Origin of the sequence: Streptomyces sp. NPDC052043, assembly GCF_044548235.1 — a bacterium.
In the GTDB taxonomy this organism is placed as follows: domain Bacteria; phylum Actinomycetota; class Actinomycetes; order Streptomycetales; family Streptomycetaceae; genus Streptomyces.
Window position 1 is genome coordinate 1 of sequence record NZ_JBIUBT010000022.1, and the last position, 92026, is coordinate 92026.

The 92026-nt window shown below is 72.2% G+C and carries 84 protein-coding genes and 2 pseudogenes; 32 read left to right on the forward strand and 54 right to left on the reverse strand.

The genetic code is table 11. The features are described from left to right. Nucleotides 1–589 precede the first annotated feature (589 nt). Nucleotides 590–1591 (forward strand): tryptophan--tRNA ligase, encoded by a 1002-nt coding sequence (gene trpS / locus ACIHCX_RS36035; protein ID WP_400037219.1) that lies wholly within the window; start codon nucleotides 590–592, stop codon nucleotides 1589–1591. Between the two features lie 45 nt (nucleotides 1592–1636). On the opposite strand, the gene proC is transcribed toward trpS, so the two are convergent. From proC to ACIHCX_RS36065, 6 genes are all read right to left on the reverse strand, one after another. Then, nucleotides 1637–2446: a pyrroline-5-carboxylate reductase gene (proC, locus tag ACIHCX_RS36040; RefSeq protein ID WP_400037221.1), complete on the reverse strand. Its 810-nt coding sequence runs from the start codon at nucleotides 2444–2446 to the stop codon at nucleotides 1637–1639. Nucleotides 2447–2535: 89 nt separating this feature from the next. Beyond that, nucleotides 2536–3309 (reverse strand): ABC transporter permease, encoded by a 774-nt coding sequence (locus ACIHCX_RS36045; RefSeq protein WP_400037223.1) that lies wholly within the window; start codon nucleotides 3307–3309, stop codon nucleotides 2536–2538. After that, nucleotides 3306–4118, reverse strand: coding sequence for an ABC transporter ATP-binding protein (locus ACIHCX_RS36050; protein ID WP_400037225.1), 813 nt, complete (start codon nucleotides 4116–4118; stop codon nucleotides 3306–3308). The genes ACIHCX_RS36045 and ACIHCX_RS36050 overlap by 4 nt, the downstream gene beginning before the upstream one ends. Nucleotides 4119–4177: 59 nt before the next feature. Then, a complete protein-coding gene (locus tag ACIHCX_RS36055; RefSeq protein WP_400037227.1) occupies nucleotides 4178–4954 on the reverse strand; it encodes a class I SAM-dependent methyltransferase in 777 nt (258 codons plus the stop codon). Between the two features lie 87 nt (nucleotides 4955–5041). After that, a complete protein-coding gene (locus ACIHCX_RS36060; RefSeq protein ID WP_400037229.1) occupies nucleotides 5042–5545 on the reverse strand; it encodes an EamA/RhaT family transporter in 504 nt (167 codons plus the stop codon). Between the two features lie 42 nt (nucleotides 5546–5587). Further along, the gene (locus tag ACIHCX_RS36065) at nucleotides 5588–5914 is read right to left on the reverse strand and encodes an SH3 domain-containing protein (protein WP_400037231.1); all 327 of its coding nucleotides are present in this window, start codon (nucleotides 5912–5914) and stop codon (nucleotides 5588–5590) included. 182 nt (nucleotides 5915–6096) lie between these two features. On the opposite strand from ACIHCX_RS36065, the gene ACIHCX_RS36070 reads away from it, so the two are divergent. Continuing rightward, nucleotides 6097–8199 (forward strand): PQQ-binding-like beta-propeller repeat protein, encoded by a 2103-nt coding sequence (locus ACIHCX_RS36070; protein WP_400037233.1) that lies wholly within the window; start codon nucleotides 6097–6099, stop codon nucleotides 8197–8199. 49 nt (nucleotides 8200–8248) lie between these two features. On the opposite strand, the gene ilvD is transcribed toward ACIHCX_RS36070, so the two are convergent. The 4 genes from ilvD to ACIHCX_RS36090 all read right to left on the reverse strand — a co-directional run bounded on the left by ilvD (nucleotide 8249) and on the right by ACIHCX_RS36090 (nucleotide 12728). Continuing rightward, nucleotides 8249–10102 (reverse strand): dihydroxy-acid dehydratase, encoded by a 1854-nt coding sequence (gene ilvD, locus ACIHCX_RS36075; RefSeq protein WP_400037235.1) that lies wholly within the window; start codon nucleotides 10100–10102, stop codon nucleotides 8249–8251. A 206-nt stretch (nucleotides 10103–10308) separates the two neighbouring features. Further along, nucleotides 10309–10914 (reverse strand): TetR family transcriptional regulator, encoded by a 606-nt coding sequence (locus ACIHCX_RS36080; protein ID WP_400037237.1) that lies wholly within the window; start codon nucleotides 10912–10914, stop codon nucleotides 10309–10311. Then, nucleotides 10911–11738 (reverse strand): sugar phosphate isomerase/epimerase family protein, encoded by an 828-nt coding sequence (locus ACIHCX_RS36085; protein WP_400037239.1) that lies wholly within the window; start codon nucleotides 11736–11738, stop codon nucleotides 10911–10913. The genes ACIHCX_RS36080 and ACIHCX_RS36085 overlap by 4 nt, the downstream gene beginning before the upstream one ends. 63 nt (nucleotides 11739–11801) lie before the next feature. Further along, on the reverse strand, nucleotides 11802–12728 hold the full coding sequence (locus ACIHCX_RS36090; protein ID WP_400037241.1) for a Ppx/GppA family phosphatase: 927 nt from the start codon (nucleotides 12726–12728) through the stop codon (nucleotides 11802–11804). A gap of 107 nt (nucleotides 12729–12835) precedes the next feature. On the opposite strand from ACIHCX_RS36090, the gene ACIHCX_RS36095 reads away from it, so the two are divergent. Then, nucleotides 12836–13666 carry a hypothetical protein gene (locus ACIHCX_RS36095; RefSeq protein ID WP_400037243.1) on the forward strand — a complete coding sequence of 277 codons (831 nt, stop codon included), beginning with the start codon at nucleotides 12836–12838 and terminating at the stop codon, nucleotides 13664–13666. 99 nt (nucleotides 13667–13765) lie between these two features. Here ACIHCX_RS36095 and ACIHCX_RS36100 read toward each other — a convergent pair whose 3' ends face one another. Next, a complete protein-coding gene (locus ACIHCX_RS36100; RefSeq protein WP_400037246.1) occupies nucleotides 13766–15598 on the reverse strand; it encodes a hypothetical protein in 1833 nt (610 codons plus the stop codon). A gap of 221 nt (nucleotides 15599–15819) precedes the next feature. Here ACIHCX_RS36100 and radA point away from each other — a divergent pair, with 221 nt between their 5' ends. Both radA and disA read left to right on the forward strand, forming a co-directional pair. After that, the gene (gene radA / locus ACIHCX_RS36105; RefSeq protein WP_400037248.1) at nucleotides 15820–17229 is read left to right on the forward strand and encodes a DNA repair protein RadA; all 1410 of its coding nucleotides are present in this window, start codon (nucleotides 15820–15822) and stop codon (nucleotides 17227–17229) included. Between the two features lie 82 nt (nucleotides 17230–17311). Continuing rightward, nucleotides 17312–18436 carry a DNA integrity scanning diadenylate cyclase DisA gene (disA, locus tag ACIHCX_RS36110; RefSeq protein WP_400037250.1) on the forward strand — a complete coding sequence of 375 codons (1125 nt, stop codon included), beginning with the start codon at nucleotides 17312–17314 and terminating at the stop codon, nucleotides 18434–18436. Between the two features lie 246 nt (nucleotides 18437–18682). Here disA and ACIHCX_RS36115 read toward each other — a convergent pair whose 3' ends face one another. Next, nucleotides 18683–19561, reverse strand: coding sequence for a hypothetical protein (locus tag ACIHCX_RS36115; RefSeq protein ID WP_400037252.1), 879 nt, complete (start codon nucleotides 19559–19561; stop codon nucleotides 18683–18685). Nucleotides 19562–19763: 202 nt separating this feature from the next. Here ACIHCX_RS36115 and ACIHCX_RS36120 point away from each other — a divergent pair, with 202 nt between their 5' ends. From ACIHCX_RS36120 to cseC, 5 genes are all read left to right on the forward strand, one after another. After that, nucleotides 19764–20750, forward strand: coding sequence for an A/G-specific adenine glycosylase (locus ACIHCX_RS36120; RefSeq protein WP_400037254.1), 987 nt, complete (start codon nucleotides 19764–19766; stop codon nucleotides 20748–20750). Nucleotides 20751–21152: 402 nt separating this feature from the next. Then, nucleotides 21153–21692, forward strand: coding sequence for a SigE family RNA polymerase sigma factor (locus tag ACIHCX_RS36125; protein WP_400037256.1), 540 nt, complete (start codon nucleotides 21153–21155; stop codon nucleotides 21690–21692). Beyond that, the gene (locus tag ACIHCX_RS36130) at nucleotides 21680–22345 is read left to right on the forward strand and encodes a hypothetical protein (RefSeq protein ID WP_400037258.1); all 666 of its coding nucleotides are present in this window, start codon (nucleotides 21680–21682) and stop codon (nucleotides 22343–22345) included. The genes ACIHCX_RS36125 and ACIHCX_RS36130 overlap by 13 nt, the downstream gene beginning before the upstream one ends. A gap of 183 nt (nucleotides 22346–22528) precedes the next feature. Next, complete coding sequence (gene cseB, locus ACIHCX_RS36135) at nucleotides 22529–23230, forward strand: two-component system response regulator CseB (protein WP_400037260.1); 702 nt, start codon at nucleotides 22529–22531, stop codon at nucleotides 23228–23230. An 11-nt stretch (nucleotides 23231–23241) separates the two neighbouring features. Beyond that, on the forward strand, nucleotides 23242–24591 hold the full coding sequence (gene cseC / locus ACIHCX_RS36140) for a two-component system sensor histidine kinase CseC (protein WP_400037262.1): 1350 nt from the start codon (nucleotides 23242–23244) through the stop codon (nucleotides 24589–24591). 175 nt (nucleotides 24592–24766) lie between these two features. On the opposite strand, the gene ACIHCX_RS36145 is transcribed toward cseC, so the two are convergent. Next, nucleotides 24767–26329, reverse strand: coding sequence for an MDR family MFS transporter (locus tag ACIHCX_RS36145; RefSeq protein WP_400037265.1), 1563 nt, complete (start codon nucleotides 26327–26329; stop codon nucleotides 24767–24769). 150 nt (nucleotides 26330–26479) lie between these two features. On the opposite strand from ACIHCX_RS36145, the gene ACIHCX_RS36150 reads away from it, so the two are divergent. Further along, nucleotides 26480–27076 carry a TetR/AcrR family transcriptional regulator gene (locus ACIHCX_RS36150; RefSeq protein WP_400037267.1) on the forward strand — a complete coding sequence of 199 codons (597 nt, stop codon included), beginning with the start codon at nucleotides 26480–26482 and terminating at the stop codon, nucleotides 27074–27076. Between the two features lie 59 nt (nucleotides 27077–27135). Here ACIHCX_RS36150 and ACIHCX_RS36155 read toward each other — a convergent pair whose 3' ends face one another. After that, complete coding sequence (locus ACIHCX_RS36155; protein ID WP_400037269.1) at nucleotides 27136–27714, reverse strand: M23 family metallopeptidase; 579 nt, start codon at nucleotides 27712–27714, stop codon at nucleotides 27136–27138. A 432-nt stretch (nucleotides 27715–28146) separates the two neighbouring features. Further along, nucleotides 28147–30672, reverse strand: a complete 2526-nt coding sequence (locus tag ACIHCX_RS36160; RefSeq protein WP_400037271.1) for an ATP-dependent Clp protease ATP-binding subunit — start codon at nucleotides 30670–30672, stop codon at nucleotides 28147–28149. Nucleotides 30673–31124: 452 nt separating this feature from the next. On the opposite strand from ACIHCX_RS36160, the gene ACIHCX_RS36165 reads away from it, so the two are divergent. After that, nucleotides 31125–31847: an SCO3374 family protein gene (locus ACIHCX_RS36165; RefSeq protein ID WP_400037273.1), complete on the forward strand. Its 723-nt coding sequence runs from the start codon at nucleotides 31125–31127 to the stop codon at nucleotides 31845–31847. On the opposite strand, the gene ACIHCX_RS36170 is transcribed toward ACIHCX_RS36165, so the two are convergent. The 10 genes from ACIHCX_RS36170 to ACIHCX_RS36215 form a co-directional block, all read right to left on the reverse strand. Continuing rightward, nucleotides 31826–32161 (reverse strand): Lsr2 family protein, encoded by a 336-nt coding sequence (locus tag ACIHCX_RS36170; protein ID WP_390833760.1) that lies wholly within the window; start codon nucleotides 32159–32161, stop codon nucleotides 31826–31828. The genes ACIHCX_RS36165 and ACIHCX_RS36170 overlap by 22 nt on opposite strands. Before the next feature lie 217 nt (nucleotides 32162–32378). Then, the gene (locus ACIHCX_RS36175; RefSeq protein WP_400037276.1) at nucleotides 32379–32912 is read right to left on the reverse strand and encodes an amino-acid N-acetyltransferase; all 534 of its coding nucleotides are present in this window, start codon (nucleotides 32910–32912) and stop codon (nucleotides 32379–32381) included. Nucleotides 32913–32921: 9 nt separating this feature from the next. Next, a complete protein-coding gene (locus ACIHCX_RS36180; RefSeq protein WP_400037379.1) occupies nucleotides 32922–33374 on the reverse strand; it encodes a BlaI/MecI/CopY family transcriptional regulator in 453 nt (150 codons plus the stop codon). A gap of 169 nt (nucleotides 33375–33543) precedes the next feature. Continuing rightward, nucleotides 33544–33732, reverse strand: a complete 189-nt coding sequence (locus ACIHCX_RS36185) for a hypothetical protein (RefSeq protein WP_400037279.1) — start codon at nucleotides 33730–33732, stop codon at nucleotides 33544–33546. Nucleotides 33733–33786: 54 nt separating this feature from the next. Further along, nucleotides 33787–34614: a hypothetical protein gene (locus ACIHCX_RS36190; RefSeq protein WP_400037281.1), complete on the reverse strand. Its 828-nt coding sequence runs from the start codon at nucleotides 34612–34614 to the stop codon at nucleotides 33787–33789. Nucleotides 34615–34690: 76 nt separating this feature from the next. Continuing rightward, the gene (locus tag ACIHCX_RS36195) at nucleotides 34691–35488 is read right to left on the reverse strand and encodes a type III pantothenate kinase (protein ID WP_400037283.1); all 798 of its coding nucleotides are present in this window, start codon (nucleotides 35486–35488) and stop codon (nucleotides 34691–34693) included. Nucleotides 35489–35493: 5 nt separating this feature from the next. Next, complete coding sequence (nadC, locus tag ACIHCX_RS36200) at nucleotides 35494–36471, reverse strand: carboxylating nicotinate-nucleotide diphosphorylase (protein ID WP_400037286.1); 978 nt, start codon at nucleotides 36469–36471, stop codon at nucleotides 35494–35496. Between the two features lie 5 nt (nucleotides 36472–36476). Further along, nucleotides 36477–38207 carry an L-aspartate oxidase gene (locus ACIHCX_RS36205; protein WP_400037288.1) on the reverse strand — a complete coding sequence of 577 codons (1731 nt, stop codon included), beginning with the start codon at nucleotides 38205–38207 and terminating at the stop codon, nucleotides 36477–36479. After that, a complete protein-coding gene (gene panC / locus ACIHCX_RS36210; RefSeq protein WP_400037290.1) occupies nucleotides 38204–39226 on the reverse strand; it encodes a pantoate--beta-alanine ligase in 1023 nt (340 codons plus the stop codon). The genes ACIHCX_RS36205 and panC overlap by 4 nt, the downstream gene beginning before the upstream one ends. Next, nucleotides 39223–40164 (reverse strand): Rossmann-like and DUF2520 domain-containing protein, encoded by a 942-nt coding sequence (locus ACIHCX_RS36215; protein WP_400037292.1) that lies wholly within the window; start codon nucleotides 40162–40164, stop codon nucleotides 39223–39225. The genes panC and ACIHCX_RS36215 overlap by 4 nt, the downstream gene beginning before the upstream one ends. Nucleotides 40165–40367: 203 nt before the next feature. Between ACIHCX_RS36215 and ACIHCX_RS36220 the strand changes: the two genes are divergently transcribed. After that, nucleotides 40368–41627: a threonine aldolase family protein gene (locus tag ACIHCX_RS36220; protein ID WP_400037294.1), complete on the forward strand. Its 1260-nt coding sequence runs from the start codon at nucleotides 40368–40370 to the stop codon at nucleotides 41625–41627. A gap of 325 nt (nucleotides 41628–41952) precedes the next feature. Further along, nucleotides 41953–43059, forward strand: coding sequence for a DUF5937 family protein (locus ACIHCX_RS36225; RefSeq protein ID WP_400037296.1), 1107 nt, complete (start codon nucleotides 41953–41955; stop codon nucleotides 43057–43059). Here the strand turns inward: ACIHCX_RS36225 and ACIHCX_RS36230 are convergent. From ACIHCX_RS36230 to ACIHCX_RS36240, 3 genes are all read right to left on the reverse strand, one after another. Beyond that, nucleotides 43056–43739, reverse strand: coding sequence for an AAA family ATPase (locus tag ACIHCX_RS36230; RefSeq protein WP_400037298.1), 684 nt, complete (start codon nucleotides 43737–43739; stop codon nucleotides 43056–43058). The two genes, ACIHCX_RS36225 and ACIHCX_RS36230, sit on opposite strands and share 4 nt — an antisense overlap. A gap of 32 nt (nucleotides 43740–43771) precedes the next feature. Beyond that, entirely contained in the window at nucleotides 43772–44443 is a 672-nt protein-coding gene (locus ACIHCX_RS36235; RefSeq protein WP_400037300.1) for a response regulator, read from the reverse strand. 74 nt (nucleotides 44444–44517) lie between these two features. After that, nucleotides 44518–45723: a histidine kinase gene (locus tag ACIHCX_RS36240; RefSeq protein WP_400037302.1), complete on the reverse strand. Its 1206-nt coding sequence runs from the start codon at nucleotides 45721–45723 to the stop codon at nucleotides 44518–44520. A gap of 243 nt (nucleotides 45724–45966) precedes the next feature. Between ACIHCX_RS36240 and ACIHCX_RS36245 the strand changes: the two genes are divergently transcribed. Further along, on the forward strand, nucleotides 45967–46947 hold the full coding sequence (locus ACIHCX_RS36245) for an SAM-dependent methyltransferase (RefSeq protein WP_400037382.1): 981 nt from the start codon (nucleotides 45967–45969) through the stop codon (nucleotides 46945–46947). Here ACIHCX_RS36245 and ACIHCX_RS36250 read toward each other — a convergent pair. Then, a complete protein-coding gene (locus tag ACIHCX_RS36250; RefSeq protein WP_400037304.1) occupies nucleotides 46912–48063 on the reverse strand; it encodes an NADH-quinone oxidoreductase subunit D in 1152 nt (383 codons plus the stop codon). The two genes, ACIHCX_RS36245 and ACIHCX_RS36250, sit on opposite strands and share 36 nt — an antisense overlap. A gap of 31 nt (nucleotides 48064–48094) precedes the next feature. Here ACIHCX_RS36250 and ACIHCX_RS36255 point away from each other — a divergent pair, with 31 nt between their 5' ends. Then, a complete protein-coding gene (locus ACIHCX_RS36255; protein ID WP_400037306.1) occupies nucleotides 48095–48601 on the forward strand; it encodes a PH domain-containing protein in 507 nt (168 codons plus the stop codon). Next, nucleotides 48598–49932 (forward strand): PH domain-containing protein, encoded by a 1335-nt coding sequence (locus tag ACIHCX_RS36260; protein ID WP_400037308.1) that lies wholly within the window; start codon nucleotides 48598–48600, stop codon nucleotides 49930–49932. Before ACIHCX_RS36255 ends, ACIHCX_RS36260 begins: the two co-directional genes overlap by 4 nt. Before the next feature lie 87 nt (nucleotides 49933–50019). On the opposite strand, the gene ACIHCX_RS36265 is transcribed toward ACIHCX_RS36260, so the two are convergent. Further along, the gene (locus ACIHCX_RS36265) at nucleotides 50020–51441 is read right to left on the reverse strand and encodes a hypothetical protein (RefSeq protein ID WP_400037310.1); all 1422 of its coding nucleotides are present in this window, start codon (nucleotides 51439–51441) and stop codon (nucleotides 50020–50022) included. 161 nt (nucleotides 51442–51602) lie between these two features. Then, on the reverse strand, nucleotides 51603–52730 hold the full coding sequence (locus tag ACIHCX_RS36270) for an alpha/beta hydrolase (protein ID WP_400037312.1): 1128 nt from the start codon (nucleotides 52728–52730) through the stop codon (nucleotides 51603–51605). Nucleotides 52731–52956: 226 nt separating this feature from the next. Here ACIHCX_RS36270 and ACIHCX_RS36275 point away from each other — a divergent pair, with 226 nt between their 5' ends. The 6 genes from ACIHCX_RS36275 (at nucleotide 52957) to ACIHCX_RS36300 (ending at nucleotide 58104) form a co-directional block, all read left to right on the forward strand. After that, on the forward strand, nucleotides 52957–54768 hold the full coding sequence (locus ACIHCX_RS36275; RefSeq protein WP_400037314.1) for a phosphatidylglycerol lysyltransferase domain-containing protein: 1812 nt from the start codon (nucleotides 52957–52959) through the stop codon (nucleotides 54766–54768). Between the two features lie 101 nt (nucleotides 54769–54869). Next, nucleotides 54870–55826 (forward strand): dihydropteroate synthase, encoded by a 957-nt coding sequence (folP, locus tag ACIHCX_RS36280; RefSeq protein ID WP_400037316.1) that lies wholly within the window; start codon nucleotides 54870–54872, stop codon nucleotides 55824–55826. Then, nucleotides 55823–56326, forward strand: coding sequence for a nuclear transport factor 2 family protein (locus ACIHCX_RS36285; protein WP_400037318.1), 504 nt, complete (start codon nucleotides 55823–55825; stop codon nucleotides 56324–56326). The genes folP and ACIHCX_RS36285 overlap by 4 nt, the downstream gene beginning before the upstream one ends. 257 nt (nucleotides 56327–56583) lie before the next feature. Beyond that, nucleotides 56584–56943: a dihydroneopterin aldolase gene (folB, locus tag ACIHCX_RS36290; protein WP_100568524.1), complete on the forward strand. Its 360-nt coding sequence runs from the start codon at nucleotides 56584–56586 to the stop codon at nucleotides 56941–56943. Further along, on the forward strand, nucleotides 56940–57551 hold the full coding sequence (gene folK, locus ACIHCX_RS36295; RefSeq protein ID WP_400037321.1) for a 2-amino-4-hydroxy-6-hydroxymethyldihydropteridine diphosphokinase: 612 nt from the start codon (nucleotides 56940–56942) through the stop codon (nucleotides 57549–57551). Before folB ends, folK begins: the two co-directional genes overlap by 4 nt. 64 nt (nucleotides 57552–57615) lie before the next feature. Next, entirely contained in the window at nucleotides 57616–58104 is a 489-nt protein-coding gene (locus ACIHCX_RS36300; protein ID WP_400037323.1) for a DUF3180 domain-containing protein, read from the forward strand. A gap of 73 nt (nucleotides 58105–58177) precedes the next feature. On the opposite strand, the gene folE is transcribed toward ACIHCX_RS36300, so the two are convergent. The 6 genes from folE to dacB all read right to left on the reverse strand — a co-directional run bounded on the left by folE (nucleotide 58178) and on the right by dacB (nucleotide 66195). Continuing rightward, nucleotides 58178–58783, reverse strand: a complete 606-nt coding sequence (gene folE, locus ACIHCX_RS36305; RefSeq protein ID WP_400037325.1) for a GTP cyclohydrolase I FolE — start codon at nucleotides 58781–58783, stop codon at nucleotides 58178–58180. Nucleotides 58784–58903: 120 nt separating this feature from the next. After that, nucleotides 58904–60943, reverse strand: coding sequence for an ATP-dependent zinc metalloprotease FtsH (gene ftsH / locus ACIHCX_RS36310; protein WP_400037327.1), 2040 nt, complete (start codon nucleotides 60941–60943; stop codon nucleotides 58904–58906). A 184-nt stretch (nucleotides 60944–61127) separates the two neighbouring features. Then, nucleotides 61128–61688 (reverse strand): hypoxanthine phosphoribosyltransferase, encoded by a 561-nt coding sequence (gene hpt, locus ACIHCX_RS36315; protein WP_100568520.1) that lies wholly within the window; start codon nucleotides 61686–61688, stop codon nucleotides 61128–61130. A gap of 76 nt (nucleotides 61689–61764) precedes the next feature. Continuing rightward, complete coding sequence (gene tilS, locus ACIHCX_RS36320) at nucleotides 61765–62955, reverse strand: tRNA lysidine(34) synthetase TilS (RefSeq protein ID WP_400037330.1); 1191 nt, start codon at nucleotides 62953–62955, stop codon at nucleotides 61765–61767. Between the two features lie 206 nt (nucleotides 62956–63161). After that, complete coding sequence (locus ACIHCX_RS36325; protein WP_400037332.1) at nucleotides 63162–64310, reverse strand: zinc-dependent metalloprotease; 1149 nt, start codon at nucleotides 64308–64310, stop codon at nucleotides 63162–63164. 268 nt (nucleotides 64311–64578) lie between these two features. After that, nucleotides 64579–66195, reverse strand: coding sequence for a D-alanyl-D-alanine carboxypeptidase/D-alanyl-D-alanine-endopeptidase (gene dacB / locus ACIHCX_RS36330; RefSeq protein ID WP_400037334.1), 1617 nt, complete (start codon nucleotides 66193–66195; stop codon nucleotides 64579–64581). Between the two features lie 79 nt (nucleotides 66196–66274). On the opposite strand from dacB, the gene ACIHCX_RS36335 reads away from it, so the two are divergent. Continuing rightward, nucleotides 66275–66766: an inorganic diphosphatase gene (locus ACIHCX_RS36335; RefSeq protein ID WP_141366388.1), complete on the forward strand. Its 492-nt coding sequence runs from the start codon at nucleotides 66275–66277 to the stop codon at nucleotides 66764–66766. 120 nt (nucleotides 66767–66886) lie between these two features. Continuing rightward, nucleotides 66887–68629, forward strand: a complete 1743-nt coding sequence (locus ACIHCX_RS36340; protein WP_400037336.1) for a threonine/serine exporter ThrE family protein — start codon at nucleotides 66887–66889, stop codon at nucleotides 68627–68629. A 25-nt stretch (nucleotides 68630–68654) separates the two neighbouring features. On the opposite strand, the gene ACIHCX_RS36345 is transcribed toward ACIHCX_RS36340, so the two are convergent. Together ACIHCX_RS36345 and ACIHCX_RS36350 are read right to left on the reverse strand one after the other, a co-directional pair. Further along, a complete protein-coding gene (locus tag ACIHCX_RS36345; protein ID WP_400037338.1) occupies nucleotides 68655–69623 on the reverse strand; it encodes a DedA family protein in 969 nt (322 codons plus the stop codon). 205 nt (nucleotides 69624–69828) lie between these two features. After that, nucleotides 69829–70590 carry a MerR family transcriptional regulator gene (locus ACIHCX_RS36350; RefSeq protein ID WP_400037340.1) on the reverse strand — a complete coding sequence of 254 codons (762 nt, stop codon included), beginning with the start codon at nucleotides 70588–70590 and terminating at the stop codon, nucleotides 69829–69831. A 116-nt stretch (nucleotides 70591–70706) separates the two neighbouring features. Between ACIHCX_RS36350 and ACIHCX_RS36355 the strand changes: the two genes are divergently transcribed. Then, nucleotides 70707–70904 carry a hypothetical protein gene (locus ACIHCX_RS36355; RefSeq protein WP_400037342.1) on the forward strand — a complete coding sequence of 66 codons (198 nt, stop codon included), beginning with the start codon at nucleotides 70707–70709 and terminating at the stop codon, nucleotides 70902–70904. 11 nt (nucleotides 70905–70915) lie between these two features. Continuing rightward, nucleotides 70916–72358, forward strand: coding sequence for a glutamate decarboxylase (locus ACIHCX_RS36360; RefSeq protein WP_400037344.1), 1443 nt, complete (start codon nucleotides 70916–70918; stop codon nucleotides 72356–72358). Nucleotides 72359–72384: 26 nt separating this feature from the next. On the opposite strand, the gene ACIHCX_RS36365 is transcribed toward ACIHCX_RS36360, so the two are convergent. The 5 genes from ACIHCX_RS36365 to ACIHCX_RS36385 form a co-directional block, all read right to left on the reverse strand. Continuing rightward, nucleotides 72385–73146: an ABC transporter permease gene (locus tag ACIHCX_RS36365; RefSeq protein WP_400037346.1), complete on the reverse strand. Its 762-nt coding sequence runs from the start codon at nucleotides 73144–73146 to the stop codon at nucleotides 72385–72387. After that, nucleotides 73143–74102: an ATP-binding cassette domain-containing protein gene (locus ACIHCX_RS36370; protein WP_400037348.1), complete on the reverse strand. Its 960-nt coding sequence runs from the start codon at nucleotides 74100–74102 to the stop codon at nucleotides 73143–73145. The genes ACIHCX_RS36365 and ACIHCX_RS36370 overlap by 4 nt, the downstream gene beginning before the upstream one ends. A 98-nt stretch (nucleotides 74103–74200) precedes the next feature. Beyond that, on the reverse strand, nucleotides 74201–74842 hold the full coding sequence (locus tag ACIHCX_RS36375) for a PadR family transcriptional regulator (RefSeq protein WP_400037350.1): 642 nt from the start codon (nucleotides 74840–74842) through the stop codon (nucleotides 74201–74203). Between the two features lie 181 nt (nucleotides 74843–75023). Continuing rightward, a complete protein-coding gene (locus ACIHCX_RS36380) occupies nucleotides 75024–76484 on the reverse strand; it encodes an aldehyde dehydrogenase family protein (RefSeq protein ID WP_400037352.1) in 1461 nt (486 codons plus the stop codon). A gap of 146 nt (nucleotides 76485–76630) precedes the next feature. Further along, nucleotides 76631–77455 carry a helix-turn-helix domain-containing protein gene (locus ACIHCX_RS36385; protein WP_400037385.1) on the reverse strand — a complete coding sequence of 275 codons (825 nt, stop codon included), beginning with the start codon at nucleotides 77453–77455 and terminating at the stop codon, nucleotides 76631–76633. Nucleotides 77456–77809: 354 nt separating this feature from the next. Here ACIHCX_RS36385 and ACIHCX_RS36390 point away from each other — a divergent pair, with 354 nt between their 5' ends. After that, nucleotides 77810–78289, forward strand: coding sequence for an ATP-binding protein (locus ACIHCX_RS36390; protein ID WP_400037354.1), 480 nt, complete (start codon nucleotides 77810–77812; stop codon nucleotides 78287–78289). A 94-nt stretch (nucleotides 78290–78383) separates the two neighbouring features. Here ACIHCX_RS36390 and ACIHCX_RS36395 read toward each other — a convergent pair whose 3' ends face one another. The 6 genes and pseudogenes from ACIHCX_RS36395 to ACIHCX_RS36420 form a co-directional block, all read right to left on the reverse strand. Continuing rightward, nucleotides 78384–78650 carry a DUF397 domain-containing protein gene (locus ACIHCX_RS36395; RefSeq protein ID WP_390829918.1) on the reverse strand — a complete coding sequence of 89 codons (267 nt, stop codon included), beginning with the start codon at nucleotides 78648–78650 and terminating at the stop codon, nucleotides 78384–78386. 146 nt (nucleotides 78651–78796) lie between these two features. Further along, nucleotides 78797–79261 carry an SRPBCC domain-containing protein gene (locus ACIHCX_RS36400; protein WP_400037357.1) on the reverse strand — a complete coding sequence of 155 codons (465 nt, stop codon included), beginning with the start codon at nucleotides 79259–79261 and terminating at the stop codon, nucleotides 78797–78799. Nucleotides 79262–79403: 142 nt separating this feature from the next. Then, a complete protein-coding gene (locus ACIHCX_RS36405; protein WP_400037359.1) occupies nucleotides 79404–79751 on the reverse strand; it encodes an ArsR/SmtB family transcription factor in 348 nt (115 codons plus the stop codon). A 28-nt stretch (nucleotides 79752–79779) separates the two neighbouring features. Further along, nucleotides 79780–80154, reverse strand: coding sequence for a VOC family protein (locus tag ACIHCX_RS36410; protein WP_400037361.1), 375 nt, complete (start codon nucleotides 80152–80154; stop codon nucleotides 79780–79782). 86 nt (nucleotides 80155–80240) lie between these two features. Then, on the reverse strand, nucleotides 80241–80474 hold the full coding sequence (rpsR, locus tag ACIHCX_RS36415) for a 30S ribosomal protein S18 (protein ID WP_400037363.1): 234 nt from the start codon (nucleotides 80472–80474) through the stop codon (nucleotides 80241–80243). A gap of 3 nt (nucleotides 80475–80477) precedes the next feature. After that, nucleotides 80478–81362 (reverse strand): annotated as a pseudogene (locus ACIHCX_RS36420) (GTP-binding protein); the annotation flags it as partial. Between ACIHCX_RS36420 and ACIHCX_RS36425 the strand changes: the two are divergent. Then, nucleotides 81331–81909, forward strand: coding sequence for a DUF4232 domain-containing protein (locus ACIHCX_RS36425; protein WP_400037365.1), 579 nt, complete (start codon nucleotides 81331–81333; stop codon nucleotides 81907–81909). The pseudogene ACIHCX_RS36420 and the gene ACIHCX_RS36425 sit on opposite strands and share 32 nt — an antisense overlap. Nucleotides 81910–81921: 12 nt before the next feature. Here the strand turns inward: ACIHCX_RS36425 and ACIHCX_RS36430 are convergent, their stop codons facing one another. Beyond that, nucleotides 81922–83043: a DUF2786 domain-containing protein gene (locus ACIHCX_RS36430; RefSeq protein ID WP_400037367.1), complete on the reverse strand. Its 1122-nt coding sequence runs from the start codon at nucleotides 83041–83043 to the stop codon at nucleotides 81922–81924. Nucleotides 83044–83170: 127 nt separating this feature from the next. On the opposite strand from ACIHCX_RS36430, the gene ACIHCX_RS36435 reads away from it, so the two are divergent. Together ACIHCX_RS36435 and ACIHCX_RS36440 are read left to right on the forward strand one after the other, a co-directional pair. After that, nucleotides 83171–83950 carry a Clp protease N-terminal domain-containing protein gene (locus ACIHCX_RS36435; protein WP_400037369.1) on the forward strand — a complete coding sequence of 260 codons (780 nt, stop codon included), beginning with the start codon at nucleotides 83171–83173 and terminating at the stop codon, nucleotides 83948–83950. Nucleotides 83951–84010: 60 nt separating this feature from the next. Next, nucleotides 84011–85705, forward strand: coding sequence for a bifunctional 3'-5' exonuclease/DNA polymerase (locus ACIHCX_RS36440; protein ID WP_400037371.1), 1695 nt, complete (start codon nucleotides 84011–84013; stop codon nucleotides 85703–85705). A gap of 54 nt (nucleotides 85706–85759) precedes the next feature. Here the strand turns inward: ACIHCX_RS36440 and ACIHCX_RS36445 are convergent, their stop codons facing one another. Continuing rightward, nucleotides 85760–86653 (reverse strand): glycosyltransferase family 2 protein, encoded by an 894-nt coding sequence (locus tag ACIHCX_RS36445; protein ID WP_400037373.1) that lies wholly within the window; start codon nucleotides 86651–86653, stop codon nucleotides 85760–85762. Between the two features lie 227 nt (nucleotides 86654–86880). Here ACIHCX_RS36445 and ACIHCX_RS36450 point away from each other — a divergent pair. Next, nucleotides 86881–87594: pseudogene (locus ACIHCX_RS36450) on the forward strand (adenosine deaminase); the annotation flags it as partial. A gap of 275 nt (nucleotides 87595–87869) precedes the next feature. On the opposite strand, the gene ACIHCX_RS36455 reads toward ACIHCX_RS36450, so the two are convergent. Both ACIHCX_RS36455 and ACIHCX_RS36460 read right to left on the reverse strand, forming a co-directional pair. Then, nucleotides 87870–89036 (reverse strand): hypothetical protein, encoded by a 1167-nt coding sequence (locus ACIHCX_RS36455; protein WP_400037375.1) that lies wholly within the window; start codon nucleotides 89034–89036, stop codon nucleotides 87870–87872. Nucleotides 89037–89206: 170 nt separating this feature from the next. Continuing rightward, nucleotides 89207–91558 (reverse strand): SpoIIE family protein phosphatase, encoded by a 2352-nt coding sequence (locus tag ACIHCX_RS36460; protein WP_400037377.1) that lies wholly within the window; start codon nucleotides 91556–91558, stop codon nucleotides 89207–89209. Nucleotides 91559–92026: the final 468 nt, after the last annotated feature.

Here is a 92026-nt window from a genome sequence, read left to right on the forward strand (position 1 = left end):
TGAGTTCTCAAGGAACGGACGCTTCCTTCGTACTCACCCTCTCGGGCTTTCCTCCGGGCGCTTCCCTTCGGTGTTTCCGACTCTATCAGATCTTTTTCTCGACCTGACCCCCAGTCAGCGGGGTTCGTCTTCCCGGCTGTTGGGCCGTTCCGACGAGTGAGACTTTAGCGGATTCCCTGCTCCCGTGCGAATCGGGGGCTGCGTCCTTTCGGGCGCGGATTCCTCATTCCATGAATACGCACGCCGATGACACGACAACAGGCAGACTGCACGACTGTCGTCGATGAAAGGGTGGTGCTCAGGAAAGGCCGCCCGGGGACCGACCGGAGTCGGGCTCTCACGTCGGGCAACTCGGAGAACACTACGTACCCCGGTGAGGTGTGTCAACTCACGGACAGACGGCACCCCGGAGCCCTATACTGAGGGACATGACTACGCGTACGTGCACCCATCTGTGGTGGGCCGCCTGACGGCGGCCGTACTCACGTATGCATCCACGGCCGCCGCCTCGGCGGCCGTTCTCGTTTCTCCCTCCAGGACTCCGAGGGTCGGCCGGCCGGGGACGGCGGCCTCGACCAGGAGGTGGAGTGTGGAGAGGACTCGGGTCTTCAGCGGGGTCAAGCCGACCGGACACCTGACGCTGGGGAACTATCTGGGCGCCATGCGACGGTGGGCCGAGGTGGACCAGCACCGGTCGGAGGCGCTGTTCTGCGTCGTCGACCTACATGCGCTGACCGTGGACCACGACCCGGCGCGGGTACGCAGACTCAGCCGTCAGGCGGCTACGCTGCTGTTGGCGGCGGGCCTCGATCCGGAGCTGTGCACCCTGTTCGTACAGAGCCATGTGGACGAACACGCCCGGCTGTCGTACCTGCTGGAGTGCGTGGCCACGGACGGCGAGATGCGGCGGATGATCCAGTACAAGGAGAAGGCCGCGCGCGAGCAGCAGCGGGGCGGGAGCGTACGGCTGTCGCTGCTGACGTATCCGGTGCTGATGGCGGCGGACATCCTGGCGTACGGAACGCACGAGGTGCCGGTCGGTGACGACCAGACTCAGCACGTGGAGCTGACCCGTGATCTGGCGGTGCGGTTCAACCAGCGGTACGGGCACACGTTCGTGGTGCCGAAGGCGACGCCTCCGAAGGTGGCGGCGCGGGTGATGAACCTCCAGGACCCGTTGTCGAAGATGGGGAAGTCGGACGACTCCGGTCCGGGCATCGTCTATCTGCTCGACGAGCCGGAGGTCGTGCGGAAGAAGGTCATGCGGGCGGTGACCGACAGCGGGCAGGACGTGGTCTACGACCCGCAGGGGCGGCCCGGGGTGGCGAACCTGCTGGAGATCCTGGCCGCTTGTCAGGGTGGGAACCCGGAGACGCTGGGCGGTGTATACGAGTCGTACGGCGCCTTGAAGAAGGACACCGCGGAGGCCGTGGTCGAACTCCTCAGGCCGGTACAGGCACGGCACAGGGAGCTGTGCGCGGATCCCGCTTATGTGGAAGGGGTGTTGCGCAGGGGTGCGGAGAAGGCCAGGGAGATGGCGCGGCCGAGAGTGGACGCGGCGTACCGGGCGATCGGGTTGCTGCCGACCTGAAGTCGGGGCCGCGGGGCGGGCGGCCCGTCGGCCGCCCGGCCGGGGTCAGCTGTTGCCGGAGGCCAGCTCGCGGCTGCGGTCGCGGGCGGCTTCCAGCGCGGCGATCAGCGCGGCGCGCACGCCGTGGTTCTCCAGTTCGCGGATGGCGTTGATCGTCGTACCGGCCGGCGAGGTGACGTTCTCGCGGAGTTTCACGGGGGGCTCCCCGCTGTCGCGGAGCATCACCGCGGCGCCGATCGCGGACTGGACGATCAGGTCATGGGCCTTGTCCCGGGGCAGGCCGAGGAGGATGCCCGCGTCGGTCATGGCCTCGACCAGGTAGAAGAAGTAGGCAGGACCCGAGCCGGAGAGGGCGGTGCAGGCGTCCTGCTGGGCCTCCGGGACGCGGAGCGTCTTCCCCACGGCGCCGAAGATCTCCTCGGCGTGGGCGAGGTGCTCGGTCGTGGCGTGGGTGCCGGCGGAGATGACGGACATGGCCTCGTCGACGAGGGCGGGGGTGTTCGTCATGACGCGGACCACTGGGGTGCCGGAGGCCAGGCGCTCCTCGAAGAAGGAGGTGGGGATGCCCGCGGCACCGCTGATGACCAGGCGGTCGGCGGGGACGTGCGGGACGAGTTCGTCGAGGAGGGCGCCCATGTCCTGCGGCTTGACGGTGAGAATCAGGGTGTCGGCGGTCTTCGCTGCTTCCGCGTTGGTGACCGGGGTGACTCCGTGGCGGGCGCGGAGTTCTTCGGCCCGTTCCGGACGGCGGGCGGTGACCAGCAGGTCGGCGGGTGTCCAGCCGCCTCGGATCATTCCGCTGAGCAGGGCTTCGCCGATCTTTCCGGTGCCGAGAACTGCGACTTTCTGGCTCATGGGGTTCATCCTCGCACCGGTGGTCAGGAGTACGGGTGCTCTGTCCGGCTGGCGGGACACCCTCCGGTCCCGTGGGGCTGTGCGGTGCGCTACGCGGTGCGCCGCCTGAGGGTGGCCGCCCCCAGGCCGAGGACGAGCAGGGCGCAGCCCGCGACGACCAGAACGTCGCGTACGAACGTCGTCGTGACCTCGGTGTGGCGCAGGACCTCGTTCATGGCGTCGACCGCGTAGGACATCGGGAGAACGTCGGAGACCGCTTCCAGGGCGGGGTGCATGTCGGACCGGGGAGTGAACAGGCCGCAGAGGAGGAGCTGGGGGAAGATCACCGCCGGCATGAACTGGACCGCCTGGAACTCGGAGGCGGCGAAGGCGGAGACGAAGAGGCCGAGGGCGGTGCCGAGCAGGGCGTCGAGGAGGGCGACCAGCAGGAGCAGCCAGGGCGAGCCGGTGACGTCCAGGCCGAGGATCCAGACGGCCAGTCCCGTGGCCAGCGCGGACTGGATGATCGCGAGGGCGCCGAAGGCGAGGGCGTAGCCGGCGATGAGGTCGCCCTTGCCGAGCGGCATGGCGAGGAGTCGTTCGAGGGTGCCGGAGGTGCGTTCGCGCAGGGTGGCGATCGAGGTGACCAGGAACATGGTGATCAGCGGGAAGATGCCGAGGAGCGAGGCGCCGATGGTGTCGAAGGTGCGCGGGCTGCCGTCGAAGACGTAGCGCAGCAGGAGCAGCATCACGCAGGGGACCAGCAGCATCAGCGCGATGGTGCGCGGGTCGTGGCGGAGCTGGCGCAGGACCCGGGCGGCGGTGGCGGTGGTCCGGGCGCCGCTCAGAGCGCGGGGGGCGTGAGGTGCGGTGGTCGCGCTCATCGTGCTGTCTCCTTGGTGCGGCCCGCGGCGGCCGCCTCGTCGACCAGGTGCAGGAAGGCCGCCTCGACGGTCTCGGCGCCGGTGCGGGCCCGGAGTGCTTCGGGGGTGTCGTCGGCGAGGATCCGGCCCTCGCGCATGAGGAGGAGGTGGTGGCACCGCTCCGCCTCGTCCATGACGTGGGAGGAGACGAGGAGGGTGGCGCCTCGGGTGGCGGCGATGTCGTGGAAGAGGTTCCACAGGTCGCGGCGCAGTACGGGGTCGAGGCCGACGGTCGGTTCGTCGAGGACGAGCAGTTCGGGGGTGCCGAGGAGGGCGACTGCCAGGGAGACGCGGCTGCGCTGGCCGCCGGAGAGGTTGCCGGCGAGGGCGTCGGCGTGGCCGGTGAGGTCGACGTCGGCGATGGCCCGGCTGACGTTGTCGCGGCGTCGTTCGGCGGCCGCGCGGCCGGGGTCGAGGATCGCGGCGAAGTAGTCGAGGTTCTGGCGGACGGTCAGGTCGTCGTAGACGGAGGGGGCTTGGGTGACGTAGCCGATGCGGTTGCGGAGGGTGGCGTGGCCGGCGGGCAGGCCGAGGATCTCCAGGGTGCCGCCGACCTTGGCCTGGGTGCCGACGACGGCGCGCATGAGGGTGGACTTGCCGCAGCCGGAGGGGCCGAGGAGGCCGGTGATGCGGCCGCGCGGGACGGTGAAGCCGAGGCCCCGCAGGACCGTGCGGGGGCCTCGGGCGACAGTGAGGGCTTCGGCTCGGACGGCAGCGGTCTCGGCACCGGTTTCGGGGTGGGGTGGTGGCCCCGAAGCAATATTCATCATGTGATGATTAATGCGCGCCGAAGGGGGCGCCGTCAAGTGAGGTGAGGGGATGAGCCGCGTCAGGGTGCGATGGCGACGAGGAGGAACACGTCGTAGGTCTCCTCGACCATGCCGTCCGGGAAGGTCCGCAGCAGGTGCTCGCGCTCCTCGTCGAGGAAGGCGGCCCGGCTCTCCTCGGGGCAGACCAGGAAGAACGAGTGGCTGCCGAGGTTGGCGAGGTGGGTGTCGACCGTGACCCGGCGGCTCCAGCGGACGTCGCGGCGGGTGAAGCGGAGGCGTCCGCTCGGGTCCGCCTTCAGGCGGTCGGCGGCCGCCGTCTGCTCGGCCCGGGCGTCGACACCGAAGAAGTGGCGGGCGCGGTCGGCCTCCTCCGCGATCCACTCGACATCGGCGGCGTTCGTGTTCCACCACAGCGCCAGGGATCCGCCCGGGCGCAGGACGCGCAGGGCCTCGGGGACCGACTGAGCCGGATCGGTCCAGTGCCAGGCCTGGGCATAGGTGAGGAAGTCGGCGCAGGAGTCGGCGAGGGGCAGGGCGTTGCCGCTGCCCCGCACGACGGGGATGTCCGGGAGGCCGCGGCGGAACTGGGCCGCCATGCCTTCGCCCGGCTCCACGGCGAGTACGTCGGCGCCACGCTCGTGCAGCAGGGCGGTCGAGATGCCGGTACCGGCACCGACGTCCGCGACGCGGGCACCGGCGAGGGGGCGGCCGGCGAGCTCCTCCAGCGCGTCGAAGAGGGCGGACGGGTAGGAGGGGCGGTTCGCCGCGTACTGGGCGGCGGCGGCGTTGAAGGAGTGGGCCCGGTCGGCGTCGGCAGGCACCTGGAATGCGGTCATACGGCCATCCTGGGACCGCACGACCGGTCCGGAACAGGGGGCTTTTCGGCGGCGCGGACCGGATCGCGGACCGCGCACCCTCTGCGGTCAGGAGCGGCGGCGCTTCTTGGACGGGTTGCCCGAACGGCGGGTGGCCCGGCGTTCGAACTGTTCGCGGGCCTGCTCGTACTCCTGGCGATGCAGCTTCTCGCCGGGGGCCTCGCTGAGCGAGCGGAAGAAGTAGGCGAGGAGGGAGCCGATGAATCCGATGGCGAGCAGGCCGCGCAGGGAGGCCTGGCGATCAGGGTCGGGGCGCTTGCGAAAGCCCTCCCAGGCGTGGCCGAAGGCAAGCGCGCTGCACACCGCGAACATCACCACGACCAGCAGTTCCACGAAGGCGCCCGAGCCGGCGATCTGGAGTCCCTGGTAGGCGAAGCGGAGCACGAAGCAGGAGGCGGCGGCCGCGGCCAGTGAGCCGACGGCGACCCCGACACGGCGGGCGGTGTAGCCGTTGTCGTGGTTCACCCAGGTGGTGCCGAAGAAGCGCAGGGGCTCGGGGCGGGGCCCTGCGGAGCCCGCGGGGGTGTCCGGGGTGCCGTTGTCATCGCTCACAGGTCGATTATGGCTCCGGGGCCCCCGCGGGCTCCGTCGGGATCAGCCGCAGCGAGAGGCGACGTAGCCGTCGCTGCCGGTGTACACGTATGTGTCGGAAACGTACTGACCGTTGCCGATGTTGTTCCAGATGTTCGAGGTGCCGTAGTAGCCCGACACCGTCGTACCCGGCGTCTGGCAGAAGATCGGCACCTGCGCGCCCTCACTCAGCGTGCGGACGATGCCGTATCCGGTGCCGGGGCCGCTGCGGACGTTGAGGCGGACGCCCGGCGCCACCGAGTAGTACCGCGCCGCCGCTGCCGTTGCCTGGGTCCCGACGGCCTGCTCCCCGTCGCCGTCCCTTGCTTCTTCGACACGGTCGACAGACATGAGAAAACTCCCCCCGTTGAACCCCATGACTGCCATGGGGTCCCGTTGATTCCCTTGAATCACGCAACGAAACATCCGAGCGTGACTCGCACACGGGCACCGGCACGCACCACCGGTCCCGCCCGCGTCATCGACTAGGCTCCGAGCGTCGCGCGCGCGAAGGAACAGCACGGGGGTGGTCCATGACGCCGCAGCGCACCAGCGGAAAGGGCGCGGAAGCGGAACTTCCGGAGTACGCCGGGCAGTACCGCCTCGAGTCGTGTCTGGGATCCGGCGGCATGGGTGTGGTGCATCTGGCCCGCAGCGCCTCGGGGCTGCGGCTCGCGGTGAAGGTCGTCCACGCCGAGTACGCCAAGGACCCCGAGTTCCGGGGCCGGTTCCGGCAGGAGGTGGCGGCGGCCCGGAGGGTCAGCGGTGCTTTCACCGCGCCCGTCGTCGACGCCGACCCGGAGGCCGAACGGCCCTGGATGGCCACGCTGTTCATTCCGGGGCCCACGCTGTCCGAGCATGTGAAGCAGAACGGGCCCATGCCCCCGGACCGGTTGCGCCGTCTGATGGCCGGGCTCGCCGAGGCGCTGCGCGACATCCACCGGGTGGGGGTCGTCCACCGGGACCTCAAGCCCAGCAACGTCCTGCTCGCCGAGGACGGGCCGAAGGTCATCGACTTCGGCATCTCCCGCCCGAAGGACAGCGAACTGCGCACCGAGACGGGCAAGTTGATCGGTACGCCGCCCTTCATGGCGCCCGAGCAGTTCCGCCGGCCGCGGGAGGTCGGGCCGGCGGCCGACATCTTCGCCCTCGGGTCGGTGCTGGTGCACGCGGCCACCGGTCGCGGGCCGTTCGATTCCGACAGTCCGTACATCGTGGCCTACCAGGTGGTGCACGATGAACCCGACCTGACCGACGTGCCCGGGAACCTGGCACCGATCGTGCTGCGCTGCCTGGCCAAGGAACCCGAGGACCGGCCCACGCCGGACGAGCTGATGCGGGAACTGCGCTCGGTGGCGGCCTCGTACGACACGCAGTCGTTCATACCGGAGCAGCGGGCCTCTGATACGCCGGACCCGCCGCCGCCCGGGTCAGGCGCCGGGCAGGAGAAGGGCGCGCCCGGACCACGCTCCCGCAAGCGGACGGCCCTGGCGGCGGGGGCTCTGGGTCTGCTCATGGCCGGCGCCTTCACCTTGGTCGCGTTGCCCGCGAAGGACGACAGCGCCGCACCGGTGAGTACCACTCCGCGCACCCGTCCTGCCGCATTCGGCGGGTGGGAGAAGAAGCCGGAGTCCGCGAAGGCGCCGGCACCCCAGTGCGCCTACGGAGCGGGCGCGTTGTTCTGCGCGCAGTCCGGCGTGGTCTTCGCCCTCGACCCGGCCGACGGCTCCGTGCTGTGGCGGCGGTCCGTCCCCGGAGCGGGCAGGCTTGCGCCTGCTCTCTCGGGCGGTCTGGTGCACGTGGCTGCGGCGGACGGGCGGCACCTGGAGGCGCTCGACCCCGCCTCGGGCCGGACGTATGCGCGGCGCAACGTTCCTGCGCAGGGCGGGTGGGCGTTCGTGGGCGACATGCTCCTGCTCGCCCGTGCCGACGGGACGGTCACCGGCGTGGACAGCGCTTCCGGCGGCACCCGATGGAGCGAGCGGATTCCGGGGTACTCCCTGCCGTCCGTCGCCGCCTTCACCGGGGATCCACTCGCCTATGCGACCAGCACGTCCGACGACGGGGCGAGCACGCGGATCAGCGCCGTGGATTCCCGCACGGGCAACATCCGCTGGGAAGCGGACCTGAAGGGCACGCTGAGTCCCGTAGGCGCCCAGGACGGATCCGTCGTCCTTCTCGACCTCGACAGGACCACCGGGGACGCGAAGGCGGTCGTCCGGTACTTCCCAGGGTCCGGGGCGATGCGACGGGTGGCGCTGCCCGTCCCGCGTCAGGCCCCGCAGGCCGAGGTCCGGGGAGGCGTCGTCCACCTGCTGGCGGCCGGGGGCGCGCTGGAAGCCGTCGACATGAAGGCGGGCAAACACCTGTGGCTTCTTGAAACGGCCGTGAGCAGCGGCTCGGCGCCGGTCTCCGACGGCCGCCATGTGTACGTCCTCGCCGCGGACGGACGGCTGCTCGCCGTGGACGCCCGTACGGGCCGACTCGTCGGGCAGACCCGGCCACGCCTCGGCGCCGGTTCGGACAGGGTCGCGGACAATCTGGCCGCACCTGTGCTCGCCGACGGCAACGTCTACGCCGGCGCCCCCGACGGCACCGTCTTCGCCGTCGGCGGAAGCGACCCGGCGGCCTGGTGACACGGCGCGGGGCCGCCCCGAAGGAAGCGGCCCCGCCGGAGTCTCCTGTTCAGCCCAGCTTCGACACGTCCCGCACGGCGCCCTTGTCGGCGCTGGTGGCCATGGCGGCGTAGGCCCGCAGCGCCGCCGACACCTTCCGGTCGCGGTCCCTGGGGGCGTACGCGCCGTTCAGGGCCTGCTCACGGCGGGACAGCTCCGCGTCGTCGACGAGCAGCTCGATCGAGCGGTTCGGGATGTCGATGCGGATGCGGTCGCCGTCCTCGACGAGCGCGATCGTGCCGCCGGAGGCCGCCTCGGGCGAGGCGTGGCCGATGGACAGGCCCGAGGTGCCGCCGGAGAAGCGGCCGTCCGTGATCAGCGCGCAGCTCTTGCCCAGGCCGCGGCCCTTCAGGTACGAGGTCGGGTAGAGCATCTCCTGCATGCCGGGGCCGCCCTTGGGGCCCTCGTAGCGGATGACGACGACGTCGCCCTCCTTGATCTGCTGGGTGAGGATCTTCTGGACGGCCTCCTCCTGCGACTCGCAGACGACGGCCGGGCCCTCGAAGGTCCAGATCGACTCGTCGACGCCCGCGGTCTTCACCACGCAGCCGTCCACGGCCAGGTTGCCCTTCAGCACCGCCAGACCGCCGTCCTTGGAGTAGGCGTGCTCGGCGGAGCGGATGCAGCCGTCGGCGGCGTCGGTGTCCAGGGCCTCCCAGCGCTCGGACTGGGAGAACGCCTCCGCCGACCGCACGCAGCCGGGGGCCGCGTGCCACAGCTCGACCGCCCGAGGGGACGGGGAGCCGCCGCGCACGTCCCAGGTCTTGAGCCAGTCCGCCAGGGAGGGGCTGTGCACCGCGTGCACGTCCTCGTTCAGCAGGCCGGCCCGGTGCAGTTCGCCGAGCAGGGCGGGGATGCCGCCGGCGCGGTGCACGTCCTCCATGTAGTACGTGCGGTCCTTGGCGACGTTCGGCGCCACCTTGGCCAGGCACGGCACCCTGCGGGAGACGGCGTCGATCTGCTCCAGGCCGAAGTCGACACCGGCCTCCTGGGCCGCCGCCAGCAGGTGCAGGATCGTGTTGGTGGAGCCGCCCATCGCGATGTCCAGGGCCATCGCGTTCTCGAAGGCCGCGAAGGTGGCGATGGTGCGGGGCAGGACCGTCTCGTCGTCCTGCTCGTAGTGGCGGCGGGTGATGTCCATGACCGTGCGGGCCGCGTCCTCGTACAGGGCGCGGCGGGCGGTGTGGGTGGCGAGGACCGAGCCGTTGCCCGGCAGGGACAGGCCGATCGCCTCGGTCAGGCAGTTCATCGAGTTGGCGGTGAACATGCCGGAGCAGGAGCCGCAGGTCGGACAGGCGTTCTCCTCGATGCGGAGGATGTCCGCGTCGGAGACGTTGTCGTTGGCGGCGTCCGCGATCGCGTCGATCAGGTCGAGCGTGCGGACGGTGCCGTCGACCAGCGTGGCGCGGCCGGCCTCCATGGGGCCGCCGGAGACGAAGACCGTGGGGATGTTCAGGCGCAGGGCCGCCATCAGCATGCCCGGGGTGATCTTGTCGCAGTTGGAGATGCAGATCAGGGCGTCGGCGCAGTGCGCCTCGACCATGTACTCGACACTGTCCGCGATCAGGTCGCGCGAGGGCAGCGAGTAGAGCATGCCGCCGTGGCCCATCGCGATGCCGTCGTCGACGGCGATGGTGTTGAACTCGCGCGGGATGCCACCCGCCTCCCGGACCGCGTCGCTGACGATCCGGCCGACCGGCTGGAGGTGGGTGTGGCCGGGCACGAACTCCGTGAAGCTGTTGGCGACCGCGATGATCGGCTTCCGGCCGATGTCCGCACCGGGTACACCGGAGGCGCGCATCAGGGCGCGGGCGCCCGCCATGTTGCGGCCGTGGGTGACTGTGCGGGACCTCAGCTCGGGCATCGTCGCTCGCTCCTTCGGGATGTTCCGCCGGGCAGCAGGAAGTCCCGGCAGAGTTCTGGCTCAGTCGAGCGTACGCCGGTCATCCAGGGATCGGGACGCGCTGTCCGGAATACGGGACGCGTGTCTCGATGCGGCGGGGACGCGTGCCTGGACGCGACGCAACGCCCGGCTCGATGCGGCGGGACGCCGGGGAGGCCGTCCGGGGGTCACTCCCCCGTGAGATGCCGCTGCACCACGGGTGCCACCCGGGCGATGACCTGCTCCACGTCCGCCGTCGCCAGCGGCTCCACCTTGATCACGTATCGCAGGATCGCGCACCCCACCAGCTGCGCGGCCGCCAGCTCGGCGCGCAGCTCCGCGTCGGGCAGGTCGAACCGGCCGGCGATGCGCCGCAGCAGCTGCGAGACGATCAGGCGGCGGAAGACGGCGGCCGCGGCGTCGTTGCTCAGCGCGGAGCGGACGATCGCCAGCAGGGGCGTACGGGTGGCCGGTCTCTCCCAGACGCCGAAGAAGAACCGGGCGAACCGCTCTCCGACGCCGTCGAGCGGGCCCTCGACCAGTGCCTCCGGCGCGCTCAGCGCGGGCGCGAAGACGACCTCGATCGCCGCCTCGAACACCTGCTCCTTGGTGCCGAAGTAGTGGTGGACCAGGGCCGAGTCCACCCCGGCGGCCTTGGCGATACCGCGTACCGACGTCTTCTCGTAGCCGCGCTCGGAGAACTCCTCGCGGGCCGCGGTCAGGATCCGGTCGCGGGTGCCGGCGGCCTCCTCGCGGCGGGGGCGGCCGCGGCGGCGGGCGGTGGTGCCGGTCATCGCCGCGGCACCTTCACCGCGGAGGCCAGGTGCAGCCGGGTGAAGGCCAGGGCCTCGGCGAGGTCGGCCTCGCGCTCGGCGCTGGACATGGCCCGGCGGGTGTTGACCTCGATGACGACATGGCCGTCGAATCCTCTGGTGGCGAGACGTTCCAGCAGCTCGGCGCAGGGCTGGGAGCCGCGGCCCGGCACCAGGTGCTCGTCCTTCGCCGAGCCCCGGCCGTCGGCCAGGTGCACATGGCCGAGCCGGGCGCCCATCCGGTCGACCATCTGGAGGGCGTCGGTGCGGGCCGTCGCGGCGTGGCTGAGATCGATCGTGAAGTGGCGGTAGTCGTCCTTGGTGACGTCCCAGCCGGGGGCGTACGCGAGCATCTCGCGGTCGCGGTAGCGCCAGGGATACATGTTCTCCACCGCGAAGCGCACGTCCGACTCGCTCGCCATCCGCCAGACACCGGCGACGAAGTCGCGGGCGTACTGGCGCTGCCAGCGAAAGGGCGGGTGGACCACGACCGTGCTCGCGCCGAGCTTCTCCGCGGCCGCCCTGGCGCGCTGGAGCTTGGTCCAGGGGTCGGTGGACCACACCCGCTGGGTGATCAGCAGGCAGGGAGCGTGCACGGCGAGGATCGGGATGCGGTGGTAGTCGCTGAGTCTGCGCAGCGCCTCGATGTCCTGGCTGACCGGGTCCGTCCACACCATGACCTCGACGCCGTCGTATCCGAGGCGTGCGGCAATCTCGAAGGCCGTCGCCGTCGACTCCGGGTAGACGGAGGCCGTCGAGAGAGCGACCTTCGCATCCGGAATGCGTACGGGTTCGGGTTCCACCACGAGGGACAGGTTACGGGGTGCGGCAGGTGGGGGCGGGGCCTGCGGGCGCCGTTGTGGCCTTCGTCATCCCATGTGGTCGAGGCGCCGCAGGATCACGCCCTCCCTGAGGGCCCAGGGGCAGATCTCCAGGCTTTCCACGCCGAAGAGGTCCATCACCCCCTCCGCGACCATGGCGCCCGCCAGGAGCTGTCCGGCGCGGCCGGCGGAGACGCCGGGGAGCTCGGAGCGCTCGCCGGTCGTCATGCCGGACAGCCGCGGCACCCATGACTCCAGGGACTCCCGCTTCAGCTCGCGCTGGACGTAGAGCCCCTCGGCGGAGCGGGGGGCGCCGGCCAGCCGTGCGAGCTGCTTGAAGGTCTTGGAGGTGGCGACGACGTGGTCGGGGGCGCCGAACCGGCTGAACTCGCCGACCGTCCGCGCGATCTCGGTGCGCACATGGCGGCGCAGCACCCTGACGTCGTCCGGGGTGGGCGGGTCGCCGGGCAGCCAGCCGGCGGTGAGCCGGCCCGCGCCGAGCGGCAGCGACACGGCCGCGTCGGGCTCCTCGTCGATGCCGTAGGCGATCTCCAGTGAGCCGCCGCCGATGTCCAGGACCAGCAGTTTCCCGGCCGACCAGCCGAACCAGCGGCGGACGGCGAGGAAGGTGAGACGGGCCTCCTCCGCGCCGCTGAGCACCTGGAGCCTGACCCCGGTCTCCTCCTGCACGCGCGCGAGGACGTCGTCGGCGTTGCCCGCCTCCCGCACGGCGGAGGTGGCGAACGGCAGCAGGTCCTCGACGCCCTTGTCCTCGGCGGCCCGGAGCGCTTCGCGGACCACGGCGACGAGTCGGTCGACGCCGTCGGAGCCGATCGCGCCGCTCGTGTCGAGGAGCTGCGCGAGCCGCAGTTCGGCCTTGTGGGAGTGCGCGGGCAGCGGGCGCGCGCCGGGGTGCGCGTCGACCACCAGCAGATGCACCGTGTTCGAGCCCACGTCGAGGACACCGAGTCTCATGTACGGAACGCTACTGCCACCTGGAACGCCGTCCGTCCGCGGCGCCCTGCGCGAGGCACCGCTCGGGAGGGTCCCGGCGCGGTTGCCCGGCGACTTACCCTGGACGGGTGCCAAAGACGAAAAAGGCGAAGACCGATAAATCGGCGAACCCGGCGAAAGCAGTGAAGCCGAAGAAGCGGGGCGCGGAATCCGACGAGAAGGGGCTCGACTTCGCGCGCGCGTGGGTGGAGTTCCCGGATCCGGCGGACGACGAGCAGGTCTTCCGCTGTGATCTGACATGGCTGACCTCTCGTTGGACCTGTGTCTTCGGAAGCGGCTGCCAGGGCATCCAGGCGGGCCGCGCGGACGACGGGTGCTGCACCCTGGGCGCCCACTTCTCCGACGAGGACGACGAGAAGCGGGTCGCCGAGCACGTGGCGAGGCTCACACCGGACATCTGGCAGAACCATGCCGAGGGCACGGCGAACGGCTGGGTGTCCGAGGACGACGAGGGCTCCCGGCAGACGCGTCCCTTCCAGGGCTCGTGCATCTTCCAGAACCGGCCCGGCTTCGCGGGCGGCATGGGCTGCTCGCTGCACATCCTGGCCCTGAGAGAGGGCCGCGAGCCGCTGGAGACGAAGCCGGACGTGTGCTGGCAGCTGCCGATCCGGCGGACCTTCGAGTGGATCGACCGGCCCGACGACACGCGCGTGTTGCAGGTGTCGATCGGGGAGTACGACCGGAGGGGCTGGGGTCCGGGCGGTCACGACCTGCACTGGTGGTGCACCTCGGCGACGTCGGCGCACGGCGCGGGCGATCCGGTGTACGTCTCCTACCGGGCCGAGCTGACCGAGCTGATGGGCAAGGCCGGCTACGACCGCCTGGTCGAGCTGTGCGAGGAGCGTCTGGCCTCCGGGCTGCCGCTGGTGGCACCGCATCCGGCGGATCCGGTCGTCTGACGGGCCGTCGGCCGCCGCGGCAGCTCGCCAAAAGGCGCCGCCGGCGTCCGGGTCCGACCGCCGCCGGCGGCCCGCGGTGAACGCGCCGGCGGTCGCGGCTCATGAACGGCGACCGCCCGCAAAGGCCGGGGCCGGACATCCGCGGCCGTGCTTGGCGTGCCGGCCCGGGCCGTCGCACGTCCTCCCCTCACGCCGTCCTCCCCGCCGTCCCTCGGACGGACCCGGCGTGTCGCCGCCCGCGGACGGCGGGGGCGGGCTGTCCGGGTCGGTCGGCGACGGATCGGTCGGCGTGGGTGTGGGCGTGGGCGTGGGGTCGCTCGACGACGGCGGATCGGTCGGCGTGGGGGCGGAATCGGAGGGCGCCGGAGTGCTCGGAGTGGGGCGCGGACCGGACGTCACCGGCGGGTCGGCCGGGCGCTTGGGCCCCGCTCCGGAGGGGGTGGGCGCGGTGCCGTAGCCGTCGATGGAGACGACGGCACCGGCGGGCGCGATCGCCATCCGCGCGCTCCAGCGGCCGGAGGGCTCGCGCAAGTGGTCGACGTACACCTTGATCGTCAAGGACTCGCCGGGCTGGAGGGTTCCCGACGAGCGGCTCGGATAGAGCCAGGGCGCCCCGGTGGACGCGGACCAGTGGACCGGGCCGGGCCCCGCGGCGGTGAGCGTGATCAGGGTGGTATCACCGGCGTTGTCGGCGCTCACCGTCAGACCGCCGTCCCGGTCGCCGGTGCCGATGACGCTGATGACCTCCACGGAGACGTCGGGCCGCCCGCTCGTGCCGGAGCGGCCGGCCGGCCCGGGCCCCGCGTTGCCGGTGTTCTCGTAGCCCCGGTCGGGCCCCTCGCCGCCCAGGACGCCCGGGCCGTGCCCCTCGTGCGCGCCGGCGGCGGAACCGTCATGGCCCCCCTCGGCCGGGCTGCCGCGGTAGGCGGCCCACAGGGCCAGCACCGGCGCGGCCACCACCGTGGCCACCACCGTGGTCGTGACCGCACGCGCGCGGAGGCGGTCCCGGCGGGCGGCGCGGTCCTTGGGGTCCATCGGGAAGCCGCGCCGGTCGAAGCGAGGAGCGGTGCCCCGCGCGCGTGGGTGGTGGGCGAGGGCCTTGTGCAGGGCCGCGCGGGGCGCGGGCAGCACGGGCAGCTCGGCGGGGGTGACGGTGGCGCCGGGCCACTGACCGGGCAGGGCACGCTCGGCGGTGCGGCGGCAGCGCGGGCAGTCGTCGACGTGCCGGACGAGCTCGCGCCGCAGCGCCGTGCCGAGCACGAGCCGGCTGTCCCCGGTGAGGCGGGACACACTCGGGCAGGTGCCGGTCTCCACCACGGCGAGCGCCGCGCGGGTGCGCTCCACCTCGCAGGCGGCCGCGGCGAGCAGTTCCCGCGCGCCGGCGAGGTCCGTGCCGAGGACGGCGGCGACCTCGTGCGCGGCGAGGTGGTGGCGTACGGCGAGTTCGAGCGCCTCGCGCTGCTCCGGGGTGGTGCCGGCGGCCTCCGGCCAGGCGAGCAGGGCGAGTTCGCGACGCCGCTCCCGCCGGACCTCGTCGGACACGGGCGGCGGCACGGCCTCCGCGGCCGCGTGCCGGTCGCCGCCGGTGCGGCCCGCGGCGTGCGTGCCCGGACGTTTCTGCTTGGCCTCGGTGAGCTTGCGCAGGCACGCCCAGCGGGCCAGCGCGTACAGCCAGGCCCGGCGCTCGCCCGCGGTCCCGGGGCCGCGCTGCCCGCGCCGCTCGGCGAACGCCAGCGCGTCCCCGAGGGCGGCGGTCGCCGCCTCGTGGTCGCACAGCACGGACAGGCAGTAGGTGAACAGGCCGTCGAGATAAGGCTCGTAGCGCGCGGGCGGGCGCCCTGCCACGGCCTGCGCGGCAGCGCGGTCGCGTGCTTCGCGGTGCGCCCGGTGCGCACCGGGCGTGCGGGTCGAGGTGTCCGGGCTGCTGCTCATCACCTGTGCGACCGTAGGCGGCGCGGGATCGTCCCTCCGTGCACCTTGAGCACTTTTAATCCGTACGGGTGAAACGATCCCTCGTAAGAGGAGTGAACCTCGGATTCCGCGACCCGTTCGAGTGCGCCCGCCCGGCGACGGCCGGGCACGCGGGGCCGGCTCGGGTCCCGGCGAGGACGGCGACGGCCGGGCTGTCGGTGCCGGCCGCTACGGTTTTCCCCATGGCTGCCCGTACCAAGACCACCAAGGACCGCCCGTCCTACCGCTGCACGGAGTGCGGCTGGCAGACGGCCAAGTGGCTCGGCCGCTGCCCCGAGTGCCAGGCCTGGGGCACGATCGAGGAGTACGGCACGCCCGCGGTCCGTACGACGGCGCCGGGCCGGGTCACCACCTCCGCCGTCCCCATCGGCCAGGTCGACGGCCGTCAGGCCACGGCCCGCTCCACCGGCGTGCCCGAGCTCGACCGGGTCCTGGGCGGCGGGCTCGTCCCCGGTGCCGTCGTCCTCCTCGCGGGCGAACCCGGCGTCGGCAAGTCCACCCTGCTCCTTGACGTGGCGGCGAAGTCCGCGAGCGACGAGCACCGCACGCTCTACGTCACGGGTGAGGAGTCCGCGAGCCAGGTCCGCCTGCGCGCCGACCGCATCGGCGCCATCGACGACCACCTGTATCTGGCCGCCGAGACCGACCTGGCCGCCGTCCTCGGCCACCTGGACGCGGTCAAGCCCTCCCTGCTCGTCCTCGACTCGGTGCAGACGGTCGCCTCGCCCGAGATCGACGGCGCGCCCGGCGGCATGGCGCAGGTGCGGGAGGTCGCGGGCGCGCTGATCCGCGCCTCCAAGGAGCGCGGCATGTCCACGCTCCTGGTGGGCCACGTCACCAAGGACGGCGCCATCGCGGGCCCGCGCCTGCTGGAGCACCTGGTGGACGTGGTGCTCCACTTCGAGGGCGACCGGCACGCGCGCCTGCGCCTGGTCCGCGGCGTCAAGAACCGCTACGGCGCCACGGACGAGGTCGGCTGCTTCGAACTGCACGACGAGGGCATCACGGGTCTGGCCGACCCCAGCGGCCTGTTCCTGACCCGCCGGGCGGAGCCCGTGCCCGGCACCTGCCTGACCGTCACCCTGGAGGGCCGCCGCCCCCTGGTCGCGGAGGTCCAGGCGCTCACCGTCGACTCCCAGATCCCCTCCCCGCGCCGTACGACGTCGGGCCTGGAGACCTCCCGGGTCTCGATGATGCTGGCGGTGCTGGAGCAGCGGGGCCGGATCAGCGCGCTGGGCAAGCGGGACATCTACTCGGCGACGGTGGGCGGGGTGAAGCTCTCCGAGCCGGCCGCCGACCTCGCGGTCGCCCTCGCGCTGGCGTCGGCGGCGAGCGACACCCCGCTGCCGAAGAACCTCGTCGCGATCGGCGAGGTCGGTCTGGCGGGCGAGGTCAGACGGGTCACCGGCGTGCAGCGCCGGCTCACCGAGGCCCACCGCCTGGGGTTCACGCACGCCCTCGTGCCGGGCGACCCGGGCAAGGTCCCGCCCGGGATGAAGGTCCTGGAAGTGGCCGACATAGGGGACGCGCTGCGGGTCCTGCCCCGCTCGCGTCGCCGGGACGCCCCACGGGAGCAGGAGGACCGCCGGTAGACTTTGCCCTGGTCTCGCCCGTCCGTACGAACCGAGCGTGCGAAACGGCAGCGCCTGAAGAACCTGCGACCGGAGGAGTGCAGTGGCAGCCAACGACCGGGCAGCAGCTCCCGGAAAGTCCGGCGGGAGTTCCGGCACCGATGGCCTGATGCGCGCCTCCCTGAGCGCCGTGGCACCCGGTACGGCCCTGCGGGACGGTCTCGAACGGGTGCTCCGCGGCAACACCGGCGGACTCATCGTGCTCGGCTCCGACAAGACCGTGGAGTCGATGTGCACGGGCGGTTTCGTCCTGGACGTCGAGTTCACGGCGACCCGGCTGCGGGAGCTGTGCAAGCTGGACGGCGGCATCGTGATCTCGTCCGACCTGTCGAAGATCCTGCGGGCGGGCGTGCAGCTGGTCCCGGACCCGACGATCCCGACCGAGGAGACCGGCACCCGGCACCGTACGGCGGACCGGGTGAGCAAGCAGGTCGACTTCCCCGTGGTCTCGGTCTCGCAGTCCATGCGGCTGATCGCCCTCTACGTCGACGGCCAGCGCCGCGTCCTGGAGGACTCCGCGGCGATCCTCTCCCGCGCCAACCAGGCCCTGGCGACCCTGGAGCGCTACAAGCTCCGTCTGGACGAGGTGGCGGGCACGCTGTCCGCGCTGGAGATCGAGGACCTGGTGACGGTCCGGGACGTCTCGGCGGTCGCGCAGCGCCTGGAGATGGTGCGCCGTATCGCCACCGAGATCGCCGAGTACGTGGTGGAGCTGGGCACCGACGGCCGTCTCCTGGCCCTCCAGCTCGACGAGTTGATCGCGGGTGTGGAGCCGGAGCGCGAGCTGGTGGTGCGGGACTACGTTCCGGAGCCCACCGCCAAGCGCTCCCGCACGGTCGAGGAGGCGCTGGGCGAACTGGACAAGCTCCACCAGGCCGAGCTGCTCGAACTCCCCGCCGTCGCCCGCGCGCTGGGCTACACCGGCTCCCCGGAGACCCTCGACTCGGCGGTCTCCCCGCGCGGCTTCCGCCTGCTGGCCAAGGTGCCCCGGCTGCCCGGCGCCATCATCGACCGCCTGGTCGAACACTTCGGCGGCCTGCAGAAGCTGCTCGCCGCGAGCGTCGACGACCTTCAGACGGTGGACGGCGTGGGCGAGGCGCGGGCGCGGAGCGTCCGCGAGGGCCTGTCGCGGCTGGCGGAGTCGTCGATCCTGGAGCGCTACGTCTGACCGGCGCCGGCCACGGCCGACCGGCTCGGGCCTCTTCGCTCACCTTCGGTCCGCTTCGGCTGCTTCACCTGCTTCACCTGCTTCACCTGCTTCGACCGTCCTCGGTCCGGTCCGGTCCGCTCCGGGCCGCCTCAACGCGCCTCGGACCGCCCCGTCCGCCTCGACGCATCCCGGTCAGCGTGTCCGCCTCAACGCGTCCCGGTCAGGCCCAGCCCGCCTCGACGCGCCTCGGTCCGCCCGGCCCGCTCAGTCCTCCGACAGCACGAACGACGTGCGCAGCTTCGCGTACCCCGGCACCTTCGCCTCGACCAGATAGGTGCCCGCCCGGGCCGAACCGGCCGGAGGCGTCGCGCACTGCGGGGCGCTCGGCTTGCGGTCCCACCGGACGGTGTACGTGATGTCGCTGCCCGCCGGCACCCGGTACAGCCGGCTCCCGGCCGTCCCGGGGCAGTCGGCCGAGGACCAGTAGGCGGCGCTGCTCTCGGCCTGGCTGATCGTCACCACGGCGGACTTCGGCCCGAGGTCGACCTTGCAGTCGCCGCCGGAGGAGTTCACGGCGGTCAGCTCGAACTCCGGCGTCTGGCCGGGCCCGTAGGAGTTGTGGACGCTGCGCAGCGTCAACTTGACGGCTCCGGCCGTGCAGTTGGGCAGCGTGCTGCCGGCCGGCAGCACCGCGCCCGGACCGCTGCCGCTCTTGCCGCCGTCGTTCCCGCCGCCGGTGGACCCGTCGGAACCGGCACCGTCTCCGTTCCCGCCCCCGCCGGCGCCGTCCGAACCGCCCGTGTCGCCGGTGTCACCGGTCCCCGACCCCGATCCTGGCCCCGATCCCGATCCCGATCCCGGCCCCGATCCACTGGAGTCACCGCCGCCGGACTCGTCCCGGCCGCCGGGGTGTTGGCTGATCGCGGGCCCGGAGCCGGAGGGCCCCGGCGTAATGGTCGAGGTCGAGGGCCCCGGATGCTTGCCGTCCGCTCCGCCGCCGTTGGTCTTGCGGCTGCCGCCCGCCAAGGGGACGAGCCAGGCGATCAGCAGCGCCAGCAGCGCGACCACGGACAGCATGACGAGCCGCCGTCGCCAGTAGATGGAGGCGGGAAGCGGACCGACCGGATTGCGCAGAGATCCCACGGCCCAAACTGTACGAGAGATCGTCGGCTTCCCCGGCCCCACCCGCCGGGCCGAGGACAATTTTCCGGATCATCATCAGAGCAACGTCCGTACCCGCGGGCCTCTTTGACCCCGTCGTGACCGCCCGGACACGGTCCGCGACGACACCGGCCCGCGCCGGGTCACACGGCCGCCCACCCCCACGTGGCAGGATCGGAAGGCCATGACTGCGCCCACACTGCCCCCGCACAGCAGCCCCGACACCCCGGCCCACGCCACCGACGCCGGTCCGGCCACCGGCACGCCCACCGGCGCCGAGGCCTCCGGCACCTCCCTCGGACCGACCCTGCACACCCAGGTCATCGCCTGGTTCGACGACCACGCCCGCGACCTGCCCTGGCGACGCCCGGACGCCGGCGCCTGGGGCGTGATGGTCAGCGAGTTCATGCTCCAGCAGACGCCGGTGAGCCGTGTGCTGCCGGTCTACGAGCAGTGGCTCGACCGCTGGCCCCGGCCCGCCGACCTCGCCAAGGAGGCGCCGGGCGAGGCCGTCCGCGCCTGGGGCCGGCTCGGCTACCCGCGCCGTGCCCTGCGCCTGCACGGCGCCGCGGTCGCCATAACGGAACGACACGGCGGCGACGTACCCACCGAGCACGCGCAACTGCTCGCCCTGCCGGGCATCGGCGAGTACACGGCCGCGGCGGTCGCGTCCTTCGCGTACGGCCAGCGACACGCCGTCCTGGACACCAACGTCCGCCGGGTGCTGGCCCGCGCGGTCACCGGTGTGCAGTACCCACCGAACGCCACCACCGCCGCCGAACGGCGTCTGGCGCGCGCCCTGCTGCCCGAGGACGAGGGGACCGCGGCCCGCTGGGCGGCCGCCTCCATGGAACTCGGCGCGCTGGTGTGCACGGCGAAGAACGAGTCGTGCCCGCGCTGCCCGATCGCCGCGCACTGCGCCTGGCGGCTCGCGGGCAAGCCCGCGCACGACGGGCCGCCGCGCCGCGGGCAGACGTACGCCGGCACGGACCGGCAGGTGCGCGGCAAGCTCCTCGCCGTGCTGCGCGAGGCCCACGCACCCGTCCCGCAGCCGGTGCTCGACCGGGTCTGGCACGAGCCGGTCCAGCGGGCCCGGGCCCTGGACGGACTCGTCGCGGACGGCCTGGTGGAGCCGCTGCCGGGCGGGCTGTACCGGCTGCCGCTGACCTGACCCCTCACCTGACCGCCGGTCACCTCGTGTCCGGCACCCGACACCTGACACCGCGCATCCGACACCCCGCGCCTGATCCACGGTCACCTCACAGGCCGGCCATGGGTTCAGGGCGTGTCGCGGGTGTTCGTGTCACACACCTGCACTCCACTCGACCCTCCAAATCACCCCCAAAAGGGACAAATTAGGGCACCGCCTTACCCCGCTCCTACTTCCGTTACACAACCGACGTACAGCCGAGGGCTGGTCGCAGGCTGCCTCGGACAACGCCGTGACAACGCCTCCGTACCTTCAGTTGCGTGCCTGACGGGCACCGGACGGCTGCCGACCACAGCCCGTCCGCTCAGGACGTGGAGACCGGCGGCAGGCGGGTCGGGAAACGGGGATCGGAGGCGGTCGTACATGGCGCAGGGTGAGGTGCTCGAGTTCGAGGAGTACGTGCGTACCCGGCAGGACGCGCTGCTGCGCAGTGCGCGCCGGCTGGTCCCGGACCCGGTCGAAGCGCAGGACCTGCTCCAGACGGCACTCGCGCGGACCTACGGGCGCTGGGAGGGCATCGCCGACAAGCGGCTCGCGGACGCCTATCTGCGCCGCGTGATGATCAATACGCGTACCGAGTGGTGGCGGGCCCGGAAGCTGGAGGAGGTCCCCACCGAGCAGCTTCCGGACGCCCGGGTCGAGGACTCCACCGAGCAGCACGCCGACCGCGCGCTCCTCATGGACATCCTGAAGGTGCTCGCGCCCAAGCAGCGCAGTGTCGTGGTGCTGCGACACTGGGAGCAGATGTCCACGGAGGAGACGGCCGCCGCCCTCGGCATGTCCGCGGGAACGGTCAAGAGCACGCTGCACCGGGCGCTCGCCCGGCTCCGCGAGGAGCTGGAGGCCCGCGACCTGGTCGCACGCGCGCTGGAGTATGAGGAGCGGGAGCGTTGCGCGGCCTGATCGGCAGGGGTACGTGTCCCGGGCCCAGCCGGGCCCGGGACACCGTCAAGGCGGCGATCACGGCGATGACCGTGCTCGCCGCCCTCGCCCTTTCGGCGTCCGCCTGCGGTACCGGGGGCACCGGCGCGCGCGACGAGGGCCCGGCCCACGCCGGCTCGGCCCCGGGCACCGTCCCGGCCCCCTCCCCCGACCCCACCGGCCGGGCCCAGCGGTTGGACCCGGTCCGGCTGATCGAGGACGACCCGCACGTCTCGGCCGCGGTCAAGCGCGGCCTCAAGCCGTGCGTGGCCGACGAGTACCCCGTCGACGTGTCGTACGGGGACCTGACCGCGGGATCGGTCGAGGACATCGTCATCAACGTGCTGACCTGCGGAGACGCCGTGGGTGTGGGCGCCTATGTGTACCGCGAGCAGGGGGGCCGGTACGAGAACGTCTTCGCGGCCGAGGAGCCCCCGGTCTACGCCGAGATCGACCGCGGCGACCTCGTGGTGACCAAGCAGGTGTACGCGCGGGGGGACCCGGTGTCGAGCCCGTCCGGCGAGGACGTGATCACGTACCGCTGGACGGCGGGCCGGTTCGTCAAGGAGTTCAGCACCCGCAACGAGTACAGCACGGCCGTCGGGGGCGGCCCGACGGCCTCCCCCGGCCACTGACGACGGCGTGGCGGACCCCGCGGCGGCGGCCGCGCAACAATAGGCGGGGGCGCGAGACGAACGGGCACGTCCGCCGCGGGCGCGCGCGCCTGCGACCGGTTCACCATGGGACGGGGCCGACGCGCGCCCGTACGGTGGGGCGGACCGCACGACGAGAAGCACACGAGGACTGAGAGCACCCGGATGACAGAACAGACCCACGTCCTGTTCGTCGAGGACGACGACGTCATCCGCGAGGCCACACAGCTCGCCCTGGAGCGGGTCGGCTTCGCGGTCACGGCGATGCCCGACGGGCTGTCCGGCCTGGAGGCGTTCCGGGCGAGCCGGCCCGACATCGCTCTGCTGGACGTCATGGTCCCCGGCCTCGACGGGGTCAGCCTGTGCCGCCGCATCCGCGACGAGTCGACCGTTCCGGTGATCATGCTGTCCGCGCGGGCGGACTCCATCGACGTGGTGCTGGGCCTGGAGGCGGGCGCCGACGACTACGTGACCAAGCCGTTCGACGGCGCCGTCCTGGTCGCCCGCATCCGCGCGGTGCTGCGCCGCTTCGGGCACGCCGGAGGCGTCCGGGCCGACGCGGAGGGTGCCGCGGTGGACGGCGGGGTGCTGAGCTTCGGTGACCTGGAGGTCGACACCGAGGGGATGGAGGTGCGCCGGGCCGGGCAGCCGGTGGCGCTCACACCCACGGAGATGCGGCTGCTGCTGGAGTTCTCCTCGGCTCCGGGCACGGTGCTCTCCCGGGACAAGCTCCTGGAGCGGGTGTGGGACTACGGCTGGGGCGGCGACACCCGCGTGGTCGACGTCCATGTGCAGCGGCTGCGTACGAAGATCGGCCAGGACCGCATCGAGACGGTCCGCGGCTTCGGCTACAAGCTGAAGGCCTGAGCGGGGCGGTCATGCCGGGGATCTCACGGCGCCTGCTCCCCGAGCGCCTGGGGCGCGCGGACATCCGTACGGGGCTGAGGTGGAAGCTCAGCGCGGCCATCGCACTGGTCGGCGCGTTGGTGGCGGTCGCGCTCAGTCTGGTCGTGCACAATGCCGCCCGGGTGTCGATGCTGGACAGCGCGCGCGACCTGGCGGACGAGCGGGTCCAGATCGCCCAGCGCAACTTCGAGCTGTCGGGGCGGCCGAACTTCCCCGGCATCCGGATCGACGATCCGGAACTGCCCTCCGAGCTGCGGGAGAAGGTCGAGCAGGGGCGGCGGGCGACGTACGTCGCCGACCACACCGGCAAGCTGCCCGACATCTGGGCGGCGGTACCGGTCAAGGACGGACACGTGCTGTCCCTGCACACGCACTTCACCGACCGCAGCACGAACATCCTCAACGACCTCGACCAGGCCCTGGTCATCGGCTCCATCACGGTCGTCCTCGGCGGAAGCGCGCTGGGGGTGCTCATAGGGGGCCAGCTCTCGCGCCGGCTGCGCAAGGCGGCGACCGCGGCCAACCAGGTCGCCAAGGGCGAGACGGACGTACGGGTCCAGGACGCCATCGGAGGCGTCGTACGCGACGAGACCGACGACCTCGCGCGCGCGGTGGACGCGATGACGGACGCCCTCCAGCAGCGTCTGGAGGCGGAGCGCCGGGTCACGGCGGACATCGCGCACGAGCTGCGCACTCCGGTGACCGGGCTGCTGACGGCGGCCGAGCTGCTGCCGCCGGGCCGGCCGACTGAGCTGGTCCTGGACCGCGCGAAGGCCATGCGCACGCTGGTGGAGGACGTGCTGGAGGTCGCCCGGCTCGACGGCGCCTCGGAGCGGGCCGAACTCCAGGACATCGTGCTGGGTGAGTTCGTCACCCGGCGGGTGGCCGCGAAGGACCCGGACATCGAGGTCCGCGTGGTGCACGAGTCGGAGGTCACCACCGATCCGCGGCGTCTGGAGCGGGTGCTGTTCAACCTGCTCGCCAACGCCGCACGGCACGGCAGGCCGCCGATCGAGGTGACCGTCGAGGGCCGGGTCATCCGGGTGCGCGACCACGGCCCCGGCTTCCCCGAGGACCTGCTCGCCGAGGGCCCGAGCCGGTTCCGCACCGGCAGCAGGGACCGCGCCGGCCACGGCCACGGCCTCGGCCTGACCATCGCGGCGGGTCAGGCCCGCGTCCTCGGCGCCCGTCTGACCTTCCGCAACGTCCGCCCCGCGGGTGCCCCGGAGCACATCCCGGCCGAGGGCGCCGTCGCCGTCCTGTGGCTCCCCGAACACGCCCCGACGAACACGGGCAGCCATCCCCTGCTGCCGGGGCAGTGACGCAGCGGCAGAGCGGGCGGACGGCGGGGCGGCGGGCATGTCGAGGGCCCGTGGAAGTCCGCTCCCGGCGGATCTCCACGGGCCCTCGCTCACGTTCGGCCCGGGCGGTCGGACGGTCCGCGCCGTGCGACCGCGGCTCGGACGGTCAGGCGGCCTCCGTCACGTCCTGACGTGCCTACGCCTCGCCCGCGCCGGACCGGTCCTTCGCGGCCGGTCCCGCTCCCCTCAGCGGGACCTCCTTGACGAACACCGCCGCGACCAGCGCGACCACCGCCACCACGGCGCCCAGCAGGAACGCCGAGTGCGTGCCGGCGGACACCGCGTGCTGGTAGGCCTCACGGGCCTGGGCCGGCAGCTTGGCGAGGCTCGCCGCGTCCAGCTGCGCGGACTGCTCGGTGATCCCGCGGCCCAGGGCGCCGGCGCGCTCGGCCATCACGTGCTGGACGCGGTTGTTGAACAGCGCGCCCATGATCGCGACGCCGAAGGAGGAGCCGAGCGTACGGAAGAGGGTGGTCGACGAGGACGCCACGCCCATGTCCTTCAGCTCCACGCTGTTCTGCGCGACCAGCATGGTGATCTGCATCAGGCAGCCCATGCCCGCGCCCAGGACGGCCATGTACAGGCCGGAGGTGAGGCGGGTGGTGCCGGTGTCCATGAGGGACAGCAGGTACAGCCCGGTGATCATCAGGACGCTGCCGACGACCGGGAAGACCTTGTAGCGGCCGCTGCTGGTGGTGACGCGGCCCGCGACCAGCGACACGACCATCATCGCGGCCAGCATCGGCAGGAGCAGCAGACCGGAGTTGGTCGCCGAGGCGCCCTGCACCGACTGCTGGTAGAGGGGCAGGAACAGCACCGCGCCGAACATCACGAAGCCGGTGATGAAGCCGATCAGCGACATCAGGCTGAAGTTGCGGCTGCGGAAGATGTGCAGAGGCACGATCGGCTCGGTGGCCTTGCCCTGCCAGAGCACGAACCCGACGAGCGCGACGACGCCGATCGCGATGAGCTCCATGATCCGCGCCGAGGCCCAGGCGTACTCCGAGCCGCCCCAGGTGGTGACGAGCACGATGGAGCTGATGCCGACGGTCAGCAGCACGGCGCCCAGGTAGTCGATCCGCGCCTCGGAGCGCTTCTTCGGCAGGTGCAGCACGGCGCTGATCGCGACGAGTGCCATCGCGCCGAGCGGGAGGTTGATGTAGAAGGACCAGCGCCAGCCCCAGTTGTCGGTGATCGTGCCGCCGACCAGGGGGCCGCCGATCATCGCGAGCGCCATGACGCCGGCCATCATGCCCTGGTACTTGCCGCGCTCCCGCGGCGGTATCAGGTCGCCGATGATGGCCATCACACCGACCATCAGGCCGCCCGCGCCGAGGCCCTGAATGGCGCGGAAGCCGATCAGCTCGCCCATGTTCTGGGCCATGCCGCTCAGCGCGGACCCGAGCAGGAAGATGACGATCGAGGTCATGAAGGCGCCCTTGCGCCCGTACATGTCGCCGAGCTTGCCCCACAGCGGCGTGGACGCCGCGGTCGCGAGGGTGTAGCCGGTGACCACCCAGGACAGGTGCTGAAGACCGCCGAGCTCACCGACGATCGTCGGCATCGCGGTGCCCACGATCATGTTGTCGAGCATCGCGAGCATCATCGCGATCATGAGAGCGAGCAGGACGACCCGCACGCTCCTGGGTTGCTTGCCTGCCTGCGCCGCTTCCGGCTCGGCTTTCGCGGTCAGCGCCATCCGTCCTGCTCCCCCAGTCGACTGGTACTTACTTGCCGACCGGCAAGTTGGCTACACTCTGGAAAGTAGACCCCCAACTAGCCGGTCGTCAAGTAAGTTTTGCCGACCCACCGGCAGGCAAGGTGTCCAGGGAGCTCGAGGAGTACGAGGATGGACGTCACGATGGACGGCACGAGGCAGCAGCGCCGCGGGAACACCCGCCAGCGCATCCAGGACGTGGCACTTGAACTCTTCGCCGAGCAGGGTTACGAGAAGACCTCCCTGCGCGAGATCGCCGAGCGCCTCGACGTCACCAAGGCGGCTCTGTACTACCACTTCAAGACGAAGGAAGAGATCCTCGTCAGCCTCTTCGAGAGCCTCACACGGCCGATGGAGGACCTGATCGAGTGGGGCCGGAGCCAGCCGCACACGCTGGAGACCAAACAGGAGATCGTCCGCCGTTACGACCAGGCGCTCGCCGACGCGGCGCCGCTGTTCCGCTTCATGCAGGAGAACCAGGCGACCGTGCGGGAGCTGCGCATCGGGGACACCTTCAAGGACCGGATGCGCGGTCTGCGGGACATCATCATCGACCCGGGCGCGAGCCTGGTCGACCAGGTCCGCTGCGTCAGCGCCATCTTCACCCTGCACGCCGGGATGTTCGTCATGCAGGACCTCGAAGGCGACCCCGCGGAGCGGCGCAAGGCCGTCCTCGAGGTCGCCGTCGATCTGGTGACCCAGGCGCACCGGGGGGCGCACGCGCCCTGACACACCATGGCCGCCCGCTGTCGTTCAGCGGGCGGCGGCGTGGTGCGGCGTCGGGCCGGTCAGACGGCCACGCCGTGCGAGCGCAGGTAGGCCAGCGGGTTGAGCGCGGATCCGTAGTTCGGGGTGGTGCGGATCTCGAAGTGCAGGTGCGGGCCGGTGGAGTTGCCGGTGCTGCCGGACAGGGCTATGTGCTGACCGGTGGCGACGACCTGGCCGATGCGCACGTCGACACGGGAGAGGTGGGCGTACTGGGAGTACGTCCCGTTGGCGTGCTTGATGACGACGGCGTTGCCGTAGGCGGGGCCGTCGCCGGCGCCGTTGGGGCCGGCCTTGACGACGGTGCCGCCGTGCGCGGCGACGACCTTGGTGCCGGTCGGCACGGCGAAGTCCTGGCCGCTGTGCTTGTGCACCCAGTGACCGCCGGCCTGGTTGAAGCCGGCGCTGAGCGCGAACTGCTTCACCGGCGCCGTCCAGGCGGCGGCCGACTGCGCGACGCCGGCGGTGGGGGCCGCCGTGGTCGCGGCGGACGCTACTCCCGCACCCATCGCGACCGAGACCCCCAGACCGGCGGCCAGGACGGCGGCGCGGGTACGGAGCTTGGTCGCACGGGCGGAACGGGACGTGGCGCGCTGGAACATCGAAACCTCTGGGGGTGGGGGGCAGGGAAGCCACCCGGACGCATGTGCCTTCGCCGGGCGGACCATCCCTTGGTAACCCGGCCGGTCACCGACGCCCAAACACCCCCACTACGACGGAAAGTAGTAAGCGCGGGTGGTGTCGTACGCCTCTTGACGCCTCCCTCATTCAGGACAAATACCCTGAAAGGACCCCAATCCAGACCATTCCGCTGTCCCGAATATCCGCTTTTTCACCCCCTGTCCCCCACTAAGCGTCGTAGTACGGGTCGGAGTACCTGTGTGCCTTGTCACCGGAGAGCGGGGGTGGGCGCCGTTTCCGTGTGACGGCGGCCATGTGGCCCGCCTCTCACCGGGCGGCCGTACCGAACCGCGCACACACGCGAGAGGGGCCGGCGCCTTCGGGCGCCGGCCCCTCTCGGTTGCCGCTGAGGCTTACGCCTCCTTGCTCAGGTTCGGTCCGGGGCCACCGGCCGCCTGCTCGATCGGCGGGACGTCCGGCAGCGCGGACTTCTCCTCACCGCGGAAGGTGAAGGTCTGGGACTCGCCCTCGCCCTCGGTGTCCACGACCACGATGTGACCGGGGCGCAGCTCGCCGAAAAGGATCTTCTCCGAGAGCGTGTCCTCGATCTCGCGCTGGATGGTCCGGCGCAGCGGCCGGGCGCCCAGAACGGGGTCGTAGCCCTTCTTGGACAGCAGCTCCTTGGCGGACTGGGAGAGCTCGATGCCCATGTCCCGGTCCTTCAGGCGCTCGTCCACCTTGCCGATCATCAGGTCGACGATCCGCAGGATGTCGCCCGGCGTCAGCTGCGGGAAGACCACCACGTCGTCGACGCGGTTGAGGAACTCGGGCCGGAAGTGCTGCTTGAGCTCGTCCGAGACCTTGTTCTTCATGCGCTCGTAGTTGGTCTTCGTGTCGCCCGAGGCCGCGAAGCCCAGGTTGAAGCCCTTGGAGATGTCCCGGGTGCCGAGGTTGGTCGTCATGATGATGACCGTGTTCTTGAAGTCCACGACCCGGCCCTGGGAGTCGGTCAGGCGACCGTCCTCCAGGATCTGCAGCAGCGAGTTGAAGATGTCCGGGTGGGCCTTCTCGACCTCGTCGAACAGGACGACCGAGAACGGCTTGCGGCGCACCTTCTCGGTGAGCTGGCCGCCCTCCTCGTAGCCCACGTAGCCGGGGGGCGAACCGAAGAGGCGGGAGACCGTGTGCTTCTCGCTGAACTCCGACATGTCGAGGGAGATCAGTGCGTCCTCGTCGCCGAAGAGGAACTCGGCGAGCGCCTTGGACAGCTCGGTCTTACCGACACCGGACGGGCCGGCGAAGATGAACGAGCCACCCGGACGCTTCGGGTCCTTCAGGCCGGCACGGGTACGGCGGATCGCCTTGGACAGCGCCTTGACGGCGTCGACCTGGCCGATGACCCGCTTGTGCAGCTCCTCCTCCATGCGGAGCAGGCGGCTGGACTCCTCCTCGGTCAGCTTGAAGACCGGGATGCCGGTGGCCGTGGCGAGGACCTCGGCGATCAGCTCGCCGTCGACCTCGGCGACGACGTCCATGTCGCCGGCCTTCCACTCCTTCTCCCGCTTGGCCTTGGCGGCCAGGAGCTGCTTCTCCTTGTCGCGCAGGGAGGCGGCCTTCTCGAAGTCCTGCGAGTCGATCGCGGACTCCTTGTCCCGGCGGACGGCGGCGATCTTCTCGTCGAACTCGCGCAGGTCCGGCGGCGCGGTCATCCGGCGGATGCGCATCCGGGAGCCGGCCTCGTCGATCAGGTCGATCGCCTTGTCCGGCAGGAAGCGGTCCGAGATGTACCGGTCGGCCAGGGTGGCGGCCTGGACCAGCGCCTCGTCGGTGATGGAGACGCGGTGGTGCGCCTCGTACCGGTCGCGCAGGCCCTTGAGGATCTCGATCGTGTGCGGCAGGGACGGCTCGGCGACCTGGATGGGCTGGAAGCGGCGCTCCAGGGCCGCGTCCTTCTCCAGGTGCTTGCGGTACTCGTCCAGGGTGGTGGCACCGATGGTCTGCAGCTCGCCGCGGGCCAGCATCGGCTTGAGGATGCTCGCCGCGTCGATGGCGCCCTCGGCGGCACCCGCACCGACCAGCGTGTGCAGCTCGTCGATGAACAGGATGATGTCGCCGCGGGTGCGGATCTCCTTGAGCACCTTCTTCAGGCGCTCCTCGAAGTCACCGCGGTAGCGGGAGCCGGCGACCAGGGCACCGAGGTCCAGGGTGTAGAGGTGCTTGTCCTTGAGGGTCTCGGGCACCTCGCCCTTGACGATGGCCTGGGCGAGGCCCTCGACGACGGCGGTCTTGCCGACGCCGGGCTCACCGATCAGCACCGGGTTGTTCTTGGTACGGCGGGACAGCACCTGCATGACCCGCTCGATCTCCTTCTCGCGCCCGATGACCGGGTCGAGCTTGGACTCGCGAGCGGCCTGGGTGAGGTTCCGGCCGAACTGGTCGAGGACCAGGGACGTCGAGGGGGTGCCCTCGGCAGGGCCGCCGGCGGTGGCGGTCTCCTTGCCCTGGTAGCCGGAGAGCAGCTGGATCACCTGCTGCCGCACCCGGTTGAGGTCGGCGCCCAGCTTGACCAGGACCTGGGCGGCGACGCCCTCGCCCTCACGGATCAGGCCGAGCAGGATGTGCTCCGTGCCGATGTAGTTGTGGCCCAGCTGGAGGGCTTCCCGGAGCGACAGCTCCAGGACCTTCTTGGCACGGGGGGTGAAGGGAATGTGGCCGGAGGGGGCCTGCTGGCCCTGGCCGATGATCTCCTCCACCTGCTGGCGGACCGCCTCGAGCGAAATCCCGAGGCTCTCAAGGGCCTTGGCGGCGACACCCTCACCCTCGTGGATCAGGCCCAGGAGGATGTGCTCAGTGCCGATGTAGTTGTGGTTGAGCATCCGGGCTTCTTCCTGAGCCAGGACGACAACCCGCCGCGCGCGGTCGGTGAACCTCTCGAACATCGTTAATCGCTCCTCAGAGCGGTCAGGCAGTGGGGGGAACTTCCCCTCCCTGTCCTTCCGCAGCTTAGTCCCGCAAGCGGGGACCGCTCATTCCAACTGCCGACACCGGACCGAGAACCAACGCTGCCTCCTGACCCTGAACGCCGACATCTGCTCCAACCTGATGGTGCGAGACGATGTTCCCGCAGGCCAGGCAGTTACCCCAGTCGCCAGTACGCCGATGGCGAACGTGAGACTCCTCTGCCCGGGTGCCGCCTGCGTGTCGCCCCCTCCCACTAGGCATGTCTTACCCGCACCGACTGACATTGCATGCCGGGTGCCCGGGTTCCCTCAGCTATGGGCGAACAACCTCGCGCCCATTCCGAACCCCGCGAACCCCTCTCGCCCGGCACACTTCGCGCACCCATTGATACCGAGCGTAACTCCGACGGGTTTCGGGCGGTTTCTCAGGCATGGTCGGCAGTCCTTCCACGGTCCCCGTTCCGGTTCCCTCTCCCCGTTCTCCCCGTTCTCCCCGGTCTCCCCATTCCCCCCGGTCGCTGCGTCGACCGCCGGAGTCCGGCGACGCGGCGCGGCACCGGCGGCTTTGGCGGCACTGGTACGAGAACGAGCTGGGCTGGGCCACGGCGCCCGGGGCGCCGGTACGACTCGTCGTGGGCCGCCGTTTCGACGTCCTGGACGTGCCCGCCGAGGCCGGACGTGCGGCGCTGCGCCATCTGGGGCCCGGCTCTCCGGTGGCCGTGCGGGGGGACCGGATGCGGCTGCTGGTCGCCGCGGGCAGCGCGGAGGAGCTGCCGGGGCTGCTGGAGTGGCTGGAGTGGGGCCCGTCGGCGCTGGACCTGGACCTGGTGGCGCTGGGCGCGGGCGCGCTGATGGACGCTCCGCCGCCCCCGGGCGCCGGTCCGCTCGGGCCGCGGCCGCTCAACCCCGGCCGCTCCGGTTCACAGGGGGCCGCCGTGTGGCTGCGGCCCCCCGGGGCTGGGTGCGAGGTCGAGGCCTCGCTGCCGACACTGTCGGCCGTGGGGGGTGGTGGGGGCACCCCCGATCTCGTACGCCTGGTGGACACGGTGGCGACACACGTCCACCGGATCCGGCTGCGGCGCGCGTGCGCCCAGCCGTTCCCGTTCCGCGAGGGGCTGACACAGGCCCCTGATCAGCCGTTGGCCTTCTCGTAGGCCTCGCGAATGGACGCGGGGACCCGGCCGCGGTCGTTGACCTCGTAGCCGTTCTCCTTCGCCCAGGCGCGGATCTGCGCGGTGTCCTGGCCGCCGCCGGAAGCGGCGCGCGCCTTTCCGCGCCCGCCCGAAGCGCGGCCCCCGGTGCGCCGGCCGCTCTTGACGTACGGCTCGAGAAGGCCACGAAGCTTGTCCGCATTAGCGGTGGTGAGATCGATCTCGTAGGTCTTGCCGTCCAGCGCGAACGTCACGGTCTCGTCCGCCTCGCCGCCGTCGAGGTCGTCGACAAGAAGGACCTGAACCTTCTGTGCCACCGGATTTCCTTTCATCGATAACGTGAGGATCGGGGATGGTCGGTGTCCGCCGATTCGCCGTCCCCTGTTATATGCAGTGCAGCAGTACATCGGAAAGCAAACCGCTTTTGCGGGAAAAACACAAACCCCTGGGAGAGACCGGGCACTCACTCCGTCCGGAAACATGCGCGTTTCGGACATAGGGAACGCGGGCACGCCGGGCCGGGCGGAATGTGGATCACAGATGCAGAAGCATCCGGCTGTTGCCCAGGGTGTTCGGTTTCACTCGTTCGAGACCGAGGAACTCCGCGACGCCCTCGTCATAGGAACGCAGCAGCTCCGCGTACACATCGGCGTCGACGGGCGTCTCACCGATCTCCACGAAGCCGTGCCTGGTGAAGAAGTCCACTTCGAAGGTCAGACAGAATACGCGGCGAACACCGAGCCTGCGTGCCGTCTCGAGCAACTTCTCCAGCAGCCGATGTCCGACCCCGGCGCCCTTCAGGCCCGGCTTCACCGCGAGAGTGCGCACTTCCGCCAGGTCTTCCCACATCACGTGCAGTGCGCCGCAGCCGACGACCTCGGCGTTGTCGTCCCGTTCGGCGACCCAGAACTCCTGGATGTCCTCGTAAAGCGTCACCGTCGCTTTGTCGAGCAGGATGCGCCCGCGAACGTAGGCGTCCAGCAGTCGGCGCACTGCGGGGACATCGCCGGTCCGGGCCCGTCGGACAGTGATGGCTTTTGCGGTCTCTTCGGGACGTTCTACGGACATGAGCGGACGCTATCGCCCGCGGCCGTCCCGTGCCGAGCCGGGGTTCTCGTCACGGGTTTCCGGAGCTCGGGCGGTATCGGGAGCCGGGGCGGTTTCCGGGACTTCGGCGGCGCCGGTTCCCCGGAGGGCGCCTTCGGCGGTGCCTTCGACGATGCGTACGGCATCCCGCAGGGCCTGCCGCTGTTCGTCGCTCATCATCCCGAAGAAGGCAACGAGAGCGGCGGCGGCGTTGTCGCTCTGCGACCAGGCCTCGTTCATCAGTGCGGCGGCGTAGGCGGCGCGGGTGGAGACGGCCTCATATCGATAGGCCCGGCCCTCGGCTTCGCGGCGCACCCAGCCCTTGTGATGGAGATTGTCCAAAACGGTCATCACCGTGGTGTACGCGATGGACCTCTCCCGCTGAAGGTCTTCCAGGACTTCCCGAACGGTCACCGGGCGGTTCCACTTCCACACCCGCGTCATGACCGCGTCTTCGAGTTCTCCCAGGGGCCGAGGCACAACTCAGCACCCTAGTGGCAGATCCCGGCCATGGCGTGCCGAACATACGCCTTCGACCCAAACGCGAACAAAAAGGGCGTACGACCTTGTGGTGAGGGTGTCCTCACGCGGGGGCCGTACGCCGTCGGCCGTGTCAGGCGTCGGTGGACGCGCCTGCCGCGGAGGCCTGAGGGCCGCTCTGTGCGCGCGCGAGGGCGGCGTCCACGGCGGCGTCCTCCTTGGCCTTGGCGGCCCCGCCCTGGGTCTTCACGATCACCCTGACCAGAGCGATGAAGAACGCGGCCATGACGATCGGGGGAACAAGTGCGGAGACATAGTCCATGGATCCAGAGTAGCCATGGCGGCGGGACAAACAGGGGCGGGGTGGCCCGGAGCGTCACACCGCCGCGAGGCGCTGCTGCGGCTTTCCGGAGGGCGGGCCCGGCTTGCGCCGCGGGAAGACCTCGCCCGGCGTGGGCACGGGCCGCCGGGCGGGCTTCGGCGCGGGCGCCGCCCCGGGCCGCGCGGGGGCCGGCCGCTCCCCCGGCTTCGCGGCGGGTTTCGGGGCGGGCTTCCCGTCCCCGCCTTCCCCGCCTTCCCCGGCTTCTCCGGCTTCTCCGGCTTCCTGACCTCCCTGACCTTCCTGCTGCCGCCCCTCCCGGTCGACCGGCGGCCCTCCCGCGACCGCCCGGAGCGCGCCGCGGGAGGCCCCGAGGGCCGGCGCGGCGTCTCCGGCCGGCCGGAGGAGGCCGAACGGGTGGGCGGGGTCGGTCGGGGCGGGCGGTTCGGCGGGGGCCGGCCCGACGGCCGGGACGGGTCGCGCGGAACCGGGCGCGAGAGGGGGCGCCGAGGGCGGAACGAGCGTCCGGCAGCGGCGCAGGAGGGCCACGGCGACCGGGTCGCCGCGCAGGGCGCACAGGGCGGCCAGGTCGTCGTCCGTGGGCCGGTGGCCCGCACCCAGGCACTCGGCGAGGAGCGCGAGGTAGCCGGCGGCCGCACCGGGGAGGGCGGCGCGGTACCGGGCGAGATCGGCCACCAGGAACGCGCGCAGCCGGACACCCTCGTGCATCGCCTCGTCGAGTGACTCGGCGAGCCGGCGACAGTCCTGCACGTCTTCGGTGCTGGCGGGACGGGGCTGAAGGGCGAGGGCGAGGGCGCGGCGAAGCACGAGCAGCTCCTCCGCGCCGAACGCCATGCCGCCGCGGGTTCCGTATGGCGTAGGCATAGGCCGACGATACGCGCTAATCAGACAAATTCGACATAAGGCGCGAGTGTGGCGTGTGGGGGTGTCGCCGCCCCGCTCAGAGGCGCGAGACGTTCCTCTCGTAGACCAGTCGTAGCCCGATGAGGGTCAGCCACGGCTCGTGCTCGTCGATCAGCGCGGACTCGCCGAGCACCATCGGCGCCAGCCCACCCGTCGCGATCACCGTCACGTCGTCCGGATCCTCGGCCAGCTCCCGGGCCATCCGGCTGACCACGCCGTCGACCTGCCCGGCGAACCCGTAGATGATGCCGGCCTGCATCGCCTCGACCGTGCTCTTGCCGATCACGCTGCGCGGCCGGGCCACCTCGATCTTCCGCAGCTGCGCCGCCCTGACGCCCAGCGCCTCGACGGAGATCTCGATGCCGGGCGCGATGACCCCGCCGACGTACTCCCCGCGCGCGCTGACCGCGTCGAAGGTCGTCGCCGTACCGAAGTCGACGACGATCGCCGGGCCGCCGTACAGCTCGTTCGCCGCCACCGCGTTGATGATGCGGTCGGCGCCGACCTCCTTGGGGTTGTCGAAGAGGATCGGCACGCCCGTCTTGACGCCGGGTTCGACGAGCACGGCGGGCACGTCGCCGTAGTGCCGGCGCGTCACCTCGCGCAGCTCCTGGAGCACCGACGGCACGGTCGCGCAGATCGCGATGCCGTCGATGCCCTCGCCCAGCTCGTCGCCGAGCAGCGGGTGCATGCCCATCAGGCCCTGGAGCAGCACCGCCAGCTCGTCGGCCGTGCGGCGCGCGTCGGTGGAGATGCGCCAGTGCTCGACGATGTCCTCCCCGTCGAACAGGCCCAGCACGGTGTGCGTGTTGCCGACGTCGATCGTCAGAAGCATGGCCGTCACTCCGCCTCGCGCAGGTCCAGGCCGATGTCCAGGATCGGCGAGGAGTGGGTCAGGGCCCCGACGGCCAGGAAGTCGACACCGGTCTCGGCGTACGCCCTGGCGTTCCCCAGGGTCAGCCGGCCCGACGCCTCCAGCTGCGCCCGGCCGCCGACGAGGGCCACCGCCTCCTCGCACTCGCCGGGCGTGAAGTTGTCCAGCAGGATCAGATCGGCGCCGGCGTCCACGACCTCGCGCAGCTGGTGCAGGGTGTCGACCTCGACCTCGATCGGCACGTCCGGGAAGGTCTCCCGTACGGCCTTGAAGGCCTGCCCCACACCGCCGGCCGCGACCACGTGGTTGTCCTTGACCAGGGCCGCGTCCGACAGCGACATGCGGTGGTTCACGCCGCCGCCGCAGCGGACGGCGAACTTCTCCAGCGACCTGAGACCCGGCGTGGTCTTGCGGGTGTCGCGCACGCGCGCCTTGGTGCCCTCCAGGGCGTCCGCCCAGGCGCGCGTGGCGGTCGCGATGCCGGACAGGCGGCACAGCAGGTTGAGCGCGCTGCGCTCGCCGGTCAGCAGGTCACGCGTGCGCGTGGTGACCGACAGCAGCTTCTGCCCGGCCTCGACGCGGTCGCCGTCCTCGACGTGCCGCTCGACCTCGAACTCGTCCGCGCAGACCACCGAGAGCACCGCCTCGGCGACCCTGAGGCCGGCCACCACGCCCGCCTCGCGCGCGGTGAAGTCGCCCGTGGCCACGGCGTCCTCGGGGATGGTCGCGACCGTCGTCACGTCGACGCCGTGGTCCAGGTCCTCCTGGATGGCGAGGTTCGCGATGTCCTCGACCTCGAGGGGATCGAGTCCGGCGTCGGCCAGGAGCTGGGCGAGCGCGGGGTCGAGCCCGCACTCCAGGTACTCCTCGTCGGTGTCCGCGCCGCAGGCACAGCCGTCGCCGCAGCCGCCGTTCGAGGCGAGGGGAAGGTCTTCGCTGCTCACTTGTGTCACTGCTCCAGGGGACGCGGGGCCGGAGCCCCGGGGCGGGTCGGGGGGAACTCTGCGGTGTCCGTGGTGTGCACGGCGGGAGTGCTGTCGGGATTCAGCCGTACGACGATGTGGCGGCGCCAGTGGGTGTCGTCCCGCTCGGCGCGGTCCTCGCGCCAGTGGCAGCCGCGGGTCTCCTCGCGCAGCCGGGCGGCGGCGACCAGGGCACCGGCCACGCACAGGAGGTTCGTGGCCTCCCAGGTGTCGACGCCCGGCTCGGCGGTCTTGCCGTCCTCCTCCAGGGCCGAGCGGGCCTCGGTGTGCAGCCGCTCCAGCCGGCCGGCGGCCCGGGCCAGCGACGCGGCGGACCGCAGCACACCCGCTCCCCCGGTCATGATCCGCTGGATCGCGAACCGGGTCTCGGGGGCGAGCAGCGGGTGGGCGGGCGCCTCGGTGTGCGGGACGGGTTCCGGCACGCGCGCGTGCAGGCCGTTCTCGGCGTGCTCCCGCGCGATGTCGGCGGCGATGCGCTCGGCGTAGACCAGGCCCTCCAGGAGGGAGTTGGAGGCGAGGCGGTTGGCGCCGTGCACGCCCGTGCAGGCCACCTCACCGCATGCGTACAGGCCCGGCACGGTCGTCCGGCCGTGGGAGTCGGTGCGCACGCCTCCGGAGGCGTAGTGGGCGGCCGGCGCGACCGGGACGGGATCGGTGACCGGGTCGATGCCGTGGGCGCGGCAGGCGGCCAGGATCGTCGGGAAGCGGTGCTCCCACATGTCGGCGCCGAAGTGCCGGGCGTCGAGGAACATGTGGTCGGTGCCCTGCTCCAGCATCCGCCGCGTGATGCCCTTGGCGACGATGTCCCGCGGCGCGAGTTCGGCCAGTTCGTGCTGCCCGGTCATGAAGCGCACGCCGTCGCCGTCGACCAGGTGGGCGCCCTCGCCACGCACCGCCTCGGAGACCAGGGGCTGCTGGCCCTCGGCGTCCGCGCCGAGGAAGAGCACCGTCGGGTGGAACTGCACGAACTCCAGGTCGGAGACCTCGGCGCCCGCGCGCAGGGCGAGCGCCACGCCGTCGCCGGTGGAGACGGACGGGTTCGTGGTCGCGGAGAAGACCTGGCCCATGCCGCCGGTCGCGAGGACCACGGCGGGCGCGTGCACGGCGCCCACGCCGTCGTGCCGGCCCTCGCCCATGACGTGCAGGGTCACGCCCGCGGCGCGGCCCTCGACGTCCGTGAGCAGGTCCAGCACGAGCGCGTTCTCGACGGTGCGCATTCCACGCGAGCGCACCGCCTCGACGAGGGCGCGGGAGATCTCCGCCCCGGTCGCGTCGCCGCCCGCGTGCGCGATCCGGCGGCGGTGGTGGCCGCCCTCGCGGGTGAGCTGGATGCCGCCCTCGTCGTCCGTGTCGAAGTGCGCGCCGGTGGAGATCAGTCGCCGTACGGCGTCGGGGCCCTCGGAGACGAGGATCCGTACGGCCTCCTCGTCGCAGAGGCCGGCGCCGGCCACCAGGGTGTCGTCCAGGTGCTGCTCGGGGGTGTCGCCCTCGCCGAGGGCCGCGGCGATGCCGCCCTGGGCCCAGCGGGTGGAGCCGTCGTCGAGGCGGGCCTTGGTGACGACGACGGTCGTCAGGCCGGCCGCCTCGCAGCGCAGGGCGGCGGTGAGGCCGGCGACGCCGGAGCCGACGACCACGACGTCCGCCGCGATGGACCATCCGGGCGCGGGCGCGTGCAGTCGTATGCCGGTGCTGGTCACGAGACGGCTCCCAGGGTTCCGAAGGTGAGCGGGAGGTTGTCGATCAGCCGGGTCGCCCCGATCCGCGCGGCGACGGCGAGGACGGCCTCGCCGGTGAAGTCGTCGCCGATCTCGGTGAAGTCGGACGGGTCGACCAGGGCCAGGTAGTCGAGTTCCAGCGGCGGGTCGAAGCGCGCCGCCTCGTCCAGGGCCAGCTGGGCGGTCGCGCGGACGGCCGCGGCGGCGCCCGGGGAGGCCTTGGCGACGGCCGCGGCGTCGGCCGCCGCGCGGGATTCCCCGAGGGCGCTGAGGGCTTCGGCACGCGCGCGCGTGGAGGGCACTTCGCGGGCCCGCGCGCGCAGCGCCTCCTGCGCGGCGTGCCGGTCGCGGCCCGCGAACAGGGCCTGGGAGAGGGCCAGCGCGGTGTGCCGCTCCTGCGGGGAGAGGTAACGGTTGCGGCTGGACAGGGCCAGCCCGTCGTCCTCGCGCACGGTCGGCACGGCGACGATCTCCACCCCTATGTTGAGGTCGCGCACCATGCGCCGGATCAGGGCGAGCTGCTGGGCGTCCTTCTGCCCGAACAGGGCCACGTCGGGGCGGGTGAGGTGCAGCAGCTTGGCGACGACGGTGAGCATGCCGTCGAAGTGCCCGGGCCGGCTGGCGCCCTCCAGGCGCTCGCCCATGGGTCCGGCGGTGATCCTGACCTGCGGCTCGCCGTCGGGGTAGACCTCTTCGACGGACGGCGCGAACACGGCGTCGGCGCCCGCCTGCCCGGCCACCTTGAGGTCGGCCTCCAGGGTGCGCGGGTAGCGGTCGAGGTCCTCGCCCGCACCGAACTGGAGCGGGTTGACGAAGACGGTGACGATCACGAAGCCCTCGTCGCCGACGTGTGCGCGGGCCGCGCGGACCAGGGCGGCGTGGCCCTCGTGCAGGGCGCCCATGGTCATCACAACGGCGGTGCGGCCCCGGGCCGCGCGGTGGTCGCGCACGGACGTCAGGTCACCCACCGTGGGGGCGAGTTCGAGCAGGCGACGGCTCATCGGTCTTCACCGTTCTCGGGGTTCTCGGGCAGGTTCGTGCTCCCGGCGAGTACCCCCAGCAGGTCCTCGGCCAGTTCGGGCTTGAGCAGCCCGTGGGCGAGCGCGCGGTCGGCGGTGGCGCGGGCCATCGCCAGGTATCCGGCGACGGTCTGCGGAGCGTGCCGACGCAGTTCGGCGACGTGGGCGGCGACCGTACCCGCGTCGCCCCGCGCGACCGGGCCGGTCAGGGCCGCGTCGCCGGAGCGCAGCGCGTTGTCCAGGGCGGCGCCCAGGAGCGGGCCGAGCATCCGGTCGGGGGCCTCGACGCCGGCCTCGCGCAGCAGCTCCATGGACTGGGCGACCAGCGTCACCAGATGGTTGGCGCCGAGGGCGAGCGCCGCGTGGTACAGCGGCCGCATCTCCTCGGCGATCCACTCCGGCTCGCCGCCCATCTCGATGACCAGGGCCTCGGCGGCCAGCCGCAACTCCTCGGGAGCGGTGACGCCGAAGGAGCAGCCGGCCAGCCGCTGCACGTCGACGGGCGTGCCGGTGAAGGTCATCGCCGGGTGCAGGGCCAGCGGCAGCGCGCCCGCGCGCAGGGCGGGGTCCAGCACCTTCGCGCCGTACCGCCCGGAGGTGTGCACGAGCAGCTGCCCGGGCCGTACGGCGCCGGTCTCGGCGAGGCCGGCGACCAGTCCGGGCAGGGTGTCGTCGGGGACGGTGAGCAGCACCAGGTCGGACCGTTGGAGCACGTCGGCGGGCGGCACCACGGGCACGTCGGGGAGCATCAGCCCGGCCCGCCGCCTGGAGGTGTCGGAGACCGCGGAGACGGCCACCGGACGGTGCCCGGCGAGCTGGAGGGACGCGGCGAGCGCGGGGCCCACCCGGCCGGCGCCGACGACACCGACGGCGAGCCGCGCGGGGCGGTCCCTGGGGTCTGCTTGTTGGCTACTACTCACGCGACGGTGGCCTTCCCGTTCCAGTCCGCTCGGGGTACCGGACGATTTCTCGTCATGTTAACGCGATCGGTTCCGGGGCGGTCCGGTCGTCCCCGGCCCGTACGGTCGCCGCACGCCGCGGGACGAACCACGGGACGGGAGACGACCGGTCGCGGGGAAATTCGGGTACCCGCCGAGTCCCCGGACGCGCGATGATCCCGGGCATGAGTGATACGGCGGAGCAGGACGCACGGGACGCACGGTTCGAGGACCGGGTCTCGGACGGGGAGCGGGTCTCGGACGACGAGCCGGTCTCGGAGGGGGAGCAGGTCTCGGACGACGAGCGGCGCAAGCGGCTCCGGGAGCGGCGCGCAGCCGCGTGCCGGAGCGCAAAGCGCGTGCTGGCGCGCCCCGGGTTCCTGGGGACGCTCAGGGAGCGGCTGGCGCTGCTGGACGGGGCGCGGGAGGTGTACGACCTCGACGAGGCGTCGGACATGTACGGCAACGGGGTCGTCGAGGCCCTGGAGGACAAGGTCGCCGGCCTGCTCGGCAAGGAGGCCGCCGCCTTCTTCCCGACCGGCACGATGGCCCAGCAGGTGGCCCTGCGCTGCTGGGCGGGCCGCACCGGTGTCCCCGCGGTCGCGCTGCACGCGCTGGCCCATCCCGAGGTGCACGAGCGGCATGCCCTGAGCGAGGTCGCCGGGCTGCGTCCGGTGCATGTGACGAGCGAGCCCCGCCAGCCGACCCCCGAGGAGGTGTGCGCCCTCGACGAGCCCTTCGGGACGCTGATGCTCGAACTGCCCCTCAGGGACGCCGGCTTCCTGCTGCCCACGTGGGAGGAGCTCGTCGAGCTCGTGGACGCGGCACGCCGGCGGGACGCGACGGTGCACTTCGACGGAGCGCGCCTGTGGGAGTCCACCGTGCACTTCGGCCGGCCGCTGGACGAGATCGCGGACCTGGCCGACACCGTGTACGTGTCGTTCTACAAGTCCGTCGCCGGTTACGGCGGCGCCGCGCTCGCCGGTCCGAGGGACCTGGTGGAGGAGGCCAAGGCCTGGCGGCACCGGTACGGCGGCAACGTCTTCCAGCAGTTCCCGACGGCGCTGTCGGCACTGGTCGGACTGGAGCGGGAGCTGCCCCGGCTGCCGGAGTACGTGCGGCACGCGCGCGTGGTGGCCGCCGCGCTGCGCGAGGGGTTCGCCGCGGCCGGGCTGCCGTGGAGCCGCGTCCACCCGGCCGAGCCGCACACCCACGAGTTCCAGGTCTGGCTGCCGTACGGGGCCGACGCGGTGGCCCGGGCCGCGATCCGGACCGCCGAGGAGACGGGCACGATGCTCTTCGCCGGCGGCTGGGACGCCCCGGTCCCGGGCCTGGCCCGCACGGAGGTCTCCGTCCGGGCCGAGGGCCTGGGATGGACCGCGGAGGACGTACGTGCGGCGGTGGCGGACTTCACCGCCCGCCTCCACGAGGAGACCGACGGCTAGCCCACCGCTCCCGGCACGCCGCGTCCGCCCACGGCCCGGCCGCCCGCTCACCGACGCCGGCCGTGCGACACCGGCCGCACGCAGCCGGCGGCACGGGCGGGCGGCCGTGTCGTCGGCCGGCCCCGGGCCGGGCCAGGCGTCCCGGCGCCTGCGCCGAGCCCGCAGGCGCCGGGCACAGGCAGCGGGCGCGGCACGGGTAGCCGTCGTCGGGGGCAGGGGGGCCACCGGGGGCGCTGCCGTGCGCGCAGGTCGGGTCGGGGCCAGGCCCGGGCATCCGTGGCACCGGCAGTGCCGCGTTGTCAGCGGGTGCGGGCACCATGGGGGCATGAGTGTGCGGATCGACATCGCGGGGCTGCGGCAGGAGAGGGTGGCCGTCGTGCCCGCACCCCTGGCCGAGCTGTGCATGGCGCTGCACGTGCTGTCCGAGCCGGGGCACCACCCCGGTCTCCAGGGCTGGGTGACCGGCGTCACCGCCGGGCTCGACTCGCATCTGGCCGACCGGATGTGCGAGGCGGACTTCCTGTGGCGGACGACGTTCTCCGACCTCTTCCTGCCGTGCGCGGGCATACCCGGCGGCTCCACGCTCCCAGGCGCGACCCTCGCCGACGACCTGGACATCCTCGACAAGCTGTCCGACGAGCAGTTCGTGGACGCCGCCCTGGAGTTCACCTGCGCCCTGCCGTACGGCCTGCCGGGCCCGGGCCCGCTCGCCGACGCCGGGCTGCGCCGCCGCGCCCTGGAGCTGGCCGCCGCGCGCGGGCCGCAGCAGGTGCGCTTCACCGAGCGGCTGCTCGCCGACCCGCCGCGCATCAGGGCCTGGCTGCGGCAGTTCCTGGAGGACTGCGACGAGGCGTTCTTCGCGCAGACCTGGTCCCGGCTGCACCGGCAGCTCGCGGCCGACACCCGGCACAAGACGGAGCTGCTGCGCCGCAGGGGCCTGGCCGAGGCCCTGTCGGCGGTGTCCCCGGCGGTGGCGCTCGACGAGGCGGCCGGCCGGATCACCGTCGACAAGCTGGGCGAGGGCCGCACGGCCACGGCGGAGGGCGGCCTGCTGCTCGTACCGACGAGCCTGGGCCGACCCCATCTGATGGTGCTGCACCGGTACGGCTGGCAGCCGGTGCTGCACTACCCGGTCGGCTCCCCGGAGCTGGCCGCCCCGCCCTCGGTGGAGCAGCTGACCCTGCGCATGACCGCCCTGTCCCACCCGGTGCGGATGCGGCTGTGCCGCAGCCTGGCCCGCAGCGCGTTCACCACCAGCGAGCTGGCCCAGGTGCACGGCATGACCGCGCCGGAGATATCCCGGCACCTGAGCGTGCTGAAGAAGGCGGGCCTGGTCACCACCCGGCGCCGGGGGCGCTACGTGCTCCACCAGCTGGACGTCACCACGGTCGCCCGGCTGGGCAGCGACTTCCTCGAAGGGGTGCTCCGCTAGGACCCGTTGCGCGGGCCCTGGTCCTCCGGGCCTGGCAGGCGGCGGGGTCCTTCGAACCGGATGTGCCGGACGCCGACCTTCGCCTGCCGCAGCCGCGTCCGCAGCGGGCCCTCGGTGTTGGGCCGCAGCGTCAGGCCGGCCAGGACGGCTATCCGGTCCGCGGTCTTCGGCACGGTCGAGTGGTCGGTCCACAGGTGCTCGGCGAACTCCGGCGCGCGCAGCCGCTCGAGGCAGTCGTCGAGCTGCCGCACGGCCCAGCTCTCCCTGCCCGCGGCGACGTTCTTCCCGGCGACATACCCGACGAGGTGTCCGAACCCCCGCTCCCGCAGCCGCTTCAGCACGGTCTCGCGTTCCGCGAGAAGCGTGAAGTGCCGTACGTCGTGGCCCAGTTCGCGCAGCCGCCCGACGGTTTCGGCGAACTGGCCGGCGTCGGTGACGGTCATGGGGGCGATCACGACCCCCTCGCGCCGGGTGAGGGCGAGGTCCAGGACCTCCACCACCCCTTGCCGCCAGGACGCCAAGTCCCGGAAGTCCCCGCGCAGTTCGGGCGGCAGCATGCGGCGCAGGCCGAACCCGGCGTGCTCGGGGTCGCAGACGACACTGCCGGGCAGACGGCGCTGGATCTCGTGTGCGGTCTGTGTCTTGCCGCCCCCGAAGGGGCCGTTGATCCACAGGAGCATGCGCAGACCTTACCGACGACCGGGTACGCCGTTCAGCCGTGTCCGCCGGCCCGGACGAGCCCCGTCTCGTAGGCCAGGACCACCACCTGCACCCGGTCCCTCAGCCCCAGCTTGGTCAGGATGCGGCCCACGTGGGTCTTCACCGTCGCCTCGGACAGCACCAGCCGGGCGGCGATCTCGCCGTTCGACAGGCCCTGCGCGACCAGGACCATGACCTCCCGTTCGCGCTCGGTGAGCCGTTGGAGCTCCTTGTGCTGCGGCTCCTTGCCGCCCATGGGCAGCATCGGGGCGAACCGGTCGAGCAGGCGGCGGGTGGTGGAAGGGGCGACGACGGCGTCGCCGCTGTGCACGGAGCGGATCGCGGCCAGCAGGTCGCCGGGCGGCACGTCCTTGAGCATGAATCCGGAGGCACCCGCCTTCAGCCCGGAGAAGGCGTACTCGTCGAGGTCGAAGGTGGTCAGGATGAGCACCTTCGGCGGGTCGGGCTCGGAGCAGATGCGGCGGGTGGCCTCCACCCCGTCCAGCTTCGGCATGCGCACGTCCATCAGCACCACGTCGACGGCGGTGGCGCGCAGCACCTGGAGTGCCTCGACGCCGTCGCCCGCCTCCGCGACGACCTCCATGTCCGGCTGGGCGGCGAGCACCATCCGGAATCCGGTGCGCAGCAGCACCTGGTCGTCGACGAGCATCACGCGGATCGTCATCGGGGTCCTCTTCCGTTCGGTCGGCGGCGGGTGGGGCGGGTGCGTGACAGGTGTCAGCGGGGTGTGCGCCGGCGTCAGTGCACCGGTTTGAGCGGCAGCAGGACGCTGATGCGGAAGCCGCCGCCGGGGCGCGGACCCGCGTCCAGGGTGCCGCCCACCATGCCGACGCGTTCGCGCATGCCGATCAGGCCGTGCCCCCGGCCGTCGGCGCCGCCCTCCTCGTACAGCTCGTGCGGTGCGCCCTGGCCGTCGTCCTCGACGAGCAGTCCGAGGCCGTCGTCGAAGTAGACCAGGCGCACGCTCGCGCCCGCGTTCGGCCCGCCGTGCTTGCGGGTGTTGGTGAGGGCCTCCTGCACGATGCGGTACGCGGTGAGCTCGACCCCGCTGGGCAGCGGGCGCGGGGTGCCCTCGATCCTGAAGTCGACGGGCAGCCCGGAGTCCCGGCACTGCTCGACGAGATCCTCGATCTGGTCGACGTCGGGCTGCGGCACGTACTCGCCGCTCTCCTGGTGCTCGCCGGTGCGCAGCACGCCCAGCAGGCGGCGCATCTCGGCGAGGGCCTGGCGACCGGTGGAGGAGATCGTCTCCAGGGCCTTCCTGGCCTGGTCGGGTGCGGCGTCCAGGACGTAGGCGGCGCCGTCGGCCTGCACCACCATCACCGAGACGTTGTGCGCGACCACGTCGTGCAGTTCGCGCGCGATCCGGGCGCGCTCGGCGGCGACCGCGACCTTGGACTGCGCCTCGCGTTCCTTCTCCAGACGGGCGGCCCGCTCCTCCAGCTGCGCGAAGTAGGCACGGCGGGTGCGCATGGAGTCGCCGAGCACCCAGGCGAGGGCGAACGGCACCGTCTGGAATACGGTTATCGCGACGTTGCCCAGGGCGCTCGCGTCGTGCTGCGGCCAGCGCATCTGCGCGAGGGTCGCCGCGCACAGCCCGCCGGCCAGGGCAAACCGGGAGGCCCAGCGGGCGCCGATCGCGGCGACCGTGTAGATGATCACCAGCATGGCGAAGTTGGCGACCATCGTCTCGACGTCCAGGACGAGCTGTGCCACACCCGCCGCGCCCGCCAGCACCAGCATCTTCTCGGGCTCCCGGCGGCGCAGTGCGACGACCACGCAGAGCACGAAGGACAGCGCCAGGGCCGCACCGACCGAACCGTGGTGGCCGGGCGTCCCGTTGATCCTCGACACGCTCGCGCCGGAAAGCCCGAGGAGGATGAGGGCCCAGAAGCCGTCCACCCACGTCGGGTGCCTGCGGAGGAAGTCATAGAGGCGCTGCACGTAACCCAGAGTAGGGAAGCGCCACTGGTGCAGGGGTCAACCGAAGGGCCGATCCGCACGGGGTTCTCGTACTCCCCAAGGTGGATGCAGTGATCACTTGTGCGCCTCGCTCCGGCAGACGGACCCTAGGCTGTCGGGGTGGCGGACGACACGGCGGACAGCACCGCGCGCACCACGGCGCGGAACGCGGCGGGCGGCCGCGCCGAGGAGTGGCGCGGCTGGGGGGCGGCGACCGAGGAGGCCCTGTACGGGCCGGACGGCTTCTACCGGCGGCCCGAGGGGCCGGCCGGTCACTTCCGTACGTCCGTGCACGCCTCGCCGCTGTTCGCTCAGGCCGTGGCGCGGCTGCTGTGCCGGGTCGACCGGGCGCTGGGTCGCCCGGCGGCGCTCGACTTCGTCGACATGGCCGCGGGGCGGGGCGAGCTGGCCGCGAGTGTCCTCGCGTCGCTGCCGGCGGACGTGGCGGCACGCACGCGCGTGCACGCGGTCGAGATCGCCGCCCGGCCGGAGGGCCTGGACGACCGGATCGCGTGGTCGGGGCAGGCCCCCCGGCGGATCACCGGGCTGCTGTTCGCCAACGAGTGGCTGGACAACGTGCCGGTGGAGGTCGCGGAGGTGGACGCCGCGGGCGTACCCCGGCAGGTCCTCGTGCGGCGGGACGGCGCCGAACGGCTCGGGGAGCCGGTGTCGGGCGCGCAGGCACGGTGGCTGGCCCGGTGGTGGCCGCTGCCCGCCGAGCAGGGCCTGCGCGCGGAGATCGGGCTGCCCCGCGACACCGCCTGGGCCGCCGCCCTCTCGCGCGTCGAACGGGGCCTGGCGGTCGCCGTGGACTACGCGCACACGGCCGGCGCGCGACCGCCCTTCGGAACGCTCACCGGCTTCCGGGAGGGCCGGGAGACGGCGCCGGTGCCGGACGGATCGTGCGACATCACGGCGCACGTGGCCCTGGACGCGTGCGCCGCGTGCGCGCCTGCGGGAGCCCGCCTGCTGACGCAGCGCGAGGCCCTGCAGGCCCTGGGGGTCACCGGCGCACGTCCCCCGCTCGCTCTCGCCTCCACGCGCCCCTCCGAGTACGTGCGCGCCCTCGCGCGCGCCGGGGAGGCCGCCGAGCTCACCGCGGCGGGCGGGCTCGGCGACTTCGGCTGGCTGGTGCAGGCGGCCGGCCTCGCCGAGGCGGACGCGGCGGCCCTACTTGTCGATGTCCCCGACCACGAAGAACATTGACCCCAGGATGGCCACCATGTCCGCCACCAGCGTGCCCGGCAGCAGCTCGGTGAGCACCTGGATGTTGTTGTACGACGCCGAGCGCAGCTTCAGCCGGTACGGGGTCTTCTCGCCCTTGCTGACCAGGTAGTAGCCGTTGATGCCGAGCGGGTTCTCGGTCCACGCGTACGTGTGCCCCTCGGGCGCCTTGAGGACCTTCGGCAGCCGCTGGTTGATCGGGCCGGGCGGCAGGTCGGCCAGCCGGTCCAGGCAGGCGTCGGCGAGGTCCAGCGCGTTGTGGGTCTGCTCCAGCAGGCACTCGAAGCGGGCCAGGCAGTCGCCCTCCTGCCGGGTGACCACCTTCAGGGTGTCCTGCACCTGCCCGTACGCCAGGTACGGCTCGTCGCGGCGCAGGTCGAAGTCGACGCCCGAGGCACGCGCGATGGGCCCGCTCACGCCGTAGGCGTGCACGGCCCGCGGCGTCAGGACGCCCACGCCCCGGGTGCGTCCCCGGAAGATCTCGTTGCCGAGCACCAGGTCGTCGAAGACGTCCATGCGCGAGCGCACGGCGGCCACCGCGGCACGCGCGCGCGTGGCCCAGCCGGCCGGCAGGTCCTCCTTCAGACCGCCGACCCGGTTGAACATGTAGTGCATCCGGCCGCCGGAGACCTCCTCCATGACGTTCTGGAGGACCTCCCGCTCCCGGAACGCGTAGAAGACCGGGGTGATGCCGCCCAGCTCCAGCGGGTAGGAGCCGAGGAACATCAGGTGGTTGAGCACCCGGTTCAGCTCGGCGAGCAGGGTGCGCGTCCACACCGCGCGCTCGGGCACCTCCATGCCGAGCATCCGCTCCACGGCGAGGACCACGCCCAGCTCGTTCGAGAAGGCCGACAGCCAGTCGTGGCGGTTGGCCAGCATGATGATCTGGCGGTAGTCCCGGGCCTCGAACAGCTTCTCGGCGCCGCGGTGCATGTAGCCGATCACCGGCTCCGCGCGCGTGATGCGCTCACCGTCCAGCACCAGCTTCAGCCGCAGCACGCCGTGCGTGGACGGGTGCTGCGGCCCGATGTTGAGCACCATGTCGGTGCTCTCCGCGGCGCCGCCGATCCCGACCGTGGTCTCCGTCGTAGGAGTCATGGACACAGTGTCTCGTACGTACGCTTGCCCCATGGAAACGGGGAGCCGGGAGGACGAACGGGCGGCGGCCGGGGACGAGCCGGCGTGGCGGGCGCTGCCGCGCGGCCTCCTGCGCATGCGCCGGCTGCTGCTGGTGGTGTGGATGGGCCTGTTCGCCCTGGCCGCGGGACTGCTGCCGGGCCTGCTGGCCGGGCCTGCCTGGTCGGGGTTCGCCCTGCTGCCGCTGGCGCCGGCGGCATGGGGCTGGGTGCTGCTCGGCCGCAACTGGCGCTCGTGGCGGTACACCGAGCGCGCCGACGACCTGCTGATCAGCCGAGGCGTGCTGTGGCGTGCGGAGACCATCGTGCCCTACGGGCGGATGCAGCTGGTCGAGGTCACCTCCGGGCCCGTCGAGCGGCACTTCGGGCTGGCCACCGTGCAGCTGCACACGGCCGCCGCCGCGACGGACGCGACCATCCCCGGCCTCGACCCGGCCGAGGCGGAACGGCTGCGCGACCGGCTCACCGAACTCGGCGAGGCACGATCGGCGGGGCTGTGACGGCGGCGGGGGGCGAGGAGGCCGTACGCGAGGAGCGGCCCGTGACCGAGCGGCGGCTGCATCCCGTCACGCCCCTGAGACGGGCGTGGGCGCCGGTCGCCGTGCTCACGGGCTGGGCCGTGCACGACCCCGACCAGGCGCAGCGGCACCTGACGCGGCTGACGACGACCACGCTGCTGGTCGGGCTCGCGGTCGTCATACCCGTGGCCGCCCTCTACGGCTTCCTGTCCTGGTGGTTCACGCACTTCGCGGTGACCGGCACCGAACTGCGCATCCGCACCGGGCTCTTCTTCCGCCGCACCGCGCACATCCGGCTGGAGCGGATCCAGGCCGTGGACGTCACCCGGCCGCTGCTCGCGCGGGTCGCGGGCGTGGCCAAGCTGAAAATCGACGTCATAGGGACGGCCAAGAAGGACGAGCTCGCCTTCCTCGGCGAGGAGGACGCCCGGGCACTGCGCGCCGAACTGCTCGCCCGCGCGGCCGGGTTCGCGCCCGAGACGGCGCACGAGGTCGGTGAGGCACCGGCGCGGGACCTGGTGCGCGTACCCGCGCGCGTGATCGCCGTCTCGCTGCTGCTGACGGGCGCGACCTGGGGTTCGCTCGTCGCCGCGGTCGTCGTACCGCCGCTGCTGTGGCTGGCCACCCACAGCCTGTGGACGGTGCTCGCCGCCGTCGTGCCCCTGCTCGGCAGCGCCGTGGCGAACAGCGGGGGGCGCTTCGCCGCCGAGTACGACTGGGTGGTGAGCGAGTCGCCCGACGGGCTGCGGATCGACCGGGGACTGCTGGACCGCACGCACGAGACGGTCCCGCCGGGGCGGGTGCAGACGGTCCGGATCGTGGAGCCCTTGCTGTGGCGGTGGCGCGGCTGGGTGCGGGTCGAGCTGGACGTCGCCGGGTCGTCGAACTCCGTACTGCTGCCGGTCGCTCCGCGGAAGGTCGCCGAATCGGTGATCGCCCAGGTCCTGCCCGGGGTGACGGTGCCGCAGGCCGCCGGCCTGCTCCGGCCGCCGCGGCGTGCCCGGTGGTGCGCGCCGGTGTGGTGGCGCGGGCACGGGATCGCCGTCACCGACGCGGTGTTCGCCGCGCGGCACGGGCTGTTGCGGCGCCGGCTCGCGCTGGTGCCGCACGCGAAGGTGCAGAGCGTGCGGCTGCGGCAGGGGCCGTGGCAGCGCGTGTGGGGCCTCGCCGTGGTGCACGTGGACAACGGGGCCGACAGGACCGTGACGGCCCGTCTGCGGGACGCGCGGGAGGCGGCCTCGCTGCTGCGGGCCCAGGCGGAGAGGTCACGCACGGGCCGCCGGAGCGCGCGACCGGACCGGTGGATGACCTGACCGCCGAACGAACTGAGCGGTGGACGGGCTGAGCGGTGGACGACCTGAGCGCGACGCCGGGGGGTGCCCGGCGTCGCGGAAGGGGCGTCAGGAGGCGGCGGTGCGCAGCCCCGGAAGGTCGATCTGTTCCGTCTCGTCATGGGCCGTCAGGTCGATGATCTGACGGTCGGCGGTCGACGCGTCGGCGTCGGCCGGCTTGTACTGGGACTCGGCCTCCGCCTTGTGCAGCGCGAGCCCCTCCTGGCCCACGACGTCGGCGAGGTCGTCGTTCTGGACGGTGCCCGGCTCGGTGGCCGACGTGTCCTTCTTCGTGCCGAAGAAGTCGAAGCCGCCCTCGACCAGCGGGCGCCGCGCGGGCGCGGCCGGTACGACGGCCACCGCGGTCGGCACGGCGAAGTGCCCGTGGGGCAGCCGCGGCGCGGGCCGGGCCGGCTCGACCGCCGTGGCGGAGGGGGCGGGTGCGCCCTGCTCGCCCGGATCGGCCGCGGTGGTCCCGGCGGCGGGTTCGGCCGCCTCGATCGACACAGCCGCCTCCGTCGACACAGTCGCCTCGGCCGGGTCATCCCGGTCGGCGGAGTCGGCCGGTTCGGACGGCTCGGACGGCTCCGCCGAGCCGGTCGGCTCGGACATGGCCGCAGCGTGCTCGGACGTCTCGCCCGGCCCGGTCTCCCGCTCGGGGTCCGGGTCGGCGTCGCCGCCCGCCGGTACGACCGTCTCCCGCACCGGATCGGCCTGCGACCCGGTGTCGTCCTCGCCGGCCGGGTCAGTCGTCGCGGTCTCGTCCGTCCGCTCCGCCCGGGCGCCGGCCTTGCGGAACTGCGACAGCGCGGCCTCGGCGCGCAGGTACAGCTCGGATCCCTCCGGGGAGAACACGCCGGGGGCCGCGGCCTCCGGCTGCTTCTCGGCGGGACCGCCGCCGGCGGGACCGCCGCCGGCGGCCCCGGTGGCGAGCGCCGCCGACTCGTGCGTGCCCCTGCCCTCGACGTCGACGTCCGCGACGTCCGGGGCTGTCGGGGCGGCCGTCGGCGCGGCGGGCAGCGCGAGCATGTCGGAGCCGCTCTCGATCTCCAGCAGGCGGCGGCCCTCCAGCGCGCTCGCGCGCTCGGTCTCCGCCGTGGCGTACCGCCGCAGCAGTGCCGCGTGCTCGTTGCGCAGCCCCTGGAGTTCCGCGCGCCTGGCGCGCAGCTTCTGCTCGAGGCGGCCGCGCAGTTCGCGGGACTCCTCGAGGTCGGTCTCGAGTTCGGCGACCCGTTCCTCGAATCGCCACTCGTCGCTCGCACGCGCGCGCGTGAGGTCGGCCACCCGCCGTCCGGCCTGCAGGTCCCAGCGGCGCATGACGACCGCGCCGAGAACAGTGGTCACCGCGGCGGTTCCGGCGACCAACCGCAGCACCACCGCGTCCGTGAACACCCAGGGGCCGAGGGCGAAGACGACAGCGACGCCGGCGATCGCCGAAGGAGGCAACAGCCTGTGCAGGGGTGGGGAATGGCGGTGACGTCCACGTGACATGGCCAGAAACTTACCGCGCGTACGCGAATCATGCCGGGCCGCCCCGCAAAAAGACAGCCATAACGAAACCTTCCTGCGTCAGCGGGAGTTCCGACCGTGTTTTTCTTGACTTCTTCCCGCGCCTTACCGCGACTTCCGGCGCCGTTTCATCAAGATCGTTTTCAGCGGTCGCCCAGCAGGCCGCTCATCCACTGCAACGCCGCCGGGATCTCGCGCCGCCAGGTGTTGAAGTTGTGGCCGCCGCTGTCGAGGATGATGGACGCGATCCGGGTCCTGTTCGTCGCCTTCACCGCGTTGATGAACCTGAGCGTCGACCGGTAGTTGCCCTCGCCGACCTTGCTGCTGGTGACCAGCAGCGAAGTGTTGGGCGCCGGCCGGTGCTTGATGCTCCACAACAGATCGGCGCGGTTCCGCAGATTGCTGTCCTTGTGGAAAAGATCGCCCGTGGTCGGATCGGTGGGCGCCTTGTAGTACGCGGACAGGCCCGCGCCCGCGGCATAGACCTCGGGATGGTGCATCGCGAGTTTCAGCGCGCAGTAACCGCCCGTGGAGTCGCCGACGATGCCCCAGCTGCCCGGTTTCCTTCCGACCCGGTAGTGCGCGAGAACCGCGTCCGGCAGATCCTTGGCGAAGAACGACTCGGCCTGCGGGCCGCCCGGGATGTCCACGCACTCCGTGTCACGCGGCGGGGCCACCGTCGGCCGCAGCATCACGAGGATCATGGGCTGCATCCGCCCGGTCCTGGCGAGCTCCTGCGCGGTGTACGGGTAGCGCAGCTTGCTGATCAGCGCCTGCGCGGTGCCCGGGTAGCCGGTGAGGACCACGGCCGCCGGGAAGGTGCGGGTCTGGTACCGCGGCTGGAAGTACTCCGGCGGCAGGTAGACGTACGCGGGCGTGCCGATGTGGGTCGTACGGCCCACGATGCCGACCTCCTGGATCTGGCCGGAGACGTCCGGCCGGTCGCCGTCGCCCAGCCGCACCTGCTGGGTGTCGATCACCCGGAGGGGGCCGCCGGCACCGCCGCGCGTCGAGCCGTCCATGACGAGCCCCGGGGTGTTCTCCTGCCCGAACAGGTCCGCCCAGCTGGCGTAGAAGCCGAAGGCCTGGTTGGCGGCGAGTCCGACGCAGGCGAAGAGCACCACCTGGGTGCCCAGCAGCAGGCCGACGCGCCCGGTCACCGCACGCCAGGTACGGCGGGCCAGGCGCGGCCAGAGCCACACCGTGCCGACGAACAGCAGCACGGCGCAGAGGATCGCCAGTACCAGCACTTTGTTGCTCGTGAGACCCATGGGCTCTTTCCTGCCTGACCTTCGCCCAGGGCCCGCCGACGCGTCCTTGCGAGGGCTTGCCCTGGGCTTTCCCTGCCCTTTGTCCCGACTTTCCGGTGGGGAGTGAACCTTTCTCCCCGAGACACCGTCCTAGAGGGCGCAATGTCGCCGGATGCCCGGATCGGCACCGGATTCAAGGTCTCTCGCAGAACTACGGGATGCGATGTCTGTCAGGGTAGATGGGGAAATGTCGGACGGGGTTCCGCGCCGATCGAGCAGGGTGCGGCGCATACTGCGCGGCCCGCGCCCCGAGGCGGTCCCCGCGCTGGTCGCCAGGGCCTGCGCGGTCGTCGGCCTCCTGGACATCGCCGCGGGCGTCTTCCCGCGCTTCCGGCACAGCCGCATGCACGCCCTGGCCGAGGTGCTGCCGGGCTCGTTCGGGCCGTTCGCCGCGGCGCTCTCGCTCAGCGTGGGCGTACTGCTGCTGCTGCTCGCGCACGGCCTGAGGCGGCGCAAGCGGCGGGCCTGGCGCGCGGCCGTGGCCCTGCTGCCGGCCGGCGCGGCGGCGGAGTTCGTCTACCGGCACTCCGTCGTCGGGGTGGTCATCTCGCTGGCGCTGCTCGCGCCGCTGCTGGTCCACCGCGGCCAGTTCGCCGCGCTGCCGGACCCGCGCAGCCGCTGGCGGGCGCTGGCCAACTTCGTCCTCATGAGCGCCGGCTCGCTGGCTCTGGGCATGATCATCGTCAGCGTGCACACGCACCGCATGGTCGGCGACCCCAGCGTGGCGGACCGGCTGACCCATGTCCTCTACGGCCTGACCGGCTTCGAGGGCCCGGTGGACTACCGGGGCAGCACCTCCTGGACCGTCGCCTTCTCCCTCGGCGCCCTCGGCTGGCTCACCGCGGTCACCACCGCCTACCTGGCCTTCCGCCCCGAGCATCCGGCGGCGCGGCTGACCGAGGAGGACGAGACCAGACTGCGCGAGCTGCTGTCCCGGCACGGCGCCCGCGACTCCCTCGGCCACTTCGCGCTGCGCCGCGACAAGGCGGTCGTGTTCTCCCCCAGCGGCAAGGCGGCGGTGACGTACCGCGTCGTCTCCGGCGTGATGCTCGCCAGCGGCGACCCCATCGGCGACGTCGAGGCCTGGCCGGGCGCCATCGAGCGCTTCATGGACGAGGCCAAGGCCCACTCCTGGACGCCCGCCGTGATGGGCTGCTCCGAGACCGGCGGCGAGGTGTGGACCCGGGAGACCGGCCTGGACGCCCTGGAACTGGGCGACGAGGCGGTGGTCGACGTCGCGGATTTCTCGCTCGCCGGACGTGCGATGCGCAACGTCCGCCAGATGGTCAAGCGCATCGAGCGAGCCGGCTACGAAACCCGGGTGCGGCGCATCCGTGACCTCGGCGACACCGAGCTGGAGCGCGTCCGGCGGGCCGCCGAGGACTGGCGCGGCACCGACACCGAACGCGGCTTCTCCATGGCCCTCGGCCGGATCGGCGACCCGGCCGACGGCGACTGCCTCATCGCCACCGCCCACAAGCAGGACGCGGAGCCGGGCGAGTACGGCGATCTGACGGCGATCCTGCACTTCGTGCCCTGGGGCGGGGACGGTGTGTCCCTGGACCTGATGCGGCGCGACCGCTCGGCCGACCCCGGCATGAACGAACTGCTGATCGTGGCGGCGCTCCAGGCCGCCCCGAAGCTCGGCATCACCCGCATATCGCTCAACTTCGCGATGTTCCGCTCGGCACTGGCGCGGGGCGAGAAGATCGGCGCGGGCCCGGTGCTGCGCGCCTGGCGCGGGCTGCTGGTCTTCCTCTCCCGCTGGTTCCAGATCGAGTCGCTGTACAAGTTCAACGCCAAGTTCCAGCCCCGCTGGGAGCCGCGGTTCGTCGTCTACCGCGCCTCCTCGGACCTGCCCCGCATCGGCTTCGCGGCCATGCAGGCCGAGGGCTTCGTCAACCTCGCCCTGCCGCTGCCGCGCTTCGTGCGCCGCCGTGCCGCCGCCCGGAGCGCGGGCGCGCACGCGGTGACGGAACAGGACATGCGCGCGGCATGACCCCGGACCGGCCCGGGCGGAACCCCCGTCCCCTCCAGCACAGGGGGGTTCCGCCCGGGCCACAGCACGAGGCGGCCGGGGGCTGGCCCTACGCTGAACGTATGAGCAACTTCAGCGGGCGCGGCCGCGTGGCGGGCCTTCCGACCTGGGGCCGGTGCGCGGTCATGGGGGTCGTGAACGTGACCCCCGACTCCTTCTCCGACGGAGGCCGCTGGTTCGACACGACCATCGCCGTCAAGCACGGCCTGGACCTGGTCGCCCAGGGCGCGGACCTGATCGACGTCGGCGGCGAGTCCACCCGGCCCGGCGCCACCCGCGTCGACGAGGCCGAGGAACTGCGACGCGTCGTCCCCGTGGTGCGCGGCCTCGCCGCCGAGGGCGTCACGATCTCCGTCGACACCATGCGCGCCCGCGTCGCCGAGCAGGCGCTCGCGGCCGGCGCCGCCCTGGTCAACGACGTCAGTGGCGGCCTCGCGGACCCCGCCATGATCCCCGTGGTCGCGGACGCGGGCGCCCCCTTCGTCGTGATGCACTGGCGCGGCTTCCTGGAGGGCGGCGCCGTCCGCGGGGTGTACGAGGACGTCGTCACCGAGGTCGTCGACGAACTGCACGCACGCGTGGAGGCCGTCCTGGAGGGCGGGATCGCCGCCGACCGTGTCGTCGTCGACCCCGGCCTCGGCTTCTCCAAGGAGGCCGAGCACGACCTCGCGCTCCTGGCCCACCTCGACCGTCTGCGCGGGCTCGGCCACCCCGTGCTGGTCGCCGCCTCCCGCAAGCGGTTCCTCGGGCGGGTGCTGGCCGGCCCGGAGGGCGCGCCCCCGCCCGCGCGCGAGCGCGACGCCGCCACCGCGGCCGTCTCCGCCCTCGCCGCACACGCCGGTGCCTGGGCCGTGCGCGTCCACGAGGTCCGCGCGACGGCGGACGCGGTACGCGTCGCCCGCGCCGTGGAGCAGGCACGCACCCCCGCGAGCGCTGACGCGGACCGGGCGCACCCCCGCGACGGCGGGCCGGCGGACGGCAGACGCGATGCGCACGGCCCCGCCGAAGGAGACCGGTGAGCGCGCCCCACACCGACGTCGAGCAGGTGGAGACCGCCAACACCGCCTACTACGAGGCTCTGGAGCGGGGTGACTTCGAGGAGCTGTCCGCGCTCTGGCTCACCCCCGCCGACCTGGGCGTCGACGAGGAGTACCACGACCCGGCGGACACCGGCGTGGTCTCCTGCGTGCACCCCGGCTGGCCGGCGCTCACCGGACGCGGCGAAGTGCTGCGCTCCTACGCGCTGATCATGGCGAACACCGACTACATCCAGTTCATCCTCACCGACCTGCACGTCTCGGTGACCGGCGACACCGCCCTGGTGACCTGCACCGAGAACATCCTCAGCGGCGGTCCCGCCCCCGCGTCCGGCGGCGAGCTCGGCCCGCTGGTGGGACAGCTCGTCGTCGCCACCAACGTGTTCCGGCGCACGGATCTCGGCTGGAAGCTCTGGTCCCACCACGCCTCCCCCGTTCTGGCCGAGAACGACGGTGCCGAGGAGGACGACACACCGGCCTGAGTGGGTAGACGCCTGGGCGGGAACGCCGCGTGGCCGGAATCACGGACTTCGGGAAATTCGGGAAAAGCCCCGCCCACCGCCCCGTGAGCAACCGGCTTCCCCAGGGGAAACACACGATGAAACCTGCCGGTCCCGGCTCGCCCCGCCTCCCCACGGCCCGGCCTCGTCAGTGGCCGCAGGTAGATTCGTGCCAGGCCGGTGTGCCGCCCGCGCGCGGCAGGGACCGGTCGCCGCCGACGATTGCAGGAGTGATTCGCGTGGATCGTGTCGCGCTGCGCGGCCTGAGGGCTCGCGGGCACCACGGTGTGTTCCCCAAGGAACGCGAGGAGGGCCAGACCTTCCTCGTGGACATCGTCCTGGGAGTCGACACCCGGCCGGCCGCGGCCGACGACGACCTGGCGAAGACCGTCCACTACGGCATCGTGGCCGAGGAGGTCGTGGCCGTGGTGGAGGGCGAGCCCGTGAACCTCATCGAGACGCTCGCCGAGCGCATCGCCCAGGTCTGTCTGAAGCACGGCGGGGTCCTGGAGGTCGAGGTCTGCGTCCACAAGCCGGACGCCCCGATCACCGTTCCCTTCGACGACGTGACCGTCACCATCACCCGGAGCCGAGTATGAACGCGCCTTTCACCAAAGGGACCAGCGACCCGACCGTCCAGCCGGTGCCCGCCTCGGTCGTCGAGAAGGTCGACGCCGCGGACACCACGCTGCAGAACCCCAAGCGAGCCGTGATCTCCATCGGCTCCAACCTCGGCAACCGCCTGGAGACCCTCCAGGGCGCCGTGGACGCCCTGGAGGACACCCCCGGCGTCCGCGTCAAGGCCGTCTCCCCCGTCTACGAGACGGAACCCTGGGGCGTCGAGCCCGGCACCCAGCCGTCGTACTTCAACGCGGTGGTGGTCCTGAAGACCACGCTCCCGCCGTCCTCCCTGCTGGAGCGCGCCCACGCCGTCGAGGAGGCCTTCAACCGGGTCCGCGACGAGCGCTGGGGGCCGCGCACCATCGACGTGGACATCGTCGCCTACGCGGAGACCGTCTCGGACGACCCGCTCCTCACGCTCCCTCACCCGCGCGCCCACGAGCGCGCCTTCGTCCTCGCCCCGTGGTACGACGTGGACCCGGACGCGCAGTTGCCGGGCCGGGGCGCGGTGGCCGACCTGCTGACCGCGCTCACCCGGGAGGGCGTCGAGCCCCGGGCGGACCTGGAACTCCGGCTGCCCGAGTAGTCGTTAAGGTCAGGGAGACGCAAGGTCTGCGACCGCCTCGGTCCGGGGGAGCTGAAGGGACACCGTGAGAGAGCTGCGCATCAGGGTGCTGGCGGGCGTGTTCGTCGTCGCCGGAGTGCTGTCCTGGGCGGGCGCCCGCCTGTGGAACGCGGTGGGGTCGCTCCCCGGCGTCCCGCTGGCCGCCCCCATCGTCCTCGCCCTGATCGCCGCGGTCCTGATGTCCACGGCGCTCTCACTGCGGGCCCGGCTGAAGGCCCAGCGCGAGCGCCGGCCCGGCGCGAAGGGCGTCGACCCCATGATGGCCGCCCGCGCGGTCGTCTTCGGTCAGGCCAGCGCCCTGGTCGCCGCCCTCGTCGCCGGCATGTACGGCGGCACGGGCGTCGCCCTGCTGGAGCTCCTCGACATCCCGGCCCGCCGCGACCAGGCCGTCTACGCGGGCTTCTCCGTCCTCGCCGGCATCGCGGTGATAGCGGCCGCCGTGTTCCTCGAACGGGTCTGCAAGCTCCCGGAGGACGACGACCAGAACCCGCCGGGGGCGGAACCGACGGCATGAGCCGGCGGGCGGCCCCGGCAGGTGAACGGGCCGGCGCGGCCGGGCGACACCGGTGTCGCCGCCGCCGTCCGCCTCAGCGCGCCATGATGAGGCTCATCGCCTCGTTGCGCGTCGCCGCGTCCCGCAGTTGACCGCGCACCGCCGACGTGATGGTCTTCGCGCCGGGCTTGCGGATGCCCCGCATCGACATGCACATGTGCTCGCACTCCACCACGACGATCACGCCGCGCGGCTCCAGGATCTCCATCAGCGAGTCCGCGATCTGGGTGGTGAGCCGCTCCTGCACCTGCGGGCGGCGGGCGTAGACGTCCACGAGCCGGGCCAGCTTCGAAAGCCCCGTGATCTTCCCGCTGGTGGACGGGATGTAGCCGACGTGCGCGACACCGCGGAACGGGACGAGGTGGTGCTCGCAGGTCGAGAACACCTCGATGTCCTTGACCAGCACCATCTCGTCGTGACCCAGGTCGAACGTCGTCGTCAGCACGTCCTCGGGCTGCTGCCACAGGCCCGCGAATATCTCCTTGTACGCCCGGGCCACCCGCGCCGGTGTCTCCAGCAGGCCTTCACGGTCCGGATCCTCGCCGACCGCGATGAGGAGTTCGCGCACGGCGTTCTCGGCGCGCTTCTCGTCGAACTCGCCGAGGAAGCCCTCGCCGTCCAGCGTCACCGGGTCGGTCATGTGAAGCCTCGTTCCTGTGTGTCTGATCTGCGGACATGCGAAATGCCGCGTCCCCCAGGCTAGAACCTGGGGGACGCGGCATGCATTCCGGGGCCGGTGGGGGCCCGGCGCGGACTCCGGTCAGTTGTCCGGACGGTCCTCCGGCACCTGCTCCGTGGCCGGGGCGGGCTCCGTCGCCGTGGACTTGACGGTGCTGATCGCCGCCGTCGAGCCGTTGGCTCCGTTCGTCAGCGCGAGCTCCTTCGGAGAGAGCACCGGCGGACGGGTGGACGGGGTCCGGCGGGAGGAGCCGGTCCAGGCGGGCCGCGGCGGCCGCTTGACGATCGGGGCGAAGACCTCGGCGATCTCCTCCTTGCCCAGGGTCTCCTTCTCCAGCAGGGCCAGGACGAGGTTGTCGAGGACGTCGCGGTTCTCGACCAGGATCTCCCAGGCCTCGTTGTGCGCGTTCTCGATGAGCTTCTTGACTTCCTCGTCCACCAGCGCGGCGACCTCTTCCGAGTAGTCGCGCTGGTGAGCCATCTCACGTCCGAGGAACGGCTCGGTGTTGTCGCCGCCGAACTTGATCGCGCCCAGCCGCTCGGTCATGCCGTACTGGGTGACCATCGCGCGGGCCGTGGTGGTGGCCTTCTCGATGTCGTTCGCCGCGCCCGTGGTCGGGTCGTGGAAGACCAGCTCCTCGGCCGCACGACCGCCCAGCATGTAGGCGAGCTGGTCCAGCATCTCGTTGCGGGTCGTGGAGTACTTGTCCTCGTCGGGCAGCACCATCGTGTAGCCGAGGGCGCGGCCGCGGGACAGAATCGTGATCTTGTGGACCGGGTCGGAGTTCGGCGAGGCCGCCGCGACCAGGGCGTGACCGCCCTCGTGGTACGCGGTGATCTTCTTCTCCTTGTCCGACATGATCCGGGTCCGCTTCTGCGGGCCCGCGACCACGCGGTCGATCGCCTCGTCCAGCATGTGGTTGTCGATCAGCTTCTGGTCGCTGCGGGCCGTGAGCAGCGCGGCCTCGTTCAGGACGTTGGACAGATCGGCACCCGTGAAGCCGGGGGTGCGGCGGGCGACGGCGGACAGGTCGACGTCGGGCGCGACCGGCTTGCCCTTCTGGTGGACCTTGAGGATCTCCAGACGGCCCTGCATGTCGGGGCGGTCCACGGCGATCTGACGGTCGAAGCGGCCCGGGCGCAGCAGCGCCGGGTCGAGGATGTCGGGCCGGTTGGTGGCCGCGATCAGGATCACGCCGCCCTTGACGTCGAAGCCGTCCATCTCGACCAGCAGCTGGTTCAGCGTCTGCTCGCGCTCGTCGTGACCGCCACCGAGGCCGGCGCCGCGGTGGCGGCCGACCGCGTCGATCTCGTCGACGAAGACGATCGCCGGCGCGTTCGCCTTGGCCTGCTCGAACAGGTCGCGGACGCGGGAGGCACCGACGCCGACGAACATCTCGACGAAGTCGGAACCGGAGATCGAGTAGAACGGGACGCCGGCCTCGCCCGCGACGGCACGCGCGAGCAGGGTCTTGCCGGTGCCGGGCGGACCGTAGAGCAGCACGCCCTTGGGGATCTTCGCCCCGACGGCCTGGAACTTGGCCGGCTCCTGGAGGAACTCCTTGATCTCGTGGAGCTCCTCGACCGCCTCGTCCGCGCCCGCCACGTCGGCGAACGTCGTCTTCGGGGTGTCCTTGGTGATGAGCTTGGCCTTGGACTTGCCGAAGTTCATCACCCGGGAGCCGCCGCCCTGCATCTGGTTCATCAGGAACAGGAAGACGACCACGATGAGAACGAAGGGGAGCAGGGAGAGCAGGATGCCGACGAAGGGGCTCTGCTTCGACGGCGAGACCGTGTAGCCCTTCGGGATCTGCTTGTCCTGGTACTTGGTCTGCAGCGTGTTGGCGATGGTCACGCCCTGGTCGCCGATGTAGCTCGCCTGGATCTTCGAGCTGCCGTCGACCTTCTGGCCGCCCTTGAGCTCGACCTTGATGGTCTGCTCGTCGCCCGTGGTCAGCTTGGCCTGCTGGACCCTGTTGTCATTGATCGCCGCTACGACCTTGCCCGTGTCCACCGTCTTGTAGCCGCCGGACTGACCGACGACATTCATCAACACGACCACGGCAAGGACGGCCAGCACGATCCACATGACCGGCCCACGGAAGTATCGCTTCACGTCCATCCATACGGAGCGGTGTCGCCCCGTCCCTCCTGCCACAGTGAGTTTGATAAGACAGTTCTTCTGACGGTACCCCAGCATCAGGACTCGAAGCCGCACCGCGAGGGCCGACGTACCCGTCTGCTTCCTCAACGGCTCCGGTGCCGCTGGGGTTCCCGATCACGTACCGCGCTTGAGCCCTTCGGGGTCAGCCGCCGTAGACGTGGGGAGCGAGCGTACCCACGAACGGCAGGTTCCGGTACTTCTCGGCGTAGTCCAGGCCATAGCCGACGACGAACTCGTTGGGGATGTCGAAACCGACCCACTCCACGTCGATGGCGACCTTCGCGGCCTCGGGCTTGCGCAGCAGCGTGCACACCTTCAGCGAGGCGGGCTCCCGGGAGCCGAGGTTGGAGATCAGCCAGGACAGGGTCAGGCCGGAGTCGATGATGTCCTCGACGATCAGGACGTGCCTGCCCTTGATGTCGGTGTCGAGGTCCTTGAGGATCCGCACGACGCCGGAGGACTGGGTGCCCGCGCCGTAGGACGACACGGCCATCCAGTCCATGGTGAGGGGGGTGGACAGCGCCCGGGCGAGGTCCGCCATGACCATCACCGCGCCCTTGAGGACGCCGACGATCAGCAGGTCCTTGCCCGCGTACTCCGCGTCGATCTTCGCGGCCAGCTCGGCCAGCTTCGCGTCGATCTCTTCCTTGGTGATGAGCACCTTCTCGAGGTCGGCACCCATGTCTTTCGCGTCCACCCGCATCACTTTCGGTCGTCTCACCGGCGTTGACGGCCCTCCTCCGGACTCCGCGTCAGCGGGCCGGCGGGAGGGTCCCGATTCAGCCTTGCCGAATCACCAGTCTGCCACCCTGCCGCTGGGCGACGACCCTGCCGGGGAGGTTGATGGCCTTCTGGCCGCGCCAACCGGTGATCAGCCGGTCGACTTCCTCGATGTGCCGGGCGAACAGCGAACCGGCCGGAGCACCGGCGTCGATGGCGGCACGGCGCAGGATGCGGCGGCGCACGGCGGGGGGCAGGGCGTACAGCTTGGCGCACTCCAGACGGCCGGCGTCGTCGCGGACGGTGGCCTCGGCCTGACCGGCCCAGGCGTCGAGGGCGTCGGCGTCGTCGCGGGAGAGCTGGGCGGTACGGGCGAGGGCCTCCACGACGCCCTTGCCGAGGGCCTTCTCCAGGGCCGGGAGGCCCTCGTGGCGCAGCCGGGAGCGGGTGTAGGCCGGGTCGGCGTTGTGCGGGTCGTCCCAGACGGGCAGGGACTGGACCATGCAGGCCTTGCGGGCGGTCTGCCGGTCGACCTGCAGGAAGGGGCGGCGGTAACGGCCGCCGGCCCCCGAGACCGCGGCCATTCCCGACAGGGAGCGGATGCCGGAACCGCGGGCGAGGCCGAGGAGCACCGTCTCGGCCTGGTCGTCGCGGGTGTGGCCGAGCAGGACGGCGTGGGCGCCGTGGCGCTCGACGGCGGCGTCGAGAGCGGCGTAGCGGGCCTCGCGCGCGGCGGCTTCCGGTCCGCCGCCGCGGCCGACGGTGACGGCGACGGCCTCGACCGGGTCGAGGCCGAGTGCCCGCAGCCGCTGGGCGACCTCGTCGGCGCGCAGGTCGGAGCCGGCCTGCAGACCGTGGTCGACGATGACGCCGCCGGCCCGGACGCCGAGCTTGGGCGCTTCGAAGGCGAGGGCGGAGGCGAGCGCCATGGAGTCGGCGCCGCCGGAGCAGGCCACGAGCACGAGCGGCGACGGTGGACGCTCGTGGGGGGTGGCTGGTGTGTCCTGTGCGGCAGGCGGGGCCTGCGAGGCCGACAAGCCGTGGGAGGCCCGTGGGGCGGTCGCCAGGAGGAGGCCCGGCGTCGACGCGCCGTGCGGTGGTGGCGGCCCGGGGGGCCGCGCGCCCAGGGGGCCCAGCCGGGCGGGCGCGGTCGCCGGCGCGGGGTGGGACAGGAGCTGTTCGTCGAGGATGTCGTGGAGGACGCGGCGTACCGCCAGGCGTATCGCCGCGACCGCAGGATGGGGACCCATGTCCGGTTCCCTTCACGGAGTCTTCGGGGGGTGAACCCGAGATCGGTCACTCAGAGTGCGTCGATGGTGACAGAAGCGGGCCGTTCCCTGAGCATTGCACGCCTACGCATGGCGCACGGTCCCTCGGACGAGTGAATGAAGTGGCGTTCGCCTGCCGTAGACCGGATCCGCTTTCCCGGCCGTCGCCCGGGTCGTCGCACACATGGTCACGGTTCGGCCCTGCGGTGCACCCGGGCGATCCAGTCCGCCGGCTTGGAGATCTCCGCCTTGGTGGGGAGGGTGTTGGGGGAGGTCCACACCCGGTTGAAGCCGTCCATGCCGACCTGCTCGACGACCGCGCGCACGAACCGCTCGCCGTCGCGGTACTGGCGCAGCTTGGCGTCCAGGCCGAGCAGCTTGCGCAGGGCCATGTCCAGTCGGGAGGCGCCCTTGGCGCGGCGCTGCTGGAACTTCTCGCGGATCTCCGCCACGGACGCCACGACGTCCGGTCCGACACCGTCCATCACGTAGTCGGCGTGGCCCTCCAAGAGGGACATCACGGCGGTGAGGCGGCCGAGGATCTCGCGCTGGGCCGGGCTCTGGATCATCTCGACCAGGGAGTGGCCGCCGTCGTCCTCCTCGCCCTCGGGGCGGCCGCCGGCCAGCGACTGGGCGGCCTCCCGGATGCGCTCCAGGAACGCCATGGGGTCGACGTCCGTCTCCGCCAGGAAGGACTGGATCTCGCCCTCGAGGTGGTCGCGCAGCCAGGGCACGGCGGTGAACTGCGTGCGGTGCGTCTCCTCGTGCAGGCACACCCACAGGCGGAAGTCATGGGGGTCGACGTCGAGTTCGCGCTCGACGTGGACGATGTTGGGCGCGACGAGCAGCAGCCGACCGCCGCCACCGGAGGAGTCGGGGGAACCGCCGGCCGGCAGGTCGCGGGTGGCGGGGGCGAAGGTCTCGTACTGGCCGAGGACGCGGGAGGCGAGGAACGACAGCAGCATCCCCAGTTCCACGCCGGTGACCTTGCCTCCGACGGCACCGAGGACCGCGCCGCCGGGGCCGCCGCCGCGCCGCTCCTGCATCTTGTCCAGGAGCGGTTTGAGGATCTCGCGGAACCCGGCGACGTTCGCACGGACCCAGCCGGGGCGGTCGACCACGAGTACGGGGGTGTCGTGGGCCTCGCGGGTGCCCAGTCGGGTGAAGCCGCGCACGTGCCCCTCGGACGCCTTGGCGTGCCGGCGCAGTTCCGCGACCACGGCCCGGGCCTCGTCCCGGCTCACCTCGGGACCCGGCCGCACCAGCCGCGTCGCGGTCGCGACCGCGAGATTCCAGTCGACCATCCCGGGACTTGCCGCACCACCGATGCTCGTCATGTGTCAACGGTACGTGAGCGCCGCCACTCCGGGCAGGCCGTGACGCTGGGTGGGTGGTGCCCTTTTTGTTCCGACCGTGGTCAGGGGGCACCGAGTCGCCCTCCGGTCCGTCCGTGACTGCCGGGGCCCGCCCGCCGTCGTACACCGGCCATGGCGACAGGGGCACCGCGCTCCCCGGGCGCGGCGGGGCGGTCGGAGTCCGCGGGGCCGTGCGCGGCCGGGGCGCAGCCCGACGAGGACCGGTCGGGCTGCGGTGGTGGGTGGGCGGTCAGCCGCAGGCGCAGGTCGCCAGGGTCGTGGCCGCGTGGTCGAGGGCCGACTGGGCCGCGTCCGGGCCGGTGGTGTTCTCCGCGAGGAAGGCGAAGGCCAGCAGGTGGCCGTTGTGTGCGACGACCGTGCCCGCGAGGGTGTTGATGCCCGTCAGCGTGCCCGTCTTCGCCCGTACGAGCCCTGCCGCGCCGTCCGCGTAACGGCTGCTCAGGGTGCCGGTGAAACCGGCGATCGGGAGGCCGGTGAGGACCGGGCGGAGCCCGGGGTCGGCCGGGTCGGCCGCCTTGGCCAGCAGGGCCGTGAGCAGGTCCGCGGTGAGCCGGTCGGTGCGGTCGAGTCCGCTGCCGTCGTGGAAGGCGGCGCCCGTCAGGGGCAGGCCGAGCCTCTTCAGCTGGGCGGCGATCGCGACGGCGCCCCCGTCGAAGTCCGTACGCCCGCCCGTCGCGGCGGCCGTCTGGCGGGCCAGGGCCTCGGCGAGGTCGTTGTCGCTGTTGGTGAGCATCCGTTCGACCAGCTCCGACAGCGGGGGCGAGGAGACGGTGGCCAGGGTCTCCGCCCGGCCGGTCGCCTTGGCGGGACCGGCGACCGTGGTCCGGATGCCGTGCCCGGACAGCAGGTCGGCGAAGGCGCGGGCCACGTCCGCCGCCGGGTCCGCCACGCGCGGGGCCGGACCGCTGGTGGAGCCGTCGGTGCGGCCCTCGTCGGCCATCAGGGCGCTGACCGGGGCGAGGTTGTCGTTCACGCCGATGGGGTGCAGGAGGGTGCCGGCGTACAGGGTGGTGTCGTGGAAGAGCGTCACCTCGGTCACATGCCGCTCGGCCAGCGCGGTCGCCGTGTCGGCGGCGAGGGTGCGCAGGCTCGCCAGGTTCCCGGCGTCCTCGCGGGCGGTGAGCGTGGGGTCGCCGCCCCCGATCAGGACGAGTTTCCCGGTGCCGGGCTCCAGGGCGGCGCGGGTGGTGAGCCGGTGGTCGGCGCCGAGGGCGGACAGCGCGGCGACGGCGGTGGCGATCTTGGTGGTGGAGGCGGGGACGAGCGGGTCGCCGACGCCCTGGCCGTAGAGCCGCTCACCGGTGGTGACGTCGAGGACGGCCGCGGCGTGGTGGGTGCCGAGGGCGGAGTCCCGCAGCAGCGGGTCCAGGGCGGCCACGACGGCCGAGGCGTCCGACGCCGGCCGGGCCGGGTCGCCGGCACCGCCGAGGCCCACGAGCACCGGCGCGGCGCTGGGCGCGGGCCGCACCCCGCCGTCGAACACGGAATCGGACACATCCGATGTACGCGACGGATCCGACTTGTCGGTCCGGCGACCGTGATCTGCGCCACCCGTGCGTCCCAGCGCCGCGGCGCGGTCCCGCTCGGCCGTACGCTGGCCGGAGGAGTCCCAGGGCCCGGCGGCGGTCACCGCACCGGCGGCGAGCACCAGCCCGGCCGTGGCGGCACCCGCGGTGTACTGCCAGGTCTTCGGCTTCGCGAGCCGCGAGCCGGCGGCCCCCGCGAGCCGCGCGACCCGCGGTTTCACGGCCTGCGCGGTCCGTACGAGCCGCGGCCGTGCGGCCCGTACGAGACGGGCCAGGCGCGGTCTCGCGGCCCGCCAGGCTCTCAGCTCCGGCACGACCACCAGCCCCTTTCGCGATCACACACCTGCGTGAGGGACACTTAACCACCAGAACTATGTGCTGATCATGGAGGAGCCACCGGTGGAGTTCGACGTCACGATCGAGATCCCGAAGGGTTCGCGGAACAAGTACGAGGTGGACCACGAGACCGGTCGGATCCGCCTGGACCGTCGACTCTTCACCTCGACCAGCTACCCGGCCGACTACGGCTTCGTCGAGAACACCCTCGGCGAGGACGGCGACCCGCTGGACGCGCTGGTCATCCTGGACGAGCCGACCTTCCCCGGCTGCCTCATCAAGTGCCGTGCGATCGGCATGTTCCGGATGACCGACGAGGCCGGCGGCGACGACAAGCTGCTGTGCGTGCCGGCGTCCGACCCGCGCGTGGAGCACCTGAGGGACATCCACCACGTGTCGGAGTTCGACCGCCTGGAGATCCAGCACTTCTTCGAGGTCTACAAGGACCTGGAGCCCGGCAAGTCCGTCGAGGGCGCCGACTGGGTGGGCCGCACCGACGCCGAGGCGGAGATCGAGCGTTCCATCAAGCGTTTCCAGGAGCACGGCGGTCACTGAGCCCCGCGCCTCCCACGGGCCGCACCGTCCCCACGGGGACGGTGCGGCCGTTCGCGTTCCGGTACCTCCGTCTGCGCATACTGACTCAGACGGAAGGTGTCGTTCAGGGAGCATCACTCAGTGACGGACGCGGAGGACCGCAAGCCGCAGTCGGACGAGGCGCGGAGCGCGTTCAGGGTTCCCGCAGGGCCCTCGACGACGCAGACCCAGGTGATTCCGGTGGTACCGGCGGTCGACGGTGAGTCGTCCACGACGTCCGAGTTCGCCGTGCCCAAGGGGCTGACGGCGCCCAGGACGGGGACCGAGCCGGAGGCCACGACCACGTCCGAGTTCGCCGTGCCGGACGGGCTCGACGTCGCGACGCCGCCGGCCGGGGAACCGGAGGGGTCCGCGTTCAGCCTGCCGAGCACCTACAACGCCCGGCAGGGCCCGCCCGCCTTCACGCCGGCGGGTGGCATCCCGGCGATCGGCCTGCCCAAGGACGTCCCCTGGCAGGACCGGATGCGCACCATGCTGCGCATGTCGGTGGCCGACCGGCCGGCGCCGGAACCGGTGCAGAAGGCGGAGGAGGGCGGCCCCGCCGTCCCGCGCGTGCTCGACCTCACCCTGCGTATCGGCGAGCTGCTGCTCGCGGGCGGTGAGGGCGCCGAGGACGTGGAGGCGGCGATGTTCGCGGTCTGCCGTTCCTACGGCCTGGACCGCTGCGAGCCGAACGTCACCTTCACCCTGCTGTCGATCTCCCACCAGCCGTCCCTGGTCGACGACCCCGTGACCGCGTCGAGGACCGTACGCCGCCGGGGCACCGACTACACACGTCTGGCGGCCGTCTTCCGGCTCGTCGACGACCTCAGCGATCCGGAGACCCACCTCTCCCTGGAGGAGGCCTACCGGCGGCTGGCGGAGATCCGCCGCAACCGGCACCCCTACCCCGGCTGGGCGCTGACCGCGGCCGCCGGGCTGCTGGCGGGCACGGCCTCCGTCCTGGTCGGCGGCGACCTGATCGTCTTCGTGGCCGCGGCGCTCGGCGCGGTGCTCGGCGACCGGCTGGCGTGGCTGTGCGCGGGGCGCGGGCTGCCGGAGTTCTACCAGTTCACGGTCGCCGCGATGCCGCCGGCCGCGCTCGGCGTCGCGCTCACCGTGGCGCACGTCGACGTGAAGGCGTCCGCCGTGATCACCGGTGGCCTGTTCGCGCTGCTGCCGGGGCGGGCGCTGGTGGCGGGTGTGCAGGACGGGCTGACCGGCTTCTACATCACCGCCTCCGCGCGCCTGCTGGAGGTCATGTACTTCTTCGTCGGCATCGTCACCGGCGTGCTGCTGGTCCTGTACTTCGGGGTGAAGCTGGGCGCCGCGCTCGACCCGGACGCCGCGCTCGCCATGAGCCGGCGGCCGGTGCTCCAGATCGTCGCGGCGATGCTGCTGTCGCTGACCTTCGCCGTGCTGTTGCAGCAGGAGCGGTCCACCGTGCTCCTGGTGACGCTCAACGGCGGTGTCGCATGGTCGGTGTACGGCGCCATGCACGACGTCGGCAACATCTCGCCGGTGGCGTCCACGGCCGTGGCGGCGGGCCTGGTGGGCCTGTTCGGACAGCTGCTGTCCCGCTACCGGTTCGCGTCCGCGCTGCCGTACACGACCGCCGCGATCGGGCCGCTGCTACCGGGATCGGCGACGTACTTCGGGCTGCTGTCGATCGCGCAGAACAACGTCGACAAGGGGTTGGTGTCACTGGCCAAGGCGGTGTCCCTCGCCATGGCCATCGCGATCGGGGTGAACCTCGGCTCGGAGATCTCCCGGCTGTTCCTCAAGGTGCCGGGCGCCGCCTCCGCCGCGGGGCGCCGGGCCGCGAAGCGGACCCGCGGGTTCTGACCCGCGGATCCGGCCGGCGAACGCCCTACGGGGCGCGGTAGTAGCCGCCGTTGTCCGGGTACTGCGGCGGGTTCTGGTCGTACTGGCCCTGCGGCTCGCCGTAGGACTGCTGGGGGTGCTGCGGGGGGTACTGCTGCTGGGGGTACTGCTGCTGGGACGGCTGCTGGGGGTACTGCTGCTGGGACGGCTGCTGCGGGTACGACTGCGCGTACTGCTGGTCGTAGCCGTACTGCTGCTGCTCCCGCGGGGCGTGGTTCTGGTCGCCGTACTGGTGCGGCGGCTCGATGCGGCGCAGGCGGGTCGTGGCGTCGTCCATGACCGGCTGCTGGAACTGCTGCGGGTGCTGCGGGGCGGCCGGCTCCTCGGGGGCGTTCTTGCTCTTGGAGCGGGCCCGCAGGAACTCGATGATGATCGGGACCACCGACACGAGGACGATCAGAATGAGGATCGCCTCGATGTTGTTCTTGACCGCGGAGATGTTGCCCAGCCAGGAGCCGAGGAGGGTCACACCCGCGCCCCACATCACGCCGCCGATGACGTTGAAGACCAGGAACGAGCGGTACCTCATACCGCTGACGCCCGCGATGATCGGCGTGAACGTGCGCACGATGGGCACGAAGCGGGCCAGAACCAGCGACTTCGGGCCGTACTTCTCGAAGAACTCGTGCGCCTTGGTGACGTTCTCCTGCTTGAACAGCCGGGAGTCGGGCCGGTTGAAGAGCGACGGGCCGACCTTCTTGCCGAACATGTAGCCCGCCTGGTCGCCGAGGATCGCGGCGAGGCAGATGAGGGCGATGGCGCCCCACAGCGGGAAGTCCAGCTGGTTCGACGTGATCAGCAGACCGCAGGTGAACAGCAGGGAGTCACCCGGGAGGAAGAAGCCGATGAGCAGACCCGACTCGGCGAAGACGATGAGGAGCAGGCCCCAGATACCGAACGAGTTGAGCAGGTGGTTCGGATCCAGCCAGCTCGGGCCGAGGGCAAGCGTCGTCACGGTTCCGGGCTCCTGAGGGGGATGGGGTGTACGGCGTCGAGATGTCGAGGCGGGGCCTCGTGCGGTGCCGCACAAAGCTACCAACGCAAGGTATACGCCCAAGGTTCCACAGGTGCCCGGGGGATGGCCCTGCGCGGTCCGCTCGCGCCGAGCCGTGCGCCGTGCACATCGACGGTCCGGGTCCGGGTGCCCCGGACCCGGACCCCTACGCCGTGTGCCGCGCCGCGTTGGCGAGGATCGCCTCGCGCAGGTACGCGGCCAGGCCCGGCCGGATGTTCTCGTAGGTCGCGGTGAAGCGTGGATCGCTGACGTACATCTCCGCCAGGCAGGTGTGCATCTCGTGCGCGCAGTCGTAGTAGCTGCTGGAGATGAACCGGCGGTGGTCCTCGGCCACGTCCATGGCGGCCTCCGAACACGCCGGTGTGCCCGCGTCCAGCAGCGCCGCCATGCGCCGGTGGATCGCGTCCTGCTCCTCGGTGAGCCGCTTGAAGTCCTCCTTGGTGTACGAGGCGGTACGGCGCTGGGACTGCCGGTTGGCCTCGGTGCCGCCCCAGCGCCGCCGGACCTCGTCGGCGTACTGCTCGGGGTCGTGGTCGCCGAAGACCTCGAACCGCTCCTCCGGAGTGAGGTTGATACCCATCCTGCGTGCCTCCATGGCGTGCTCCACGGCCTCGGCCATCTTCTTCAGCTTCTCGATCCGGGCGGTCAGCAGCTCGTGCCGGCGGCGCAGATGTGCGCCCGGGTCCGCCTCCGGGTCGTCGAGCAGGGCCGCGACCTCCTCGAGCGGGAAGCCGAGCTCCCGGTAGAACAGGATCTGCTGCAACCGGTCGAGGTCCGCGTCGCCGTAGCGCCGGTGGCCCGCGTGGCTGCGCTCGCCCGGGACGAGCAGGCCGATGTCGTCGTAGTGGTGCAGGGTGCGCACCGTCACTCCGGCGAATCCGGCGACCTGTCCCACGGAGTAGCTCACTTCCGCTCCTTTCTCGGTACGCGGTCCACGGTGGCTCCTCACGCCACGTGAGGTGCAAGCGCGTTTCGTTCCGGTCGTTCCGGATTGTGTCGCTTTCGTCCGCTTATCGTGAGCCCGTGGCCCAGGACACCGCGCAGCAGGCGCCGACCGCCCCGGCGACTCCGGCCCGTGCCCTGCTGGCGACGGCCGTCACGCCGATGCCGGCCGGGGGACCAAGCCTCGGTTCCGAGAAACCCATCATCGTGGCACATCCGGCCCGGGTGTCCCACTGGTCCTTCGACCCTGTCGGCAGTGTCACCCCGTTGATCCCATAGGAGACCCGCCCATGCCGCTGCACCGAGGACACGAGAAGCCCGACGAGCGCCCCCTGTCCGTCAACCCCTTCTACGGGGAGGCGAATCCGGCCTTCGAGATGGCCGAGGCACCGCCCAAGCACCGGCTCGCCGACACGCCCCTGCCGCCCTCGACGGCGTACCAGCTCGTGCACGACGAGCTGATGCTGGACGGCAACTCCCGGCTGAACCTGGCCACGTTCGTCACGACGTGGATGGAGCCGCAGGCCAGGGCCCTGATGGACGAGTGCTGCGACAAGAACATGATCGACAAGGACGAGTACGCGCGCACCGCCGAGCTGGAGCGGCGCTGCGTGGCGATGCTCGCCGACCTGTGGAACGCGCCGGATCCCTCCGCCGCCGTGGGCTGTTCGACGACCGGGTCGAGCGAGGCGTGCATGCTCGCCGGGATGGCGCTCAAGCGGCGCTGGGCTGGGGGTCCCTCCAGGCCGTCAAGGCACTGGGGGAGCAACGCGGACCGCTATCCCGGCCGGGACGCGCGCCCGAACCTCGTCATGGGCGTCAACGTCCAGGTGTGCTGGGAGAAGTTCTGCAACTTCTGGGAGGTCGAGGCCCGCCAGGTCCCCATGGAGGGCGACCGTTACCACCTCGACCCGCAGGCCGCCGCCGAACTGTGCGACGAGAACACCATCGGGGTCGTCGGCATCCTCGGCTCCACCTTCGACGGCTCCTACGAGCCGATCGCCGACCTGTGCGCGGCCCTGGACGCCCTCCAGGAGCGCACGGGTCTCGACATCCCGGTGCACGTCGACGGCGCCTCGGGCGCCATGATCGCGCCCTTCCTCGACGAGGACCTGGTCTGGGACTTCCGGCTTCCGCGGGTGGCCTCGATCAACACCTCGGGGCACAAGTACGGGCTGGTCTACCCGGGCGTCGGCTGGGCGCTGTGGCGCGACAAGGACACGCTGCCCGAGGAGCTGGTCTTCCGGGTCAACTACCTGGGCGGCGACATGCCGACCTTCGCGCTGAACTTCTCCCGGCCGGGCGCGCAGGTGGTGGCCCAGTACTACTCGTTCCTGCGGCTGGGCCGCGAGGGCTACCGGCTGGTGCAGCAGGGCACCCGGGACGTGGCCCGCCGCCTCGCCGAACGGATCGAGGCACTCGGCGACTTCCGGCTGCTGACCCGCGGCGACCAGTTGCCGGTGTTCGCCTTCACCACGGCGCCGGACGTGCAGGCCTTCGACGTGTTCGACGTCTCCCGGCGGCTGCGTGAGAACGGCTGGCTGGTGCCCGCGTACACCTTCCCGCCGAACCGGGAGGACCTGTCCGTCCTGCGCGTGGTCTGCCGCAACGGGTTCTCGGCGGACCTCGCCGAGCTGTTCCTCGAGGACCTCGGCCGCCATCTGCCCGAGCTGCGCCGCCAGCCGCACCCGCTGATCCGGGACAAGAACGCGGCCACCGGCTTCCACCACTAGGGTCCACCTAGGGCCTGTTGCAGGCCCTAGCGGCTCAGGCGCCCGAACCGGCGCAGGGCCAGCGGGAAGAACACCGCGAGCAGCGCCAAGGGCCACAGGGCCGCGGCCAACGCGTGCCCCGGCTCCCCGCCCGGGCTGCCGAACATGTCCCGCACGGCCGTCGCCGTCTGGGACATGGGGTTCCACTGAACCACCGTGCCCAGCCAGCCCGGCATGGAGGCGGGGCCGGCGAACGCATTGGACAGGAAACCCACCGGCCAGATGAGAATCTGCACGGCCTGGACCAGCTCCTGCTTCCCGGCCACCAACGCCAGGTGGATGCCGATCCAGAGCATCGCGAACCGGAACAGCAGCAGCAGTCCCACCGCGCCCAGGAATGCCCCGGACCCGCCGTGCGCTCGCCAGCCGAGCGCGTACCCGACGCCGATCAGCAGGGCGAGCCCGGTCGCCGACTGCACCATGTCGGCGACCGAACGGCCCACCAGAAGCGCTCCGTTGACCATCGGCATCGAGCGGAAGCGGTCGATGATCCCCTTGTTCAGGTCCTGGGTGACGTTGAGCATCGTGCTCTCCAGGCCGAAGGCCATGGTCAGCGCGAACATGCCAGGGACCAGGTAGTCGATGTAGTCGCCCGGGATACCGCGGCCACCGCCGATCAGGTAGCCGAACATCAGCAGCAGCATCACGGGGAAGACCAGGCCGACGAGCACTTGCACGGGCTGCCGCGCCCAGTGGGCGAGTTCGCGGCGGGTCAGGGTCCAGCAGTCGCTCAGCACGTGGGCGGTCACGCGGCGGTCTCCTTCGTACGGTCGTCCCGGGCCGTCAGGTACAGGAACACCTCGTCCAGCGTCGGGCGGCGCACAGCGATGTCCTCCGCCTCGATCCCAGCCTCCTCAAGGGCTCGCACGACCCCCGCGAGCGCCGTCATGCGGTCGGTGACCGGGGCGCTGAGCAGGCGCCGGTCGACGTCCACCGAGACGTCCGCTGAACCGCCCGGCAACAGGGCTGCGACGGCATCCAGTCGCCCCGCGTCCCGCAGGACCACGTCGATGCGGTCACCCCCCAGGCGGGACTTGAGCTCGTCCGGGGTACCGTCGGCGACGACCCGCCCCCGGTCGACGACCGACACCCGGCCGGCCAGCTGGTCGGCCTCCTCCAGGTACTGGGTGGTCAGCAGCACCGTCGTACCGCCGTCGACCAGGGAGCGGACCGACGTCCACACCTCGGCGCGTCCCCGTGGGTCAAGGCCCGTCGTCGGCTCGTCCAGGAACAGCACCTCCGGGTCGGTGATGAGGGACGCGGCGAGGTCGAGGCGCCGCCGCATGCCGCCGCTGTAGGCACGGACGGGCTTGCGGCCGGTATCGGCGAGACCGAAGCGCGCGAGGAGTTCGTCGGCACGCACGCGCGCGTGCCGAGCGCCCAGGTGATACAGACGGCCGAACATCTCCAGGTTCTGGCGGCCGTCGAGCTCCTCGTCGAGAGCCGCGTGCTGGCCGAGCAGGCCGATGCGGAAGCGGACCTCACGTGCCGCCGTCACCACGTCGCGCCCGGCCACCTCGATCCGGCCGGCGTCGGGCCTGATCAGGGTGGACAGGATCCGGACCAGGGTGGTCTTGCCCGCACCGTTGGGGCCGAGCACCCCGTGCACCGTGCCGCGGGTGACGTGGAGGTCGAGCCCGTCCAGTGCCTTCTTCTCGCCGTACGTCTTGCGCGCGCCCTCGACGGTGATCGCCGTGTCGGCCACTGACAGCCCCCTCGCTAGACAAACTTGACTACCTGCCTCGCAAAGTAGCGCGCACCGACACATTGGTCAAACTTGATTACTTGGGGGACCTCACCGCTTCAGCGGTGATCCTCCGGATGCCGCTCCCCTGTTGCGTACGGGTTCTCCTCGCCCTCGGCCAGGACGCCGATGAACGGCGCCCCTTCGCCGGCGAAGGTGTAGGCGCCGCGTTCGAGGCGCTCGATGAGACCCCGGGTCCAGGCGGCGTCGGAGTCGGCGGTGTGAACCCAGAGGTTCATGATCTCGCCGATGTGGCCGAGCTGTTCGGGGCCGCCCTCGGGGACGTAGTGCTCGGTGACGGCGGTCCGCCACTGCTCGATCCGTCGGATCCGCTCCTTGAGCAGGGCGATCGCCTCCTCCCTCGGCAGGTCGACGAGGAAGCCGATGGCCGCGGACTGGATGTCCATCTTCTGGTCGTAGGCGACCAGGGCCTCCCGCAGGAGCCGCAAGTACTCCTCGGTGCCCGCGTCGGTGATCTCGTACTCGGTGCGGGGCGGACCGCCGGCCGCGGAGGGGGCGGTCTCGTGCGCGTGCAGCAGCCCCTGCTTGGCCATCTGCTTCAGGGCGTGGTAGATCGAGCCGGGCTTGGCGTTGGACCACTCGTGCGCGCCCCAGTACTCCAGGTCGCCTCGCACCTGGTAGCCGTGGGCCCGCCCGTGCTGACGGACGGCGCCCAGCACCAGCAGTCGGATCGCTGACATGCGCCCAGGTTATGGCCGCCGGCTCAGCCGTCCTGCGCCAGGGCCACCAGTTCGAGCGCGGTCCTCCCGTCCAGCGGCGACCGTCTCGTCACCCAGGAGCCGGAAGCTCTCGTGCCGGTTCGACTCGTCACGCGCGGGTCGGGCCGACAACTGAGCCGACCCGACCTTCAAGCTCCGAACATCAGAACGGGAACCCGCTCCGGCCGTGCTGGACCGAGATCCACTTCAGGGTGGTGAAGGCGTCCAGGGTGGTCTCGCCGTTCAGGCGGCCGATGCCGGAGTGCTTCTCGCCGCCGAAGGGGACGAGCGGCTCGTCGTGGACGGTGCCGTCGTTCACGTGGAACATGCCGGTGTCGATCCGCTTGGCGAAGGCGACGCCCCGCTCGACGTCCGCCGTGTGGACGGCGCCGCTGAGGCCGTACGGGGTGTCGTTGACGATCCGGACCGCCTCCTCCTCGCCGTCGAACGGGATGACGAAGGCGACCGGGCCGAAGACCTCCTGGCGGAGCAGGGAGGAGTCGGCGGGCAGGTCCGTCAGGACCGACGGCTCGACGAGGTTGTCGGCGGTGGCGCCGTGCAGCAGGGCCGTGGCCCCCTCGGCGATCGCCTGCTCGACGGCGGCCGAGACCGCGTGGGCCTGGGTGGAGTTGATCACCGGGCCGATGACGGTCTCCGGGTCGCGCGGGTCGCCGACCTTCAGCGACCTGACCTTGGCGACGAACTTCCCGGTGAACTCCTCGGCGACCGAGCGGTCCACCATGATCCGGTTCGCGGCCATGCACACCTGGCCCTGGTGGACGTACCGGCTGAAGACGGCCGCGTCGACCGCGTAGTCGAGGTCGGCGTCGTCCAGGACCACGACCGCGCTGTTGCCGCCGAGTTCCAGGACCGAGCGCTTGAAGTGGGAGGCGCAGACGGTGGCGACGTGCCGGCCGACCCGGTCGGAACCGGTGAAGGAGATGACCTTGGGGACGGGGTGCTCGACGAAGGCGTCGCCGATCTCCGCTATGTCCGTGATGACGACGTTGAGCAGACCGGGCGGCAGCCCCGCGTCCTCGAAGATCTTCGCGACCAGGGAGCCGCCGGTGACCGGGGTGTCCTGGTGCGGCTTGAGCACCACGCCGTTGCCGAGGGCGAGCGCCGGGGCGACCGACTTCAGGGACAGCAGGAAGGGGAAGTTGAAGGGGCTGATGACGCCCACGACGCCGACGGGCACCCGGTAGACGCGGTTCTCCTTGCCGTCGACCGGGGACGGAAGGATCTTCCCCTCGAGGCGCAGCGTCAGGTGGATCGACTCGCGCAGGAACTCCTTGGCGAGGTGCAGTTCGAACGCGGCCTTCAGCCGGGTGCCGCCGAGCTCGGCGATGATCACGTCGGCGATCTCCGCCTCCCGCTCCTCGACCAGCCGCAGCGCCTTCTCGAAGACGGTCCGGCGGGCGTGGGCGTTGGTGGCGGCCCAGTCCTTCTGGACGCGGGCGGCCGCGCGGTAGGCCTGATCCACCTCGTCGACCGTGGCGATGGTGATCGAGGCCAGCTTCTCCCCGTCGTACGGGTTGAAGTCGATGATGTCCCAGGAGCCGGTGCCCGGGCGCCACTGCCCGTCGATGTACTGCTGGGCCAGGTCGGTGAAGTAGGACGGCATGTGCTCCCTCGATCCCCTGCTGCGAGACGGTCGAAGCAGTCGGAGCCCGATCAACCCCCGATCACTTCTTCACGGTCTGATCACGGGTCATCGTACGTGCGCCCGAGGCGAGTTGGGCGTTCGATTCGGGTTCTCGGGGGGTTTCCCTACGAGAGCTGGAGCAGCCCGCGCAGAAGGTCGCGGCCCTCGTCCGGGCCGGGTCCGTCGTGCTGGAGTTCCTCCAGCGTCCTCTCGTACTGGGCGACGTCCTCGGGCTTGTCCAGGTAGAGCGCGCTGGTGAGCTGCTCCAGGTAGACCACGTCCGACAGGTCCGACTCGGGGAAGCTGAGGACGGTGAAGGCCCCGGACTCGCCGGCGTGCCCGCCGAAGCTGAACGGCATGATCTGAAGCCGCACGTTGGGCCGCTCGGAGAAGTCGATCAGGTGCTGCAACTGCCCGCGCATCACGTCGCGGTCGCCGTAGGGGCGGCGCAGGGCGGCCTCGTCGAGGACGATGTGGAAGTCGGGCGCGTTCTCCGAGACGAGGTACTTCTGCCGCTCCATGCGCAGCGCCACCCGCCGCTCCACGTCGGCCTCGCTCGCGCCCTGCATACCGCGCCGGACCACCGCCCGGGCGTACGCCTCGGTCTGGAGCAGCCCGTGCACGAACTGCACCTCGTAGACGCGGATCAGCGACGCCGCGCCCTCCAGTCCCACATAGGTGGGGAACCAGCTGGGCAGGACGTCGGAGTAACTGTGCCACCAGCCCGCGACGTTGGCCTCCCTGGCGAGGGAGAGCAGCGAGGTGCGCTCCGCCCCGTCCGTGATGCCGTACAGCGTCAACAGGTCTTCCACGTCTCGGGTCTTGAAGCTCACCCGGCCCAACTCCATCCGGCTGATCTTCGATTCCGAGGCGCGGATCGAGTACCCGGCCGCCTCACGCGTGATGCCCCGCGCTTCACGAAGTCGCCTGAGTTGCGAGCCGAGCAGCATGCGCCGCACCACCGATCCGGGCTCTCCCGCGCTCACGTTCGCCAGCCTCCCCAACCGTCTTCAAGGCCCGAAGTCTGCCACTAATTCACTCCGAGCTGTACTCGCGTGATTACGGAAACGGAAAGAGGTCAAGGAATCCGCACGGCAGGAGCCGACCAGGAGACCAGCGGATGACGCGTGGATGGCGGAAAAAATGACCAGTAAGCGGTACGGGGAGGTCCAATTCGGTCGCGTGCACGTGCATCTGCCCTTGCATCTGGTGTACGCATCCGAAACCATGGTCTCGCGCCACCGCTGCATCGCAACGACCGCGGATTACCGGGAGTGCCTCGCATGGGGACGAATGGATCGACCATGCTCGAGCCGTTACGGCAGGGCCTTCCCCCGCTGGATCCCGCGGCCGTGTCCAGCGCCGCCTCCTGCGCACTGCCCGCCCGCTACGAAGCGGTGCGCGAGGCACGGCAGTTCACCGGCACGACGCTCGACCGATGGGACCTGGCCGACCGGTTCGAGGACGTCTGCCTGGTCGTCTCGGAGCTGGTCACCAACGCCCTGCGGCACGGTCTGCCGGAGTCGTCGCCGGAGCACTCGTGCGACCACGACTCGCCCGTACGGCTGCATCTGTTGCGGTGGACCGGGCGGCTGGTGTGCGCGGTGCGCGACCCCAGCCGGGAAAGTCCGGTCGCCCGCGAGACGGACGACTTCTCGGCGGAGTCGGGCCGCGGCCTCTTCCTCGTCGACTCCTTCAGCGACGGCTGGGGCTGGCACCCGCTGACCGGGGCCCTGGACGGCAAGGTGGTCTGGGCACTGTTCCGGCTGGCGTCCGTCACATGACGAACGGCGCCCCTCTTCGACGCCGTGGTTCTACGCGCGTTACCGCGCGTTGCGCACCGATCGCCCCGAGTCGCGCACCTCACTGGTCGGCGCGTCAGCCCGCTATCAGGTGGTCGAACTCCCCGTCCTTGACCCCGAGCAGCATCGCCTCGATCTCCGCGCGCGTGTAGACGAGCGCGGGACCGTCGGGGAAGCGGGAGTTGCGCACCGCCACGTCTCCGCCCGGCAGTCGCGCGAACTCCACGCAGGACCCCTGCGAGTTGCTGTGCCGGCTCTTCTGCCAGGCCACCCCGCGCAGCCGCGTGGCCGCCATGCCGTTGTACACGTCGCCCCCGTACCCGCCCTCAACGTCGTGGTCCACAGGTCGCTCCCCGGTGGTGCACTGGCTGGTGTGGCCATGGATGCTTCGGTCAACTGATCGCGATCATAACCTTGTTCACATGCATATGCGCGAGCAGATGCACGTGCACAGGGCGTGGTCCAGCGGTTACAGCCCCGACGTCCGCTTCACCCGAGCCGCTCGAGCGTCTGCCCCAGAACACACAGGACATGCGAGCGCCACCCCCCGTCCATGATCTTGCGCGCCATCATCTGCGCCGGGTCGTCCGGATCGAATCCCTCGTGCACCAGGAAGAGACGCGTACCGCGGCCCTCCTGTTCCAACGTCCAGGTGAGTGTCCAGTCCACGGGATTGGCCGGATCGGCGTCCCTCCAGCGGACGGCCAGCATCCGCTCGGCGTCGTAGGCGAGAACCTCCACGTCGACGGCGCCGGAGAAGGAGGAGTTGGGCCGCGGCACGGAGGTCATCCGATAGCGGTGGCCGACCTCGAGGCGGAAGTCCGCGGCGCCCGGCATCTGCCACTGCGCGAGCAGCGAGGGCTCGGTGAGGGCCCGCCAGACCTTGGCGGGCGGGTGCGCGTAGAACTGGTCGACGCGGATCGTGGTGAGGTCGTCGTGGGGGTCGGTGCTCATGTGCGGCCGCCGTGGGGGGTCGGTGCTCGGGTGCGGTCACCGCGGGGGTCGGTGCTCGGGTGCGGTCACCGCGGGGGTCGGTGCTCGGGTGCGGTCACCGCGGGGGTCAGTGCTCGGGTGCGGTCACCGCAAGGGTCGGTGCTCAGGCGCGGTCGTCGTCGGGCATACGGTCCAGCAGCGCGCCGAGTTCCTTCATCCGGCCGCGCCAGAACCGCTCGTACGGGTGGAGCCAGTCCTGCACGTCGGCCAGGGGGGCCGCCTCCAGGCGGTAGATGCGCTGCCGCCCGGAGCGCTGCTCGGAGACGAGGCCGGCCTCCCGGAGCACCTTGAGGTGTTCCGAGAGGCTGGGGCGGCGCATGGCGAAGCGGTCGGCCAGGTCCTGGACGGGCTGTGGCCCCTCCTCGCGCAGCAGCCGCAGCACCTCGCGTCGGGTGGCGTTGGCGAGCGCGGCGAAGACCCGGTCCTCCGCGGCGGTACCCGCCCCGCTCATACGGTTCTCGTCCCGTTCATGGCGGCGGTCAGAAACCTTCCTTCTCGGTCAGCAGCATCAGACCGTTGCCGTCGAGGTCGCTGAAGGAGGCCATGCGGCCCCAGGGCAGGTCGTCCGGGCCCTGCACGGAGACCCCCGCCTGCGCGAGCCGCGCGCAGTCGGCGTCGACATCGGTCGTGACCAACATGATCCCCCGTACCGATCCGGGCTCGAAACCCCCCATCCCCGGCCCGGAGAGCGTGAAGACCGTCTGCGCGCCGGCGGGTGCCACCTGGAGCCAGCGGCCCTGGGGCATGTCCCGGTCGGCGGTGACCTCGAAGCCGAGGACATCCGTGTAGAAGCGCAGGGCCCGGTCCTGGTCACTGACGGGGACGGTCACGAAGGAAGCGTGAGTGATGTTCATGGAGACGACAATAGGTAGGAGATTCCCTACGCGTCAAGCGTAGGGAATCTCCTACCTATTAGTGGTGTGCGTCGTCCCGGGCCCGATCAGCGGATGGAGTACGGCAGCAGCGCCATCTCCCGCGCGTTCTTGATCGCCCGCGCCAGCAGTCGCTGCTGCTGGGCCGTGACCCGGGTGACCCGGCGGCTGCGGATCTTGCCGCGGTCGGAGATGAACTTCCGCAGCAGGTCGGTGTCCTTGTAGTCGATGTAGTCGATCCCGGCCTTCTCCAGCGGGTTGGGCCGGGACTTGACGGGCTTGCGGTCGCTCTTGCGGGGCATGGGTCAGACCTCCAGGAGGGTGTCGAAGGCGGACGGCACGCCCTTCCAGGCGTCGTGTCCGGCGGCGTACTCGGCGTCGGTCAGCAGGCAGGACTCCAGCAGCCGTTCGAGGCCGTCGCGGTCGAGGCCGGGGGACGTGAAGACGAGGTGCTGGCAGCGGTCGCCGTGCTCCGGGTGCCAGTCCAGCGCGGCGGCGACCCGGCGCACCGGCGGGACCATCTCCCAGGCCGCGTCCGGCAGGGCGGCGAGCCAGGGCCCGACGCCCTCCACGCACAGCGCGCCGCCGGCCGCGTCCCAGTGCAGCAGCGTGTCGGGCCGGTCGGCCAGCCAGAACCGGCCCCGGCTGCGGGCGGCGGCACAGGTCAGGTCCTCCAGGGCCGCGTACAGCCGCTCCGGATGGAAGGGCCTGCGGCCACGCCAGACCAGCGTCGAGACGCCGTGCGCGTCCGCCTCGGCGGGCAGCAGCGCGCACGCCGGATGCTGGGCCGCACCGGCCGCCTCGACGTCGAATCCGGCGAGGGCGGCGTGGGCCAGCTCGGAACGGCCGGCGACGTTTTGCGCGCGTGCGGCCACAGGCGCGTCCGCGCGCGCGGAGCCCGCCGGGTCACCGTGGCCGATCGGGACCCGGCGGGCCGTCGGATGGAGCTGCGTGAGCAGTTCGTGGTCCTCCTCGTCCGCCTCCGGGGAGTCGGCGACGGCGAGCACGGGCGCGTATTCCAGCTGCCGGGCGAAGGTGTCCGCGACCGTCCGCTGGTCGGTGGCGGCCGCCGCGAGCCCACCGTCGGCCAGGTCGTCGCCGTTGCCGAGGTACGGCAGAACCAGCGCGGGGTCGACGGCGGTGATCACGCCGGTGACGGTGAGCCCGCCGGCCGCGACCACCTCGGCCACCGTCACCGCCCTCGCCGCGGCCCTCCTGCTCACCGCCTGCGGGAGCGGCGGCGACACCGGCTCCGGGTCCGGCTCCGGCTCCGGCTCCGGCTCCGGCTCCGGCTCCGGGGAGAAGAACACCGACGGCACGGCCTGCCGGATCGGCGAGCTCGCGATCCAGGTCGGCCCGGCCAACGCCGCACCCGCCGCCGGGGACACGGGCAATGTGCCCGTCACCGTCACCAACCGGGGTGCCCGGTGCACCCTGGAGGGATTCCCGGGCATCACCCTGTCCGCCGGCGGCGCCACGGCGACCGTCCCGCGCGAGGGGTCCGGAACGCCGGAGAGGCTCACCCTCGCCAAGAACGACACGGCGGCCTTCACCCTCACCTATGTGCGGGGCGAGAAGGGCGACGCCAAGGGCCTCGCGGTGACGACCCTGAGGCTCAGCCTGCCCGGAGCGTCCGGCAGCCGGGACTTCCCGTGGTCCTACGGCCCGGTCCAGGGGAAGAAGAGCGCGGGTGACCCGGACGCGTCGGTGACGGCCTTCCAGCAGGCCGGCGACTGACCGCGAGGCCGTTCACGCGGGTGGCGCGGCGCGTCGGCCGAGCGGCGGGCGGGACGTCACCCGGGCCCGGTCCGCCGCCCGGGCGCCCTCCGTCCACCCCGCGGTGTCGCTCACCCCGCGCAGGCGGGTCGTGGTCGTCTCCGGGAACAAGCGGTCCACGCGGTCGGTGACCGCGACGTCCCGGGTCGCCAGGACGGGCAGCAGGTCCGCGGTCACCTGGGTCTCGGCGGCGGCCGCGAGGCGGGCGCCGACGCGGTGGGCGTAGGCGGCGAGGAAGGACTGCCGGAAGGTCTTCGTCCGCTTGCGCCCGCCCGCCCGCTGGGCCGCCTCCGCCCGGGTCATCGCGGTCGTGGCCTGGACCAGCAGCGAGGCGTAGAGCAGTTCGACCGCCTCCAGGTCGGCCTCGAAGCCGACGACGGTGGAGAAACCGAGGGCCTCGTTCCACACGGCGCGGCAGTGGTTCGCGGTGGCGACGGCGTCCAGCAGCACGGCCTTGGCCTGCTCGTACGGCGGCTCGACACCGATCCGGCAGGCGCCGGGTGCGTCGGGTGCAGGGGCGCGGGCGGCGAGCAGCGCCTCGTCGACGCTGTGCCGCGCCATCAGCTCCTGCGCCTTCGCGCTCAGCGCCTCCGCCTCCTCCGGATAGCCGGTGGCCTCCGCCTTGGCGAGCAGCGCCCGGATCCGGGTGAGCATGCGGGACTCGGTCCGGGAGGCGGGCGCGGGCTCGTCCAGCGGTTCGAGCGCGGGGAGCCGCAGCAGCAGGCGGTAGAGCTCCAGGACAGCGGTGGCGTGCGAGAAGCGGTCGGTGCGGGGCGGTTCCGCGGGCGGCAGCGCGTCGAGCTGGGCGGTCCAGCGCGGGCCGCGCGGCCGGTCGTCGGCCGCCTGCGCGCGGACGAGCGCCGCGAGCAGCCACGCATGGACCTCGCCGAGCTCCCGCCCGACGATCCGCGCGACATCGGCGGGCTGCCAGCCGCGCTGCCACGCCGTCGCCACGAACTCCCGCCCGCGCCGGAGGAGTTCGGCGTCCGCCGCGGAGTCGGCCGCCAGCAGGGAGGCGCCGGTGTCGAGGGCGTCGCCGGAGGGTGCGTAGAGGGCGGCCCGGAAGGCCCGGTCGACGGTGCTGGACGTACTCACCGGTCGATGGTGCCACGAGGCACGCAAGACTCTGTCCACACCCTGTGGACAGAGATGGCCCCGAAAACTCCCCCAGGAGTGTCAACTCGCGGTTGACACCCCTGGGAGCGCAACCTACGGTTGACACATGACGAACCCCACCATCAGGTCGAGCGTCCGTCTGGACGACCTCATCTCGGCCATCAAACAGGTCCACCAGGAACCCCTCGAACAGCTCCAGGACGCCGTACTCGCCGGTGAGCACCTCGGCGAGGTGGCCGACCACCTCATCGGGCACTTCGTCGACCAGGCCCGCCGCTCCGGCGCCTCCTGGACCGACATCGGCAGGAGCATGGGCGTCACTCGGCAGGCCGCGCAGAAGCGGTTCGTGCCCAAGGAGTCGGCCGACCTCGACCCCAGTCAGGGGTTCAACCGCTACACGCCCCGCGCCCGCAAGGTGGTCATGGCCGCCCACGAGGAGGCCAAGGCCGCCAGGAGCGCCGAGGGAACGCCCGCGCACCTGGTCCTCGGGCTGCTCACCGAGCCGGAGGCCATGGCCGCGCAGGCCGTCGAGGCCCAGGGCGTCACCCTGGACGCGGTCCGCGAGGCCGCGACCGCCGCCCTCCCGCCGGCGTCCGCCGACGCCCCCGAGCTGGTCCCGTACGGCTCGGCCGCCAAGAAGGCCCTGGAACTCACCTTCCGCGAGGCCCTGCGCCTCGGCCACAACTACATCGGCACCGAGCACATCCTGCTGGCCCTGCTGGAGCTGGAGAACGGCGAGGGCGTCCTCAGCGGCCTCGGCCTGGACAAGGCGCGCGCCGAGGAGTACGTCGCGGCGGCCCTGGCGGAGCTGGTGAAGGACCGTGCCCGGCAGGACGAGGACCGGGAGGCGCACAACGGCGATCAGGGCAGCGGACAGGACGGCTGACCGGCCTGCTGAGCAGCAGGTCGCAGCCCGTTGTCAGACCTTCCTGCGACACTCGCCGACATGACCGACCGGTGGGCTCTTGCACCGGCCGAGGACGGCGGCGCCGAGGTCGCCCCCCTCGGCCGGGACGGCCTGCCCGCCGGTCCGGTGCACCGTGCCGCGGACCTCGCGGAGGCGGTCCGCGGCAGACCGGACGTCACGCGATGGGTGTGGCGATCCACCGCCGAGGTCCATCCCCGTCTGCTCGCCGCGGGCGTACGGGTGGAGCGGTGCTACGACATCGAGGTCGCCGAGACGCTCCTCCTCGGTCACGAGGGACGTCACGGCGAGCCCCGCTCGGCCGCCGCCGCCCTGGCCCGGCTGCGCGGCGGCCCGGTACCGCCGGATCCGCCGCACCGGTCCGCCGAACCCGGCGCACAGTCCTCACTCTTCGAACCGCAGGGCGTGCGCCTGCCGCTGGCGGACCTGCTCGCGGTCTACGCCGGCCAGCAGCGACGGCACGCACGCGCCGAGCACCCCGGCCGGATGCGTCTGCTGACCGCCGCCGAGTCGGCGGGCACGCTGGTGGCGGCCGAGATGAACCGTGCGGGACTGCCCTGGCGCGCGGACGTGCACCGCGCGGTGCTCCGCGAACTGCTCGGCGAGCGGTACGCGGGCGGCGGCGAGCCCCGCCGCCTGGCCGAACTCGCGGACGAGGTGTCCGCGGCCTTCGGCCACCGGGTGCGGCCGGATCTTCCCGCCGACGTGGTCAAGGCCTTCGCCCGGGCCGGGATCAGGGTGAAGTCCACCCGCCGCTGGGAGCTGAGGTCGGTCGACCACCCGGCCGTCGAACCGCTGCTGGAGTACAAGAGGCTGTACCGGATCTGGGTAGCCCACGGCTGGTCCTGGCTCCAGGACTGGGTGCGGGAGGGGCGGTTCAGACCGGAGTTCCTCGCCGGCGGCACGGTCACCGGCCGCTGGGTGACCAACGGCGGGGGCGCGCTCCAGATCCCCAAGGTCATCCGCCGGGCCGTGGTGGCCGACCCCGGCTGGCGCCTTGTCGTGGCCGACGCCGCCCAGATGGAGCCGCGAGTGCTGGCGGCCGTCTCCCGCGACCCGGGGCTGATGGAGGTGGCGGGCCGGGACGCCGACCTCTACCAGTCGGTGTCCGACCGGGCCTTCTCCGGCGACCGCGCCCAGGCGAAACTCGCCGTGCTCGGCGCGGTCTACGGGCAGACCTCCGGCGACGGCCTGAAGAACCTCGCCGCCCTCAGACGCCGCTTCCCGAAGGCGGTGGCCTACGTCGACGAGGCCGCCCGCGCGGGCGAGGAGGGCCGGCTCGTACGAACCTGGCTGGGCCGCACCTGTCCTCCGGCCGCCGGGGCGGCCGAGGACGCGACCGGTGAGGCGGGCCTCCCGCAGGACGACCCGGCCACCGCACCACCCGCCGGCCAGGACTGGATGCCGGGGTACGCCTCCGCCGACTCGCGCGCCCGGGGCCGCTTCGCCCGCAACTTCGTCGTCCAGGGCAGCGCCGCCGACTGGGCCCTGCTGCTGCTCGCGGCGCTGCGCCGCAGCTGCCGGGACATGGCGGCCGAGCTGGTCTTCTTCCAGCACGACGAGGTGATCGTGCACTGCCCGAAGGAGGAGGCGGACACGGTCGTCGAGGCGATCCGGCAGGCCGCGGAGCTGGCGGGCCGGCTGACGTTCGGCGAGACCCCGGTGCGGTTTCCGTTCACGACGGCGGTGGTGGAGTGCTACGCCGACGCGAAGTGAACGCGAGCACGGACGCGCGCGGACCGCGATCCGGCGGGTCGGACGACCGGTGGGTCAGATCACCGGCGGCCGGCCGAGCCGGGTGAGTCGCCACACGGTCCGCCAGCGCATGGGCCGCCGCTCCCCCGCGGGCTCGCGCAGCCCCTCCACGAAGCCGCCGAACCAGGCCCGCAGCCCGGCGAGCGAACGGGTCCGCGCCAGGGTGAGCAGCGTCCACACGCCGAGGTGGACCGGGACGAGCGGGAGCGGCAGCCGCCGCCGGGCCAGCCAGACCCGGTTGCGGGCGGTGACCCGGTAGTAGATGGCGTGCCGGGCGGGCGAGGTCTTCGGGTGCCGCAGGAGCAGCTCGGGCGCGTAGAGGATCTTCCAGCCGGCGTCGGCGGCACGCCAGGCCAGATCGGTCTCCTCGTGCGCGAAGAAGAACTCCGCGGGCCAGTCCCCGGTCTGCTCCAGCATCGCCGTCCGCAGCGCGTGCCCGCCGCCGAGGAACCCGGTGACGTACCCGCCCCGCATCGGGTCCGCCCCGCCGATCCGCGGCACGTGCCGCTGCTGGGTCTCGCCGCGCTCGTCGGCGATGCGGAAGCCGACGATGCCCAGGCGCGGGTCGGCGGCGTACAGATCCCGTACCCGGCGCAGTACGTCGGCGTCGACGAGGAGCCCGTCGTCGTCCAGCTCCACGACCACATCGACGTCCCCGAACTCCCGCAGCCGGGCCAGGGCGACGTTGCGCCCGCCGGGGCAGCCGAGGTTCTCGTCGAGTTCCACCGCCGTGACCTCGCCGGGCAGGGACAGCCGGCGGGCGAACTCGGGCAGCCGGCACCCGTTGCCGACGATCACGATGCGCGCGGGCGCGAGATCCTGCTTGGCCACGGACTCCAGCAGGGCGTCGACCTCGGCGGGCCGGTTGCCCATGGTCACCACGGCGACAGCGATCCTCGGCTCCACCACGGCCCTCATCCCGTCCGACGGCAACGGCGCCCGTACGGCGCACCTCGTTCACCAGGATGTCACCTAGGCGGCGCCGGTTGCTTCGACGCCGCATCACATCGCGTCCGGTTCCCACCGCTTCACCGCAATCCTCCTGGAAGCGGCGCGAAAACCGCGGCCCATGCCATGCGTCCGTCAGCCGCCCGGGTGACGTCCGCGCAATTCCGTGCGGTCACCCGGTCGGGTACGCGGTCAACCTGGTCCAGCCGGAGGACGGGGACGTCGCCCTGCGCGACTACCGCCTTCAGATGCGCATGGTGCGCTATCTGCGCGGCCAGTACCCGGAGGCCCATGTCAGCTTGCATGCAGGCGAGTTGTGGCCCGGACTGGTCAAGCCGCAGGACCTGAGGTTCCACATCGAGGAGGCCGTCGACGTCGCCCGCACCGAGCGCGTCGGGCACGGCGTCGACCTCGTCCACGAGGACGACTGGCGGCGCACGGCCCGCACCATGGCCGCCCGCCAGGTCGCCGTCGAAGTGCCCTTCACCAGCAACGCCCAGATCCTCGGCGTGAAGGGCGCCGACCACCCCTTCGCCACGTACCGCCGCTACGGCGTCCCCGTCGTGCTGGCCACCGACGACCCCGGCGTGTCCCGGATCGACATCAGCCACGAGTACCAGTACGCCGCCAGGACCTACGGCCTTTCCTACGCCGACTTGAAGGATCTCGCGCGCGCCTCGCTCCAGTACGCCTTCCTGCCCGGTGCGAGCCTGTGGCAGGGCAGTCCGACCACGGCGGGCTACCGGGTCGTGCCCGTCTGCCGCGGTGAGCGCCCCGGCCTGCCCGTGCGGACCCCGGCCTGTCGGCGCCTGCTGTCCGGCAGCCCCAGGGCGGAGGTCGAGTGGCGCCAGGAGGCGGCCTTCTCCGTCTTCGAGCGCACGCACACCCGCGCCGCGCACTGAACCGCCCGGTCCCGTCGTCGCGTTCCCGCCGTCCGCCGAAGGGCGGCCCGCCCCTGGGGTCGCCCAGAGGTGGGCCGCCCAGGCCCCGGGGACAGGCCCTAGGGCCTGTTGCGAAAGTCCCGTCGTCCGCCCGGAGGGCGGGCCTCGCGGCGTCAGGTGCGTGCTCTCGGCGTGCCGGGCCCTGGCCCTCGTACTGGATGTACTTGGGTCAGGGCCCGGTGCGGCGAGAGTGCGTGCATGGCGTCGCGGGGCAGGCGGGACTTTCGCAACAGGCCCTAGGAGTGGGCAGGGCTCTCGGCGGGGGGCACGGCTTCGGGGACGTCGTCGGCACGGCCCACCGTCAGCCGCAGCGTCGCGACAGCCGCGACTCCCGCCACCAGACCGCAGGTCAGGGCGGCCGGAACGCCGTAACCGAGGCCCGAGGACAGATAGATCAGCCCCCAGCGCAGGCCCGCCCCGTCCGTCACCGTCCGCAGCAACTGGCTCGCCAGCAGCCCGAGGACGGTCGCGCACACCGCGCCGACGGCCATCGCCGGAACGGTGGACCGGACCAGCAGGACGGGCAGCCACCGCAGCGCCCACCACACCACGACCAGCAGCAGTACGTCGGGGACCCGGTACAGGAGCCAGTCGCCGAACGGCGTGCCCGCCGGGCCCGCCCAGCCGCCGAGCAGCAGCCAGCCACGCAGCAGGTCACCCGGTTCGGCGAACATCCCGCCGAGCGGGTCGAACCTCTGGAGGGCGGCTGCCACCGACTGGTAGGAGAGGACGACCACGGACAGGGCGACGACCGCGGTCCCGGCTGTGGCGGACAGGCGGGCGGCCCGCGGCGGGACCGCCTGCCTCGGCAGCGGACCGGCGCCCTTGACGGTGATCCGGGCCGCGAGCACCGTCCCCGCCGCCGCCACCAGCGCGGCCACCACCAGAATCTGGCACCCGGCCGAGAGCGCGGCCGCCAGCTGGGGCAGGAAGCGGTAACTGCCGCGCCCCTGCGAGGCGATCACCCACGGCGCGGAGACGGTCACCGCCAGGGTCCCCGCCACCAGACCCCAGGCCCACACCGCGAGCAGCGTGGCGGGCAGCCGGCCGTGCACCGGCGGCAGCCTGCGGACCAGGTGCAGCGCGCCGGGCACGAAGAAGGCGAACACCGCGGCGAAGCGGATCTGGAGCGCGGTGTGGTAGAGCGCCAGGTAGCGGGCTCCGTCCGGATCGGGTGTGCCGTTGACCCAGTCGGACGCCCCCGCACCGAACCGCACGACGTCCGGAGGGTCGTACGACCAGGGGATGAGCCAGCGTTCGAGGTCGGCGGCGGCCCGGCCGCCGATCGCGTCGGCGGTGCCCGCCAGGTGCAGTGCCTGCACGCTCGCCCCCGCCCACCACAGCAGCGCCGTGATCAGCAGCCCCCCGACCAGCGCCGGTATCGCCGCGCGCCGATACGTCATGACCGTCCCCCGCCCCTGTCCTCGTGCCCCGGTGTCCCGGTGTCCCGTGCATGTCACAACTGGGCGGTGAGACTACACGGCCCCCGGTGGCAGCCCCCGATCGTTCTACGGATCACGGCGGGCGGCCCGACCGGGGCACGCGGGCACCCCGGCCGCGTGAAAAGGCCGGATCACTGCTCCGGGTCGGGCGGCAGCAGACCCTCCACGGACAGGTCCTCCAGGGACAGGCCCTCCATGGGCAGGCCCTCCAGCGGCAGGCCCCCCACGGGCAGGCCTTCCCCGGGCGGGCCTTCCCCGGGCAGGGGCTGCTCGCACCAGATGGTCTTGCCGTCGCGGGCGTGCCGGGTGCCCCAGCGCTGGGTGAGCCGGGCGACCAGCATCAGGCCGCGTCCGCCCTCGTCGTAGATGCGGGCCTGGTGCAGATGGGGAGCGGTACTGCTGGCGTCGGAGACCTCGCAGATGATCGACCGGTCGTAGATGAGCCGCATCTGTATGGGGGGCTGGCCGTACCGGATGGCGTTGGTGACCAGCTCGCTCACCACCAACTCGGTCACGAAGCCGATCTCCTCCAGACCCCAGGTCGCCAGCAGGCGGGCGGTGCGGGCGCGGATCCGGGCCACTTCGGCCGGTTCCGCCGCGATGTCCCAGGTGGCGACCCGCGTCTCGTCCAGGGCGTGCGGCCGGACGAGCAGCAGCGCGGCGTCGTCGGACGGAGGCTCGGGCAGCAGCGTCTTGACCACGTGGTCGCACAGCGCTTCCAGCGAGTCGCACGGCTCGGTCAGCGCCTGGCGCAGTTCCTCCAGCCCCGCTTCCATGTCGCGCTGCCGGGACTCGACCAGGCCGTCGGTGTAGAAGGCGAGCAGACTGCCCTCCGGCACCTCCACCTCCACCGTCTCGAACGGCACACCGCCGACACCGAGCGGGGGCCCGGAGGGCAGGTCGAGGAAATCGGCGCTGCCGTCCGGAGACACCATGATGGGCGCCGGATGGCCGGCACCGGCCAGCGTGCAGCGCCCGGTCACCGGGTCGTACACCGCGTACAGGCAGGTGGTCCCGACGTCCCCGGTGCCTCCGTGTGCCGGGTCGGCGCCGTCGTCGGCGCCCGATTCCGCGGACTGCCGGTTCACCAGGTCGTCCAACCGGGTGAGCAGCTCCTCCGGGGTGGGATCGACATCGGCGAGCGTGCGTACGGCCGTACGCAGCCTGCCCATGGCCGCTGCGGCGTGGATGCCGTGTCCGACCACGTCCCCGACCACCAGCGCGACCCGGGCACCGGAGAGCCCGATCACGTCGAACCAGTCGCCGCCCACCCCGGCGCGGGGTGCGGCGGGCAGATAGCGGGAGGCGGCCGACACCGCCGAGTGCTCGGGCAGCTGCTGCGGCAGCAGGCTGCTCTGCAGGGTGCGGGCGATCTCGTACTGGTTCTCCAGCGCCGCGGCCTTCTCGATGCTCGCCGAGGCCAGCTGGGCGAGCTGGACGAGGATCGCCTCGTCGTCGGGTGTGAACTCGCCGCCGTCCTCCTTGTCCGAGAGCTGGATCAGACCCAGGTTGCGACCGTCGGTCGCGATCAGCGGGACGGCCAGCCAACCACGCATCGGCGGATGAACCGGGGCGTAGGCACCGAAGCCCCGCCAGGCCGGATGGGCCTCCAGCTCCTCCTGGGTCATCCGCATCGGCTGGTTGTCCCTGCACACCAGGACGTAGATCCCCTCCCCGACCGGGGGTGCGTCGAAGAAGCGGTACTCGCTGTACTTGTCCGACAGGGAGACGGCGTTGATCGCCTGCGCCCAGCGGAGGTTCCTGGTCATGCTGGTGACCGACTGGTGCGTGCCCACCAGCGCCCTGGCCTCCTCGGTGACCGTCTGGAGGGCGTACTCCAGCGACGGCGCGGCATTGATCCGCAGACTTGCCCGCGCCAGGTCCTGCAACTGCCGGGACCGTCTGTGCTCGGCCACGGCGGCGGCCGCGGCCCGCTCGTAGAGCCGGCCGCGTTCGGCCGCGTCCAGCCGCAACCGGATCTCGCTCATCACCGACGTCCCCAGCTGCTCCAGGGCGTGCCGCTGCTCCGTGTCCCACAGTCGCGGCTTGGTGTCGAGCACGTACAGCACTCCGATCGGCAGCTCCTCCAGGAGCAGCGGCACGCCCAGGTACGCGCGCATGCCGGTGGCGGCGACCGCGAGGTCGGACCGGTGCTCGGAGTCGTTCCGTACGTCGTCGATGACCAGTGGCCGGCCGGACACCACCACCTCGGAGCAGAAGCCCCAGTCGACCCGCTCCCGCTCCCCGTGCCGCGGTACGGCCGCGCCGATCCCGGCCCGGACGAACTGCTGGTCCGCCCCGGCCAGGCTGATCAGCGCCATTCGGGCGTCCAGCAGCCGTACGGCCAGGCTCACGGACCGGGCGAAGGCGTCCACGGTCAGCTGGTCGACCGCGCGGACGGCGTCCACCGCGGCCAGCCGTGCGGGCTCGCGCAGCACCGTGGCAGGGTTCGGCGGGTCGCCCGCCTTACCGAGCTCGGCCATGGCCCCTCCGCGCCTGCTGTGTGAGTCGCACCCCGCTCGGATCCGTGGTCCAGTGCCCTGGACCCCAGGCCGCCGCCCGAGGATCTCGCCTGCGCCCTCGTGGCCTCCACCGAGGCCTGGACGTTCCGACCGGGAAGTCACCCTTGCCTGATTTCAAAAGTACGCCTGCCGGTCGCGGCGGCGAACTCGGCCGGGGCCCAGCGAACGCCGAAGGACCGGCCGGGCCGCGGAACACGCAAGGGCTGAAACCGGAACTGAGACCGGAACTGAGACCGAGGCGCCCGTAGCGCGCCGACGTCCTCCGGGGAGGGCTCGGCAGTCCGCTCGTACCGCTGTCGGTCTTCGCCTTCTCCCGCTTCGTCATGGGGGATGTGGGCCCGGCGGATGGCGAGGAGGGCGACGTCATCACCGAGGCGTCCGCCGGTGTGGGCGACCAGGTCGCGTTCGATGTGCTGGAGCAGCGCCTCG

Bases quoted from the DNA above. Each gene is read 5' to 3' on its own strand.
- ACIHCX_RS36250 (WP_400037304.1), bottom strand. From the start codon at position 48,063: ATGACTCCTACGACGGAGACCACGGTCGGGATCGGCGGCGCCGCGGAG.
- ACIHCX_RS36055 (WP_400037227.1), bottom strand. From the start codon at position 4,954: ATGACCGCATTCCAGGTGCCTGCCGACGCCGACCGGGCCCACTCCTTC.
- folK (WP_400037321.1), top strand. From the start codon at position 56,940: ATGAACGCGCCTTTCACCAAAGGGACCAGCGACCCGACCGTCCAGCCG.
- ilvD (WP_400037235.1), bottom strand. From the start codon at position 10,102: ATGCCCGAGCTGAGGTCCCGCACAGTCACCCACGGCCGCAACATGGCG.
- ACIHCX_RS36255 (WP_400037306.1), top strand. From the start codon at position 48,095: ATGGAAACGGGGAGCCGGGAGGACGAACGGGCGGCGGCCGGGGACGAG.
- ACIHCX_RS36385 (WP_400037385.1), bottom strand. From the start codon at position 77,455: ATGCTGCTCGGCTCGCAACTCAGGCGACTTCGTGAAGCGCGGGGCATC.
- ACIHCX_RS36270 (WP_400037312.1), bottom strand. From the start codon at position 52,730: ATGGGTCTCACGAGCAACAAAGTGCTGGTACTGGCGATCCTCTGCGCC.
- ACIHCX_RS36045 (WP_400037223.1), bottom strand. From the start codon at position 3,309: ATGAGCGCGACCACCGCACCTCACGCCCCCCGCGCTCTGAGCGGCGCC.
- ACIHCX_RS36275 (WP_400037314.1), top strand. From the start codon at position 52,957: ATGTCGGACGGGGTTCCGCGCCGATCGAGCAGGGTGCGGCGCATACTG.
- panC (WP_400037290.1), bottom strand. From the start codon at position 39,226: ATGAGCCGTCGCCTGCTCGAACTCGCCCCCACGGTGGGTGACCTGACG.
- ACIHCX_RS36150 (WP_400037267.1), top strand. From the start codon at position 26,480: ATGGACGTCACGATGGACGGCACGAGGCAGCAGCGCCGCGGGAACACC.
- ACIHCX_RS36405 (WP_400037359.1), bottom strand. From the start codon at position 79,751: ATGAGCGGGGCGGGTACCGCCGCGGAGGACCGGGTCTTCGCCGCGCTC.
- cseB (WP_400037260.1), top strand. From the start codon at position 22,529: ATGACAGAACAGACCCACGTCCTGTTCGTCGAGGACGACGACGTCATC.
- ftsH (WP_400037327.1), bottom strand. From the start codon at position 60,943: ATGGACGTGAAGCGATACTTCCGTGGGCCGGTCATGTGGATCGTGCTG.
- ACIHCX_RS36155 (WP_400037269.1), bottom strand. From the start codon at position 27,714: ATGTTCCAGCGCGCCACGTCCCGTTCCGCCCGTGCGACCAAGCTCCGT.
- ACIHCX_RS36400 (WP_400037357.1), bottom strand. From the start codon at position 79,261: ATGAGCACCGACCCCCACGACGACCTCACCACGATCCGCGTCGACCAG.
- ACIHCX_RS36090 (WP_400037241.1), bottom strand. From the start codon at position 12,728: ATGAGACTCGGTGTCCTCGACGTGGGCTCGAACACGGTGCATCTGCTG.
- folP (WP_400037316.1), top strand. From the start codon at position 54,870: ATGAGCAACTTCAGCGGGCGCGGCCGCGTGGCGGGCCTTCCGACCTGG.
- ACIHCX_RS36410 (WP_400037361.1), bottom strand. From the start codon at position 80,154: ATGAACATCACTCACGCTTCCTTCGTGACCGTCCCCGTCAGTGACCAG.
- ACIHCX_RS36360 (WP_400037344.1), top strand. From the start codon at position 70,916: ATGCCGCTGCACCGAGGACACGAGAAGCCCGACGAGCGCCCCCTGTCC.
- folE (WP_400037325.1), bottom strand. From the start codon at position 58,783: ATGACCGACCCGGTGACGCTGGACGGCGAGGGCTTCCTCGGCGAGTTC.
- ACIHCX_RS36070 (WP_400037233.1), top strand. From the start codon at position 6,097: ATGACGCCGCAGCGCACCAGCGGAAAGGGCGCGGAAGCGGAACTTCCG.
- ACIHCX_RS36185 (WP_400037279.1), bottom strand. From the start codon at position 33,732: ATGGACTATGTCTCCGCACTTGTTCCCCCGATCGTCATGGCCGCGTTC.
- ACIHCX_RS36145 (WP_400037265.1), bottom strand. From the start codon at position 26,329: ATGGCGCTGACCGCGAAAGCCGAGCCGGAAGCGGCGCAGGCAGGCAAG.
- ACIHCX_RS36180 (WP_400037379.1), bottom strand. From the start codon at position 33,374: ATGACGCGGGTGTGGAAGTGGAACCGCCCGGTGACCGTTCGGGAAGTC.
- rpsR (WP_400037363.1), bottom strand. From the start codon at position 80,474: ATGCCCCGCAAGAGCGACCGCAAGCCCGTCAAGTCCCGGCCCAACCCG.
- ACIHCX_RS36080 (WP_400037237.1), bottom strand. From the start codon at position 10,914: ATGACCGGCACCACCGCCCGCCGCCGCGGCCGCCCCCGCCGCGAGGAG.
- hpt (WP_100568520.1), bottom strand. From the start codon at position 61,688: ATGCGGGTGGACGCGAAAGACATGGGTGCCGACCTCGAGAAGGTGCTC.
- ACIHCX_RS36455 (WP_400037375.1), bottom strand. From the start codon at position 89,036: ATGACGTATCGGCGCGCGGCGATACCGGCGCTGGTCGGGGGGCTGCTG.
- proC (WP_400037221.1), bottom strand. From the start codon at position 2,446: ATGAGCCAGAAAGTCGCAGTTCTCGGCACCGGAAAGATCGGCGAAGCC.
- ACIHCX_RS36375 (WP_400037350.1), bottom strand. From the start codon at position 74,842: ATGTCAGCGATCCGACTGCTGGTGCTGGGCGCCGTCCGTCAGCACGGG.
- ACIHCX_RS36220 (WP_400037294.1), top strand. From the start codon at position 40,368: ATGAGTGATACGGCGGAGCAGGACGCACGGGACGCACGGTTCGAGGAC.
- ACIHCX_RS36190 (WP_400037281.1), bottom strand. From the start codon at position 34,614: ATGCCTACGCCATACGGAACCCGCGGCGGCATGGCGTTCGGCGCGGAG.
- ACIHCX_RS36435 (WP_400037369.1), top strand. From the start codon at position 83,171: ATGACGAACCCCACCATCAGGTCGAGCGTCCGTCTGGACGACCTCATC.
- ACIHCX_RS36160 (WP_400037271.1), bottom strand. From the start codon at position 30,672: ATGTTCGAGAGGTTCACCGACCGCGCGCGGCGGGTTGTCGTCCTGGCT.
- ACIHCX_RS36325 (WP_400037332.1), bottom strand. From the start codon at position 64,310: ATGACGAGCATCGGTGGTGCGGCAAGTCCCGGGATGGTCGACTGGAAT.
- ACIHCX_RS36120 (WP_400037254.1), top strand. From the start codon at position 19,764: ATGACTGCGCCCACACTGCCCCCGCACAGCAGCCCCGACACCCCGGCC.
- ACIHCX_RS36125 (WP_400037256.1), top strand. From the start codon at position 21,153: ATGGCGCAGGGTGAGGTGCTCGAGTTCGAGGAGTACGTGCGTACCCGG.
- ACIHCX_RS36460 (WP_400037377.1), bottom strand. From the start codon at position 91,558: ATGGCCGAGCTCGGTAAGGCGGGCGACCCGCCGAACCCTGCCACGGTG.
- cseC (WP_400037262.1), top strand. From the start codon at position 23,242: ATGCCGGGGATCTCACGGCGCCTGCTCCCCGAGCGCCTGGGGCGCGCG.
- ACIHCX_RS36065 (WP_400037231.1), bottom strand. From the start codon at position 5,914: ATGTCTGTCGACCGTGTCGAAGAAGCAAGGGACGGCGACGGGGAGCAG.
- ACIHCX_RS36235 (WP_400037300.1), bottom strand. From the start codon at position 44,443: ATGACGATCCGCGTGATGCTCGTCGACGACCAGGTGCTGCTGCGCACC.
- ACIHCX_RS36225 (WP_400037296.1), top strand. From the start codon at position 41,953: ATGAGTGTGCGGATCGACATCGCGGGGCTGCGGCAGGAGAGGGTGGCC.
- ACIHCX_RS36175 (WP_400037276.1), bottom strand. From the start codon at position 32,912: ATGTCCGTAGAACGTCCCGAAGAGACCGCAAAAGCCATCACTGTCCGA.
- ACIHCX_RS36165 (WP_400037273.1), top strand. From the start codon at position 31,125: ATGGTCGGCAGTCCTTCCACGGTCCCCGTTCCGGTTCCCTCTCCCCGT.
- tilS (WP_400037330.1), bottom strand. From the start codon at position 62,955: ATGGGTCCCCATCCTGCGGTCGCGGCGATACGCCTGGCGGTACGCCGC.
- ACIHCX_RS36050 (WP_400037225.1), bottom strand. From the start codon at position 4,118: ATGATGAATATTGCTTCGGGGCCACCACCCCACCCCGAAACCGGTGCC.
- radA (WP_400037248.1), top strand. From the start codon at position 15,820: ATGGCTGCCCGTACCAAGACCACCAAGGACCGCCCGTCCTACCGCTGC.
- ACIHCX_RS36380 (WP_400037352.1), bottom strand. From the start codon at position 76,484: ATGCCGTCCTACTTCACCGACCTGGCCCAGCAGTACATCGACGGGCAG.
- ACIHCX_RS36440 (WP_400037371.1), top strand. From the start codon at position 84,011: ATGACCGACCGGTGGGCTCTTGCACCGGCCGAGGACGGCGGCGCCGAG.
- ACIHCX_RS36100 (WP_400037246.1), bottom strand. From the start codon at position 15,598: ATGAGCAGCAGCCCGGACACCTCGACCCGCACGCCCGGTGCGCACCGG.
- ACIHCX_RS36195 (WP_400037283.1), bottom strand. From the start codon at position 35,488: ATGCTTCTGACGATCGACGTCGGCAACACGCACACCGTGCTGGGCCTG.
- ACIHCX_RS36265 (WP_400037310.1), bottom strand. From the start codon at position 51,441: ATGTCACGTGGACGTCACCGCCATTCCCCACCCCTGCACAGGCTGTTG.
- ACIHCX_RS36230 (WP_400037298.1), bottom strand. From the start codon at position 43,739: ATGCTCCTGTGGATCAACGGCCCCTTCGGGGGCGGCAAGACACAGACC.
- ACIHCX_RS36390 (WP_400037354.1), top strand. From the start codon at position 77,810: ATGCTCGAGCCGTTACGGCAGGGCCTTCCCCCGCTGGATCCCGCGGCC.